We start from the raw sequence: 112808 nt of genomic DNA, 5'->3' as shown, positions 1-112808 counted from the left end.
TTCGCCTTACCGGCGTTGCTCGCCCTGCCGGCGTTACTTGAGCGCCAGCCAGGCCACCGCCGCCACGATCGCCACCGCGGCGACGATCCCGATGATCAGGCCGAGGCGGGGACCGCCCGAGGAAGAGGGAGCCGCCTGCCGCTGCCGGCCCTGAGGGGCCTCGTCGACGAACGCGCGGAACATCTGAGTGCTGCCGGCGGGGTCGTGGTTGCCCTGGGGGCCCTGCGTGTTAGCCATGCCCCGAGACCCTAGCGAATCCGGGGGTGTGGCCCAAGTGCGGGCTCGGATTCCGCACCGCATCCCCTTACCTGTGTGTTTACGCTCGCAATACTTGCCTTTGCCAAGTTTTTGACCGTGACTACCCCCTCCTTATTTGCCTGTAACAACCAACAGCTTCTATGGTTGCCCTAAGCAACGAACGCGGGAGGTGTGATGGCCGAGCAGGCGCAGTACGAGGAGCTGATCCGTCAGTTCAGTGCCTTCGGCGCCGTGAAGAGGGAGCTCGGGCGGCTCATGCCGTCCGGCTGCCCGAGCGGTTCGGCCGCCGTGCTGACGGTGCTGAGCCGCCACGGGGACATGCGCATGAGCAAGCTCGCCGAGCTGCTCGCCGTGGACATGTCGGTCACCAGCAGGCATGTGGCCCATGTGGCCGAGCGCGGCTGGATCGACCGCTCCCCCGACCCGGCGGACAAGCGCTCCCGCATCCTGCGCCTCACGCCCGCGGGCCGGGCGCAGCTGGCGGAGATGTCCCGGCTGACCTGCCGGATGCTCGCCGAGCGGCTGAGCGACTGGAGCGACGACGAGGTGGCCCAGCTGACCGCGCTGATGGCGCGGCTCAGGGCGAGCTTCGACGACTGCCGCGCCCAGCACGCCCCGCATGCCCCGCACACCGCGCTCCCCGCCGACACCGAGCCCCGGCCGCCCACCGCTCCCGTGCTCGAACAGTCCCCCCGTACACCCGCGATCACCAAGTAAGAGAAGGAAGCTCATGGCTACGACCACACCAGCCGGTGTGCGGGCTCACGCCAAGCACGGAGGTGGGTCCTCCGAGGGCGCTCCGATGACGCACCGGCAGATCATGGAGGCACTGTCCGGGCTGTTGCTCGGCATGTTCGTCGCGATCCTGTCGTCGACGATCGTCACCAACGCCCTGCCCGAGATCATCGGCGACCTGGGCGGCGGCCAGTCCGCCTACACCTGGGTCGTCACCGCCGCGCTGCTCTCCATGACCGCGGCCACACCCCTGTGGGGCAAGCTCTCCGACCTGTACAGCAAGAAGGCGCTCGTACAGATAGCCCTGATCATCTACGTGCTGGGCTCCGCCGCCGCCGGACTCTCGCAGAACGCCGGCATGCTGATCGCCTGCCGTGTCGTCCAGGGCATCGGCGTGGGCGGGCTCTCCGCCCTCGCGCAGATCGTGATGGCCGCGATGATCTCCCCGCGTGAGCGCGGGCGGTACTCCGGCTACCTCGGCGCGACCTTCGCCATCGCCACCGTCGGCGGCCCGCTGCTCGGCGGTGTCATCACCGACACGAGCTGGCTCGGCTGGCGCTGGTGCTTCTACGTCGGTGTGCCGTTCGCGGTCATCGCGCTGATCGTGCTGCAGAAGACCCTGCACCTGCCCCTCGTGAAGCGGGAGGTCAAGGTCGACTGGGGCGGCGCGTTCCTCATCTCCGCCGCGGTCTCGCTGCTGCTGCTCTGGGTCACCTTCGCCGGTGACAAGTACGAGTGGCTGTCGTGGCAGTCGTACGCGATGGTCGGCGGCTCGGTCGTGCTCGGGCTGCTGTTCGTGCTCGTCGAGTCCAGGGCGAGCGAGCCGATCATTCCGCTGCGGCTGTTCCGCAACCGCACCATCACCCTGTCCTCCATCGCCTCGCTCTTCGTGGGCGTCGCGATGTTCACCGGCACGGTCTTCTTCAGCCAGTTCTTCCAGCTGGCCCGCGACAAGTCCCCGACGATGTCGGGCGTGATGACCATCCCGATGATCGGCGGTCTGTTCGTCTCGTCGACGGTCTCCGGGCAGGTCATCACCAAGACCGGCCGCTGGAAGGCCTGGCTGCTCGCGGGTGGTGTGCTGCTGACCGCGGGTCTGGGTCTGCTCGGCACGATCCGCTACGACACCGCGTACTGGCACATCGCGATCTTCATGACGCTGCTGGGCCTGGGCGTCGGCATGATGATGCAGAACCTGGTGCTGTGCACGCAGAACCAGGTGGCCCCCTCCGACCTGGGCGCTGCCAGCTCCACGGTGACGTTCTTCCGGTCCCTCGGCGGTGCGGTCGGCGTCTCGGCGCTGGGCGCCGTCATGGCCAACCGGATCACCGACTACGCCAAGGACGGCCTCACCACGCTCGACCCCAAGTACGCGGCCGCCGCTGCCGGTCAGAGCTCCAGCAGCAGCATCCCGGACATGGACAGCCTGCCCGGCCCGCTGCGCACCGTCATGGAGAGCGCGTACGGTCACGGCATCGCGGACGTCTTCCTGATCGCCGCGCCGCTCGCGCTGGTCGCCTTCCTCGTCACGCTGTTCATCAAGGAGGTCCCGCTGCGGACCTCGGGCGGGCTGGCGCAGGCCGCGGCCGCCAAGGCCGAGACCGAGGGGCCGGTCGCCGTCGAGGGTCCGGCCGCTGCCGAGCCCCCTGCCGCTGTCGAGACACCGGCCGGGGAGAGGGTCCCGAGCTGGGCCGTCGCCGGGACGAGCACCGAAGCCGGTCCGCGGGGCACGCAGAAGCTCGCGGCCGTCGCCACCGTCGAAAGGGGGAGCGCACCGGTGTCCGGTGGAATCCCGGTCCACGGCTTCGTCCGTGGCGTCGAGAGCGCGCCCGTCCCGCAGGCCGCCGTCACGCTGATCTCACTGGGAGGACGGCAGCTCGGCCGGTCGGTCGCGCAGGCCGACGGTTCCTACGCGGTGGACGCGCCGGGCACCGGGTCGTACGTCCTGATCGCCTCCGCCGACGGGTTCCAGCCGCAGGCGTCCACCGTGGTGGTGGGCGAGGAGCCGGTGCCGTACGACATCCTGCTCAGCGGCACCAGCGGGCTGAGCGGTGTGGTGCGGGCCGCGCAGAGCGCGTCACCCGTCAAGGACGCCATGGTGATCGTGACGGACGTGCGCGGTGACCTGCTGGCCACCACCTCCACCGGCGAACAGGGCGAGTTCGCCTTCGCCGAGCTGGTGCCGGGCACGGTGACCGTCGCCGTGAACGCCGCCGGACACCGGCCGCGCGCCCTGCCCGTCGAGATCGGCGCCACCGGGGTCACCCGGATCGAGGTCGACCTGGACGCCGGAGCCCAGCTCCAGGGTGTCGTACGGGCGCCGCACGGTCCCCTCGCCGATGCGCGGGTCACGCTCGTGGACGCGGCGGGCAACGTGGTCGGCACGGCCACCACCGGGACGGACGGGGCGTACGCCTTCACCGACCTGGACGGCGGCGACTACACCGTCATCGCGACGGGGTACCCGCCGGTGGCGACCGCCCTGACCGTGAACGGTCGCGGAGTCGACGACCACGACATCGAACTCGCCCACCCCGGCGAGTAGTTCACCCCGGCCCGTGGCGGCGTGCGCACTCCGAGCGGAGGTGCGCAGCTCCACGGGCCGGTCTCAGTTGAGGAGTTACGCGAGATGGGACTGACCGCGAAGATCCGTACCCGGGACGGATGGGCCGTGTCGCACGCGGTCGTCACGGTGACCGACACGACCGGCTCCCAGGTGCTGCGCGCCGAGGCCGACGCGGACGGGGCCGTACGGGACGCGACCGCGCTCGCGCCGGGGGCGTACACCGTCATCGTCACGGCGGTCGGGTACGCGCCCGCCGCCGCGAGCGCCCTCGTCACCGCGAGCGGGCGGGCCGAGGTCGGCACGGTGACGCTGGCCCGGCAGGGCGGCACCGAACTGCCGCCGCCGGGGCCGTGGACCGTCGACCCGGCACACTCCAGTGTGGCAGCCGTCGCCCAGCACCTGGGGATTTCCAGCGTGCACGGACGGTTCACCGACTTCACGGCCTCGATCGAGGTCGCCCCCGACGACGTGACCAAGTCCCGGGTGGAGGCGGTCATCCGGGCCGCGTCCATCGACACCGGCAACGGCATGCGGGACACCCACCTGAAGTCCGCGGACTTCCTCGACGTGGAGCGCTTCCCGGAGATCACCTACCGTTCGGCGGGTCTGACGGCGGCCGGTTCGGACCGCTGGACGGTCCACGGGGAACTGGAACTGCACGGTGTCGTACGCCCGGTCGACCTGGACCTGGCCTACCTCGGCACCGGCTCGGACCCGTGGGGCGGCACCCGGGCGGCGTTCCGGACGACGGCACAGCTGCGGCGCGAGGACTTCGCCATGGACTACAACCAGGTCGTCCAGGCGGGCATCGCGGCCATCGGTACGACGCTCAGGGTGGAGCTGGACATCCAGGCGGTGCAGGGGGATTCGCTCCCCGAGGCCTGATGTCCCGGTGCCTACATGAGGCCGACGATGCGCGGCGGCGCGAACAGGTGGCGGGCCCGGTGTTCCTCGGCCGCCATCACCGCGCCCGGCAGCAGATCCGGCGACCGCTTCTCCAGCCGCTCCACGGAGGCCTGGTGGTCGGCGCAGGTCCGGCACTCGGGGTCCCAGTCCGGCAGGGACTCCCGGTGCGCGTCGGCGAGATGCCGGCTGAGGTTGATCTGCGTGGCGACGATGCTGTCCGTGACATCCCAGTCGACGCCGGGGTCCTCCGCGGTCAGCCCGGCGATGACGGCCTGCGTGTGCTTCATCACCTCGTACCGGCGGATGCACTCGGCACAGTCCCACATCCAGGCGGGTGGCAGCGGCCACTGTTCCTCGGGATTGAGGTCTTCCGCGCTCATGCGGCCACGCTAGGCGGTGCGGGCGGGGCCCCGCAGGCATCCGGGCGAACTGCCGGACCCCCTCAGGGCCTCCGGCCGTCGCCGCCGCTCACCCGGGCCACCAAGTCGGTGCACAGGTCCCGGAGTTTGACGTTGTGGTCCATGGAGACGCGGCGCAGGCGTTCCAGGGCGATACGGGCGTCGATCCGCTGCTGGGCCATGAGTATGCCGATCGCCTGGTCTATGACGCTGCGGGAGACCAGAGCGGTGCGCACGTCGGCGGTCGACTCGCGGCGGCGCTCCACGCGCAGGGCGACGTTGATCGCGTCGCCCACCCGGGCGGCGAAGGCCCGGGCCGCGTCCCGGCCCTTGCCCAGCGCGCCGCTCTGGACGCCGTAGAGGTTGAGGGCGGCGCCTCTCTCGCCCTCCACGTCGATCGGCAGCGCCAGCACGCAGCGCACGCCGGCCGAGAGGGCGTACGACGTGTACGTGGGCCAGCGGGTCTCCGTCTCCAGGTCGGGGGCGTACTGCTCGAGGTGGGTCTCGGCGGCCTCCACACACGGCCCCGAGCCGTTCTCGTACTGACGCTGGTCGAGGCCGCTGGGCAGGCCGCGGCTGCCCGCCAGGGTCAGCAGGCGGTCGGCGCGGCGCACGGTGATGCTGCATGCGGCGGCGCCGGGCACCGCCTCGACGGCACGGTCGGTCAGATCGCGCAGCAAGGTGTCGAGGCCACTGCTGCGCACGATGGCCATTTCCAGCGTGTCGGGCATGTCAGGGCTCATGAACGTACGGTTATCCCGTCAACGCCCGTTAACGCCTCACCGCTCCTCACCGATCATCTGGCGTCGCGCGCATCGACGATCCGGCGGGCGAGGTCGCGCAACTTGACGTTCTCCCGCTGCGAGGCCTTGACCAGGGACTCGAAGGCCTCCGCCGCGTCCATGTCCATCCGTTCCATCAGGATCCCGGTGGCCTGTCCGATCAGGTCCCGGGTGCGCATGGCCTCCGTCAACTGCTCACGGACGGTCGACGAGTCGAGGGCCAGGCTGACGTGCGCGGTGAACAGCCGGCCGATGCGGGTGGCGGCCTCGTCGAAGGCGCGCGGCTTGCGGGCGTACGCCGTGAGCACGGTCAGACGGCGGCGGTCGGCGCGCAGCCGCAGCGACAGCACCGAGCGCAGGCCCAGCTCCGACAGGACGGCCCCGCCGTCGTCGGCCTCGCTGTCCTCGACCCGTACGACGGGCGCGGTCCACAGCCCCTCCCAGTACGGGTCCTCCTCGCGGCCCGGGTGCCCGGACTCCGCCGAGCGCACGACCTCGTCGGTCCAGGCGACCGTACGGCGGTGCTGGGCGCGTTCTATGACGGAGATGCCCGCGTGATCGGCGCCGGGCAGGATGTGGACGGCCAGCCGGACCGCGGCACGCATCGTGCTGTGCGGGGTGACCGTGTCGTGCAGTTGCTGAGCCGCCACCGTCAGGGCTTCCGCCAGCTCGAAACCGGCAGGGAAACGGGGCAAACCAGAAAACTCGGACGCAGCCACCACGAACCTCTTCGGCATGCACGACCAATGGCCGTGCGCAGGAGAGCTCCGCAGCACATTCCCGACTGCGAGCACAGGACGGACAGCACTTTATCTGCTCTGTTGCATCGAGGTGACGTCCGGCTGAAGCGTGGCCGCAGGCACTTTCGGGCGCGCGCGTCGGCGTGGTGCAATGGGGGCGACAGGTCAGGAAGTGGCCTCCCCGGAATCCGGACGGACGTCTGCCAGGTGAGTTGCCGTGACTTTCTTCCCGAATCCGTGCGAGCTGCGTGATCTGCGCGATCTGCCCGGCTGCACCGTGATCGCTCTGCCCCCGGAAATCGACCTCTGCAACGGCGCCGGCCTGTACCAGCGCATCATGTCCGCCGTGGACGCCCGCGCCGACCGGCTGCGTGTGCTGGTCCTGGACCTCACCGGCACCCATTTCATGGACTCCCAGGGCGTACGACTCGTCGACGACGTACGCCGCGCCCTCCAGCCCCGGGCGCGGGTCCGGGTGGTGGCGGCGCCCGACGGAGTGGCCTGCCGCGTCCTGGAGCTGACCGGGATACGCCGGGACGTTCCGGTGTACGACGACCTGGCCGAGGCGCTGGATTCGTAGGCCGGGGGCCAGGAGCGGCGGCCCGGCGGGCGGCGTCCTAGGCTGAGGCCATGGCACCGAACATCGCGACGAACACCGCCGTTTCACTGGACGAGTTGCTGGACTTCGTACGACCCCGGCACCACGCCATCCTGCTCACCCGCCGGTCCGACGGCACCCCTCAGGGATCGCCGCTGACCTGCGGGGTCGACGACTCGGGGCGGATCGTCGTCTCGACCTACCCCGAGCGCGCCAAGACCCGCAACGCCAAGCGGGATCCGCGGGTCAGCCTCATCGTGCTCAGCGACGACTGGGACGGGCCGTGGGTCCAGATCGACGGCACGGCCGAGGTTCTCGACACGCCCGACTCCATCGAGCCGCTCGTGGAGTACTACCGGAACATCGCCGGTGAGCATCCGGACTGGGACGAGTACCGGGCGGCCATGGTGAAGCAGGGGAAGTCGATCATCCGGGTCACGCCGGAGCGGTGGGGGCCGGTTGCCACCGGCGGCTTCCCGGCGCGGCTTGCCTCCGGCGACGGCGCCCGATAGCTCGGTGGCCCTGTCGTCGCGGGCGGCTGCGGGTCCGTTGTGGCTGGTCGCGCCCACGCGGCGGAGCCGCACATGTCACAGCCCCGCGCCCCTGGGTGGGTCTGCTCACCCCCTCGTCACCATCGCCTCGATCCCTGCCACCAGCAGGTCCAGGGCGAACTGGAAGTCCCGTTCCATCATCTCCTGGACCGTGTCGCCGCCGCGGGCCTGCATGATCTCCGTGGACTCCTGGACGACGTCGGCGGCGCCCGGGAACTTCGTGAACTCGTTCACGGCGGTCTGGAAGTACTCGTCCGGGGTCATGCCGGTGTCGGTCACGCGGCTGTAGAAGTGGCCCTCGATCGTGCCGTAGCCGTAGACGAACTGGAAGACGGCCGAAATGGCCCCGGTCAGCCGGTGTACGGGCAGGCCGGTCTTGCGTATGACCTGCTGGACGACCCGGGCGAAGGCCAGGTTGTGCGGGCCGATGTTGAGGAAGCGTCCGGCCAGCGGCGACAGCCAGGGGTGGCGGACCAGCATGGCCCGGTATCCCTGGGCCAGCGTGCGCAGCTGGCCGCGCCAGTCCTCGTCGGCCGCCGGATCGGGCAGCTCCATCTCCCCCATGACCGCGTCCAGGGCGAGTTCGAGCAGGTCGTCCTTGGTGTCGACGTACCAGTAGACGGACATCGCGGTGACGTTGAGCTCGGCGGCCAGCCGGCGCATGGAGAACTTGGCCAGCCCTTCGGCGTCCAGGAGCCGGACGGAGACCTCGGTGATGCGGTCGCGGTCAAGCCCTGAGGGCTGCCCGCCGCCACGCCCGCCGCGGCGCGCCTTGCCCTCCAGCCAGACGCTGGTCCGCGCCGCCGACCGGGCCGACTTCACCATGGCGCACCTTCCTAGACTTTCTCATCGCCGGCCAGCTTAAGCGTCCCTCCAGGGGCGCGGGGCTGTGACATGTGCGGCTCCGCCGCGTGGGCGCGACCAGCCACATCGGACCCGCAGCCGCCCGCCTACCCAGCCACCCGAGCTCCTAGGACCTGTCCGGCCGATCAGGCCGCAGACGGTTTCCTGCGTCCTGATCGGCCGGACAGGTCCTAGGCGACCATCTCGGAGTCTGCCCGCTCAGCCCGACGCAACAACGCCGCCGCGACCAACCCACCGAGCAACACAGCCACCGCCCCCACCAACTGACTGCTCTCCAGCCCGGAGGCGAACGCATCCGTGATGCGCGCCCTCTCCTCAGCCGACCCCGCTTCGGCCAACGCCCCCGGCAGGGACACCGCCGCCACCGAAATCAGCGCCGCGAAGCGGGCGTTCAGCACCGCCCCGAGCACCGCGACACCCAGACCCTGCCCGAACTCCGCCACCGTGCCGTTGATCCCCGCGCCGACCCCGGCCTTCTCCGGCGGGATCGAGCTCATGATCGCGTGCGCCATCGCCGGGCTGGCGATCGCCGCCCCGGCGCCGATGAGCAGCAGCCCCAGCAGTGTGCCGGTGTAACCGCCGGAGGAAATCGTGGCGATCGAGACGAGGCCTGCCGCCATCACCGTCATGCCCAGCCCGATGGAGACGGGAGTTCCGAGCCTGGCCGACCACTTCGCCGACAGGCCGGTGAAGTTCAGGGCCACGATCACCAGGGCGAGCGGTGCCGTCCGCAGCCCCGCCTCCAGGGGGCCGTAACCGAGCACGAACTGCATGTGCTGGGTGAGCAGGAAGAGCGATCCACCCATCCCGAAGGTGATCAGTACCGCGCCGGCGACCGCTCCAGTGAATCGGCGGTTTCTGAAGAAGTGCATGTCGAGCATGGGGTAGGGGATCCGGCTCTCCCAGTACCCGAAGGCGGCCAGCACCACGACCGCGACGGCCGCCGGAGCCATCACCCGGCCCGAGGTCCAGCCGTGCTCCGGCCCGGAGATGATCGCGAACACCAAGGAGGCCATGCCTATCGTGGACAGCACGGCGCCGAGCAGGTCGGGCCGGTCGCCCTGGGGGTTCTTGGACTCGGGGACGAGGGCCACGACCGCCACCAGGCCCAGCGCCGCGACCGGCAGGTTGATCAGGAAGATCGCTCCCCACCAGAAGTGGTTGAGTATGAAGCCGCCGATGAGCGGTCCGGTCGCGAAGCCCAGCGAGTTCACCGCGGCCCAGATGCCGATCGCCTTCGGCTGCTCCTCGGGCGCGAAGATCTGCATCGCCACGGCGAGAGTGGTGGTCATCAGCAGCGCGCCGCCGATGCCCATGCCGGCCCGGGCCGCGATCAACTGGGCGGTGGAGTCCGCGAGGCCGGCCACCAACGAGCCCACACCGAACAGGGCCAGCCCCGCGACCAGCATCTTCTTGCGGCCGTAGCGGTCGGCGGCGCTGCCCGCGGTGAGCAGCAGGCCGGACTGCACCAGCGAGTACGCGTTGATCATCCACTGGATGTCCGAGGTGGCCGCACCCAACTCCTGGGTGAGGCTCGGGATCGCGACGTTCAGGACGGTGTTGTCGAGCAGCACGGTGAGCTGTGCGAGGCAGATGACACCGAGGATCAGCCAGCGTTGGGGATGGCCGCCTGTCTGTTGGGTCTTCGCAGAGGCTTGTTCCTGGGGGGACGTCGTCATGCTGTACACCGTAGAACAGCTCCCATACGGTGTACAACGGAGATACGGGGAAGGGCGGTGGCCGCGGCCACCGCCCTTCCCCGTCGATCCGGCCCCTTACGCCTTCTGCGTGAGGTCGTAGAAGGTGGCCGAACCGACCGTCACCTTCTTGAAGTTGGCCTCGATCCAGGCGGTGATCTGCGAGGACGTGCCGTCGCTGCTGCCGCCCATGCCGCCGGCGGTGCCCGACGAGATGAAGTAGTGGATCTTGCCGTCCGCCACGTACTGCTTGAACTGGGCCAGCGTCGGTGACGGGTCGGTGCCGTTGAAGCCGCCGATCGCCATCACCGGGTCACCGGTGGCGAGTTGGTAGCTCGCGGCGTTCTGGGCGCCGATGGCCGCCGCGGCCCAGGGGTACTGGTCGGCGTCGGTCTCCAACAGCTTCTTGGCCTCGTCGGTGACGGTGGCGCCGTTGAGCAGACCGCCCACGCCTCCGCCTCCGCCACCGCCCATGCGGCCACCGTCACCGGTCTGGCCGCCGCCGGGGACGCCGGTGCCCTGCTGGTTCTGACCGGGCATGCCCCCGCCGGGGAAGGTACCGGTGCCGCCGCCGGGCGTGCCGCCCTGCGTGTTCCCGTTGCCGTTCTGCTGGTTCTGACCGCCACCCGGGAAGCCGCCGCCCCCGGGACCGCCGCCCCGGCCGCCCATCATGCTCGCGCCCGCCGGGCCGGCCGTTGGAATGGAGCCCGTGTGCGCGGAGTTGACCGTACTCAGGGTGTACGCCGCCGGGCCGGCCAGCGAGGCCACGATGCCCAGGCCAGCCGCGGCGAGCGCGAGCTGCCGGCCGAGCCTGGCCACGAAGATCAGGCCGAGCGCGGCGACCAGGCCCCCGATCAGCACCAGCCACTTCAGCCAGGGCAGGTAGTCCGGGGTGCGGTTGAGCAGGACGTAACCCCAGGCGGAGCCGGCCACGACCGCGGCCGCGAGCGTGAGGGACGCCCACATCTCGCTCCGCTTCTCCCACAGCGTCGCCGAGCCCATGCCTATGACGGCCGCGACGTAGGGGGCGAGGGCGATCGTGTAGTACTGGTGGAAGATGCCCGCCATGTAGCTGAAGACCAGCATGGTGATCAGCAGTGAGCCGCCCCACACCAGGAACGAACCGCGGGTCACGGACGTCCGCTTGAGCTTGCGGGTGGCCACCAGACCGGCGACCAGCAGGATCAGCGCGGCGGGCAGCAGCCAGGAGATCTGGGCGCCGATCTCGGAGTTGAACATCCGGTCCCAGCCGGTCTCGCCCCACTGTCCGGTGCCGCCCGCGCCACCGCCGCCGCCGACGCTGCCCGTCTCCTCGCCGTTGATGCGACCGAGGCCGTTGTAGCCGAAGGTCAGCTCCAGGAAGCTGTTGTTCTGCGAGCCGCCGATGTACGGGCGGGACGACGCCGGCCACAGCTCGACGATCGCCACCCACCAGCCGCCGGCCACGACCATCGCGCCCGTGGCCAGGGCCAGTTGTCCGAATCGCTTCCTCAGGTTCACCGGCGCGCAGACCGCGTACACGATCGCCAACGACGGCAGGATCAGGAAAGCCTGCAGGGTCTTGGCGAGGAACGCGAAGCCGATCGCGACACCGGCCCACACCAGCCACTTCGTACGGCCGTCCTCCAGGCCCCGGACCACGAAGTAGCAGGACAACGCCATCAGCAGCGCCAGCATCGCGTCGGGGTTGTTGAACCGGAACATCAGCGCCGCGACGGGAGTGAGCGCGAGCACCGCGCCCGCGATCAGACCGGCCCCGGGGCTGAACCGGCGGCGCACGGACGCGTAGACGACCGCGACGGTGCCGACGCCCATGAGGACCTCGGGGGTGAGGATCGTCCACGAGTTCAGGCCGAAGATCCTGGCCGCGATCTCCATCGGCCACAGGAAGGCGGAGGGCTTGTCGACGGTGATGGCGTTGCTCGCGTCCAGCGAGCCGAAGAACATCGCCTTCCAGGACTTGCTGCCCGCCTGGACGGCCGCCGAGTAGAAGGAGTTGGAGTATCCGGAGGCGCTCAGGTTGTAGAGGTAGAGCGCGGCGGTGGCGAACAGCAGGCCGAGGAAGGCGGGGCGCGCCCAGCGGGGGTCCTCGGGGCGCCCGCGCCACAGTCTCCGTACGAAGGGCTGCTTGGGCTCGCCGGACTCGGGAGCCGGGGGAGCCGGGGGAGCAACCGGCTCCTGGACGGCCGTATCGGTACCGGCTGTCGGCGGCCGCCAGGCTGAGGGACCCTGTGGGGTCGGGTGGTCGGTGTGGGTGGTCATCGGAAGTCCCTCGGGTCGGTGTCGGTCGGGCGCACCGGCTGCAGATGCATGGTCGCGTCCCCCCTGGTGCGGTCCGCGGCTTCACCGGCGCGGAACTGGGTGGTGTCGAACCGGTTGGTGTCGGACCGGTTTTCGAACTGGGTGGTGTCGTACGGAGATCGGGGCGCCGTGGCGTACTGGGGTGCCTGCGCCTGAGTCGGCGCCTGAGCCGTCGGGCGCTGCGGCAGCGGCGGGTGCGGGTGGGGGTGCGACCGGTCGGCCCCGGGTGCCGCGAAGCAGGTGGGCGAGGACGGTGTGTGCGAGGCCACGACCGTCGACTCACGCTTGTCCGGGAACACCCACGCCCTGAAGAGCAGGAAGCGCAGGACCGTCGCGGCCAGGTTGGCGGCGATGAGGACCGCGAGTTCGGTGGAGTGCGCGGGGTCGGCGGAGGCCGCGTTCAGGGCCGCGAGGGAGCCACTGGTCAGGGCCAGGCCGATACCGAAGACGACCAGGCCCTGCGCCTGGTGCCGGACGGCGCCGCCGCTGCCGCGCACCCCGAAGGTCAGCCGGCGGTTGGCCGCCGTGTTGGCGACCGCCGAGACCAGCAGCGCGAGCGCGTTGGCGGTCTGAGAGCCGCCGAACTGCCGGAAGACGCTGTAGAGCAGCAGGTAGAAGAGGGTGGACAGACCGCCGACGAAGCAGAAGCCGACGAGCTGGCGGGCCAGGCCCTTCGGCACGTCCTGGATGTCGCGGTCGCGCGGGTCGTCGCCGAACGGCCGGGTGATCCGGTCCAGCGGCAGTGAGCCGGTGGCCAGGGCCTTGCCCACGCGCCACACCCCCTTGAGGTCCTCGGTCGCCGTCTTCACGATGTGGACCGTCGAGTCGGGGTCGTCGACCCAGTCGACGGGAACCTCGTGGATCCGCAGTCCGGCCCGCTCGGCGATCACCAGCATCTCGGTGTCGAAGAACCAGCCGCTGTCCTCCACCAGGGGCAGCAGCACCTGGGCGACATCCCGGCGGATGGCCTTGAAGCCGCACTGCGCGTCCGAGAAGCGGGCCTGGAGGGAGCCGCGCAGGATGAGGTTGTAGGAGCGGCTGATGAACTCCCGCTTGGCGCCGCGCACCACCCGCGAACTACGCGCCAGCCGGGAGCCGATCGCGAGGTCCGAGTGGCCGGAGATCAGCGGTGCCACCAGCGGCAGCAGCGCGTTGAGGTCGGTGGACAGGTCCACGTCCATGTAGGCGAGGATCGGGGCGTCCGAGGAGGACCAGACGGTCCGCAGCGCCCGGCCGCGGCCCTTCTGCTCGAGCCGGAAGGCCCGCACCTGAGGGATCTCCGCCTCCAGCCGCGCGGACACCTGGGGGGTGGTGTCCGTCGACGCGTTGTCCGCGATCGTGATGCGGAACGCGTACGGGAACGTGCGCTTGAGGTGATCGTGCAGTCTCAGCACACACGGCTGGAGGTCCTTCTCCTCGTTGTAGACGGGGATCACTACGTCCAGGACAGGCGTACCGGCATCTCCGGCCGGGAGGTGCTCCCGCGCCGGCAGCGTGCCGGGAGAAGAGTCGGTTCGCATGACAACGACTCTGGTCAGGCACGCTGTTGCACCCATATGGCGGCGCTGTGCTGTGCCTGTGAGTGCGATTGCCAATTCGTTTCGGGGGACGGACGGGGCGGCACCGGGCCCAGCGCGGGCAGGTGCACGGTGAACACTGTGCGCCCGGGAACGCTGTCGACGGTCACCGCGCCGTCGTGCGCGGCCGCGACGGCCTGCACGATCGCAAGGCCCAGTCCGGTGGAACCGGAGGCACGGGAGCGCGAGGAGTCGCCGCGCGCGAACCGTTCGAAGACCCGCGGCAGCAGCTCGGGCGGGATGCCCGGGCCGTTGTCCTCGACGTCCACGCACATCCAGGGGCCGCGCCGTTGCACCCGTGCGGTGACGGTCGTGCCCGGTGGGGTGTGGTTACGGGCGTTGCCGAGCAGGTTGACGAGCACCTGCTGCAACCGTGCTGCGTCCGCCGACACGAGGGCCGGTTCGTCGGGCAGGTCGAGGCGCCAGTTGTGGTCCATCCCGGCCGCGCGGGCGTCGCTGATGGTGTCCACGACGAGCGGTACGAGGTCCGTCTGCTCGAACTGGAGCGGCCGCCCGGCGTCGAGGCGCGCGAGCAGCAGCAGGTCCTCGACGAGGAAGGTCATCCGACCGGCCTCGGACTCGATCCGCCCCAGGGCGTGCCGGGTGTCCGGCCCGACCTCTTCCCTACCGCGTCTGGTGAGCTCGGCGTACCCCCGGATGGAGGCCAGGGGTGTCCTGAGTTCATGGCTGGCGTCCGCCACGAACTGCCGTACCCGCATCTCGCTCTGCTGCCGCGCGTGCAGGGCCCCGTGGACGTGGTTCAGCATCCGGTTGAGCGCGGCGCCGACCTGCCCGACCTCGGTGTGCGGGTCCGTCTCCGACTCGGGGACGCGCTCGCTGAGGTTCACCTCGCCGGTGTGCAGCGGGAGTTCGGAGACCCTGGTGGCGGTGGCGGCGACCTTGCGGAGGGGGCGGGTGGCCACGCCGACGAGGACGTAGCCGGCGATGCCGGCGGCTACCAGGCCGGCGGCGGTGACGCTGACCTCGACGAGGATGAGGGTGTTGATGGTGTCGGTGACGTCGGTGGTCGGCAGCGCCACGTAGTACGCGCCGTTGTCTCCCTGGCGGTACTCCACGCGGTACTCGCCCAGCCCCGTGAGGGTCACGGTGTGGGCTTTGCCGTCCTTGGAGACGGCGTTCAGCTCGGCCTTCTGCGTCTCGCTCAGCTTGTACGGCGTGGCGTCCGTGACCCCGTTGTCGTCCTTGGACGGCTTGCTGACCCAGCCCTCGGTGATCTCACCGCTCACGACCTTCGCCGCGGCCGTGCCGATCATCTGCTGAGGGCCTTTGACGACGAACTCCGAGAGCTCGGGAACCTTGGGCACCTTCTTGTCCAGGTCGTCATCGGGCTTGGGCTGCTGTGCGCCGGGGAGAGACTGAGGACCGGCGCCCGCCGCACGTCCCACCACCTCGCTGAGCGAGCCGTCCAACTGCTGGTACAGGCGCGACTGCATCGCGATCGTCGTCACCGTCCCGATGACGGCGCACACCACCGCGATCAACGCCACCGCGGAGACGACGAGCCGCGTCCGCAGCGTGCGCGGCTGTCGTCCCAGCCTCGTCTTCTGCTTCCTCTGCGTACGCGTCCGTCGTCGCCCGCTCATGACGCGGCGGGCTTGATCAGGTAGCCGGCCCCACGCCGGGTGTGGATCATCGGTTCCCGACCGGCGTCGATCTTCCGTCGCAGGTAGGAGATGTACAGCTCGACGACATTGGCCTGCCCGCCGAAGTCGTACGACCACACCCGGTCGAGGATCTGCGCCTTGCTGAGCACCCGGCGCGGGTTGCGCATCAAAAAGCGGAGCAGTTCGAACTCGGTCGCGGTGAGATGGATGCCCTCCCCGGCCCGCGACACCTCGTGGCTGTCCTCGTCGAGGGTGAGGTCACCGACGACCAGCACGGAGTCGGACCGCCGGTCGGCCGCGCCGGACCGTCGGATGAGTCCGCGCAGCCGAGCCACGACCTCTTCGAGGCTGAACGGCTTGGTGACGTAGTCGTCACCACCGGCGGTGAGCCCGGCGATCCGGTCCTCGACCGCGTCCTTCGCGGTCAGGAAGAGCACCGGCACGTCGGGCAGGTCGCGCCGCAGCCGCCCCAGAACGGTCAGCCCGTCCATGTCGGGAAGCATCATGTCCAGCACGACGGCGTCGGGCCGGAAGTCGCGGGCGGCCTGGATCGCACCCGTGCCGTCACCGGCACTCCGGATCTGCCATCCCTCATAGCGAAGGGCCATGGACAGCAGTTCGGTGATCGACAGCTCGTCGTCCACCACAAGCACTCGGACGGGGCTCCCGTCCGGCCTCAGCAGTTCGGTGCGCCCCTGGGGCGAGGTCGTGGTCATGCTGGACACGATGTCGGGGGCCTCTGAGAGCATGCTTTCGAGAACCTGTGATTTTCCTGAGAAACGCACAGGAGGCTCTCAGGGAACACCTGGGAACCCGGGAAGCCCACCGGCACGGCCCGGCTTCAGACGAACCGGTTCCCAGGCGCCGGGTTCTCAGACTCCCGGTTCTCAGACTCCCGGTTCTCAGACTCCCGGTTCTCAGGTGCCAGGTTCCCAGACGACCGGTTCCCAGACGACCGGTTCTCAGGCGTCCTGCCGTCAGAACAGCCCGGACTGCACGCCCGGCGGCGCCTTGAACTGCCGCACCGGCACGGTGACCTGCTCGCTACCAGCGGGAATCAGCTCCCACCCCGTCATCAACCGCGTGTCGAGGACGACCGCGGCCCCGCCCTCGGGCAGCAGATGCAGGTCGGGTCCCGCGGCCGCCACCAGCCGACCGCTCACCGCACCGCCCGCCACGAGCTCGCTCACCTCGCCGATCGCGGCCGGCAACCCGGCGAGTCCGAACACCCCGACGTGATCCACGGGTTGACAGGGCGCCCGCTCCAGCGACTCCGGCCAGCCACCGAGCCGCACGGCCCGCGCATGCAACTCCAAGACCTCTGCCGTCCGTTCGGCCTCCGTCTCCGGCAACGCGGCCCGCACCGCCCGCTTCACGGCGTACGGAATCCGATCCGGCACCCCGAGCGCGGCACGCAGCAACTCCTCCGTGCGCCGCGCCGCCATCAACGGCCCGGTGCCCAGCCAGGTGAAGCAGACGGCACCCTGCTCAAGCAGCCGGGCCGAGCCCCGTTCTTCGGCGGTGATGCCGACCTTGAGCAGGCCGGGACCGAACCAGGCCAGATAGACGCGGTACGGCCTCGGGTCGTCCGCGATGGTGTCGGCGGCCACGGAGTGCGCCCGGTCCAGCCGCGCACACTCCTCGCACCGCGCCCCCGTGCTCCGCCCCGGCACGGCCGCCCGCACCGGACACGCATGCCCCCGCGCACCCACACACGTCCGCACGCCCCCTTCCGCGACCCCGAAGGCCACCCGCTTCCCCCAGGTCAGCGCACTGCGCCGACCCCCGTCCCACACCAGCACGGGACCCTCCGCCGACCAGCGCAGTCCCGAGCACTTCCATGCCTGTGCCATCTCTGTCGAGAGTAGGGGGCGGCACTGACAATCACGGTCGGCTGCGGCTCAGCCGGCGGCGACGGTGACGGTGACGGTGACGGCGGTGATGGTGACGGCGGTGACCGTGACGGCGGTGACCGTGACGGTGACGGCAGGGTCAGCCGCCCGGGTTCGCGACGGCGGGCTCGGGCTCCCCGACCACGGGAACCGGCAGATCCGTCATGGCCGTACGCCGTACTCCCCGCCGCCCCGCCATCCGGCACCCGACACACCCGGGGTGCCCGTCGCCCGCCGACAGGTCCCGCAGCCGCATCCCCCACTCCTCCCTGGGCCGACGCCCGGGAGGCTTGCCCCAGCCGGTGAGGTGCAGGGCCCAAGTGACGAGGAGGCTCACCACCACGATCGCGAGTCCCCCGACCAGGAGCGGGGTCGACACCAGGCACACGCCCACCGCCAGGACCGCGGTCCCGATGGTCGCGATGCCGACGCCGGTCCACCCTGCGACTGTGTGCCCCTCGTCATACTGATGTGCGCTCACGTGCCCGCCTCTCAGAACCAAGAACCAGGTATCTCACGACCTAAGAATTTTAATGCATAAACCTCTCACACACTAAGGGAATCAGGAAGTACCCGGATGCAAGCCAAGCCGCGCCCCGCCGCCACCCCGGCTCAGGCGCTGTCGGCGATGGACTCCCTCGTCGCCGCCCACCTGCTCGGCCAGCAGGAGATGGCCCAGCGCCTGGGCCTGACCGTCACCGACCTCCTCTGTTTCGCCTGCGTCCTCAAGGCGGGCGAGGATCTGCTCACCGCCGGCGACCTCGCAGAGCACGCCCACGTCACCACGGGCGCGGTGACCGGCATCGTCAACCGCCTGGTCCGCGCGGGATTCGTCACCCGCGTCCCCGATCCGGCCGACCGCCGCCGCGTCCGCGTGGCCGCCGTCCCCACCGCGGTCGCCCGCGTCCACGCCCTCTACGAGCCCTACTACGCCCGCCTCAACGCCCTCTTCGCCGACTACTCCGCCGACGAAATCGCCGTACTCACCGACTGGTTCACCCGCACGACGACCCTCGCGCACGGCTATATCGAGGAGTTGCGGGTGCAGGACGCGGGCGACACGGACGAGGGCGAGAGCAATGGCCAGGGCGACCGGGGGCGTCGCCGCCCCTAGGAGCCCCGCCTGCGAAAATGCGCCGGTGCTGCTGAATCCCGAGAACACCCTGTTCGTACGAGGGACAACTCCCGTACTGCTGCTGGCCGACGCCCCCGTCCACGACGTCCTGCCACCCCTGACCGCGCCGGACGGTGCGATAGCCCTGTGCGACGGCTGGGGCGTCGTCCCGAAGCTCACCATGTGTGTCGTCGACGGGCCGGGGCAGCACGGACTGATCATCCCCGCCATAGCCGCGCCGGTCCTGGACGGGGGCGCGGTGAGCGGCGACGGCCCCGAGGCCATGTCCGCCTGGTGCGCCGACGCCGAACAGGCGGGCGGCGCGGTCGTCCTGTCCCTCGAGCAGCTACCCGAAGTGCTCGACTGGCCCCACCTGTTGGGCTCCGGCACGGCGCACGGCGGCTTCGTACGGCTTCTGGCCTGACGACCGGACCCCGACTCTGCCCCCGACCCCCGGACGGCCACCCCGTCATGGTGGAGCCAGCCCTACCTCCGGTTCGGTAGAGCACACCATCGTTCCCGGCGGCCCGCGACGGCATCGTTGACCCCGGTCGATCCAAGTGAGCGACCAGGTCGAAGAGTTCGAGCCCGCCGCCCGGAAGGAACCGTCATGGAGTCGCTGCTCCCGTCGAGGCCGCAGTCGGCGCCGGGCCCTCTCTCCTCCTTCGCCCGCTTCGTGGTGTGCGGCGGCGGCATCGGAGTCCTCTCCAGCTTCGCCGTACCGCTGGTCGCCCTCACGATGCCGTGGGCGGTGGCCAACGCGGTGATCACCGTCGCCTCCACCCTCCTCTGCACCGAGCTGCACGCCCTCTTCACCTTCGGCACGGGCCGGCGCCCCGGTTGGCGCCGGCACTGGCAGTCCGCGGGCTCGGCGACCGCCGCGTACCTCGTGACCTGTGCCGCGATGTTCCTGCTGCACGCGGTGCAGTCGTCACCGAGCATGCTCTGGGAGCAGGCGGTCTACCTCTCCGCATCCGGCCTCGCCGGCATCGGCCGCTTCCTGCTCCTGCGCCTGGTCGTCTTCGCGAACGGCCGCACCCGGCCGAGCCGGGCGACGGCGCCGAAGCGGACGACGAGCAACTGGAAGCCTTCGGTGGTGCGGGCCGAGGCGTTTGCCGGATGACAGGTCACTGGGGTGCAGGGCGAGCAACTCCCCTACTCGGCGGTCGACGACTCCTGCCGCTCGGTGACGAAGGAACCGAGGCCGGGCTCGGTGTAGATGAGACCTTCCTGCCGCAGGCCCTTGTGCACCTTCTGCGCAGTGACCGCAGCGATGCCGAACTCCGCCGTGATCTCGACGACGGACGGGATACGCGTGCGCGGGGGATACGTGCCGTCCTCGATTCGGCGGCGGATCACCTCGGCCACCTGGCGCCAGCGAGGGATGTCGGGAGCAAATTCCATCACCGCTCCACCATGCGCATACGGTGACACCCGGCGCGATCCGCAGTTCACCGCTTATACCGCAGTAGACCATAGTAGGGTGGCGGGAGAAGAGGCCCCGGCGACGGGTGGAGCCGCCCCGGGGCACGGCCACCAGCTACATGGAGCTGACGACATGACCGACCTTATCCACCGCCTCGCCACCTGGGTGGCCCTGCTACTGAAGCCACGCGGCTCACATCGCCGCACCACATCACCCCGTCACCTCACGCTCGTCATGCCCGTACGACCGGACGCCGCCCCCGCACCCCTCCCTGCTCGCCGCAGCCCGTACGGCCTCGACACCCCCCTCGACGCCACCGCGACCCGCTCCGTACGCCCGTACCTCACCGCCCACGAACAACGTCTACGCCGACGCGAGCTTGTCCTCGCCTCCCTCGGCCAGGACATGCCGGGCCCGTACTGGATCCACGGACTGGAGGTCGCCTGATGGAACAGCAGCCGCACCCGCAGCCGCACCCGCAGCCGTCGTGCGAACCCCGTCTCCTCCCCTGGACCGGCGCGGAAGGCAAACCCTGCTACCTGGTCACCGACGACGACGCCGGCCCGGTCTCCCGCCTCGCCGACGTCACGGAATCGATCCAACTCGGCATGGGCACCGAACTCCTGGCCCACGCCCGTGACTTGCTCCCGAACACGCCGCCCGGCGAGGTCCGCTACCTGGCAGAACGCCTGACCGAGGCCCTCCGAGACAGCCTCCGCATCGCGGAGAGCCGGGGAAGACGCCTGAGCCGTCTGAACTGAACGGGCACCACAACAGCGCCAACCAGTTGCCGCCCCCGGGGGAAGAGCACACCCCCGGGGTGTAGCTAGCTGCCCCCTCGGCTCGGTAGGTCACTCCATGGTTCCGGACGGCGGCCGACGGCATCGTTGAACCCAACGGATCCCAGAGGTCCAAGCCTTCATCCCTCATCCGGAAGGAACTCCCATGAAGTCGCTGCTCTCCTCCCAGCCGAGCACCACCATGGACACCCCGACCGAGACCCCGTACGAGAGCGACCTCGCTCCGCTCCTCACCGCCTGGGACGTGACACACTCCCCCGTCGCCGACCCCGAGTGGCGGCACCTGCTGGACGAACTCGCCCACCCCCACACCACCCAGGCATTCCAGCGCCTGGCCGCGACGACGTCGTGAACCCGTTACTGAAGCCGACCGCGGACGTCAGGCAGCGCCGCTGACGCCCGGGGCCACAAATCGCCTGTGGAGCGGGGAGAACTCCGCCTGGGGGTCGCTCTCCACTCCCAGCTCGCCCTTGAGTACGGGTTCGACCCTGGCGGCGATGAACCGGCCGAAGTGCTCCTCCGACTCCCAGATGTCGATCGCATGGAAACCGTCTTCGGCGAACCACGCCACGTGCAGCACGCACCCGTCCGGCGAGTCCTCTTCCCAACGCGCTTTCTCGCGCACCGCTGTCCTGTCTCATCGAAGTCAGTCGTCTGCATAACGCTGACATGCGTGGACTGGTTTGGGTGAGACGCGTGGACTCGGTTCGTTGAGACAGACAGGCGGCCTTGAGGTTGTTCACGCAGAAGTGTGTTCCGTCTCAGCCGATCTGATCCCTGTCTCAAATGATCTGGCTCGATTCGCTCGTCGTCTCAGATGATCTGTTCCCGTTGGTGCTGCTGTCGGTAGGAGCGGCAAGCGATCGTCGCTATCACGGCCCATAACCGGGGCGCCATCACTCCATCGACTCCAGAATGCGGTCGAGTGTCCGGCGCCCCATTCTGCTCATCGTCGGATTACTCTCGACGTAGTACCAGACAACACCCATCGCCTGTTCGAACGCCCATGCCTTGCCGCGCTCCCACTCCAGATCGTCACAGTCCAGTGTCCGCCGGAGCACTTCCCGCGGACCTGGCTGCAAAAGGTGCCAGGCACTGACCAGATCCAGCGCGGGGTCCGCCGGGCCGAAGCCGCCGGTGTCGAGCACGCCGCTGAGCCGGTCTCCCGCGACCAGTACATTGCCGGGGATCAAGTCACGATGGCTCATCACGTCGGCACCTGTGCGTGGCAACTCCCGAAGGTGGCTCCACACCTGGCGCAGCCGGGGCACGTCGAGCAGCCCCTTACTCTCCTCGAAGCACTTCGCCATCCAATCGTCGTGGTGGGCGAGAACGCCGCCACGACCCTCGCCGCTGAAGAGCCGCCCCCTCGTCTCGGCCTCCCGGAGGGCTGCGATGAAGGCCGCAAGGTCCTCGGCAAAAGCGTCCGACCCACTCGGGTCGGCATCCGAGGCGACCGTTCCCGGCAGCCATGTCTGGACCGACCACGGCATGGGGTAACCCGCTCCAGGCTTTCCCAAGGCGACGGGTTCCGGGGCGGGGAACCGAGACACCTGCGCCAACTCCGCGCTCGCCTGGGCTTCCTGTTCCAGAAACGCCAGCGCCTCGGCGGCATCGGCCAGACGCAGTGGGAAACGCGCCGAGAGGTCGTTCCCGATGCGGAAGATTGCGTTGACCGTCCCGGTCGACGGCAGGAGTCGGATCGCCTTGCCGCTCCACTGAGGGAACTGTTCCTGGATCAAAGTCGCAACGGTTTCGGTGGTCACGTCCACTTGGTCATCGTGCATGGTCATCTCTCGCACGCTCTTCCACTAGTCCAACTCGAAACGCCGAAAGCAGACCAGATCAACTGAGACGCCGTTGAGGGTGTCGATGGCTTGGCGTCGGAGGCGGAGTCGGACGTGGGCGTAGACGCCGGCGGCCACGCGGATGTGGGTGGCCGAGCAGTTCCTTGATCACGACGAGGTCGACGCCTTGCCCCGGATCAGGCGTCGGTCGGGGCGGGGGCGCTTCACTCATCTCCGTGAGCCTTATCCGGTGGCCACTGCGGCAGCTGTTGTGCGTTGATTCGCCATTCCCAGGCGTCATTGCGACCGGTGTTCGCAGCAATGTTCTGGCAATCGGCACGTTCGTCGCCTCGCTGCCGTGGACTCACCCTCGATCCGCGCCTCGCCGGAGGATCTGAACCTCGAACCACGGAATACTTCTTGTCAGCTTCGACCATCCCCACTGGGAGCAGGACAGCCCCGGGGACGCGCCGTGGACCGACTGAGCGAAGATCCACCGCTGCTCGGCTTCTGCCGCCGAACTCTCAGTTGGCGCCACCAAGGCTGCGGATCATCCGGCTCCACAGGTGCGTCTGGCAGCGCCGAAAAGACGCCGGCCTTTGCGTGCCAGCTGTGGAACACGCCACGGAACATCGGGTGGGGCTCGTGCGGTAGAGGGCCCCTCAAAGAAGCCACTGCGCTCTCCTTCGCTTGCTCCGTGACCGTTAACGTGACCGCTAACGTGACCGCTAACGGGATTCTTGCTCAGGAGAGCAGATTCCGTCAACGGCCGCCGCCAGACGGCTCACGATCGGCCGGTAGCGTTCTGGCGCTGCCTTGCTCTCGTGCCAGTGCCGGGCTGGTGATGGCGCGGCAGGCCGGTGAACCTGATTGACTTGGACACAGGGCGGCACAGGAACAGAAGTGAGTGGGCAGCGTGGCCGGACAGCGGGAAACGGAAGACCAGCGGGCGCGGGGTGTGAGAACCGCCAAGCGCGTCACGCTCCGCGACGTTGCTCAGGCGGCAGGCGTGTCCCATCAGACCGTCTCCCGGGCGATCAACGGCAAGGGGGAGATCGACCCGGGGACTCAGCAACGCGTGCTCGATGTCGCAAGGCAGTTGCGGTACCGGCCCAGCCGGTTCGGCCGAGGGCTGGTCCGTCCGGACGTCGTATCCGTCGGGCTCATCGTCCCCGACGTGGTCAACCCCTTCTTCCCGGAGTTCGTGGCAGGAGTGATTGCGGCCGCGGACGCACGCGACTGGCAGGTGCTCGTGGCCAGCACCGAGAACGATCGGTCCCGGGAGCTGGCCTTGGTCCGCACACTCGGCCAACAGGTTGACGCTCTTGTCGGCTACATCAGCCATCCCGATGCGCAGCTCGAGCCGTACGTGGGCACCGTGCCGCTGGTTCTAGTCGATCGCGGGCTGGACTCGTCGAACCACGCGTTGGTCGACATCGACACCGCGGCCGGAATCCGGGCTGGGATGCAGCACCTTATCGACCGGGGTCACCGCCGGATCGGCATGATCGACTGCGAGTGCGTGAGCGCCCCAATGGTCCGGCGCCGCACCTTCCTCGAAGTCGTCGGCGACCATGCGCTGCCTGTCGACGAGGGCTGGGTTGTCATGGGTGAGCAGTCCCCGGCCGGGGGCGCCGCCGCGTTCGAGGCGCTGTACGCCGCGCGCCCAGACCTCACCGCCGTGGTCGCCTTCAACGACCTGGTTGCGATCGGCGCGCTCCGGGCCGCTCGCCGCCTCGGCGTCCAAGTCCCGGACGACTGCGCACTGGTCGGCTACGACGGGCTGAGCGTCGTCGATCTGGTCGACCCGCCACTGACCACCCTCCACCTCGACAAGCGACGGCTGGGCGAACTGGCCATCCACCAAGTCGACCAACTCCTCGCAGGCGAACTGCCACCCCCTATCGTCCTGACACCAAGCTTGAAGGTCCGCGGCACGACGTGACCCACCTTTGACCTCGATCCGTCAGCGGGGTTCGGCCGCTGAGTGGCTCGGTGGTTCGCCCGTAATGTCCCCTGACGTCGAGGGTGGGCCGTCGCGTGAGGCTGCGCCGGGTACCACTCCGGGCCGGTGGACTCAGTCACGCGGGCGACTCTAGAGGAGGGCCCTGACAGCCACAGTCCCGCAACGGACAGCGACGACGCCCGTGCACCGCGTCCACGTACGACAACTCGACGCACGGCCCCGCCTGATCGATCCCAGCCGGTACAGCCATCCAGCACCCGCAGCGCCCTCAGTCGCGCGACTAGGTTCGCTGAGACAGAGGCCCGAACGACTCGGTTCGTTGAGAAAACGACTCGATTGGGTGAGACGGGACAACCGCCATGTACAACTCGGGCGTGATCTCGGGCCACACAACGTTCATTACGACGGCCATGAAGTGCCTCTCAATCGCCTCGGCGCGGCGCGATCTGCGCGGGCGCGCACGACGACGCCAAGCAGGTCAGACCGGCCGGGCGCGTCGGGCGGGCCATTCGTGCAACAGACCCGTTGGCCGGGATGGTCACGTCGGCCGAAGTGCTGTCAGCTGAGGTCGGCGAGGTCCTCTCGGGTAAGGACGATTGACCCGGCGGAGGTGTTCTCCTCCAGGTGGGCGAGGGAGCCGGTGCCGGGGATGGCGAGGGTGACGGGGGATGACTCAAGCAGCCAGGCCAGGGCGATCTGGGGGACCGTGGCGTCATGCCGTTCCGCGACCTTGGCGATGCGGTCACCGGTGAGGTCGCTCAGACCGCCGCCCAGCGGGAAGAACGGCACGTAGGCGATGTCGGCCTCCTCACAGGTGGCCAGGACCTCCGTGTCATCGCGCTTGTCGGCGTGGAAGTGGTTCTGAACGGCCGAGACAGGCGCGATCGCCCGGGCCTCGGCGAGATGGCCGGAGTCGACGTTGCTCAGCCCCAGGTGCCGGATCAGTCCCTCGTCACGCATCGCGGCCAGCGCCTCGAAGCGTTCGGCGACGGATTCGCCCTGCGGCGGCGGCTCGATGCCCCCGATGCGCAGATAGACCAGATCGAGGCGGTCCACACCGAGGGTGTCGAGGTTCTCCTCGACCAACGCGCGCAGAGCCGTGGGATCGGTGGTCGCGGCCAAGCCGCCGTCGGGGGTGCGTACCGGGCCGACCTTGGTGGCGATGACCAGGTCGTCCGGATAGGGATGCAGGGCCTCGCGAATCAGGGCGTTGGCACGAACGCTGCCGTCGCCGCTGGCGTAGAAGGCCGCGGTGTCGATGTGATTGATGCCGAGCTCGACGGCACGGCGCAGGACGGCGCGACCGGTCTCGGGATCGCGGGCCGGACCATGGAAGGTGTTCGTGGGCAGGCGCATGGCCCCGAAGCCGATGCGGTTGATCGGAAGGTCGCCGCCAAGGCGGAAGTCATTGCTCATGAACAAAGCCTGGGTGACAGGGCGTTCGGGCCGCGAACCCGTGGCAACTTGCTGCCATCGGGCAGAATGGAGGCGTGGCAGAGATCGTGACGATCCGCGGCGACCTGGAGCTCCTCGCCCGCACCGAGCACGTCTTCTCCTCGATCCGCGAGGAGTTCATCTGCGCCGCCCGCGACCTCAACACCTGGCCCAACCCCGGCGCCCGGCAGGCCGCCCGCAATCGGATGCCCACCAGCGGCACGCACCAGATCCGCAAGCTACTCAGCCCGGCCGCGCTGGCCGACGAGGACAGCCGCGGCCACCTGAGCGAGCTCGTCGACCACGGCGCCCACGTACGGATCGCCGCCACTGCCCTCCCTCACGAGACGATCATCATCGACCGCCGCTTCGCGATCCTCGCCGGCGTGCAGGCCCCCGGCGGCCGCGAGTACACCCTGACCACCGCCCCCACCTTGGTCGGCACGGTCCACGCCTTGTACGAAGCCGCCTGGGAAACCGCCACCGACCTCAAAGCCTTCCTGAGCGGCGACCAGCCCCACCTCAACGCCGAGAGCCGTACGATCCTGCGCACCCTGGGCTCCGGCGCCACCGACGAGACAGCCGCCCGCGAACTCGGCATGTCCCTGCGCACCTACCGCCGCCGAGTCGCCGACCTACTCGACACCCTCGACGCGGGGTCACGCTTCCAGGCGGGGATGCGCGCGGGCGAGCTGGGCCTGAGCGGCTGAGGAACGGCGTTGTGCCGGGCACTGCCATTGGCCGGGCACTGCCGTCGCGTCGGACGCCTCATGCCGGTGTGCGGGCGCCGGGCTGCCTTTGCCTCGGTGAGATGGACACCACGCCCTCGGCACTGCATGCTGCAGCGTGCCCACCTGCAGTGGTGGCCGCGTAGAAGAGTGGGATGGCATGGAGCGATCGTCGAGTGAGGCTCCGTTGCCGGAGAGCATGCGCTACCGGCTGACTTTTTGGCAGCGAGTGCTGCCTCTCCTACCCATGTCCGCGATGGGCACAGCCTTCCAAGTCATGTTCCGGCTCGATGGGTTCTATCCGCCCGGGTTGTTCGCCATGACGGCAATCTGGATCGCCATGCCGTTGCTGGGACTGATCACTTATCCGTACTTCGGTGTCACCCTGACACGGTCAGCGGCCGTAGTTCACAACTTCCGCCGGCGGACCATCCCGTGGGCCTCTGTCCAAGGCATTTAGATCGAGGCCATGCTGGGTAACCGGACGGTTGTCATCTATGAGGCAAGCGGTCGCCGTACTCGCCTGCGCGCACCCATCGCCGGGTTCCTCAACTGGGACCAGAGGTTCGAGGAGAAGTTCCACACCATCGGGAGATGGTGGCTGGACCATCGTGGACCGGACTGGCTTCCTGTACCGCCACCGTGGGCCTGGAAGGACGCCAGACCAGCCTCCGACCCAAATCCCTTCCACCCACCCGCGTAGTCACCGGCCGGGCACGGACCGGCGGTGGTGCGCGGGGGCGTTTGCCCCCTCACGCACCTGCTGAGAAGTTGCGACTCAGTCGCTGACAGCGGTGCTGTCCGGCCCCGAGCTTCGGGCCTCGGCGATACGGCGACCGTGTTCGGCAGCCCGGAGCAAGGCCCGAGCGACACGCTCGGCGTCATCCGGGTGCAGGCGAACCTCATCGGTCCACAACACCGACAGCCGCACCATGCCGTCGAGCAGGTTGGTGGCCACATCGACCTCGGCACCACTCCCGGTGACGTCCGTGACGTCCAAGTCCTGGTCGCTGCTGTAGGCACTCACGCATGTCAGCATGCCTGAGATGCGGCCGTGCGAGCGGTTGTGCTCTTCCTTCCGTTCGGCGGGCGGCCATAGAGTAATGCACCATGCGTAGCCTGGCTCGTCTGCCGAAGGCCCATCTCCATCTCCACCTCGAAGGCGCGATGCGCCCCGCCACGCTCACGGAACTGGCGGGCGAGGACGGCCGACACCAGTCGACGCTGGGCGGCTTCACGTCGTTCGAGGACTTCACGTCGTTGTTTCGCGTCGCCGCGCGACTGGTGCGCGAAGGCCCGCGGGAGAACCTGCTGCGGCTGGTGCGTGAGGTGGTCGAGGACGCCGCCGCAGACGGAGCGGTCTGGATCGAGCCGCACTTCAACCCCCTGACCTACGTGGACGATCCGGCTGCCGCACTCGACCTGCTGGACGTGGTGATCGACGAGGGGCGCCGCACCGCTGACCGGCTGGGGATCGGCTTCGGCGTCGTCATGTTCGCCCGGCGCAACGCGGATCCTTCGGAGGCTGTCGAGGCGGCCCGCCTCGCGGCCCGGCGGGCAGACAACGGGGTGGTCGCCTTCGGTCTGGCCGGCGACGAAGCCCACTTTCCCGCTGAGCCGTTCGCCGAGGCATTCGCCATCGCCCGTGCTGCCGGGCTGATTTCCGCCCCACACGCTGGTGAACTCGCCGGTCCGGCCAGCGTGCGCGCCGCACTCGACGTGCTGAGCGCGCGACGGATCGCCCACGGCGTACGAGCGGTCGAGGACCCGGCTCTCGTCGCCCGCCTGGCTGCCGAAGGCGTCGTCCTGGACGTCTGCCCCACGTCCAACATCGCCCTGGGCGTGGTGAAATCCCTGTCTGTCCACCCCCTCCCGCTTCTGCTGCAAGCCGGCGTGCGGTGCACTCTCAACGCCGACGACCCCCTCCTGTTCGGCGCCGGCCTGCTGCAGGAGTACGAAACAGCCCGCACGGCCCTGGCCCTCACCGACCCCCAACTCGCCGATGTAGCCCGCATCTCGGTCGAATCCTCTGGCGCCCCGCGCGCAATAGTGGAGGACGCGGTCACGCTCATCGGCGACTGGCTGGGCACCCCTGACCAAGCAGCCCACTCCCCAAATCCAAGGCGCATCGTGACTGCCGCACCCGTACTCAGCCCTCGTCGAGGTCACCCGGGAACAGATGCGACCAGCAGCCCGGCTCCCAGCACCTCGATGCAGAAATGGAACCACGCCGGATAGAACGCCGACGGGCGCTCCACCGCACGGGCCACCAGCCGCCCCAGAGCCATCCCCCCAAGCGCCACTGCGGCGGCCAGCACGATCCCCCGTTGCAGATCACCTGAAGCATGGAGAGCCGCCCAGCCGAGCAGGCTTCCGAAACCGACACCGAACCCGCCGTAGACGGCGCGGACCTCGCCACGTGCTTCCGGGGAAGTCAGCTCGATACCGAAGAGTTGGGAACTGCTGCAGCTGTTCTGAGCAGAAGTGACTTCTGGTGAGCGTGAGTGAGCGCCTGTACCGGATTCGGTGGTTCATCCGCGCGCCAGGAGGGTCCGCCGGCGGGGGTGTGCTGTGGCCTGCGGTTTCGGCAGGGAACGGGAGTTCGTGGGTCGAATGGGTGACCTTTGCGGGGGCGGCTCGTTGACTTCGGTGACGGGGATCTTCGGCCGGACGGGGGTGAGCGGGCTGCGGGAGGTGGCGGCGTCGTTCGTGGTGCCCGGCCCGGCCGGGGTGGCGATCCGGGACCGGCTGCGGGTGTCGGAGGCGGACGCGGCGGTGCTCGCCGAGGTCGGGGTGTTCCTGGGTTCGCTGGCCGCGGCGGATCTCGCGGAGCGCTCCCGGCAAGGGCTGGCGCATGATGCGGCGGGGTGGGCGGTGCGCAAGCGCGCGCTGACGGGGAGGTCGTCGGCGCGGTGGGCGGGCAGTATCACCAAGGCCACCCACGACCAGTGGGCGCTGGCCCGCCGCGGCCAGGCCGCCCACCTCACCTGGCTGCGCGGGCAGATCGCGTCGATCGAGGCGCGGCTGGCCCGGCCGCTGGGCGCCAAGGCCGACAAGCGGGCAGGGCTCGCGCGCGGCTATGCCACGCGGGGTGAGTGGCATGCCAAGTCCCGCCGCCTGCACACCCTCAAAGACCGGCTGGTGGTGGTGGAAGCGGACCGGGCGGCGGGCCGGGTGCGGGTGGTGCGCGGCGGCAGACGCCTCGCGAACACCCGTCACCACCTTGAGGCGGCCGGACTGGACGAGCAGGCGTGGCGTCAGCGGTGGCGGGCGGAGCGGATGTTCCTGGCCGCCGACGGGGAGTCGGGCAAGCGGTTCGGCAACGAGACGATCCGCGTCACCGACACCGGCCGACTCTCGGTCAAACTCCCGGCCCCGCTGGCCCACCTGGCCAACGCCCCGCACGGCCGCTACCTCCTCGACGCGGTCGTACGGTTCCAGCACCGGGGCGCGGAGTGGCGTGACCGGGTCACCGCGAACCGGGCGGTGGCCTACCGCATCCACCACGACACCGGGCGCGGCCGCTGGTATGTCACCGCGTCCTGGCAGCGCGCCGCCGCCCCCGTCCTGCCGCTGGAGGCGGCCCTGGCCCGGGGTGTGGTGGGGGTGGACATGAACGACGACCACCTCGCCGCCTGGCACCTGGACGTGCACGGCAACCCGGTCGGCGAACCACAACGGTTCTTCTACGACCTGACCGGCACCACCGAGCACCGGGACGCGCAGATCCGCCACGCCCTGGCCCGGCTGCTGCACCACACCCGCCGCTGCGGCGCCGCCGCCATCGCCATCGAAGACCTCGACTTCGCGGCGGAGAAGGGCCGCGAGAAGCACGGCCGCAACAAACGCTTCCGCCGCCTCATCTCCCGCTTCCCCACCGCGAAACTCAAGGCCCGGCTGGTGTCGATGGCCGCCGAACAGAACATCGCGGTCGTCGCGGTCGACCCCGCCTACACCAGCCGCTGGGGCGCCCAGCACTGGCAGAACCCCCTGACCACACCGACTCGCAAAATTTCCCGGCACGATGCGGCGAGCATCGCGGTCGGGCGACGCGCCCTCGGACACCCGATCCGGCGACGGACGGCACCGCCCCACCCCGACCAGAGTGATCATGGTGGGCATCGGACCGTCCAGGCCCGACCGGACACCCGCAGGCGTGAGGAAACCCGCCCCCACATTCCCGGACCGCGCACCAGATGCGCGCCGCCCGGTAGTGGAGCGAAAGCGGGCGACCAGGGTGCCCAACACCGTTCGGGACACCCGGCTGAGCAAGAGGTCTGGCAACAGCACTCACTCCCGCTCAGTCTGTAGGAACGGTAAAGGGCCTCGAGGCGCACCGTCGTCACAGCCAAGGCGCCGCCGTGAGCACCGCAATACCGTCCTCGTGACTGCGTCTGTTGCCGACGGTCCTGGTGGCTACCGTCTTCGCTCCGTGTGCCGATGGAGTCGGCCCGTCCAGCGGAATCTGAGTACACGTACTCATGTGCCGGCCCCCGCCTCACCGGAAGGTGGAGGCGGAGGTGCGGAGATGAAGGGGACCGCGGCGGCCCGGTGGGCCCGGGCCGGCGGACTGCTGCTGGCGTTCGCCCTGGTGGGGCTGACAACGGCATGCTCCGGCGAGCCGTCGGAGAAGGAGTTACGGAAGCAAGCCACATCCCCCGCGGCGGAGTCCCGCAGGTCACTTGAGGAGCAGAAGTTACGCGCCTTGATCGAGCGCCTTACTGCCGTCGAGGGTCTGCAGCACGTGCTCACGCGTTTCGTCGACTCCTGCGGCAGGCCCTACAACGGCTCGATCTTCGAGAACAACCGGTCTCCGCACACCCTCGAATGTGACATGCAGGCTGTCGCCTACTTCGGCGTCCGGGGAGATCTCACCGACGTGCTGCACCGAATCCGCGCGGCCGACCTTGCAGCCTGGGGTCCGCACGATGACGAGGGGCGGGACATCCCTCATGCGGCAGGCACTGTGACCTACGCGCTCGACTACCACCGTAATCACGGCCGGTACCCGGACGGCAGCCTTATGGCCGCGCCACCGCTCGAAGCCCCAGGGCTCCGGATCGACTGGGATCGGCCGGACCTGCCGCTTACGAATCGGATCGAGGAGCCTGACCTGTGCCCCACGGCTGGGTCCGGAATCTATCAGCGCTGCTCGACCGCGCCGGAGGCCCCGATGAGCGTGGCATCCGCGCGGGCTCGCTACGGCACCGTCCTCACTCTTGGCTCTGGTGGCTCGAGCTCCTCCGCGTCCAACTACTTCACCGTCACCCGCGGGAAGTGAAAACCCGACACAGCCCCTCGACCGTGAAGCTGGAACGGGGCCTCCAACCCGTCTGATCGGAGCCGGCCCACCGTCCGAAGCGGTTGCCGTCAAACACTGCCGTCAACGCAAAAGCCAGAGGCCCTAAGGAGTGATCCTTAGGGCCTCTGGTCTGCTGTGCACTCGGCAGGATTCGAACCTGCAACCTTCTGATCCGTAGTCAGATGCTCTATCCGTTAAGCTACGAGTGCTTGTTTTGTTTCCCGCCGCTCCGGCCCTTCCGGCCCGCTCGCGGCGACAGGAAGAACATTACATGACTGCCGCCGCCATGTGAAATCCGTTTGCCATACCGCTTGTGAGCTGCGGAAACGACCCTCCAGGCGGGGTCGGGAACGACGCAGGAACGACGAAGCCCCGGCCATGTCGACCGGGGCTTCGTGATCAGGTGCGGAGGCGGAGGGATTTGAACCCTCGATGGGATTGAAGTCCCAAACCGCATTAGCAGTGCGGCGCCATAGACCGGACTAGGCGACGCCTCCAGCACAGCCGCCCGCGCGAGCGCGAGTGGTGCGTGCAGATGATGACACAGTCGAGCGGGGTGTCACCAATCGCCTCCCACGGTACTAGGCAGGCGGGCCGCAGGGCAAAGGCGTAAGCGGTGGTGGCCCGGTGGCGCAACATCCGGGGGCGCGGGGCGTTAGTCAGGTCATGTTGCAGGTCACCCGGCTCGGCCGGTTCGCGCGGTTCGCCCCTCTCGTCATCGGCGTCGGCTCCGTCGTCTCCCTGTCCGCGGTGCCCGCTGCGGCCGTCTCCGGCTCCTCCCTCTCCGCGCTCGCGCCCCCGCCCGTCCGGGACGAGGACCGGGCGGGGGCGGGCGGCGACCATCTCACCGTCACCGTGCGGAACGCCGGCGGTGACGCGGACGGGACGTACGAGGTGGACTGTCATCCCGGCGGGGGGAGTCATCCCGATGCCGGTGGGGCGTGTGGTGTCGTCGAGCGGAACACGCGGTGGGGGAAGGACGCGTTCGCTCCCGTGCCCGGGGACAGCGTCTGCGCCATGCAGTACGGCGGGCCGGCCACCGCTCATGTCACCGGGACCTGGGCCGGGCGGCCCGTCGACGCGCGGTTCGACCGCAGCAACGGGTGTGAGATCGGGCGATGGGACCGGCTCGTGCCGTTGCTGCCCGAGGTCGGCGGAAAGGCTCGACAGGGCTCGACAGGCCCCCATGGGGGTCTCAGCGTTTTCATGGCGGATGCCCCGGCTCCGTAAAAGTCCCGCGAAGTCTCGCCGAGCCGGAGTGGGAGGCGAAGTGGGAGCACAGGCACCTCGTCGCGGATGCGGTCACACGTTCTACGTCACTTCGTCGTGCGACCTCCCTCTCATCCGGCGTCGCGAGCGCAACCGCTGCCCTTAGACTCCCTCGCGTGACACGTCGCGGGCCGGTTGGCAAGATGGCCCGAGCGGTCGGCTAAGTGCGGTAACAGGGAGGAAGCGTCTCGTGAGCAGCAGGCCATCCCGAGGCGCTGCTCGCCTCGCAGCCATACTCGACGCGCTTCCCGATGCGTTGGTGCTGGTCAACGCCAATGGGACCGTCGTCAACGCGAACACCATCGCGCTCGAGGCCTTCGAGGCGCCCGGGACCGCACTGGTCGGGCGCGGGCTGCTCGATCTGCTGCCGCAGTTCGACTCCAAGCTGATCCCCGGCTCCATGCGGCGGCCCGACCACATGGACCCGCGCGGCCGGACCAAGCCGACCCGGATGATCGCCCGGCGGACCGACGGGACCGAGTTCCCGGTCGAGGTCACCAGCGCGAATCTGGAGAACGGCCAGCAGGCCTACGACAGCTACAGCTACGGCGGCGACGAACTGCTGATGCTCGTCGTACGGGACCTGACCGGAACCGTGGACACCGAGGCCGAGCTGGCCCGGTCGCAGCGGCAGACCGAGATGATCCTGCGGGCCGCGTCCGAGGGCGTCGTGGGGACGGACACCGACGGGCGGATCGTGCTCGTCAATCCGGCCGCCGCTCAGATACTGGGCTACAGGGCCAGTGACCTCGGTGGACGTGAGCTGCACGATCTCGTGCTCCACTCCCGGGTCGACGGCACGCCCTTCCCGTACGAGGAGTCCCCGCTCGCCGACACCCTGCGCTCCGGGCGCAAGCACCGGGTGCGCGGGCAGGTGGTGTGGTCGAAGAAGGGCGAGAAGCTCCCGGTCGACCTGACGACCGCGCCCGTCCGCGACGGCGACCAGCTCGTCGGCGCCGTACTGACCTTCACCGACCGGCGGCCGTACGACGCGCTCGCCGAGGAGAAGGCCGCCGCCGACAAGCGGCACGCGGAGGAGCTCGAACGACTCGCCGAGGAACACGCCTCCGAGCTCACGGCGCTGCGCCAGAAGCACGTGACCGAAGTCGAGGACCTCCAGGAGCAGCACGACGAGCGACTCGCCGCCGGCGAGGAGCGGTACGCCGCGCTCGGAGAGCGCGAGAAGGACCGGTACGAGGCCCTCGCCGGACGCCATGAGCAGCTCCTCACCCTGCTCGCACGGTCGCTGCGCGGGCCCCTCGACGAGCTGCGCCGCGAGCTGGCCGCGCTGGCCGCCGACGACGCCGGGCAGCTGTGGCCCGAGGCGAACCAGGTCCTGCATCACCTCTCCGCCGGCTACTCGCGGATCACCACGCTCATCGACAACGTCCTCGGGTACCAGCGGCTCGACACCGGGATGGACGGCATCACGCGTACGAAGGTGATGCTCGACGCCGTCGTCGCGGCGGGTGTCGACGGGGCCGTGGAGCTCATCGGGCCCGGCCGCGTGCAGTTCGCCGTGCACGCGCCGCCCATCGAGGCCGAGGTCGACGCCCGGCTCCTCGCCACGGCCCTCGCGCACCTCGTCGCGGACGTCGCCGGCGTCGACGCCACCGGAAACTCGCCCGTCTCGGCGGGCGGTTACATGGACAACACGGTCGTCGTCGCGGCGGCGCAGCGCGGTGAGGTCGTACGGATCGAGGTGCGCGGGCCGTACGCCGGGGGAGACCCGGTGCACGAGCCGATCGTGCGCGGGATCGTGCGTGCCCACGGCGGCGTACTGCAGACGCACGAGGTGCCGGGCATGAGCGGCAGTGCGTACGTCCTCGAAGTGCCCCTCGGCGGTGGGGCGGGGGCCGTCGCGGCTCCGGGTCCGGCCGCAATCGAGGCGGCCCCCGGAGAGGCCGTACTGCCCGAGCAGGCCACCGGCGGCGGGCGGCGACGGGCCCGGCGGGCCACGACGGACGCCTTCCTGGACGGCGAGGTACCCGGCGACGCCCCCGACGGTCCCGGAGGTCCCGGGGGTTCTGAGGGTGAAGCCTCCGCCCCTACCGGGCGGCGCAGGCGGCGGGCGGCAGGGGCTCCCGCGCAGGAGATCGCGCCGGTTCCGGCCCAGGCTTCGGGTGACGCCGGGGAGGGTTCCGGCGGCGGTACGGGACGGCGACGGGGGCGGCCTGCCGAGGGTGCGGTCGCCGGTGCGCCTGTGGGTGCGCGCGGAGGCTCGGTCGCCGGTGTCGCCGAGGGGGCCGTGGTCACGGCCGCCGAGCATGCCGCCGGGACCGCGGCCGTGGGGACCGGGCTGGGCGGGACGGTGCCGCCGCAGGGCGTGCCCGTGCCCGACGGGCAGCTCGCCCTGCGCAACGGTGGCGAACAGCAGGCGTTGCCGGCGGCGTTGCCCGCGTTGGCTTCCCGCGGCGGCGGGCAGGGTTCGGAGCAAGAGGCATCCGCCACGAATGCCTCGGTCGGCGAGGGTGCTGACAACGTCGAGAACGGTGAGCAGCCCACCGGTCGGCGCCGACGTGCGCTGGCCGCCGCGTCGGAACGGGCCGCCGCGCAGGAGGCCGGGCCCCGTGCGGTGTTCGCGCTGCCGCCTGCGGAGGCGGACCGGGCGCCCGGCGGCGCGGACGCGACGGGGGCGGCGGCGGGGGCGATTCCGGGGCAGGTGCCAGGGGCGGTCCCGGGTACTACGGCCGCTCCGGGTACTCCGGCCGCTCCGGCCGCCCCGGTGACTGGACACGTTCAGGTTCCCGGCCAGGGTGGTCCCGGTGACGGCCTCGTCGACGACGGTCGGCACGACGCCGTACCGCACAGCCAGGCCGACGACCACACCCCGCCGCAGCCGCATCCCACGAGCGTGCCGACGGGCCGTCGTCGGCGGGCCGTCGGCCAGCGCGCGGAGGCGGAGCCGACCGGGGTTCCCGGAGCAACCGGGGCACCCATCCAGGACGTTCCGGCGCAGGCCGCGCCTGGGCAAGGCGTGCCTGGACAGGCCGTGTCCGGGCAAGGCGTGCCTGGACAGGCCGTGTCTGGGCAGGCCGTGCCGGCTCAGGAAGCGCCGGTCCCGATGGCCGGCCCGCCTCAGGCCCATGCGGCCCAGGCAGGCACGGTCGCTCACGGTGGCGTGGCAGGGCAACCGGTGCAGCCCGGTCAGATGATGCAGCCCGTGCAGCCCGGCGTGCCGGTCCTTCCCGGCGCCCCCGCCCCCACGCAGGCCGCCGCCCCCGGCCGACCGACCCCCGCCCCGGCCGCGCAGCCCGCCCAGGCACCGCCCGCCCAAGCCGCGCCCAGCCACCCCGTGCCCGACCAGGGCCGGCCCGCCCCCGGCCAGCCCCTCCCGGCCGAGGCACCCCACGGCCAGGCCCTCCCGCACCAGGGAACCCCCGCACCGGGCACCGCCCAGGGCACCCCCGCCCCCCAACCGTGGCCCGCCGCCGACGACACCACCGGCGCGGGTATGCCCGTACCGCCGAACGGTGCCGCCGCCCCCGTACCCCCGCACCCGGCAACACCACAGCACCCTCAGCCGACACAAGCCCGACAGCCCCATCCCCCACAGCCCCACCCAGGCACTCCAGCCACCGGCACCCCCCTCCCTGCCGAGGCGAGCGGAGCCACCGGAGCCACCGGCGTGACCGGGCCCACCGGCGCGACCGCCCCCGTCGGAGCCTCTGGAACCCCCGGCACCCCCGCCGCACCCCCCCGCGCCGCTCAACCGCTCCCCGCCGAAGCCGCCTCCGCGCCCGTGGACCCGAACTCCACGCAGGGGCGGGCGATCAGTGTGCGGACGTTGGGGCAAGGCGTGCCGTTCAATCGGCAGGCTCTGCAGGTGCAGCAGCCCACGGCGGGCGGCGCCGGTGTGCTGCCGTCGGCCACGCCTCCCCCGAATCAGCCGGGCGGTTCCGGCAGGCGGCGGAAGCTCGGTACGCGGCCCGACCCCGCCGCCACGGCGGCGCCGGAGCAGGCGGCACGGCCGCATCCGCCGACCGAGCAGCCCGCCGTACCGCCCCAGCCGAGCACGCAGCCGCAGGCGCAGCCCGTGCCGCAGCCCTCGCTCGCGGGCCAGTCGCGGCTCGCGCAGGCGACCGAGGGCACCGGGCGGTCGTACGCCATAGGGGCGCCCGACGAGAACGCCGCCGAGGGGCCCGAGCCGTTGGACGGTCCCGGCGGTGCCGTCGAGATCGCGAACACCCCGCGGCCGCAGCCGATGGACGACGAGCTGCCGCCCGAGCCGCTCGACAACCCGCGCAGGCTGCTCGTTTGGCCCGCGCCCGACGTCCACACCCAGCAGGCGCTGAGCGATCGCGGGTACCGGCCGGTCATCGTGCATTCGCGCGAGGAGGTCGACGCGCAGATCGCGGCCTTCCCCGCCGCGCTGTTCGTCGACCCGCTGACCGGGCCGATCACGCGGACCGCGCTGCAGTCGCTGCGGCAGGCCGCCGTTGCCGCGGAGGTGCCGGTCCTGGTGACGGCCGGGCTCGGTCAGGCGTCGCGTGAGGCGGCGTACGGCGCGGATCCCGCCGTTCTGCTGAAGGCGCTCGCGCCGCGTGACACCGAGCAACATCCGCCGCGCGTACTGCTGATCGAGGAGCACGCCGAGATCGCGCTCGCGCTGACCGCGACGCTGGAGCGGCGCGGGATGCAGGTGGCGCGGGCCGCGAGTGACGCGGACGCGGTGACGCTGGCCGGGCAGCTCAGGCCGAATCTCGTGGTGATGGATCTGATGCAGGTTCATCGGCGGCGGGCCGGAATCGTGGACTGGTTGCGCGCGAACGGGCAGCTCAACCGCACCCCGCTCGTCGTCTACACGGCCGCCGTCGACCAGGCTGACCTGCCGCGGCTGGCGTCGGGGGAGACCGTCCTCTTCCTCGCCGAGCGGTCCACGAGCGGCGAGGTGCAGGCGCGGATCGTGGAACTGCTGGCCCGGATCGGGATCAACTAGCCGACGCCTGAGGTGCGATCAGCCTGCGCGCCGCTTCCTTGATCGAGGCGCGCAGGCGGGTGCGGTCGGCGTCCTCCGGGCCCGTGAGGATGCGGCGCATCTGCGGGACGGCGGCGGACCAGTTGGCCAGGGCTGTCAGCAGGAACAGCAGGTCGCGGGGCGGGAACGCGTCGGTGATGACGCCCCTGGCCTGGCCGTCCTCGATGGCGGCGACCTTGCGCGTGTAGTGCTCCTGACGCTCGGCCTCGTCAGGCAGCTCCGCGGTGCCGTACTCGATGCCCTCCCAAAAAAGAAGGCGCAGCAGTTCGGGGTGGGTGGCGTGGTAGTCGAGCAGTCGGTCGATCCAGCCCTCGATGTCGTCCGGGTCGACGGGGACGGCGGCCGCGAGGTCGACCATGCGCGTGCCGAGGACCTGGGTGAACAGCTCCGCCTTGTTGCCGAAGTAGGCGTAGATGAGCTGTTTGTTGGCCTTGGCCGCGGCGGCGATACGGTCGATGCGGGCGCCCGCGATGCCGTGGCGGGCGAACTCGGCGACCGCCGCCTCGTAGATCCGGGCCTTGGTGGCCTCGGGGTCTCTGACTGCCATGGGGGCAGGGTACCGCCGGGTGCGACCCCTTGTAACCAACTGGTTGGTTGACAGGGAATTCCGGGGCGGTGCACGCTGTTGGACGTCTATGTTCCAACCAACTGGTTAGTTGCTAGAGCTGGCTCTAAGGAGCACGTCCCCCATGCCGACAGCAGTCACCGCCCACCAGAGCCGACAGGCCCGCACCCCGACGCATGAGCCGGGCATCGCCGCCCGCTTCCTCCTCCCCCTGATCGCCCTCGCCACCGCGGTCACCGCCGCCAACATCTACCTCGCGGCCCCGCTGCTCCCCCTCATCGCCCGCGACTTCGGCTCGACCCCCTCCGCCGTGGCCTGGGTCGCCTCGGTCGCGCAGTTCGGCTACGCCGCCGGCCTGCTCGTCTTCGCCCCCCTCGGCGACACCGTGAACCGGCGCCGACTGGTCGCCGTCCTCTCGCTCGTCACGGCCGCGGCGCTGGTCGGGGGCGCTGCGGCCGCGGGGACCACCGCCCTCGCCGCGGCCGTCCTCGTCGCCTCCGCCGCGACCGTCGTCCCGCAGCTCCTCGTCCCGCTGGTCGCCCAGCGCGCCCCCGCCGACCGCCGCGCCCGACACGTCGCGGCCGTCATCGCGGGCCTGTTCACCGGCATCGTCGCCGCCCGCGTCCTCGGCGGCCTGGCCGGGCAGGCCTTCGGCTGGCGAGCGGTCTTCGTGGGCGCGGCGGCACTGACGGCCGCGCTGGGCCTGCTGACGGCCTACGCCCTGCCCGCCGAGCACCACACCCCCCGCACCGGCTCCCTGTTCTCCGGCCTCGCCGCCCTGCCGTCCGTCGTCCGCCGCTCACCCGACCTGTGGCGCGCATGCGTCCGCCAGGCCGGGATGTACGGCGCCTGGAGCGCCCTGTGGACCTCGCTCGCGCTGCTGCTCACGGCGCAAGACGCGGAGGGCTACGGCCTGTCCACCGCCACAGCCGGCCTCTTCGGCCTCTTCGGGCTGGCGGCGAGCGTCGTCGCGCCCCTGGCCGGCGGCTTCGTGGACCGCTTCGGCGCCGCCAAGGTCGTACGCTCCGCTTATCTCCTCGCCGCCGCGTCCGTCCCTCTGTTCTGGCTGGGCGGGCACGTCCTGTGGGCGCTCTTCGCGGCCGCGATCGCCGTCCACGCCGCCCTGGTGGCCTCCCACGTCGCCAACCAGACCCTCGCCCTCACCACCACCTCCACCCCGGCCACCGCCAACACCGCCTACGTCGTGGCCGGCTTCGCCGGCGGCGCCATCGCCTCCGCCCTGGCCGGCTCGGCGTTCACCCACTTCGGGTGGGGCGGGGTGTGCGCGGTGGCGGGGCTGTGGCTGGTGCTGGGATGGGTGAGCACTTCGGTGCGGCGCTGAGGGATTTCGTCGTACGACGGTGACGGCTTCCCTCGCACGACGGTGTGACCGTGCCCCCGGCCGCCACCGCGACGCCTGTGACCTGGACTTCCATCGGGGCACGGTGCAAACGGCGCCCCTCGCACGACGATGACGGCGCCCTTCGTACGAGGGTGTGGCGCGCGTGCGCCGGACAGGGACCGTGGGCCCCGCCCGGCGCACGCGGATGTTCGTCGGACGTGGGTCAGAGCCGGGTGACGTCCAGCTCCCCCTCGGCATACCGCTTGCGCAGCACCTTCTTGTCGAACTTGCCGACGCTGGTCTTCGGTACCGCCTCGACGATCGACCAGCGCTCCGGGAGCTGCCACTTGGCGATGTGGGCCTCGCCGGCGAGGAAGGCGCGCAGGGACTCGAAGTCGGCGGTGGAGCCCTCCTTGAGGACGACCGTGGCCAGCGGACGCTCGCCCCACTTGTCGTCGGGGACCGCGACGACGGCCGCCTCGGCGACATCCGGGTGGGACATCAGCGCGTTCTCCAGCTCCACCGAGGAGATCCACTCGCCGCCGGACTTGATGACGTCCTTGGCGCGGTCGGTGAGGGTGAGGAAGCCGTCCGGGCTGATGGTGCCGACATCGCCGGTCTTGAGCCAGCCGTCCTCGCTGAACTTGTCGGCGGGGCGCAGCGGTTCCGCGTCGGGGCCGTTGTAGTAGGCGCCGGCGATCCAGGCGCCGCGCACCTCCAGCTCGCCGGCCGACTCACCGTCCCAGGGGAGGCGTTCGCCGCCGGGTCCGGTGAGGCGGGCCTCGACTCCGGCCGGGAAACGGCCCTGGGTCAGGCGGTACGCGAACTCCGCGTCCGTGCCGACGACGCGGGCGGGCGGGCGGGCGACCGTGCCGAGCGGCGACGTCTCCGTCATGCCCCAGGCGTGGCAGACCCGCATGCCGAGCTTGTCGAACGCCTCCATCAGCGAGGGCGGGCAGGCCGAGCCGCCGATGGTGACCTGGGTGAGGGAGGAGACATCCCTCGGATTGGCGGTCAGCTCGCCGAGCAGGCCCTGCCAGATGGTGGGCACGGCAGCCGCGTGCGTCGGCTTCTCGGTCTCGATCATCTCGGCGAGCGGGGCCGGCTGGAGGAAGCGGTCCGGCATCAGCAGGTTCACGCCGGTCATGAAGGTCGCGTGCGGCAGCCCCCACGCGTTCACGTGGAACTGCGGGACCACGACGAGCGAGGTGTCCTGGTCCGTCAGGCCCATCGACTGCGCCATGTTGACCTGCATGGAGTGCAGGTAGATCGAACGGTGGCTGTACACCACACCCTTGGGGTCGCCCGTGGTGCCGGAGGTGTAACACATCGCGGCGGCCTGACGTTCGTCCAGTTCTGGCCAGTCGTACGTGGTCGGCTTCCCGGCGATGAGCTCCTCGTACTCGTGCACCTGGACCGCGTCGGCGGCCGCCAGCAGTGAACGGTCGCCCGGACCCGTCACCACCACGTGCTCCACCGTCTTGAGGTGCGGCAGCAGCGGGGCGAGCAGCGGCAGCAGCGAACCGTTGGCGATCACGACCCGGTCGGCCGCGTGGTTCACGATCCATGCCAGTTGCTCGGGTGGGAGGCGGAGGTTGAGGGTGTGCAGCACCGCGCCCATGGAGGGGATGGCGAAGTATGCCTCGACATGCTCGGCGTTGTTCCACGCGAGCGTCGCCACACGGTCGTCGCCCGTGACTCCGAGATCCTCCCGCAGCGCGTGTGCCAGCTGGGCCGCACGGTCGCCGATCTCGGCGAAGGAGCGCCGGTGCGGCTCGTCCTCACCGGTCCACGTGATCACCTGTGATGTGCCGTGGATCGTCGACCCGTGGGTCAGGATCCTCGAGATCAGCAGCGGTACGTCCTGCATCGTGCTCAGCACGGCGTCCTCCCGGGGCGACATTGCCTACGCGGTAGTAAGGGCTGCGCAAAGTCTGCGCGCATACCGATCGGTATGTCACTAGGAGAGTGTGATCGATCAGGTCACGTTGCGGTCCGAGCCGGGAGCCTGTACTGGTCGGTACGGTCGGTGCGCTCGCCGGTATGGGTTGGTACCGGTCGTCGGTACGGGTGGTACTGGTCGTCCGTACTGGTCCGGCGCTATCGGACCAGCCCCAGCTCGGGGTCCTCGCGCAGCTTGCCCAGTGCCCGGGACACCGCCGACTTCACCGTGCCCACCGACACCCCGAGCACCTCGGCCGTCTGCACCTCGCTCAGGTCCTCGTAGTACCTGAGGACGACCATCGCCCGCTGCCGGGCGGGCAACTTCGTGATCGCCCGCCACATCGCGTCATGCAGCGCCTGCTGCTCGGCCGGGTCGTCGGCGGCGGCAGCCACTGACTCCGGCTCGGGCATCTCGTCGCACGCGAACTCGTCGACCTTGCGCTTGCGCCACTGTGAGGTCCGCGTGTTCAGCAGCGCCCGACGCACATAGCCGTCCAGCGCGCGGTGGTCCTCGATGCGCTCCCAGGCGACGTATGTCTTGGCCAGCGCGGTCTGCAAAAGGTCCTCCGCGTCGCTCGGGTTCGCGGTCAGCGACCGGGCGGTACGCAGCAGCACCGGCTGGCGGGCCTTCACGTACGACGAGAACGACGGGTACGGAAGGGTCTGCGTCGCCGGCGTGGCGGCCTTCGAAGCGCTGGTGCAGACGGGTGTGGTCATGACTCCACGCTATGAGCGAGGGCACCTCCGGCTCATCGGCCGCAGGTCCCGAAGACGAGTCCGCCTCAGGTTGTAGGGGTGGTGCTGCCTGCACCTCCTGAAGGTGGACGAGCGGCCCGGGGGTACTGCGGGATGACCCCTGGGGGACGCTTCTGTGGGTGGCAGCTGATGCCCCCTGGGGGACGCTTCTGTGGGTGGCAACTGATGCCGCCTGGGGGACGCTTCCCTTGGTGGTACGGATGACCCTGAGGGACATTTCCCTGGGTGACGTTTCCCTCGGTGGTTCATCCGTCGGTGGTCAACACCAGGCCCGACGTCGGCACCCCCGTGCCCGCCGTCACCAGGATTCGCTCCGCACCCGATATCTGGTTCGCCGCCGTGCCCCGCAGCTGCCGTACTCCTTCCGCTATGCCGTTCATGCCGTGCAGATAGGCCTCCCCGAGCTGCCCGCCGTGGGTGTTGATCGGCAGCTCCGCCCGGCGAACGAAGTCCGCCGCCTCTCCCTTTCCGCAGAACCCGAACTCCTCCAGCTGCATCAACACGAACGGTGTGAAGTGGTCGTACAGGATCCCCACGTCGATGTCGGCGGGGCTGCATCCCGAGGTCCGCCAGAGCTGGGAGGCCACCGCCCCCATCTCCGGCAGGCCGGTCAGGTCGTCGCGGTAGAAGCTGGTCATCTGCTCCTGTGCCCGTCCCGCGCCCTGGGCGGCCGCCGCGACGACGGCGGGCGGGTGGAACAGGTCGCGGGCCCGCTCCACCGAGGTGACGACGAGTGCCTGGCCGCCGTCGGTCTCCTGGCAGCAGTCGAGCAGCCGCAGCGGCTCGACGATCCAGCGGGAGGCCGCGTGCTCGGCGAGGGTGATGGGCCGGCCGTGGAAGTACGCCGCCGGGTTGGTCGCCGCGTACCGGCGATCCACCACGGCCACGTGCCCGAACGCCTCCGGGGTCAGGCCGTAGGTGTGCAGGTACCGCTGGGCCGCCATCGCCACCCACGACGCCGGGGTGAGCAGCCCGAAGGGGAGGGACCAGCCGAGGGCCACCCCTTCTGCCGACGGCTCCCGGTGCTGTACCCCCGAGCCGAATCTCCGCCCCGACCGTTCGTTGAAGGCGCGGTAGCAGACCACCACCTCGGCCACGCCCGCGGCGATGGCGAGTGCCGCCTGCTGGATGGTCGCGCAGGCCGCGCCGCCGCCGTAGTGAACGCGGGAGAAGAAGGACAGTTCGCCCATCCCGCATGCCTGGGCCACGGTGATCTCCGGGCTGGTGTCCATCGTGAAGGTGACCATCCCGTCCACGTCGCCCGGCCGCAGCCCGGCATCGTCGAGTGCCGCCCGCACCGCCTCCGCCGCAAGTCGCAGCTCGCTGCGGCCCGAGTCCTTGGAGAACTCCGTCGCCCCGATGCCGACGATCGCCGTCCGTCCGCCGAGGGTGTCGCGGGTGCGTCCGCTCATCCCGCCTCCCCCGCCGGGAGGGTGACTGTCACCGTGCCCGTCACGTGTCTGCCGATGGCGTTGGTTCCGACCACGCGGACGGTCGCGGTTTCCTCGGCCACGTCCTCGATCGTGCCCGTCAATACCATCGTGTCCCCCGGGTAGTTCGGGGCACCGAGTCTGATGGCCACCTTGCGGAGTACGGCCCGCGGGCCGAAGTGGTCTGTGATGTACCTCCCTACCAGGCCGTTCGTCGTCAGGATGTTCATGAAGATGTCGGGGGAGCCCTTCTGCCGGGCCAGTTCGGCGTCGTGGTGGACGTCCTGGTAATCGCGCGAGGCGATGGCTCCGGCGACGACGAGGGTGCGGGTGATCGGGATCTCCAGGGGCGGGAGTTCGTTACCGGGTTTCATGCGGCCTCCCCTCCGACGCGAAAGACCGGCAGTACCAAGTCGTCGTTGTACGACTGGAATTCGAGCCGCACCGACTGGCCGATCCGCACCTTGTCGTACGCCAACCCCAGCACGTTGCTGATCATCCGGACGCCTTCCGCCAGCTCGATCAGGGCGACCGCGTAGGGAGGGGTGAAGGCGGGGAAGGGCGGGTGGTGCAGGACGACGTACGAATAGACCGTGCCTTCGCCGCTCGCCTCGACCGTGTCCCAGTCGGGGCAGCCGCATGTGTTGCAGCCGGGTAGCCAGGGATGGCGCAGGGTGCCGCAGCCGGTGCAGCGCTGGATCAGCAACCGGTGCTGCCGGACGCCCTCCCAGAAGCCGGCGTTGTCCCGATTGACGACAGGACGGGGGCGCGGGGGCTTCTCCTGTCTCCTCGCGGGGGCGTACTTGAGGATGCGGAAGCGGTGGGTGCCCGCGAGGTCCTCGCCCACCCAAACGTCCATGCGGGTCGTCACGAAGTACCCCGTGCCGAGCTTGGTCGTCTTGCGCTCGGACACCGACTCGATCACGGCGTCGAACGTGATCTCGTCGCCGGGCCGCAGCGCTCTGAGGTACTCCTGCTCGCAGTCGGTGGCGACCACCGAGGTACAGCCCGCCTCGTCGAGAAGGGCGAGGAGTTCGTCGTAGGCCTTCGTTCGCCCGTTGTCGCCGCTGTGGCCGGAGAGGCCGGAGAGGCCGCCCATGGTCCACACCTGGAGCATGGTGGGCGGGGCGATGGCGTCCGGGCCCGCATACGCCGGGTTGTTGTCGCCCATCGCCTCGCACCAGTGCCGGATCATGGGCGCGTTGACGGGGTCCTTGCCGACGCCGACGACGGCGGACGGCCGGCCCTCGTATGCCTTCAGCCGCTTCTCCAGGTCGGGCAGGCTGCCTGCGCTGGCCAAGCTCCCCAGGCTGCCTGGGTTGCTCGCGTCGCCTGAATCACCCGCGTCGCCTGGATTACTCCCGTCTCCTGGGTTCCTCAGGCTGGTCAGGTCATCGCTCACCTCCTGCTCGCTGTTCGCCATCGCCCATCGCCCCCTCGTCATCCCGTGCCGCATTGCGTAGACACTTCTGGTACACCGCAGCCGCCGGTCCGGTTCCCACGGATATCGCGAAGATTTCTGACTGTCCGTCAGATACGAGAAGGTGTCAAGGGCAGCTGCCCGCATGCGAAAAGCGCTTGCGCGGCGATGCCGTAGCACCGCGGCGCAGGTGCACATTTCCAGCCATTCCATTCCACACGGCGCGTCACCCCCTCCTCCTCTTCCTTTTTTCGAACAGGCGTACGAACATGGAGGCATGGCCACCACCGACCGGCAGGCCACGACGCTGGCCCTCGCACACGCCCTGTCAGCCGCCGAACGCGGCCTGGCCGTCATCCCCCTGTCCCGGACGAAGCTCCCGGCCCTGCGCTCCCCCCACCGCGACGACCCTTCCGCCCCGCCCTGCCACGGCGAGTGCGGACGCCTCGGCCACGGGGTCTACGACGCCGCCACCGACGCCGCGCGCATCCGCGAACTGTTCGCCGCCGCGCCCTGGGCGACCGGCTACGGCATCGCCTGCGGCCTCCCGCCCCACCACCTCATCGGCATCGACCTCGACACCAAGTCCGACACCGACTCCTCGGCCGCCCTGCGCGAACTCGCCCTGCGTCACCTGTTCACGATCCCCGACACGGTCGTCGTCCTGACCCCCAGCGGTGGCCGCCACCTCTGGCTGAGCGGTCCGCCCGCCGTCGTCGTCCCCAACTCGGCCGGCCGACTCGCCCCCGGCATCGACATCCGGGGCGCCGGCGGTTACCTCGTCGGCCCCGGCTCCCGCACCGACCACGGCACGTACACCACTGCCCCCGGCACCGCCCACCTCGCCCCCGCGACCTGCCCGCCCGCGCTGCTCCGCCTCCTGCTCCCACCGCCCCGCAGCCACCACCCCACGCCCTCGTCGACCGGCGGACACGGCCAGGGCCTCGTCCAGTTCGTCCTCGCCGCCCACGAGGGCCAGCGCAACACCCGTCTGTTCTGGGCGGCCTGCCGCGCCTACGAGGACGGCATCGGCCCCGCCCTCGTCGACCCGCTGGTCGACGCGGCCCTCAACACCGGACTCAGCGAACGCGAGGCCCGCGCGACGATCGCGTCGGCAGCGCGAATGACTGGGCACAGGCCGTAGCGGACGGGGAGCCCGAGGACTGGCCCACAGGCCCCACAGGCGGGCGGGGAGGCCCAGGGATCTTCCCGCGGTGGCGCTGTTTGGCCATCAGAAAACGTCGGGCGTCGTCGTGGCCGATCTGCCGGTACCAGGAGGCCAGTTGCTCGTACGGCTGGGCGGCGTAGCCCGGATGTCGGCGTAGCCAGGCCACGCGTACGTCCAGTAGGGCAGTCGTCCGGCTGCTGTCCGCCTCAGCCCCGTTCCGGACCATCGACATTGAAGATCGATTCCCCGGCGCCGGCTCTCACGACGATGAGATCGGCAACCTCCGCCGAAGGGTTGCTCTCTCGGTGAACGGCACCCTTGGGAACGTAAACGAAGTCGCCGGGGCCAGCTTGGACTGTTTTCGCGCCATCCGGGCCGAACTCCATTTTCAGCGCGCCGCTGAGGACGTAGATCACTGATTCCCACTCGCCGTGGTGATGCCAACCGGAGACCATCCCGGCCACTGTGCGTACGGTTCCCGACCATGTTCCGTCGGTGGCGAAAGCCTGCTGCCGGTCCATCCCCGGAGTGCGTGGCCCCGGCCTTCTCTCACGGGGAGTAACGACCGTGACCTGATCCGGCTGAAGGTCCATGACGACTCCTTCCGCTCGCGCCGTCGAGCCTTCGTTCGGACTCGACGCCGTCATAGGCGGGCGTTCGCCTCTCACTCGTAGCCTAGTGCCGGAGCCGTGTTGCGGGGTCGATCACCTCGGCGTCGACGGTGGCATAGTTCAGGGACGGTCCACACCTTGGATCAGACAGGGTGGCTGACCAGCAGGTTCCTGGATCTGTCCGCCGGTTCTTGGTCCACGCCTGGTCCACACGCACTGATCCACAACGCGACAGGGCCGGATCAAGGTGAGACACCTTCCATGCAGAAGGGGTGCCCCTCGCTGAGGGACACCCCTTCTGACCAGCACGTCTCTGACCTGCGGAGGCGGTGGGATTTGAACCCACGGTCACATCGCTGCGACGACGGTTTTCAAGAGCGTCGCGGTTACAGGTCGTCTCCGCAGGCCAAGGGCGCTTTAACGCCTCCGAGTAGCCCTCATGGCCCACGCATGGCCCACAGGGGGAGAGATACCCATCGGGGTCCACTTGCCTCGCCCTACCGCAGGGCGCCAATGCGCTTAGGTTTAGACCACCGGTCGCCCGCTGGCCGACTCCGTGCCGGGTGGAGGCGTCGGCGAGTTGGCGATCGTCGGAGGACGAAGTTCGTTCTGCTGTCCCTGACCGAACCAGTAGCCGATGATGGCCCCTGCAATCCCGGTGACTGGGGTGACGTAGAGACTGAAGTCCTTGGCAGCCACGCCAGCAAGCATGGCGACCCAAGGTGAGGCAATGATGGAAAAGACCACTGCAACCAGCGCCCAACCGCGAACACTCTCTGCGCGCCGAATGAGCCCAGACTGCTCGAAGGAAAGGTCTGCCCGGTGCTTCCGATCGGCCAGTTCCACCTCCCAGTGCCGATCAATCTCCCGGAATCGAATTTCCGCGTCAAACTCCTCTGGAGTCTCTGGACGCTTACCTAGATGGAAAGACGGCTGATTTTTTTCAACTATTAGCCGCTGCTTCTCTTCCAGCAGGGAAGTCACCTGTCGAGTCAGGTCATCAATCTTGTCACTTTTATCGCTATACAGCCCAAGATAGCTGTCTATCTTTTTGACTGCGAGGCGATACTCTGTGATCCAATCCTGCTCAGTTTCAGGCATTCTCCCCATTAGCCACTCGTAATTTGATCCATCTGCACTGAATCCCTCTGGACTCACTTCAGGCATGCGCCCCCCTTATTCAACATGCACTACAACCACTACAAAACACACTTCCGGCCATAACCTCAGATAGGACCCACCTCACGGAGTCCACCTACTCCCCGAATTCCATCACTTCTTCTGCGGAATCATTTGCGCGGGGGTAGCGACGCAGCGGAATCCTGTGTCGTCGTCATGCATCGTGTCGTTGGCATCATTGGGAACGGCTGGAGCTCCCCGGAACAGAGGGCTCGTAAAGGCGCTGCCACGGAGTCCGTACCGCCCTGGCGCGGTCGGTGTCGCAAGCCACTCCCATACGTTGCCCACCATGTCGTAGACCCCGTAGGGCGAAACGCCACTGTGGTATCGAGAGACAGACGTCGTGCGCTCCACTCCGGTCTCTCGGACGTTGCACTTTGCGGCAGTCTTCTGGTCGCCCCACGGGAAGGTGCGACCAGAAGTTCCGCGCGCCGCCTTCTCCCACTGCTCGGCTGTAGGCAGCGACTTCCCTGCCCATGTCGCGTAGGCGTTTGCGTCGCGCCACGTCACGTGCACCACGGGGTGGTCGTACAGCTCGCGCGGACATCGGCCGTTCTCCCAGTGCTCAGGCGCTGGGTGTCGAGTAGCCGCACAGAATCGCGCGTAGTCAGCGTTGGTCGTCGGGAAGGTGTCGATGTGGAACTCATCCACCCACACCGGTTCGTCATCCTCGCCTGACAGGAAGATCCCTTCCGGGACGTGGGCCATGAGTTTGCCGTCACCGGGATGCTTCACGTACTCGCCGCTGCTCGTCTGGTCTTCGTCAGGTTCGATGACCGCTTGAGTGGGGATGTCGTCCGCCGCGAGGATGCCGACAAAGCGGCCCTGAGCGTCTTGGTCGGCTTTGGCGAGCAGGGTGTCCAAGGCCGCTTGGTTCACCATGCGCAGAGTGGCTTGCTCGCCGTCTCCCTCCCACCGGGAAACGATGCGATCGGACACCCCAAGTTTCTCGGAGAACTCCATGAGGCTCATGCGTACGGCTTCACGGAGTGCCTTAACTTCACGTCCGGTCCATTTCGTAACAAGTGGCATGGGCTACCTCTGTCGTGAATCGCCGCCCCGGAGAGGGGCGGCGGCAAGCGTCTACAGGCGGTCGCCGGGAATTCCGGCGAAGCCGACACGCAGTGCGCCGAGCACGGGGTGGTCCTGCGGGAACTGCACGTCGTCGAGCGCGCTCACGGAGCGCACACCGATCGATGTGTTCGTGGCGAATGCGGCGGCCATGTTCGGGACGTCGGCAAGCCTCACCGGGGCAGTGACCTGCTTGGGTGCGTCAAGGCTCTGGAGCAGGAGCATCGTCGTGCCAGGGAGCACGGGAGCGTCCGGCCAGATAACCGTTCCGTCCTTGTCAACAAAGCCGAGATTCCACGTGCCGCCCTCGGAGATGCGGCCGTCCGGTTCGACAAACGCCGCATCATCGAATCCGGCGAGTTGTGCGGCACGCCGAATCCGGAGCTGTGAGTGGAGACCGATGTGCTTCACCTCCGCACTGTCGCGAGTGAAGGTGAAGGACTTGGCGGTGAGTGGCGACGGGGACAAGGCACCCGCCGGCCGCAAGTTCACCAGAACGTGAGGGTCCTTGGCGTCACTGGGTCGCCCCATGTCGATCGCGGGATCAAAGATGGTGACGCGGAGACCTGCGACGCCGGTGACGCCGTCGGCTGCTTTGCGGATGTAGCTCAGGGTCCGCTCGCGGTCCAGGTCGACACCGAAGACGATGCGGCAGTCCCGCACCAAGCGGTCCAGGTGAAGCGAGAGGCCTCGGATGGTGCCGTCCTCCATGCGCATGGAGGTGAAGTGGCCGTAGTTCGTGAGGGCAAGGCTCTGGAGTTCGTCGAGGGTGACGGGTTTTCCGTTCAGTTCAGCCATGCGGCCAGTCTTGCAGCCGCTGACGGACTGCCAACACCCTGCTAAGCAGCCAAAGTTCGAATTAGTTCGGTGCGGGGGCGGCGGGAGTACGTACTCACGGAGCGCTCGCCAGGACACGCTAAGAGCATGACGACGAACGCACCGCGAGAGACGCTAGGCGCCGGGCTTCCCCTCGGTGGGGCCCACGGCGGCCTCAAGCTGCTTGATGCGCTCAACGAGGCCAGCCAGTTCGGCCGAGACGCGCGCAACTTCGGCTTGCAGGTCGGTCAGACGTTGGGCCGACTCGCGGGGCGTCTGCTCGCCGGGGGCAGTGTCACGCACGTAGGTGCCGCTCCCCGAGACGCCCTCTACGAGCCCCTCTTCCCGGAGCTGCGCGTAGGCGCCCTGCACGGTCATCAGCGATACGCCGAGCTTCTTGGCGTAGGCACGGCCGCCGGGGAGACGGTCCCCAGGGCCGAACGTCCCCGCGGCAATCTCGTCACGAATCCTGGCAGCGATTTCGCGGGCGTTGGGCTTCCTCTTCGTCTGTGAGTCCACCCCGAAAGCGTACTTGACCTAGGTCGCTCGAAATCAGGGCACGCGAGCACTTGACGACCCACGAGCGACCTAGGTAGCTTTCTCATCAACGGCAAGCGACCTAGGTCGCTCCGCTGGAAGATCTTTTGACCTGCACGAATAGCGCCCGGATGCACGGCCCGGAGCGAGCGCTACAGAGAACTCAACAGAGTGCCGACCCAGCCGCCTGAACACGGGTGGTCGATGGGTGCGGGTCACCACCCCGACCGCCCATGTCGGGCCGGGTGACCTGCCCGGATCCGCCCTTCGGGGCGGTGACTGGCATCGCTTGATTTGACTGCACGGAACCTTTCGTGGGCCGTCCGAGCCCGCGCTGAGCACCAGTGCTCACGGTCCCCGACACCAGCGCCGTACGCAGCGCTTCGTGCCGGGTGGCCGTGGCCGCTCGTGCACTACGAGAGGCCCTCACCACAACGGCGCGGCCCCGGTGCTGGAACACCGGAGCCGCTTTCGAGTCGTTCCCCTGCGAAAGGAACCACGACCCAATGGACCACATCGTCACTGTTCAGGACGCTGTTACCGCGTTCGCCGACTTCATGGAGCCAACGGACGCGGAGCTGGACGCGATCGAGCGGGAGATGCCCGCGATCCTGGCGGACGTTGATCTGCTGGACGCGCACATCATCACCCTGGACCGCACGCCGACGGAGTTGGACGCCCGCCGTATCCGCCGCGCCCGCCGCCGGGCGCTCGCCGCCCGGGTCGCGCTGCTCAACAGCGCGGCCGGCGCGAGCCTTCCCGGGGGTGCGGCATGAGCCCCGTCCGTCGGGAGGGGTGGCGCCTGGTCGCCACCGTGCTGTGCGTGCTCGCTGCGGCCGCCGCCTGCGTGACCGCGTTCGTCTACTCCTTCCCGCTGCCCGCTCTGGCGGTCGCAGTGGGCTGCTTCCTGGTCGCCCGGTACCTGCGTACCGAATCGTCCGGCCCGCTCACGATGGGGCCGGACAACGGCGACTCCGAGGAGTGGATGGGCGAGCGGTTCGTCTGGGAGCCGGGCGACCTCGATGACGAGGGGACCGGCCGATGAACCGCAAGGGCAAAACGCTGCTCGTTCTCGCGCTGGTCGCGGTCGTCGGCATGGCGTTTCGGGTCTCGTGGAACGCGCTGCGGGACATCGCGGGCGCGGTCGGCGCGGACAGTACCGCCGCCACGCTGTACCCGTTCGTGGTCGACGGCCTGATGGCCCTGGCCTTGGTTGCCACCCTCGTGCTCGCCGGGCGGGATCGGACGTTCGCGCTGCGGGTGCTGGGCACCTACACCGGCGCCTCACTGGTCCTCAACTACGTGCACGGGCTGGTTCCGGAGCTGCACGGCAGCACGGTCGATTGGGGGCGGCTCGCGGACTGGGATCCGGCGAACTGGGCCCTGGTCCTGCTGGCCACGTCGCTTCCGGTCGGGTCGATCTACTTCGGTTCCGATCTGGTCGCCAAGGTCTTGCACCACCGACCCGCCCCGATTCCAGCCGCGAGCGCGAATGCGGAGGAATCCACCGAGACCAAGATGAATCGGTCTACGGCTGACCTGCTCGGATCGACCCCCGCGCCGATCACGGCAACGGTGGTCCGGGTGCCCGATCCGGTGCCGGTCGACTTCATGAAGTCGGCCGTGCCGGACAAGCCGGTCCCCTCGATCGCCCCGGTAGTCGAGTCGGCGCCGGTCACCTCGATCGAGCGGCGCACGACGGCCGCTGAGTCGACTCGATCGCGTCGGGCGACGGGACGCGTTCCCGACGTGGCCCGTACGCCCCGCCCCAAGCGCACGCCGGATCAGCTGCTCGCCGAAGCGCGGGCGGTGACGGCCCAATGGCCGGACGCGAAGGTGACCGCTGAGGGCATCCGCCGGGAAGTGCACACGTCGCCGGTGAACGCGCGGACGCTGCGGGACACGATCCTCGCCGAACGCGCCGCATCGGCTGAGGCCGCGTGATGGGGACGCTGCCCGTCTACCGGTGGCATCTGGCCCCGGACGGCTACGCCACCCGCCGCCAACTGAGGGCGCGCGACCTGCGGCCCGGCGGTCAGGACGTGGCCGCCCAGCTGGAACGGCCACGCCGCCGCCGGGGACCGCTGGTGGCCTACCTCTACCGCATCGAAGTCGCCAAGCCGGTCCGGCCGATGACGCCGGCCCGGTGGGCGGCTCTGGCCAAGGCCAACGCCGCCCGCCGCGTCTGCCCCAAGTGCCGGCGGGACGCCGGATACGTCATCCCCACCTCGCTCGGCACCTGCGTGCCCTGCGCCTCCCCCGACCCCTGCGACTCCCTGAGGAGTACCTGATGGGCAACGCCGACATCCGCCGCCTGGACCGCGAGATCCAGGCGACCACGAAGAAGCTGGAAGCCGTACGGCGGGGTGAGTGGTGGCCGCTGAACGGCAGCGAGCGCCGCGCCATGGCACGCGCCCTGGCCGGCGGCTCCTACCGGATCGCCCGGGGCCGCAGCGCGGGCCGTGCCGAGGAGGGGATGGAGTCCACCGGCTCTGCTGCCGAGATGCGGTTGAACGCGGAGCTGACCGCCCTGCACGCCGAACGTCAGCGCCTCATCACCGAGGCCGCCACCGCCAAGGCCGCCAAGAAGTCGTCGGGGTGGTGGTGACCATGGCCGCCAAGGAGACGCCTCCCGGCGAGTGCCCGGAGTGCTGGCAGCACGCCCACGACCGGCGCATTCACCGCAAGCTCAAGCCGCGCGAGGACTGCCCGCAGTGCGTTGACCACATGGTCAACGGCCACCCCAACATCGTGCCCAAGAAGAAGACGAGCTGGTGGTGAGCATGGACCGCCGCTGCCCCGCCGCCCACCCGGAAGACCCCACGCCCTGCGCCGGTCCGGTCGTCGTGACCGTGCTGGACGCCCACAACGCCGGGGCCGACGGGTGCGAGCACCACGCCGCCCGCCTGCTGGCCTCCCTCGACGGCGGGCGCGTCTACGCCCTGCCCGACGCCCCGCCCGGCGCCGCCATCCGCGTCTTCAAGGCCGCCGACGGCACCCGCCCGTTCTGCTGGCTCGACGGCCCGCGCACCCAGCCGTCCCAGCTCAGCCACGCGGAGAACCGCGCCCGGCACCGCCACTGACCCGCGCCGCCGCCCGCCGGGGTGGCCGTCCCTGCCACGGACCCGGCCACCCCGGCTATCTCCCCAACTCCCGCCCCGACCAGGGCAGTCAGGAGACACCCCAGCATGACCGAGAACGTCGTTCACCTCCACAAGACCCCCGAACCCCCTGCCCAGGACGCGCCTGTCACCACCTTGACCGTCGTCCCCAACCCGGCACCGGCCGCGCCCGTGCCGCTGTGGGTCCGCTCCGGCCGCGCCATCACGACCGGCGTGACACACGAGCGGACGAAGACGGTCGTCCGCGCAACGGCCCGACACAGCCTCTACACCCTCAACGGCGGCCGGATCGTGGCCCGCCGGGCGTGGGACGGCCGCACCGGCTCGCGGTACGAGCGGATGATCCGGGCGGCGGAAGCCGCGGGGAACCTGGAAGCGGCTGAGGAGTGGGAGGAGCGGCTGCAGCGCTTCCGCGCCGCCCGCCACCACCGCCGCATGGACCTGCTCCACTCCCCGGTCGACGCGGCCAAGGGTGTTGCCGTCGGCACCGGCATGAGCATCGGCGTCCTGGTCGCCCTCGGAGTGGTGATGGCCCTCAACACCAAGGAGATCGGGGACGTCATCACCCCGCTCCAGGCCACCATCGAGTTCATCGGCGCACTCATCCGGATCGTGCAGGTGGTGTGGGGCACGCTGATCATCGTCGGCCCGCTGCTGGCCCTGCTCGCCCTGTGGTCGGTCGGCAGCAAGCAGCAAGCCGCACCCCAGTGGGCGCTCCCGGACAACGTCCGCAACGGCGAGGGCGAACCCATCACTCCGTCCATCGTGGTCAAGGCCCTGCGTGACCTCGGCATCGCTCCGCTGAAGACGGCTATCAAGGAGATGGGTGACGCCGGCGCCTCCATGCTCGGACCGATCCGGATCGCCGGATGCGGTGTCGAGGTCGACGTCACCCTCCCGTCCGGGGTGGCGACGAACGAGGTACAGAACCGGCGCCGCAAGCTCGCGGAGAACCTGACCCGGCACGAGCACGAGGTGTTCATCACGATCCCGGAAGCGGCCCGCACGGTCCGGCTGTGGATCGCCGACTCGGGGGCGCTGGATGAACCGATCGGCCCCTCTCCGCTGGTCACCGACGAGACGATGACCGCGAACTACAAGACCGGCAAGGCCCCGTGGGGGCAGGACCTGCGCGGGGATGCCGCCGCGATCAGCCTGTATCAGCGCCACCTGCTGGTCACGGGCCTGTCCAACCAGGGCAAGACCGCCGCCCTGCGGGCGCTGGCCCTGTGGCTGGCGCTGGATCGCTCCGTGCAGTTCTGGATCGCCGACCTGAAGGGCATCGGCGACTGGGCCATGTTCGAGGGCATCGCGCAGGTGCTGATCGAGGGCCCCTCCGACGACCACGTCATCCAGGCGACCGAGATGGTCGAGGACGCGGTGGAGGAGATGAACCGGCGGATCGAGGAGCGTCGCCGCGACCCGAGCATCGTCTTTCGGCCGCTGATCGTGCTGGTGGATGAGGCGCAGTTGGCGTTCATGTGCCCCGTCGTCGGTGATGACCGGCGGCCGTATGGCGGCTCCAAGGCCACCTCGCGGTACTTCATGGCGGTCCGCAAGATTCACAACCAGGGCCGTGCGGTCGACGTGCTGATGTGGCAGGGCACGCAGGACCCCACCGATCAGAACCTTCCCAAGCTGGTCCGCGAGGGAGCCCACACGCGCGCCTCGCTCGTGCTGGGCACGGAGTCGCAGGCCCGCATGGCGCTGGGTGACAAGGCCGTGGATGGCGGCGCCGCCCCGCACCTGCTGCGCCAGGGCCTGGACAAGGGAACCCTCGTGGTCGCCTCGGACGGCATCACGATCCCCGCCGGGCAGGCATCCATCACGGTGCGGACCCACTTCATCGACGAGGAGCCGGCCGCCGAGGTTGCCGACCGGGCCAAGGCCCTGCGCGACGGCGTGACCACCCTGCGCGTGGTCGACCAGGGCGAGGAGCGGGACGCGCTCGCCGACGTCGCCCAGGTGATCGGCGATGCGCCGCGGCTGCGGACCAACGAGGTCCTCAAGCGGCTGCACGCGCTGGACGCGAAGGTCTACGGCGACCAGTGGACCAACGACCGGCTCAAGAGCCTGTTGGAGGAGCACGGCGAGGAGCCGAAGAAGTCGCACGGGGTCATGGTCATCCACCGCGATCACGTCCTGCGGGCGCTCGCCAACCGCGACGAGAACGGTTCCGCTTCCGCCGCCCAGTAGCGGGGAGGAACGGCCGTCCGGCCCGGGGAGGCGGGGAGAACTCCCCAACCCCCTCCCCAGACCGCCTCCCCCACGCTGATCAGCGAAAACACCGTTTCGGGGAGGCGGGGAGGCCCGCAGGTCAGACCCCCGAAACACCCCTCCACACGGCACCCCGAAGGGGGTGCCCCTGCCTCCCCAACCCAGCACCGGAAGGGATTCCGCATGTACCCCGACAACGCCCCTGCCAGCGTCCGCCCGGACGCCGGACTGACCGAGGACGAGGCCGCCGCCGAGGCCCGCCGGATCATCGCCGACGCCTACCGGCCCACCGCCTACCGCGACGACACCCCCACGCCCGCTCACGGCACCACCCCGCCTGTCATCCAGCCCGGACGGCCCCCGATGAGCCAGGGCGCCACCGACGCCAGCGTGCTCATGCTCGCCGGCGGCACCACCACCGCCATGGTCGGCGGCACCGCGGCGGTGCTCATGTACCTCTCCCAGTTCGCCGACCCGCTCGTGTGCGGTCTCGTGTTCGGCGCCCCCACCGCCCTCGTGCTCGCCCTCGCCCGACTCGCCGCGAGGGCCAAGCCCGCCCCGGACGTCCACCACCACTACGAGGGCCCCGTCTACCAAGACCGGCGCAACGTCCACACCCGCACGACCGGCGTGTGGGCCAAGACCAACAACCACCAGTAGCTACGCCAAGGGCGGCCCCCTCGTCTCGCCAAAGTCGCGGGGCCGCCCTTGTCCACCTGCCACTGACTGACCTGTGGAGGTCTCCAAGCATGACGCAACCCACCGACATCCGGCGAGTACGCGGCGCCCGGCCGCGCCTGCTGGACCTGTACTGCAAGCAGGGCGGCGCCGCCAAGGGCTACGCCGACGCCGGGTTCGACGTGACCGGCGTCGACAAGGACCCGCAGCCCCGCTACCCGTACCGGTTCGTGCAGGCCGACGCCATCGACTTCGTCCTCGAACACGGCGCCGCGTTCGACTTCATCCACGCATCCCCGCCCTGCCAGCACGACACCGAATGCCAGCGCCTCCAGGGCAACGCCCACCCCGACCTGATCGCCCCCACCCGCGCCGCCCTGAACTCCACCGGGCGGCCGTGGGTGATGGAGAACGTCGGCGGCGCCGCGCCCAAACTGCACGCTCCGGTGATGCTGTGCGGGCCCATGTTCGCCCTGGACACCTACCGGCACCGCTACTTCGAGACCGGCGGCGGCTTCACCCTCGGACAGCCGGTCCACCCGCCGCACCTGGTGCCGCAGGCCAAGATGGGCCGCCCCATCCCGCCCGGCCACTACGGCCAGTTCGTCGGCAACTTCTCCGGCGTCGACCTCGCCCGCCGCGTGATGGGCGTGCCATGGATGAACCGCGACGGCATCCGCGAGTGCATCCCGCCCGCCTACGCCCACCACATCGGCACGGCCGCGCTCGCCGTACTCGTCACGGACGGTCTGGGGGTGGCCGCGTGAGCGCCCGCGTCCTGCCGTTGCGGCGGCCGAACGGGCGGCGGGTGCTGGATGTGTGCTGCGGTGGTGGTGGGCTGTCTATGGGCTACTACCTCGCCGGGTTCGACGTCGTCGGCGTCGACATCCGCCCGCAGCCCAACTACCCCTTCCCCTTCGTCCAGGCCGACGGGATCGACTACACCGCCGAACGCGGGCACACCTTCGACCTGGTCCACGGGTCCTGGCCGTGCGAGCGCTACGCCACCGTGACCAAGTGGCGCGGCAACCCCGACACCCATCCCGACCTGATCGGCCCCGGACGGGAGGTCATGCAGGCCACCGGGCGGCCGTGGGTCATGGAGAACGTGCCCGAGACGGCAGCCGCGGGCGTGCTGCGCCCGGACTACATCCTGTGCGGCTCGCAGTTCGGCCTCAGGGTCCGCCGTCACCGGGTGTTCGAGACGTCCTGGCACGGCGGCGGGGAACTCCTCCCGCCCTGCTGGCACCCCAGCGGCCGCCACAAGCTCATGCCGTTCGAGCACAAGAACGAACGCGCCTACGCCGACGCCATGGGCTGCACCTGGATGACCAACCTCGAAGCCCGCAAAGCCGTACCCCCCGCCTACACCCACTGGATCGCCGCACAGTTCCTCGCCCTCGAAGGGAGGACCGCCGCATGACCGCCGCCCCGGCCCTGATGGACACCGCGCTCATGCTGGCCGCCCACGGCATCCCGCCCCTGCCCCTGCGGGCGGGCAAGGTGCCGTTCGGCAACTGCCCGGACTGCACCGGCAACGCGTGCGGCGGGCGGCCGAACATGAAGACGCCCGGCCCCTGCCAGTGCCCTGGCGTCTGCCACGCCTGGGCCGCCGCCACCACCGACCCGCGAACCCTCACCTCCCCGGCATGGGAGACGGCGTGGCGCCGGGCCGCCGCCGTCGCCTACCACCCCGGCGGCGCTGGCATGACCGTCGTCGACCTGGACAACGCGGCGGCCGTCGCCTGGGCCCGCGCCACCCTGCCCGCCACACGGACCGTGGAGACGACGCGCGGTGAGCACTGGATTTACCGGAGTGCCATGACGTCACACAACGGCGTGCGTCCCGGCGTCGACCTCAAGTCGACCATGGCATACGCCCGTTGGCTTGGCCCCGGCACCGGCACCATGACCGACCTCCCCGACGTCGTCCGCGCGCTGGCCGTGAAGGAACCTCCCACCGTCCGGCCGACGCCCCGTTCCGTCTCCGTGCCCGCCCGGTCCCGCGGCGGGCAGTGCCCCCACCGCACGCCCGCGTTCCTGGAACGCGGTATCGCCATGGCCGAGCAGCGCATCACGGAAGCCCGCAGCGCGGTCCACGCGGCCGTGTACCGGACGTTCCTGGCGGTGCTGTCGACGCACGGTCGATGCGGCTGCCTCACCGACACCCACATCACGCGCCTGTTCACCGCCGCGCAGGCCAAGGGCGAATCCTCCCGACACTGCACCGACGCGTGGACCAACGCCCTCACCCGGTTGGGACTGTGACCATGTCCGACGACGACAAGAACCCGGCCCGCGAGGTCATCACCGACTACGCACAGAGCCACTTCCGGTACTTCCGCACCGCAGACGGCACCGTGTACGCGCAGAAGAACGGCCACCCCGTGGCCCGCCCGATCCGCTCGCAGGGCACGACGGGCAGCCACCGGCAGGAACTCATGGTCGGCCTCTTCCGCGACGGAGTGGGCGTGTTCAACGGCACCGCACTCAAGGAGGCATTGGACTTGATCGAAGCACTCGCGCTCACCGAGGACGTGCAGCCCGTACATATCCGCGTCGCCCCCGGATTCGACGGGGCGACGTGGCTGGACCTGGGCCGCAACGACGGGCAGTCCGTCCGTATCCACCCCACCGGCTGGGACATCGCCATCCCCGACCCGCGCGAGGTGTGCTGGCGGCGTACGCAGCTCACGGGCGAACTGCCCCTGCCGGTGAAGGACACCGACGGTAAGGGCATCGATCTGCTGCTGAGGCTGTGCAACTTCGCCAACGCCGAGACCGAGTGCCTGGCCATCGCCTGGCTCATCGGCTGCCTCGGACCGTCCGTGCCCGTCCCCGCCCCGTTCCTCACCGGACCGCAGGGCGCCGGCAAGTCCACCGGCGGGCGCATGCTCATCAGGATCATCGAAGGCATGAGCGGCGACCTGCGCCGCGCCCCGAAGGACGAGGAAAACCTGATCGCGGCCGTGGCCGCTGGATGGGTCACCGCCCTGGACAACCTTTCCCACATGACCCCGGACCTGTCCGACGCGATGTGCTGCATCGTCACCGGAGCCGAGAACGTCAAACGCGCTCTGTTCACCGACGGTGACGTGTTCCGCGCCCGCTACCGCCGCCCCCTGCTCCTGACCGGTATCGACGTGGGAGTCATCCGCCCCGACCTCGCCGAACGACTCCTGCCGCTGCGTCTGGAACGCCCCCGCGTCCGGCGAACGGAGGCGGAGCTGTGGGCGGAGTACGCGGAGGTTCTGCCCGTCGTCCTCGGGTCTCTCCTGGATCTCACGGTGAAGGTCCGCGCGGTCGAGGCGGAGACGCCCACCGATCTGCGGATGGCGGACTTCGCGCACCTGTGCGCGCAGCTCGACGCCGCGACCGGTTTCGGGGCGCTCACGGCTTACCGGGCCAGTCTGGACGACCTGAACGACGACGTGATCGAGGGTGACCTGTTGGCACAGACCGTCCTCAGGCACGCCGCAGACATCGAACCCGGTACAGAGCAGCGGATGACCTCCACGGAGTGGCTGCACTGCCTCACCCGCCTCTACACCGGCGAGGACTTCCGTCCCCTGCCCAAGGGGTGGCCGACCACCGGCAAAGTCCTCTCCGACCGTCTCAAGCGTCTCCAGCCGACGCTTGCCGCTCGTGGAGTCCTCATCGACTCGGGCCGCACCAGGGAGGGCCGCTACATCGAGATGACCCGCTCTCCGGCCACGTCCCCGCACGAGCAGCAGGCGTTCTGACCGGCACCGCCCCCGACCGCACGAGCAAGAGGAGCACCACCGGCGAGGCGTGCTCCTCTTGCTGTTCGGCGGCGGCGCCGCCCTGCGATGGACGTGCCGCGAAGCGGCTCCTTCTTCACGACCTGAGCCGCACCGCACCACCACAGACGCCCCTCTCTTTTTCCTAAGTGGGGAACGCTGCGTCACCTGCGTCACGGGGGCCCGGAAAACACCGGGTGACCTGCGTAGACACCCGTGACGCAGACGGCCGTTCTCTGCGTCACGCCGCGTCACCTGCGTCACCCGTGACGGACAGCCTGCGTCACCGATGACGCACCCACGAACCTCTGCGTCACCAGAAACCAGCAGGTCAGACGCGTGCATGACGCAGGTGACGCGGTGACGCAGAAATCCAGACCTCGGACACACGCACCCCGACCCAAGACCAGACCAAGCGAGGAGTAGCAACGATGGCCCGCCCGCAGATGCTCAAGCTCCCCGAAGTCCTCACCGAGATCGGCATGAGCCGCGCCGCCTTCTACCGCATGCGCGCCCGCGGCCAAGCCCCCCGTCTCCGCAAGCTCCCTAACGGACAAGTTCGCGTCAGTCGCGCCGACTTGGACACGTGGTGGGAGCGGTGCGAGCAGCACGCCGCGTAAACCTGCCCGCTTCACCGGGGCCCGCGCTGTGCGCGGGCCCCTCGTTCTGCTTGGAGAGACATGCTCACGTACGACGTCGATATCTGGTCCATCCGCAAGCGCGCCGGCCGCCCCAAGCCGTGGGAGCTGCGTTGGCGAGTGGGCGAGCGACCGCACTCGCGCAGTTTCAAGCTCAAGCCGCAGGCTGACGGTCGCCGGGCGGAGTTGATGGCCGCGCTGCGCGACCGCCAGCAATTCGACGAGGAAACGGGGCTCCCCGCGCGCGAATTGGCGTCGCGCACCTCGCCTTCCTGGTACGAGCACGTCACCGGATACGTCCTTATGAAGTGGCCGCAGGCCGCCGCCAAGCACCGCGCGAGCATCGCGGAGTCGCTCGCCGTTGTCACCGCCACGCTCGTCACCGGCAAGAGGGGAGCGCCGCGCCCGATGGTTCTGCGCGCTGCCCTGTACCAGTGGGCCTTCCGGGCGGTCCGCTCTCCCGAGGGGGCTTGGGTGCCGCGCCACGCGGTGGAAGAGCCCCCGGAAGACGTCCGCGCCGCCCTGGAGTGGATCGCCGCGCGCTCCATCAAGGTCAAGGACCTGGAGGACCCTGCGCTACTGCGACCGGCTTTGGAGGCTCTCTCGCTCCGTCTGGACGGAGGCAAAGCCGCTGAGAACACGGCCCGCCGCAAGCGCATGGTGCTGAGCAACGTGCTGCGCTACACGGTCGAAGAGAAGGGGCTACTCACCGCCAATCCACTGCCGCGCGTGGACTGGACACCTCCCGAGAGCGATGACGAGATTGATTTCCGGTACGTTCCGGACCCGGCTCTGGCTCGGTCGTTGCTCGGAGCCGTCCGTGACTCCGGGGCACGGGGTGAGCACCTGTACGCGTTCTTCGGGTGCCTCTACTACGCAGCCATGCGCCCTGGCGAGATCGTCGCGCTCAAGGAAGCGGACTGCACCTTGCCTCCCAACTCGCCTGAGAGCGTGAAGGAGTGGGGCGAGCTGTTGCTGGCGGAGAGTCGCCCGGAGGTGGGCGGCGGGTGGACGGACGACGGAACGTCGTACGAGACACGCGGACTCAAGCGGCGAAAGCGTGGTGCGACGCGAACAGTGCCCATCCCGCCTGTTCTCGTGCACCTGCTCCGTGAGCACATCGCACGCTACGGCACGGCTAACGACGGTCGGCTTTTCCGGGCTGCTCGGGGTGGACGGGTCCCGTCCACCGAATACTGCGACATCTGGGATAGAGCACGAAAGGCGGTGCTCTCCCCGCGCGAAGTCGAGTCCGACCTTGCGGCTGTTCCGTACTCCCTGCGCCACGCTGGCGTTTCCCTCTGGATCAAATCGGGGGTGGACCCGGCGGAGGTTGCCGCTCGCGCCGGCCACAGCATCGCCGTGTTGTACCGCTTCTACGCAAAGATCCTAAAGGGCGGTCAGCAGCACTCCAACAACCTGATCTCTCGTGCGCTGGACGAAGACGAGTAGCCCTGATCCTGGCCCACAGATGGCCCATACGTACTGGTCAGAACTGGGATACAGGCGAGAAGGGGTGAGACAGTGGGGTGCTCCGGCGACCGGGGCACCCCTTCTGACCAGCACCTAAGCTGACCTGCGCGGAGGCGGTGGGATTTGAACCCACGGTGACATCGCTGCCACGACGGTTTTCAAGACCGTTCCCTTAGGCCGCTCGGGCACGCCTCCCCGCGCCGCCGACGGGCAGCGCGGGGACAAGAGTAACTGTTGGCGGCGGGCGGTGTGGGATCAGCTGTCGCCTGTGCGGGAGCCCAGGGTGAGTTCGACCGTGTGGGTCTTGCCGTCGCGTTCGTAGGTGATGGTGACCTTGTCGCCGGGCTTGTGGGTCCAGATCTCGCCGATGAGGGTGGGCCCGGAGTCGATCACCCGGTCGTCGAGCTTGGTGATGACGTCGCCGGGCTTGAGGCCGGCCTTGTCGGCCGGGCCGCCCGCCTCGACGGGGTCGGAGCCGCTGGCGCCCTGTTGGGTGATCTGGGCGCCGTCCGTGGAGTCGTCCAGGGAGACGGACGCGCCGATCTTGGCGTAGACGGGCTTGCCGTTCTTGATCAGTTGCTGGGCGACGTATTTGGCCTGGTTGATCGGGATGGCAAAGCCGAGGCCGATCGAGCCGGACTGGCTGGTGCCGCCCAGGCCGCCGCCGCTGGTGGACTGGATCGCGGAGTTGATGCCGATGACGTTGCCCTGCGCGTCCAGGAGCGGTCCGCCGGAGTTGCCGGGGTTGATGGAGGCGTCGGTCTGCAGGGCGCTCATGTAGGACGCGTTGCTGCCGGTACCGTCGCTGGAGGCCACCGGGCGGTTCTTCGCGCTGATGATGCCTGTGGTGACCGTGTTGGAGAGCCCGAAGGGGGCGCCGATCGCGATCGTCGAGTCGCCGACCGCCACCTTGTCCGAGTCGCCGAGGGTCAGGGGCTTCAGGTCCGTCGGGGCGTTCTTGAGCTTGATGACCGCCACGTCGTAGCCCTGTGCGTGGCCGACGACCTCGGCGTCGTACTTCTTGCCGTTCGGGAAGGTCGCCGTGACCTTGCCGCCGTCGACCGCGTCGGCCACCACGTGGTTGTTGGTGACGATGTGGCCCTCGGTGTCGAAGACGAATCCGGTGCCGGTGCCGCCCTCGCCGCTGGTGGACTCGGACTCGATGGTGACGGTGCTGGGCAGCGCCTTTGCGGCGACGCCGGCGACCGTGCCGGGATCGCGCTTGATGGAGCCGCCGCTGTCCGAGGCGGAGACGGTCGTGGAGGAGCTGTTGTCGTCGTTCTTGGCCAGGGTGTAGCCGAGGCCGCCGCCGACGCCGCCCGCGACCAGCGCCGCCACCAGGATCGCGGCGACGAGGCCACCGCGTCCGCTGCGGGGCTTCGGCGTGGGCTGCTGGTAGGCGGCGCCCCAGACGGATCCAGAGCCGCCGGAGCCGCCGTCGCCGTACGGCGTGCCGCCAGAGCCGCCGCCGTACGGCGTGCCACCGGAACCGCCGGCATCGGCGTACGACGGGGTGGCCGGGGGCGGCGGGGGCGGCCAGGCTCCGTGCGGAGCCTGGCCTTCGTGTCCCTGCTGTCCCTGCTGGTTCTGCTGTCCCTGCGGGGCGCCGCCGGACTCCGCCGCGGCGTAGGTGGGGGCCTGGCCTGCGTGCACCAGCTGCTGCTCCTGTGCGCCGGTGGCGCCCGGCGGCGTCGGCGCCGGCGGAAGCGGAGGCGTCGGGGCGCCTGCGCCGGGAGCGATGGACTCCTGGGGCGCCGAAGCAGCGGGAGCATCCACCGGCACGGGGGGTGCGGACGGGGCCGGGGGTACCGCGGTGCCCTCGTTCTCGGTGCTCACAGCTTCTCTCCTCGATCCACGGCTGTAGTTTGTCGGTCGCACTCGGTCACGCGCTTCATGCTTCGCGTTGGTCGACGGTCCGGCGCGATGCAGCTGTGCATGTGTTTTGTATGCCGTTAGCTTTTCCCACAGGCCGTCAGAGCACCATAAGCGGTGCCTGTGGGTCCATGGCCATTCTTTATATAGGCCATGTTGGACAAATGAGGCGCAATCCCAAGGCCTCCGTTCGCGCGGGTACCCCTGCGCGGTGGCACCATTACGCGGTGACCCACGTACGACAGCACCGGATTCAGGTCGTCGCCCACCGCGGAGCCTCGGAAGAGGCCCCCGAGCACACGCTGGCCGCGTACAGGAAGGCGATCGAGGACGGCGCCGACGCCCTCGAGTGCGATGTCCGGCTGACCGCGGACGGCCATCTCGTCTGCGTCCACGACCGTCGCGTCAACCGTACGTCCAACGGCCGCGGAGCGGTCTCAGCGCTGGAACTCGCCGACCTCGCCGCCCTGGACTTCGGCTCCCGCAAGACCCGGGAGTTCTGGCGCACGCGCGACGAGGAGCCCGACTGGGAGTTCCGCCCCGAGGATCGCGAGGAGACCTCCGTCCTCACCCTGGAGCGGCTGCTCGAACTCGTCGCCGACGCGGGGCGCCGGGTGGAGCTGGCGATCGAGACCAAGCACCCCACACGGTGGGCGGGGCAGGTCGAGGAGCGGTTGCTGGTACTGCTCAAGCACTTCGGGCTGGACGCCCCGACGTCCGCGGAGGAGTCGCGGGTGCGGGTCATGAGCTTCTCGGCGCGCTCGCTGCACCGGGTGCGGTCCGCCTCGCCGACGCTACCGACGGTCTATCTGATGCAGTTCGTCTCGCCCCGGCTGCGTGACGGACGGCTGCCGGCGGGCGTCCGGATCGCGGGTCCCTCGATCCGGATCGTGCGCAATCACCCCGCGTACATCGAACGTCTGAAACGAGCCGGGCACCAGGTGCACGTGTGGACCGTGAACGAACCCGAGGACGTCGATCTCTGTGTCGACCTGGGTGTCGACGCCATCATCACCAACCGCCCGCGCGCGGTGCTGGGCAGGCTCGGCCGCTGACGCACGCGCGCGTGCCGCACGACTCTTGACCCGGCAGCCCCACTGGCCCCATCCTCCAGTCTCGGCCACACCGTCGAAATCAAGCCAGGCGACTACAGGGAGTGCCCCGGCGCGTTCGGTCCGTATTCGATCATTGCGAATGCGTCACCGGACATGGATTGGCCGGTTTCCGGTACAGGCCAATGGGGCATCCACACCGTGGCGTGGGGCAAAGGAGGTCTCGGGGGTGGCGTTGGTGGTGGCACAGGAGGTGCCCACGTCGTCGAGCATGGCCGTACCCCATGGCCCTGCGGGCGTGGGCAAGGCAAGACACCGTATGCGCGCTCAGCTGCGCAGGGGCGGTGTGTCGGAAGCGGTCATCGACGACGCCGTACTGATTCTTTCCGAACTCTTGAGCAATGCGTGCAAGCACGGCAGACCGCTGGGCGACGCCCTGGCCGGGGACGGCGACGTCCGGGCCGCATGGCGGGTGGACAGCGGCGGCAGGCTCACGGTCGAGGTGACGGACGGCGGTGGGCCCACCCGCCCGGCTCCGTCCACGCCCTCGGTCACCGCACACGGCGGCCGTGGGCTGAACATCATCACCGCGCTGGCCGACGACTGGGGCGTACGGGACGAAGCCCGCGGCGAGGTCACGGTGTGGGTCGTCGTCCACGACGTCGTCCATGACGTGGTCCACGATCCCGATGCCGGTCACCGACGCGACGACTTCGCCACGCGCTCCGCCACTCTCGGCTTCGCCCGAGCGGGAGGGACGCCCGGACCCCCCATGGCACCGTCGGTCTCGGGCATACCCGATATGGCCGAGCTGAACTTCGCCGACGCCTTCGACGAGCTGGACTGAGACCACCGGGCGGAGACCACCGGACGGAGACCACCGCGCGGAGACCACCGGACCGCGACGAGCCGGGCGCGGACCAGCGGACCGATACGACCGGGGCCGAGACCACCCAGACGGAACCAGCCGGTTCGCGGAGGATCCCGCACATTTGTCCACAGGTCTGCACGTAGGCCGCGTTGTCCACAGGCTTCGGTCGTTGATGGCGCAAACGGCTAGGCTCGCGCCCGTACGAGACGAGCCGTAACCGGGAGACACCCACGATGGCCAAGAAGCGACCTCAGACGAAGGCCAAGCGGCCGCAGCTCAGCGATGCGGAGATCCCGGTCGTCGGTGCCCGCGAGCCCTGCCCCTGCGGCAGCGGCCGCCGTTACAAGGCCTGTCACGGCCGGGCCGCCCAGCATGCCGTGACCGAGCTGGTGCAGCGCCCCTTCGACGGGCTGCCCGGCGAGTGCGACTGGGTGGCGCTGCGCGAGCTGGTGCCGGCCGCCACAGTGGAGCTGACGCTGAAGGGCGGCCTCCCCGAGGGCGTCCCGTCGGTCACACTGGCCACGGTACTGCCGATGGCCTGGCCGGCGCTGCGCCGCGACGACGGCTCGGTGCTGCTCGGCCTGCAGAACGACACGGCGTCGGGAGACATCAGCCGCGACCTCGCCGACACTCTCCGACGCGCGCTCACCGCCGACCCGGGCACTCCGGTCCAGTCCCGCCGTGCCCCGGCGGACGGTCCGCGACTGCAGGAACTGCTCGAGCCCGAAGGCGCCTTCGAGCCAGTTGTGCACCCGGGCTTCGAGTTCTGGGTCCCGGACGCGGAGAACGCCACGCCGGAGGTGACCGCGTCCCTGGAGCGGGCCAACGCCGCGGCCATCCCGACCGTGCGGCTGACCGGCGTGGACGCCGCGTACTGGTGCGAGACCCCGGACAAGAATCACCTGCGCTGGGTGATGCCGCACCCGGAGGAGCAGCTTCTGGACGCCCTGGCGCGGCTGCACGCGGCGGGCAGGTCGAACCTCGGCGAGGGCACCCGTCTCGTGGGCTCCTTCCGTGCTCATGGGCTCACCGTGCCGGTCTGGGACCTGCCGAGCGGAGTCACCGCGGAGGACATCGAGAAGCCGGCCGCGGAGTTCGCCGAGCGCCTCGCCGGCGCGCTGGCCACGGACGCACCGCTGACGACGGACGAGCGCCGCGCGCGCGGCGGGCTGACCAACCGGCAGGTCACGCTGAGTTGACACGAGCCGTGCGGCTGACCGGCCGGTCAGCCGCACGGGGTCCTCCGGAATCGGTGACTCCGCTCAACAACTCCCGTTCGCCGCAAGCCAGTCGGTGTCCGAATAGCCGAGCAAGAGCGGAGATCGAATTTGCGAACGGCCGATCTCTTGTTACCGTTTCAGTAGCCCGGTTGCTGGTGCATCCCCCGTCGCCAGCAACCGGGCCTTTTTCATGTCCGCGTGCCCTTTACGCAACGGGTTCACGCGTCAACTGCGCGTATCAGCCCCGGAGTTGCTCCCGGCCCGCAGCAGCAGCGGCCCGTCCTGGGCCCGCGCCGCGAACTCCGCGACCGCCGTGTACACGTCCAGGTCTCCTCTGGTGCGCTCCCGGGGTGTCTCACAGGTCCCCGGCTCGTCCTCGGCGCCCACCGCACAGTGCATCTGCACGGTGCGTCCGCCAGGTCCCATGAGGCTGAGTACGGAGTCCAGCGCGCCGCCGGTCGCATTGCGGTAGTAGGTCCGAGCCCACGTCTCCTCACCCTGCGTCAGCACACACGTCTGCGCCTCGACGCCGTCGGGGGAGGTGAGTTCGGGACCGCAGCGGGCGGCGGTGGCACGGCCGAGGCCGAGCAGCACCGGGGATCCGGCCGGCGCCTTGACATCGGCGGGTGGCGCGGAGGGACGTACCACGTCTCGGGCCGAAGAACCACGTACGGGCGGGCGCCCTTCGTCCATCTGTCCCGCGGACGCCATGGCCAGCGGCAGCGCGACCGCGCATGCCACGACGCCCGCGAGGGCGAGCAGACGAAGGTTCATGTACCGGAAGATACGAGAGGCGGCAGGCGTCCGGTTCCGCCCGCGGCCCGACACCCCTACAACTCGGGTGCGCTCACACCCGTACGAGTGAGGGCCTCGACCACCGCGTCCACCACGGCCTCCACGTCGGGCACCCACGGGGAGGCCGAGCCGGGCAGCGGTGCGCGCTCCCAGCGGATCTCGCCGTGGCCGGTCTCGGAGGGGGGCAAGGCCAGATAGCCGCCCTCGCCGTGGAAGCGGAGGGAGCCGGGGACGAAGTCCTGGGCGTACAGCAGTTCGCCCAGCTGCTCCATGGAGTACGGCTTCACGAGCAGCGCCCACCGGGTGGGCGAGGCGACGACCGGGCCCAGACGCATGCCCTTGCGGTCGAGCACGGCGAGGGCGCGGGCGGCCGCGAGGGCCGGCAAGCTGACCGCGCAGGGCGCGTTGCCGCCGGTGGCCAGGACGATCGGCGCGGCGGGGCGGTTGCTCCACCACCAGCGCACCATGCGCTCGTCGGTGGTGGCCGCGAGCAGGCCGGGGTCGAAGGGGTGGGCACCGGGCACCGTGCACTCGGGGTCTGGGCAGCCGCAGCGGGCACGCCCCCGCGGGTCCGCCGCCACGCCCGGGAGTACGGGCCACTGCCATTCCGTCGCGAAGGTCAGGGCCGCGCTGATCAACTCAGGCCTTCCGTCGCTGCGCTGGGACAGGAGCCTGCGTCGCTTTCCGAGGATCTCGCGCATGAGCGCTCGTTCCTTTCCGTTGCACCGCTGGCAACACCGAGGACCACATCACACCATGTGTCGATCACTTCACTGTGCGTACCTGTTGGCGCATCACACCCCTGTCCGAGACAAGGGGAACCCCTATGGGCCGAACGTCGAGCTGCGTCCGCGGGCCTCGCCCACACTGCCGTCCATCAAAAGCATGGGCCTGGCGTGGGGGTGGCGAAGTATGGCGTTTGCCGTCCCGCGTAATTCTCTTCGCCTCCGCCACGGGAGGATGGGGCTCGGTCGTCGGTGGCTAAGACGCCCGGGTCCGTCGCCAGGTTCCGGGTGATTCCCAACCACCCCTGGCCTTCTCCGAGTACGTACCCATCACGACCGCTGTGACGCTCTGTGGAACAAGGCCAGTCGACCGCAATAAGCCGTTACCCGAGTCAGTTTTAGGCCAACTTTGCCTTTTGGCAAGTGGTGCACTGATGGCCCATGGACACCAGGAATCCCGGCAGGACAATGCTGGACATCCCCTCACGAGTGCGTGTACATGTGGAGACACTGCTAGCGGCGCAGAATGACATGGGGGTTTGCGATGCTTTTGAGCAATACGCACCGGTCGGAAAGCCGGACGCCATGAACGCCCCTCATCCTCCGAAAGTGGCTGGAATCGATTCAACGGTTCCCTCGCCCGCACACACTGTCGCGCCCGCGCCTGCAGCCTCGGGTACCTCTGCGGTTCTCTCACCAAACGCGCCGGGCGCGCTGCTCCAGGACCGTCTCGCCGGCTGGGTCTCGGACCTCACGACCCTCCACGAACTCACCGAACGCCTGGCCCGCACGGACGCACTCGCCGACGCCCTGCAGGAACTGCTGCGCGCCGGAGCCGCCCTGGTGGGCGCCCGCCGCGGACTCGTCGTACTGGAACCCGGCGACGGACTCGGCCCCGACTCCACCATCGGCCTCGGTCTCGCCCGCGCCGACCTCGGCCACATCGAGACCGTGCCGCGCAGCTCCCTGTCGTACGGCCGCATCCTCGACGGACTCCCCGGCGGCGACGGCGAGATCACCCAGCCCGACCTCTTCGCCGAGGACGGGCTCGACCCCCGGCACCGCGAGGTAGCCGCCCGCCTCGGCTACGCCGCGAGCTACGCGCTGCCCCTGACCGCGGACGCGGCCACCGAGGGCGCCGCCCGCCTCGGCGCCGCCGTGTGGCTCTACGACGAAGCCGCCGAACCCTCCGAGCGGCAGCGCCACCTGATCGGCCTGTACGCCCGGTACGCCGGCGAGCACCTGGCCCGACTCCTCGAACTCGAGCGCACGCGCGCGTGCATGGCGACGATCGCCGAGGAGCTGCTGCCGGCCCGGCTGCCCCGCGTCGCCGGAGTACGGCTCGCCGCCCGGCACCGCACCGGCCCGCGCGGCGGCGGCGACTGGTACGACGCGCTGCCGCTGCCGGACGCCGCGCTCGGCCTCGCAGTGGGCTCGGTGACGGGTGCCGGGCCCAGCGCGATCGCCGCGATGGGCCGCCTCAGGGCCTCCCTGCGGGCCTACGCCGTGATGGAGGGCGAGGACCCGGTCGCCGTCCTGTCCGACCTGGAGCTGCTGCTCAGACTCACCGAGCCGGCCCGCTCGGCCACCGCGCTGTTCGCCTACTGCGAGCCCGCGCTGCGCAAGATCACGCTGGCCGGTGCCGGGCACTGCCCGCCGCTGCTGGTCGGCGAGCGGCGCACCGAGTTCGTGGAGACCTCCGTGTCCGCGCCGCTCGGGATGCTCGCCTGCTGGGAGGCGCCGAGCGTGGAGCTCCAGGCAGAGGCGGGCGAGACGGTTCTGCTCTACACCGACGGGCTGCTGCACCGCACCGGCGACCCCACGGACCGCTCCTTCGCCCGGCTGCACGCGGCGGCGGCCGGCGTGCCCAGGGCGCTGCGGCGCGACCCGGAGGCGATCGCCGATCACGTCCTGCGGACCGTGCTGCCGGACGGGCTGGACGAGGCGGACTCCGAGGAGGACGTCGTACTGCTCGCCGCTCACTTCGAGTAGCCACCGGAGAGGCTGTCGGTAACAGGTCTTCCGGCCCTGGGCCCCCTTCCGTACGACCGTACGATGGTGGGGTCCAGTGCCGTGTCTAGGAGGATGACCGTGGCCGACGAGCTCACCACCCCGGCAGCGTCCGATTCTGCTGCTGACGCAGCGGGCCCGGAAGAGCCGGAAGAGCCCATCAAGCAGCGCAAGAACGGCCTGTACCCGGGCGTGTCCGACGAGCTTGCCGAGAACATGAAGTCCGGCTGGGCCGACACCGAGCTGCGCGACCTGGAGCCGATCGCGCAGGCCGCCGAGACCGCCGCCCGCCGCGCCGCCCTCTCGGCGCGCTTCCCCGGCGACCGTCTGGTCATCCCCGCGGGCAACCTCAAGACCCGCTCGAACGACACCGAGTACGCCTTCCGGGCATCCGTCGAGTACGCGTACCTCACCGGAAACCAGACCGAGGACGGCGTGCTCGTCCTGGAGCCCAGCGCCGACGGCCACAAGGCGACGATCTACCTCCTGCCGCGCTCCGACCGCGAGAACGGCGAGTTCTGGCTCTCCGGCCAGGGCGAGCTGTGGGTCGGCCGTCGGCACTCCCTCACCGAGGCCGAGAAGCTGTACGGCATCCCCGCCTCCGACGTGCGCGAGCTGGCGGACAAGCTGCGCGAGGCGACCGGTCCGGTGCGGGTCGTGCGCGGGTACGACGCCGGCATCGAGGCCGCGCTGACCGACAAGGTCACCGCCGAGCGCGACGACGAGCTGCGTGTCTTCCTCTCCGAGGCACGGCTGGTCAAGGACGAGTTCGAGATCGGCGAGCTGCAGAAGGCGGTCGACTCGACGGTCCGCGGCTTCGAGGACGTGGTGAAGGTCCTCGACAAGGCCGAGGCCACCTCCGAGCGGTACATCGAGGGCACGTTCTTCCTCCGCGCGCGCGTGGAGGGCAACGACGTCGGCTACGGCACCATCGCCGCGGCCGGTCCGCACGCCTGCACGCTGCACTGGGTGCGCAACGACGGGCCCGTGCGCTCCGGTGACCTGCTGCTGCTCGACGCGGGCGTCGAGACGCACACGTACTACACCGCCGACGTCACGCGCACACTCCCGGTCAACGGCCGGTTCAGCGAGATCCAGAAGAAGATCTACGACGCCGTGTACGACGCCCAGGAGGCCGGTATCGCGGCCGTGCGGCCGGGCGGGAAGTACCGGGACTTCCACGACGCGGCGCAGCGGGTGCTGACCGAGCGGCTGGTGGAGTGGGGGCTCGTCGAGGGGCCGGTCGAGCGGGTGCTGGAGCTGGGACTGCAGCGCCGGTGGACGCTGCACGGCACGGGGCACATGCTCGGCATGGACGTCCATGACTGCGCCGCCGCGCGCGTGGAGTCGTATGTCGACGGCACGCTGGAGCCTGGGATGGTGCTCACCGTCGAGCCGGGGCTGTACTTCCAGGCCGATGACCTGACGGTGCCCAAGGAGTACCGGGGGATCGGTGTGCGGATCGAGGACGACATCCTGGTGACGGAGGACGGCAACCGGAACCTTTCGGAGGGGCTGCCACGGCAGTCCGACGAGGTGGAGTCCTGGATGGCCAAGGGCTGAGATTCGTCCGCGGGTAGTTCGTGGCCGGTCGCGCAGTTCCCCGCACCCCTGGCGGCATCGGTGTGGACCTGCATCTGGAAGCCGACGTAGCTGAAGGGCGTCGCGCCGGGCTGGAGCGTGCCCTGCGCGATGCCGTGCGGGACGGGCGGCTGGCGCCCGGGGCGCGGTTGCCGGCCACCCGGCGGCTCGCGGGTGAGCTGGGGGTGTCCCGGGGCACCGTGAAGGCGGCGTACGACCAGCTCGTCGCCGAGGGGTACCTGACCGCTCGGCAGGGGTCGGGTACCCGGGTGGCCCCGCTGCCCCCCGTCGACGCCGAACCGCCTCAGGCCGCCGTACGCGCGCGTGTGCCGCGTTTCGATCTGCGGCCCGGGAGTCCGGACGTGGGGACGTTTCCGGCGGCGACCTGGCTGCGGGCGCTGCGGCGCGCCATCGCGACGGCGCCCTCGCGGGCGTACGACTACGGCGACCCACGCGGGCGGATCGAGCTGCGGACGGCGCTGTCGGGCTACCTGGGGCGGGCGCGCGGGGTGATCGCGCCCCCGGAGCGGATCGTGGTCACCTCCGGTTATGTGCAGGGGCTTTCGCTGCTCACACGGGTGCTGGAGGGCGACACGGTCGCCATGGAGGATCCCGGGCTGCCCTTCCACCGGGAGGTGGTGCGGCGGGGCGGCGGGCGGGTGGTGCCGGTACGGGTGGACGAACGGGGCGTCCTCGTAGAGGACTTGGGAGACGCCTCGGCCGTCGTCGTCACGCCCGCGCATCAGTATCCGACCGGCGTGACCCTGCATCCGGAGCGGCGGCGGGCGCTGACCGACTGGGCACGCGCGCGTGGAGGACTGATCGTCGAGGACGACTACGACGGGGAGTTCCGCTACGACCGACAGCCCGTCGGCGCGCTCCAGGGCATGGCGCCGGGGCACGTGGCATACCTGGGCACCGCCTCCAAGACGCTCGGGCCGGCGTTGCGGCTCGGGTGGATGGTGCTGCCGCCGGACCTGGTCGACGCGGTCGCCGACGCCAAGCTGCACAGCGACCATCACACCGAGTCCATCGGGCAGTTGGCGCTGGCGGAGCTGATCGAGAGCCACGCGTACGACCGTCATGTGCGCGCGTGCCGGTTGCGGTACCGGCGGCGCCGGGACCAGCTCCTGGACCGCCTGGGGACGCGTCGGCGGGTACGCGGGATCGCGGCCGGGCTGCACGCGCTGGTGGAGGTCGACGACGAGGCCCGGGCGCTGGCGCGCGCGCAGGCGGAAGGGCTCCTGGTGGGGCACCTCGGGGAGCACTGGCACACGCCGGGCGTCGAAGGACGGCCGCAGGGGCTGGTCGTGGGATACGGGACGCCTCGGGAGCGGGTGTACCCGGAGGCGCTGGACGTGTTGAGGAAGGTGCTGAAGGGAGGCTGAAGCAGTCGCGCGCCGTTTGAATTGGGCCAAGGAGAAGCCTGTCCATTGGTCCTGTCCAGGGGTCCACCGCGCTTCTAGCGTCGTTCCCATGAGGAACTCACTCGTCCCGCCCGCGGGTCCCCAACGCGTCCTGGCCCTGGCCCAGTTGACCAACTCCGTCGGTGACGGCGCCTACTACGTGACGTCGGCGCTCTACTTCACCCACGTCGTCGGGCTCGCCCCCGCGCGCGTGGGGCTCGGGCTGACCGTGGCCTGGGCGGTCGGCTCCCTTGTGGGGGTGCCGCTCGGGCGGCTCGCGGACCGGCGTGGGGCGCGCGGTACGGCGGTGCTGCTGGCACTGGCGACCGGGCTGGCGGTGGCGTCCTTCCTGGTCGTCCGGGACTTCGTGCCCTTCCTCCTGGCGGCCTGCGGCTACGCCTCCGCCCAGTCGGGGCTCGCCGCGGCCCGGCAGGCGCTGCTGGCGGGGCTGGTGTCGGCCGGGGAGCGGACCGGGCTGCTCGCGCATCTCCAGTCGACGCTCAACGCCGGTCTGGCGGTGGGCGCGGGGCTGGGCGGGCTCGCGCTGCACGTCGGGACGCGGGCGGCATATCTCGGGGTGTTCGCGCTGGACGCGGTGAGTTTCGTGGCGTGCGCGGGGCTGTTGGTGCGCTTGCCCGCGGTGGCGCCCGCGGTGCGCGAGGGCCGTCGTGATCTCGGCGTACTGCGCGACCGCCCCTACACCCTGCTCACGCTCCTCAACACCGTGCTCCTGCTGCGCATGCCTTTGCTCAGCCTCGGGCTGCCGCTGTGGATCGCGGAGCGCACCCAGGCGCCCACCTGGCTGGTCTCCGCGCTGTTCGTGCTCAACACCGGGGCGGTGATGGTGTTCCAGGTGCGGATGGCGCGCGGAGTCACGGGGATCGCGTCGGCCACGCGCGCGGTGCGGCGCTCGGGGTGGGTGATGCTGGCGGCGTGCGTGGTGTTCGCGCTGTCGGCGGGCGCGTCGCCGTGGGTGGCCGTCGGTGCGCTGGTCGTCGGCGCGGTGCTGCAGGTCGTCGCCGAGATGGGGCAGTCGGCCGGTTCCTGGCAGGTGTCCTTCGACCTGGCCCCGGCCGACCGTGTCGGCGAGTACCAGGGCTTCTTCGGCACCGGCGTGACCGTGGCCCGCACCCTGGGCCCGCTGGTGCTGACCTCGCTGCTGCTCGGGTGGGGGACGGATGGGTGGCTGCTGCTGGGAGGGGCGACGCTCGTGGCGTCGTACGCGATGGGCCCGGCGATCCGCCGGGCCCCTGCCTCGCGGCCGGACGTCAGGCTGCCCGTGCCGGTGAACTGACCCGCACCGGAAGCGAGTCCAGGAACAGCGCCCCCGCCAGCAGTCCCGCACTCCCCCTCGGGCTCCACGCGCGCGCGTGCAGGTCGGCGTCGAGGGCGTGCAGGGCTTCGCGGCCCGCGTCCGTCGCCGTACCGCCCGCTTCCAGGACCCTGCGGGCGCCCGCCTGGACGTGCCGCAGGCCGACCGGGCCCGCGGTGTGCAGGAGTTCGGTGTCCTGCAGGGTGGACATCACGGTGAGCAGGGCGTCGAGGCGGGCCTCGCTCTCGCCGACGCCGGCCGAGCGGGCGGCGGCGAGGGCGTCCAACGCCCGCCGTACGTGCGGGAATCCGGCCCGGGCCTCGCCGCGCGCCCCGGCGGCGCCGTACTTCGCCGAGATCGACGAACCGCGCGAGGGCCGTCGCGGGGTCCGCCGGTCGGGGTGCGCGGCGATCCGCTTGGCAGTCGCCGCCACGTCCTTCGCCCCGGCACGGGGTTCGAGGGCGGCAGCGGCGACCAGCAGGCCGAGCGCCCACAGGGCGCCGCGGTGGCCGCCGCCGGCGAGGCCCACCGAGTGCTCGGTGCAGCGGCCTATCGCGCCCAGTTCGGTACGGAGTTGGGCCGTGGGCTCGCCGGTGCGGCGGGCCGCGGCGGCCATCGCCGCGAGGCCGGGCGCGAGCGCCTTGGCGGACCAGCGCAGGGCGCGGTGGTCCACCCGGGTCGTACGGGCGCCCAGGTCACGCGGATCGGGCAGGCCGGGCTTGGGGGCGAGCGCCAGTTGCCCGGTCAGCGCGTCCACTGCGGCCTGGGCCAGCGCGTCGTCCTCGCGGCTGCTCATGCGCTACGAGGACGCCGTGGCCGACGGGGAGGCACTGCCGCTCGGCGGGGTGCCCGTCGGGGCGTCGCTCGGTGCGTCGCTCGGGGGCGTACCGCCACCACCGCTGCCCGCGCCGGTGTTCTCGGCGTCGGGGTCCACGCCGAGGGTCAGGGAGCCCTTGTAGCCCTTGGACGGGTCGCTCTTGTGCACGGCCTTGAGGGTGAGCAGGCCGCTGGAGGCGCCGCCACCGTCGTAGACCATGTCGTCGGCGAGCTCGGTGTAGGTGCCGGAGTGCTTCGAGTACGGCTCCAGGGTGAAGATCTCCTCGGCGATCTCGTCGGCGAAGAACAGCTGGCCGGTGTAGTTGACCTTGCCACCCTCGTAGGTGCCGTCCTCCTTCTCGCCGCCCGTGTGCACCTTGAGGTGGATGTGGCAGGTGCGTGGGGTGTACCAGCCCGGGAAGATCGTCTCGAACTTGACGACCCCGTTGGCGTTGGCGATCTGGTAGCCGCGCAGATAGGTGTTGTCGTCGGCGGTCGAGCCGTCCTCGCTCTCGGCGGGCGCGGAGCCGCCGGGGTTGGCGGTGGTGTAGCCGGAGTAGTAGCCCCAGGCGTCGCAGTGCCAGATCTCGACGGCCGCGCCGGGCACCGGGGTGCAGCCGTCGGTGGCGTCCACGACAGTGAGGCGCAGGGTCAGCGGAACGCCACTCTTGCCCTCGGTGATGTCCTTGCGCACCAGGGCGCCGTCGAGGTAATACGGCCCCTCGGTGACGCTGGACATCAGGGTCATGCACTCGCCGCCGGCGGAAGTCGCCGAGGCGGTGGTGGTGGCCTCCGCGGTGGTCGTCGCGTCGTTGGCGAAGGCCGACTGGTACCCGGCCACGGCGAGGCCGCCGGCCGCGACCGTGCCGCCGGTCACCGCGAGGGCACGGCGCCTGGTGATCGAGGTGTCTCTGTGGTTTCCCGTCATGCCCATGAAGGTAGGAACGGCAACCGTCAAGAAACTGAGCCGACGCTGTGCGCAAGTTAAGAGTGCGTACTGCGCATCTCAGGTATGTCCGGTCGGCCGGCGCTACACCGCCATCAGCGGCGCGTCCTTCTTCCACTTGAGGATCTTGTCGAAGCTCACCACCGCGCCCCGCCGGCCGGGCTTGTTGCCGATGTGGACGTGGTCGGCGAGTTCCTCGATGAGCCAGAGTCCGCGGCCGTTCTCGTCCTCCACGGACACCGGACGGGCCGGCGGCCGGTGCCGTACGGCCGAGAAGCCGGGACCCGAGTCGGCGACCTCGATACGACACTTCTCGCCGTCGAGGTACGCGGTGACGCGGAACGCCTGCGAGGACCCCTCGTGCCCGCCGTCCTCGCCGTGCTCCACGGCGTTCGCGCAGGCCTCGCTGAGGGCCAGGGAGAGGTCGTAGGAGATGTCGGGATCGACACCCGCCGTCTCCATGGTGCCGAGCAGCAGCCGCCGGGCGAGCGGAACGCTCGCAGCCTCGCGGCGCAGATGGAGTGACCACCAGATGCTCATGCTCCAGCCTCCAGGCCGCGGCTCGACATACCGTTACGTATTGCCGCGAGTGCACCCGTGTAAGCACACAGTTGACGTGATGCCGCCCATATGGGGGCTGCGCCGGGAGCGGTCACGGGTGTATGTAGGGCCTCTTGTGGCAGAAGGTGACCTTCCGGTCGTACACCGCGTACGTCATCTTGTGGACCTGCCGTATGGCGGTCATCAGGCCAGTGCGATGATGAGCCCGCCATGACTGCCCCCCACTGGTGTACGGCGCGCTCCGGAGGCGACCTCCGGGTGCTGCGGGCCGCGGTGTTCGCCGCGGTCTGCGTCGTGCTGGCCGCGGCTGGTCACTCCCTCGCCTCCTGCGCCACGGTTCCGCTGTGGACGCTCGGCGCGGGCTTCCTGGGGGCCGTCCTGGTCGTGGCACCGCTCGCCGGACGCACGCGCTCGCTGCCGGGCACAGCCGCGCTGCTCGCGCTCGGACAGACCGTGCTGCACGTGATGTTCGGGCTGGGGCAGCACGGCAGGACGGCCTCTATGGCATCGTCCGCTGTCCCCTCCGTCTCCGACGCCTCGTTGGTCGCGCAGGCCGCACGGATCGTCTGCGGGACCACCGCGGCGGCGATCAGCCCCGCGCAGGCCCGGCGGATCCTCGTGGACGCGCGGATCTATCAGGGCACGGGTGCGGACATGAGCTCCACGCACCACCCGGCGGACGCCCTGTCCACCACCGCGGGTTCCTCCATGTCGCTGCTGCCGTCCCTGCCGATGCTGCTCGGCCACGTCCTCGTGGGCCTCGCCGCGGGATGGCTGCTGCGCCGGGGGGACCTGGCGCTGCTGCGGCTCATCGAGCTGTCCACGCTGTCGGCTCACTCGGTCGCCGAAGGGGCGCTCGTCCGTTCCTTGCGCGGGGCGCTCGCGCTGGTGCGTGCCCTGCGCGCCGGGCTGCCGGGCGCGCCCGAGGCTGGTCCGCGCATCCCGCGCACCGCCGCACTGTTCGCGCCGCCCGCGCCCCGTACCGCCGCACTCCAGCACACGGTGATCAGACGGGGACCGCCCGCCGCGCTCTCCCTCGCCGCCTGACGCGACGCGACCAGTGCTCCACCTCCCCTTGAGGACCTGTGGAGAGGGCCGCCGTCGCGCGGCACGCGCGTGTGCCCGTGCTTCCACGTGACCGCCCATGGACGGGTGATTGCTGGCGCACGCGCACGCGGACCCTCTTCATCACCGGAACCCCGGACAACCTCTCGGAGTGGAGTGCTTCCCATGAAGGCCTCTCGTCTCGCCGCCGCCGGTGCCGTCGCCGCCTCGGCCGTCGTCGTCCTGTCCTCTCCCGCCTTCGCGCATGTCGGCGTGCAACCCGAGGGCACCGCCGCCAAGGGCGGTTACGCGGTCGTCGACTTCAAGGTCCCCAACGAACGCGACGACGCATCGACCACCAAGCTCGAGGTCAACTTCCCCACCGACCACCCGATCGCCTCCGTGATGCCGGAGCCGATGGCCGGCTGGGACATCAAGGTCACCACGTCCGATCTCGACAAGCCCGTCGAACTGCACGGCAAGCAGATCAGCGAGGCCGTCACCAAAGTCACGTGGACCGCCACCGGGGACGGCATCAAGGCCGGCTTCTTCCAGAAGTTCCCCGTCTCTGTCGGCGCGCTGCCCGAGGACGCCGACGAACTGGTCTTCAAGGCGATCCAGACATACTCCGACAAGGAGGTCGTCCGCTGGATCGAGGAGCAGCAGGAGGGCGCTGAGGAGCCCGAGAACCCGGCGCCCGTGCTGACGCTGTCCGCCGCCGCCGAGGACGGGCACGCGCACGACACCGCGGCCACCGCCGGAGCCACCGAAGAAGCCTCCGACGCCGAGGCCGCTGCCGCCGAGACCGCCGCCCCCGCCGACAGCAGCGACACCACCGCCCGCGTCCTGGGCGTGGTCGGCATCGTCGTCGGCGTGCTGGGCGTGGCGTACGGCGTGCTCGCCGGGCGTCGGCGTACCGACGCCTGAGGTCCACCGTCCGGCCCGGTACCGGGGTCGCACGGAGCTGTGCGACCCCGGTGCCGACCGACACCATCACATCTGGGACATTTTTCTATGCGCAAGAAGACGTTCGCCGCGGCCGCGCTGCTCGCCGCCGCCACCCTGACCCTCTCCGCGTGCGGCAGCAGTGACGACAACGGGGCGCCGGTCACCGTGGTCTCCGAGGAGGCCGGCTCGGACAAGGCCGCCACCGTCCTCGACCAGCCGTTCGAGAAGCCGGACCTGGTCCTCACCGACACCCGGGGCAAGTCGTACGACCTCCGCAAGGAGACCGCGGGCAAGCCGACGCTCATCTACTTCGGCTACACCCACTGCCCCGACATCTGCCCGCTGACGATGAACAACATCGCCGTCGCCAAGAAGTCGCTGCCCAAGTCCGAACAGGACGAGCTGCGCGTGGTGTTCGTCACCACCGACCCGGACCGGGACACCCCGGCCGAACTCGGCAAGTGGCTCAAGGGCATCGACACCCAGTTCGTCGGCCTCACCGGCGACTTCCCCACCATCCAGGCCGGCGCCCGCACCCTCGGCATCTCCATCGAGCCGACGCACAAGGACAAGAACGGCAAGGTCGTCTCCGTGCACGGCACCCAGGTCGTCGCGTTCTCCCCGAAGACCGACGCCGGATACGTCCTCTACGGGGAGGACGCCACGGTCGACGACTACACCAAGGACCTCCCCAAGCTCGTGAAGGGCGCGAAGCCGTGAGGGCTCTTGCCACAGCCCTCGCCGTGCCCGCCGCGGTGCTGACCGGAGCGCTGGTCCTGGCCGGCTGCAGCTCTGACTCCGGCTCGGACGGCGGGGGCGGGATCTCCGTCTCCGGCGCCTACATGCCGCAGCCGGTGTCCGACGACATGGCGGCCGGCTTCCTGACGATCGTCAACGACGGCGGTACGAAGGCCGAGCTGACCTCGGTCACCAGCGACGTCGGTGAGGTCACCATGCACGAGACGGCCGACGGCACGATGGAGGAGGTCCAGAACCTCGCCGTCCCCGCTCATGGTCAACTCGTGTTCAAAAGCGGTGGCACCCACCTGATGTTCGACAAGCTGACGCACAAGCCCGAACAGGGCCAGACGGTCTCCGTCGAACTGCACTTCGCCAAGGCGGACCCGGTCGTCGTCAAGATGCCGGTGAAGTCGGCGACGTACATCCCTGAGACCGGACACTGACGGAGGGATCACCTTGACGCCGACCATCGCCCCCCGCGTCCGGACCCTGGTGCTGCTGCTCCTGGCCGCGGCCGGCCTGCTCCTCGCCGGGGCCGCGCCGGCCTCCGCGCACGCCGCGCTGACCGGCAGCGACCCCCAGCAAGGGGTGGTGGTCGACAAGGCACCCGCCCAGGTCTCGCTGACCTTCTCCGAGCAGGTCTCGATGTCCGCCGACTCGCTGCGCGTGCTCGACCCCAAGGGCACCCCCGTCCAGAGCGGCAAGCCCTCCAACGTGAGCGGCACGACGTACGCCGTCCAGCTGCACAGCGGCCTGCCCGACGGCACCTACACCGTCACTTACCAGGTCGTGTCCGCGGACAGCCATCCCGTCGCCGGCGCCTTCACCTTCTCCGTCGGCGCGCCCTCGCCCACCTCCGTCTCGGTGTCCGACGACACCGCGGGCGGCGGGGTCGTCGGCTGGCTGTACGGGTTCGGGCGGTACATGTCGTACGCCGGGTTCGTCGTCCTGATCGGCGGGGCCGCCTTCGTCCTCACCTGCTGGCAGCGCGGGGCGGGCGTCCGCGTCATGCAGCGCCTCGTCGTCGGCGGCTGGCTCACACTCACCTCCGCCACCCTCCTGCTGCTGCTCCTGCGCGGCTCCTACACGGGCTCCGGCAAGGTCGGCGACATCTTCGACCTCGACCTGCTCGGCCAGGTGCTCCAGACCAAGACGGGCGCGGCGCTGGTGTCGCGGTTGCTGCTGCTCGCCGCGGCCGCGCTGTTCATCGCCGTGCTGTTCGGGGCGTACGCCCGCCCGTCTCCCACCACCACCCCGGACGACGGCGCTTCGCGCCGACCGGCTGACTCGAGCGAGGACCAGGAGAAGCGGGATCTGACCTTCGGGCTCGCCATCGGCGGAACCGTGGTCGCCGCCGGGCTCGCCGCGAGCTGGGCGATGTCCGAGCACGCCTCGGTCGGGCTCCAGACGGGCATCGCGATGCCGGTCGACGTCGTCCACCTGCTGGCCGTCGCGGCCTGGCTCGGCGGCCTCACCGCCCTGCTCGTGGCCCTGTACCGGGCGCCCGCGGACACGCCCGTCGGCACGGCCGCCGTACGCCGCTTCTCGACCGTCGCCTTCGGCAGCGTCGTCGCGCTGGTGCTGACCGGCACCTACCAGTCGTGGCGCCAGCTCGGCTCCTGGTCGGCGTTCGCCGACACGCGGTACGGGCAGCTGCTGCTCGTCAAGATCGGGCTCGTGGCGCTGCTCGTCGGCATCGCGTACATCTCGCGGCGGTGGACCGCGCAGCTGGCGGACACAGTGGTGAAGCGGAGCAAGCAAGCGACTCGGAAGGAGCGGGTCACCGCCGGCGCCGGGGACGCCAAGGGTGGTGCCGGGGAGTCCAAGGGCGCCGGCAATTCCAAGCGGGCCGCGCAACTCGCCCGGCAGCGGGCCGCGATGGACGCGGCGCGGGAGAAAAGGGAGCGGGACGCCGACCCGAACCGGTTCGGGCTACGCCGCTCGGTGCTCGCCGAGGCCTCGGTCGCCGTCGTACTGCTCGCCGTCACCACCGTGCTGACGCAGACCGAACCTGGTCGCACGGAGCAGGACGCCAAGGCGGCCACCTCGTCCTCTTCGTCCTCTTCATCCTCTTCGTCCTCCTCGACCGCGTCCTCTGGGGCGGTCACCCTGGACATGTCGTTCGACACCGGCGGCAAGGACGGCAACGGCGTCGTACGCATCGATCTCGACCCCGCGCGCGTGGGCGCCAACGAAATGCACGTCTATGTGGAGCGTCCCAACGGGCGTGCCTTCGACATCCCCGAGGTGAAGCTCGCCTTCACCCTGGAGTCCAAGGACATCGGGCCACTGCCCGTCGTCCCCGACCACATCACCACCGGGCACTGGGCGGCGAGCGGAGTGCAGATCCCGATGGCGGGCGACTGGAAGATCGCGGTGACCGTGCGGACCTCCGACATCGACCAGACGACCGTCTCCAAGAACGCGCAGATCGGCTGAACCACACCATGCCTGACCAGTCCATCCCCGAGGCCCGAACTCCCGCTCCTGAAGAGAGTGCTTCCGAACCGGCCCCCTCCTTGGAGGGCCTTTCGCGGCGGAAGCTGCTGAGCACCGCCGGAGCCACCGGGCTCGTCCTCGGTGCGGCCGGCGGGGGCGTGGGGTACGCCGCCCGCCCGGCCGAGGCCACCCCGCTCACCTCCGTGGGCGCCGACCGGGTGATGTTTCACGGGAAACATCAGCCCGGCATCACCCAGGGCCTCCAGGCCCGCGGCCATCTCGTCGCCTTCGACCTGGCGGCGGGGGCGGGCCGCAAGGAGGCTGCCGCGCTGCTGCGCCGCTGGTCTCAGACGGCACGGCGGCTGATGGCGGGCGAGGCGGCGACACAGGACGACACGGATGTCGCGCGGGATGCCGGGCCGTCCTCGCTGACGGTCACCTTCGGCTTCGGCCACGGCTTCTTCGCCCGCACCGGGCTGGAGAAGCAGCGCCCGGCCGCGCTGGACCCGCTGCCCGACTTCTCCTCCGACCACCTCGACAAGAAGCGCAGCGACGGCGACCTGTGGGTGCAGATCGGCGCCAACGACGCGCTGGTCGCCTTCCACGCCCTGCGCGCGATTCAGAAGGACGCGGGCAGCGCGGCCCGCATCCGCTGGCAGATGAACGGTTTCAACCGCTCGCCGGGCACCACCGCCCAGCCCATGACGGCCCGCAACCTGATGGGCCAGATCGACGGCACCCGCAATCCGAAGCCGAGCGAGTCGGACTTCGACCAGCGGATCTTCGTGCCGTCCACCGGGCAGCCCTCCTGGATGGCCGACGGCTCCTATGCCGTCGTACGCCGTATTCGCATGCTCCTCGACGACTGGGAGAAGCTCTCGGTCGCGGCCCAGGAGGACGTCATCGGACGCCGCAAGTCCGACGGAGCGGCGCTGTCCGGGGGCACCGAGACGACCGACATGGATCTGGAGAAGACCGACGCCAAAGGCAATCTCGTCGTCCCGATCAACGCCCACGCCCGCATCACCCGGCCCGACCAGAACGGGGGCGCGGCGATGCTGCGGCGCCCGTTCTCGTACCACGACGGCTTCGACGGCGACGGGATCCCCGACGCCGGCCTCCTCTTCGTCTGCTGGCAGGCCGACCCCCTGCGCGGCTTCGTCCCCGTCCAGCGCAAGCTCGACCGGGGTGACGCCCTGTCCCAGTTCATCCGCCACGAGGCGAGCGGCCTGTTCGCGGTGCCGGGCGGAGCGGCGGAGGGGGAGTACGTGGGGCAGCGGTTGCTGGAGGGCTGACCCCGTCGCTCTGTGGGGTGGCTGTCCTCAGACGCACGCGCTGTGTTTCGCGAGGGCCATTAGGGTGAGGTCATGCCAGCCAGCTATGCGTATCTCGGCCCTGAGGGCACCTTCACCGAAGTCGCCCTGCGCACGCTTCCCGAGGCGGCCACCCGGGAGCTGATCCCGTACGTGTCCGTACAGTCCGCGCTCGACGCGGTGCGCGGCGGAGAGGCCGAGGCCGCGTTCGTCCCGATCGAGAACTCCGTCGAGGGCGGGATCACGACGACGCTCGACGAGCTGGTCGCGGGCGCGCCGCTGATGATCTACCGCGAGGTGCTGCTGTCGATCACCTTCGCACTGCTGGTCCGGCCGGGCACCAAGCTGTCGGACATCAAGACGGTCTCCGCACATCCGGCAGCCCAGCCGCAGGTGCGCAACTGGCTCAGGAAGAACCTCCCGGACGCCCACTGGGAGTCGGCCGCGTCGAACGCGGACGCCGCCCGCCTGGTCCAGGAGGGCCAGTACGACGCCGCCTTCGCGGGCGAGTTCGCGGCCGCCCGGTACGGCCTGGAGGCCCTGGAGACGGAGATCCACGACGCGGAGAACGCCCAGACGCGGTTCGTGCTGGTCGGCCGGCCCGCCCGGCCCGCCGCGCCGACCGGCGCGGACAAGACATCCGTCGTGCTGTGGCAGCGCGACGATCATCCGGGTGGGCTGCGCGACCTCCTGGGTGAGTTCGCCACCCGGGGCATCAACCTGATGCTGCTGCAGTCCCGGCCCACCGGTGAGGGCATCGGCAACTACTGCTTCTGCATCGACGCCGAGGGCCACATCTCCGACCGCCGGGTCGCCGAGGCGCTGACGGGGCTCAAGCGGATCTGCCTCCAGGTGCGCTTCCTCGGCTCGTATCCGCGCGCGGACGCGGACGTCGCGGACGTACGCCCCCTGTTCCCGGGGACCTCGGACGACGAGTTCGTGTCGGCGGCGGAGTGGGTGGCGCGATGCCAGGACGGACGTTTCTAGGACGTTTCCAACCGCTCCTACCTGCATACTTTTGTTATCCACAGGAGTTATCCACAGGCGGGCTTCTCGACCTGGGGACAAGTCGACAACGAAGCGCCACTCAGTCGACAAATCGCCCTACAGCCCTCAAGTTCGTCCACAGTCCCGTAGGTCACTCTTCGTCCACCCGTTTCCCTCCCGCCATCCTTCGGGACGCCCCATTTCCACCCGAAAGTGGGTGTGACGCTGGTTCGGGGCGGAAATTCTTCGCCTCGCGCACCGGGCGCGGATTGATCACCTCCGGTGTCCACAGATCTTTCGCACAGCCTGTGGATAACTTTTCGGCGCTGTGGATTTCTGTGGACGAAGGGCACCCCAAGTCCCGCTCCCCACAGGGGGATCGAGTCAACCAGGCGCCCGTCGCCTGCCCCGTCCCAGGGAGTGAGACGCTTTTCATTGACACGATCGACAATTGCGGCGCAACGGAACGTAAGCCATGATTCGGTGCAGCCCGGAATAGTGAGTCGTGTGCCGTCACCCCGCACCGGTAGCCTTGGTCGCGTGATTGACCTTCGCCTGCTCCGTGAGGACCCCGACCGTGTGCGTGCGTCGCAGCGCGCCCGTGGAGAGGACGTCGCGCTCGTCGACGCTCTCCTGTCTGCCGACGAGCGGCGCAGGTCGTCCGGCGTCCGCTTCGACGAGCTGCGTGCCGAGCAGAAGGCACTCGGCAAGCTCATCCCCAAGGCCTCCGGAGACGAGAAGGCCGAGCTGCTGAAGAAGGCCGGCCAGCTCGCCGCCGACGTCAAGGCCGCCGACGCCGAGCGCGACGCGGCCGACACCGAGACCCAGGAGCTCGTCCTCCAGCTCAGCAACCTCGTGCACCCCGAGGTGCCCGTGGGCGGCGAGGAGGACTTCGTCACGCTGGAGACGCACGGCACCATCCGCGACTTCGGCGCCGAGGGCTTCGAACCCAAGGACCACCTGGAGCTCGGCACGACCCTCGGCGCGATCGACGTCGAGCGCGGCGCCAAGGTCTCCGGCTCGCGCTTCTACTTCCTGACCGGTGTGGGCGCCCTGCTGGAGCTCGCCCTGGTGAACGCGGCGATCGCGCAGGCCACGGCGGCCGGCTTCACCCCCATGCTGACGCCCGCGCTGGTCCGCCCGCAGTCGATGGCCGGCACCGGCTTCCTCGGCCAGGCGGCCCAGGATGTCTACCACCTCGACAAGGACGACCTCTACCTCGTCGGCACCTCCGAGGTCGCGCTCGCGGCGTACCACATGGATGAGATCATCGACGCCGACCGCCTCCCGCTGCGCTACGCGGGCTTCTCGCCCTGCTTCCGCCGCGAGGCCGGCTCGCACGGCAAGGACACCCGCGGCATCTTCCGCGTCCACCAGTTCGACAAGGTCGAGATGTTCTCGTACGTCGACCCGGCGGACTCGCAGGCCGAGCACCAGCGCCTGCTGGAATGGGAGAAGCAGTGGCTGACGTCGCTGGAACTGCCGTTCCGGGTCATCGACGTCGCGTCGGCCGACCTCGGCTCCTCGGCCGCCCGCAAGTTCGACTGCGAGGCATGGATCCCGACGCAGGGCAAGTACCGCGAGCTGACCTCGACCTCGGACTGCACCGAGTACCAGTCCCGCCGACTGTCGATCCGCTTCCGTGACGGCAAGCAGGTCAAGCCGCTGGCGACGCTGAACGGCACGCTGTGCGCCGTACCGCGCACGATCGTGGCGATCCTGGAGAACCACCAGCAGGCCGACGGCTCCGTCCGGGTCCCCGAGGTGCTCCGCCCCTACCTGGGCGGCCGGGAGATCCTGGAGCCGGTCGCCAAGTGAGCACATCCGCCGCACCGGGCTTCCCCTACCGCCTGATCGCGACCGACCTCGACGGGACGCTCCTGCGCTCCGACGAGTCGGTCTCGCGGCGCACCCGTGACGCGCTCGCCGCGGCCACCGCGGCGGGCGCCGCCCACATCGTCGTAACCGGCCGCGCGGCCCCGTGGACCCGCCACATCCTCGACGACCTCGGCTACAACGGCCTTGCCGTCTGCGCCCAGGGCGCCCAGGTGTACGACGCCGGTGAGCACCGCCTGCTGACCTCGGTGACGCTGGACCGGCAGCTGGCCGGGGTGGCACTCGCCAAGATCGAGGCGGAGGTCGGCCCCCTGTACCTCGCGGCGAGCCGGGACGGCCTGGAGGGCGAGGTGCTGGTCGGCCCTGGTTACGCGGTCACCGGCAAGCTCCCCGCGACGCCCTTCACGGACGCGTCCGACCTGTGGACCGCCCCACTGAACAAGATCTACATACAGCACCCGACACTCACGGACGACGAGTTGGCCGAGGCCTCCCGCCAGGCAGCGGGCGGCTTCGTCACCGTCGCGATGGCCGGCGAGGGCATCGTCGAGCTTCTCCCCCTCGGCCTCTCCAAGGCGACGGGACTGTCACTGGCGGCCCGCCGCCTGGGCATGAAGGCCGCCGACACGATCGCCTTCGGCGACATGCCCAACGACATCCCGATGTTCGCCTGGTCCTCGTACGGCGTGGCGATGGCCAACGCCCACGAGGAGCTGAAGACGGTGGCGGACGAGGTGACGTCCTCGAACGAGGAGGACGGGATCGCGGTGGTGCTGGAGCGGTTGCTGGGTTGAGCGTTGGTGTTCTCGCAGGCAGAACACCTCGGTCTTGCGGAGGATGCACGGATCGAACGTGCGCGGGGTTGCCCCCGACCACGGCTTAGCAAGCCGGTGCCTTACCACTCGGCCAATCCTCCGGGTGGGCGGCCTCACGCGAGCGCAGTGCGCCACGTGCTCGAAGCGGCCGCCCCGGGCAGCTCCCCGTGCGGGGCGGACTCGACGGAGGCGTAACTACTCCGGAGGCCGCCGCGGGCTGCCCTGTGGGGAGCTCGACGGACTGTCGTGCATGGACATCGTCGAACTCCTCCCCAGTGCGTGGCGCCGGTTCGGCCCGGCGTCCTTGACACAACCAATGTGCCGGTACGCCGAGTTCGGCGCCACTGATTAAAAGCGGCCGTATGTTCTCCTAGCGCCGCCGCCACCTGCGCCGACGCTTGCTGAAGAACCATCCCGCGGGCGGCTCGTCGGAACGCCATGGCTGCGGCTCGGGCTTCTCGGCGCGCCAGCGCGCGGCCAGCATCCTGGCTCGCGCCGACGGCTCGGAGGTGTCGGCGGACCGTATGAAGTCCTCGTCCAGGACGAGGTCGTCCCACACCTCGTCCCCGGACCGTCCGCGACCCTCGTACTGTGACGCCTCGTCCGCCATCCCCGCCCTCCCAGCCGTACGCCCGCTTTTGCCCAGTGTGCCCGGACCGAGGTGAAGCCCCCGTCAATAAGCGGGGCGTCTACTCCTCGCCGGCGAGCGTCAACGACCGCAGTTTCTGCCCCGCGTACCAGGTGGCGAGGACGGTGACCGCGACCAGCAACACGGTTGCCGTCGTCAGCCCGACGTCGGAGGTCACCAGGTCCCCGCCGGCGACCTTCTGGGCCACGGCCAGCGACCACTGCTGGACGCTGAGCGTGCGTGCCCCGGCCACCAGGGAGCCGAACAGGGCCTCCCAGACGAGCGCGTAGACGAGCCCGAACACCACCGCGTGCCGGGACACCGTGCCGAGCAGCAGGAAGAGGGCCGCGTACGCGATGGAGGCGACCAGGGCGGCCACCGTGTAGGCGACGGCGATCTGCTGGCCGTTGCCGTTGAGGATGTAGCCCGCGATCAGGGTGGGTACCGCGGAGAACACCATGGTCACGGCGATCGCGACGATCAGCTTGGTGAAGATGATCGTCGGCCGTTTGATCGGCTTGGACAGCAGGTAGACGACGGAGCCGTCGTCGATCTCCGGGCCGATCGCGCCCGTGCCCGCGATGACGCCGATGATCGGCACCATGGTGGCGAGCGCGAGCCCGCCCAGCAGGTCGGACGCTGTCTGGTCGTCGGCGCCGGCGAGGCCGCGCACCACGACGGAGATCGCGATCAGCAGCAGGGGCAGCGCGCCCAGGATGAGTGCGCGGCGCCGGCCGAGCAGGGCGCGGTAGGTGAGTCGGGCGACTGTGGGGTCGTACATCTTTCGGCCTCCTACGCCGCGACGAGATACGAGAAGACGGATTCGAGCGACTCGTCGGACGGCGAGACCGTGAGCAGCCGGATGCCGTGGTCCCTGGCCACCCTCGGCAACAGGGCCGTGAAGCGGCCGAAGTCGACGGCCTGGATGCGCAGCGCGCCCTCCGCCAGGTCGACCTCGATGCCGGACGTGGACGGGTCGGCGATCAGCGCGGCCGCGAGAGCGCGGTCGTCGCTGGAGCGCACCAGGTAGCGGTGCGGTCGGTCGGTCATCAGGCGGCGGATCTTGCGGAAGTCACCGCTGGCCGCGTGCCGGCCGGCGACGACCACCTCGATGTGCCGGGCGAGTTGTTCGACCTCTTCGAGGATGTGGGACGAGAACAGCACGGTGCGGCCCTCGTCGCCCATGCGCCGGAGCAGCTCCATGAGCTGCATGCGCTGGCGTGGGTCCATGCCGTTGAAGGGCTCGTCCAGCAGGAGCAGCGAGGGGTTGTGGACGAGCGCGCTGGCCATCTTCACGCGCTGCCGCATGCCCTTGGAGTAGGTCGAGATCTTGCGGTCCTGCGCGTACTCCATCTCGACCGTGGCGAGGGCCTTCTGGGCCGCTTTGGCGCCCAGACCGTGCAACTCGGCGTTGGCGACGACGAATTCGCGCCCGGTGAGGAAGTCGTACATCGCCTCGCGCTCGGGGACGATGCCGATGTGCTTGTAGATGTTCTCGTTGCGCCACACCTGCACGCCGTCGAGGGTGACGGTGCCGGTGGAGGGGGCGAGGAAGCCGCCCATCATGTTGATCAGGGTGGACTTTCCGGCGCCGTTGGGGCCGAGGAGGCCGGTGACGCCGGGGCCGATGGTCATGGTGATGTCGTTGACGGCGACCACGTTGCCGAACCAGCGCGAGACGTGGTCGATGTTGAGCGTGGTCACAGTCCGACCTTTCGGTAGCGGCGCATCATGAGGCCGTAGCAGGCGGCGATCAGGCCGAGGGTGACGAGGACGTAGACCACACCCTCCCCGTTCGTCGGGCCGGCCCCTCCGGGGAACGCCGAGCTCGCGCCGAGGAACGCGGACTGCACTCCGTCGATGAGCGTGATGGGGGAGAACAGGCCGATCCAGGCGATGGATCCGGTGCTGGTCTGCGCGTCGGCGATGGCCTGGAGCGTGGACACGGCGCCGTAGGAGATGGTCAGAACGGCGATCACGGCGGCGATGCCGAAGCCGCGGCGCGGGGTGACCGACGCGATGACCAGGCCGAGGCCGGCGAAGAGCAGCGAGAGCATTGCCACGGAGACGAGCCCCTGTGCGAATCCCTTGGTCTGGTCGGTGAAGTCGAGCTTGGCCAGCAGGGCGCCCACGTAGAGCACCAGCAGCGGGGCGGCGGTGAGGACGAACAGCGCCGAGGCCAGGGCCGCGAACTTCGCGCGTACGTAGTCGGCGGTCTCGATGGGCCGCGAGAAGTACAGCGGTACGGTCTTGAAGCGCAGGTCGCGGGAGACGGACTGGGGTGCCTGCGAGGCGACGTACAGGCTGATGACCGCCTGCATGACGATCGCGTAGCGCGTGTAGTCGAGCGGCAGGTCCTTCGCCTTGGTGGCGACCGCGACGGCGACCATGATGGCCGCGGGCACGCACATCACCACGAACAGCAGCATCGGCAGCACCTTGGACTTGACCGAGCGGCCGAGGCCGTAGGCGCCGCGCAGGGACTGCGAGTAGAGGGATCGGGTCGCGTACGAGCGGCCCAGGCGCGGGCCGTCGTAGGCGCGGTAGCCGATGTTGTGAATGCGGGTCTGGTCACCCGAGGGTGCCGCCGGTGTCCGCATGGGCTGCTCAACCGCCATGGCCGACCGCCTCCTTCCGCTGCTCGTCCTCGTTGGTGAAGACCTCGGAGATGTGGTGCCGGCGCTGTTCCATGCGCACCAGTCCGAGGCCGAGGTCGGCGACCACGTCGCGGACCAGGTCGTATGTCTCCTCACCCTGCGCGGTGAGCAGCAGCACGTGGCCGGCGCCCGGCAGGCCCGCGCCGCTGTCGAGGATGTCCATCCCGCGCGCGTGGAGCGCGTCGCGCACCGCTCGGGTGCCGTCCGGGTGCTCGTCGGTGTCGGTGACCTCGATCGCGAGGGTGGTCGTGATCTGGGTGAAGTCGGTGGTGGAGCTGGAGCGCAGGAGCTTGCCGCCGTCGACGACGACCACGTGGTCGCAGGTGCGCTCCAGCTCGCCCAGCAGATGGGAGGTGACCAGGACGGAGATGCCGAAGTCGGTGTGGATCCGGCGGATCAGGCCGAGCATCTCGTCGCGGCCGACCGGGTCGAGGCCGTTGGTCGGCTCGTCCAGGAGGACCAGCTGCGGGTCGTGGACGAGGGCTTGCGCGAGCTTCACGCGCTGCTTCATGCCGGTGGAGTAGCCGCCGATGGGGCGGTAGCGCTCCTCGTACAGGCCGACATGCCGCAGGGTGTCCGCGGTGCGCTCGCGTGCGGCGGTGGGCGGCAGGCCGGACATGCGCGCCATGTGCACGACGAACTCGGTGGCCGAGACGTCGGGCGGCAGGCAGTCGTGCTCCGGCATGTAGCCGACCCGCTCGCGGATGGTGGCGCCCTTGGTGGCGACATCGAGTCCGAGCACTTCGGCGCGGCCCTCGGTGGCGGGGGACAGACCCAGAAGGATCTTGATCAGTGTGGACTTGCCGGCTCCATTGGCTCCGACGAGTCCGGTCACACCGGGCCCGACGTCCACGGAGAGCCGGTCAAGCGCGGTTACCCGGGGGAACCGCTTGCTCAGGCTTTCGGTCGCGATCACAGTCACGTCTACGAAGGTAGTGACCTGGACCACGCCGGTCGTCAGTCCGCAGGGTCGTCTTGGCATCAGACTCCAGGCGTACGGGTCCCTAAGGGTCCCCCTCAGGTCGAACAACGCGCCCTCGGTCATCCACATCCGCGAGGTTGTCCACAGCTTGACGGTCTCCTATTGACGCAGCTTCTAACGACTGCCACATTCGCCACTGTCAAGTTACGGGCACGTACCGCAGTCGACCGGGACGGCAGGGCGTTGGCATGACGACGGCAGCAGGTGAACTCGCCGCGGAACTGCGCGGGTTCAGGAAGGTGCGGCGCCTCGCCTACGAGTGCGCGGAGGCGGCGCGGCGCGGCTGAAACCCGGCGTCACCGAGCGCGAGGCGGCCCGGATGCAGCGCGTGTGGCTGCGCGAGCGGGGCGTGCGCGACTGGTTCCGCCTGCCCTTCGCCTGGTTCGGCGACCGCACCGCGTTCGTGGACTTCCGCATGCCGCTGCAGGCCGACGCGCTGCACGGCCACCGGAAGGGCTGGTCCCCGCTGTGGTCGCCGTACCGCTTCTCCGACCATCCGCCGCAGCCGGGCCTGTGGGCGGTCGAACCGCACCTCGGCTTCCGGGGTACGGGAGCGAAGTTCGAGGAGATCCTGGTCGTCACCGATTCCCGGGACCCCGAGGAGAGCGCATTCTGGCTGGACGACGATCTGCCGCAGGTGCGGCGCTGGGCGGAGGACAAGTGACGTTGCCGGAAGGTGTGCGGGAGCGCTGGGTGCGAACCGGCGGGGTGGAGCTGTGCGTCGCCGAACTGGGGGACCCCTCGGAGCCGACGGTCGTCCTGGTGCACGGCTATCCGGACAGCAAGGAGGTGTGGTCGGCGGTCGCGTCCCGGTTGGCCGAGCGCTTCCATGTGGTGTTGTACGACGTACGCGGCCATGGCCGCTCCACGGCACCGCGGCCGCTGCGCGGCGGGTTCACGCTGGAGAAGCTGACGGACGACTTCCTGGCCGTCGCGGACGCGGTCAGCCCGGACCGGCCGGTGCACCTGGTGGGGCACGACTGGGGCTCGGTGCAGGCCTGGGAGTTCACCACCGTCAAGCGCACCGAGGGCCGGATCGCCTCCTTCACGTCCATGTCCGGGCCGTCCCTCGACCACTTCGGCCACTGGATCGACAAGCGCGTCAAGCGCCCCACACCGCGCCGGGTCGGCCAGCTGCTCGGCCAGGGCGCCAAGTCCTGGTACGTGTACCTGCTGCAGACGCCCGTGCTGCCCGAGCTGGCCTGGCGCGGCCCCCTCGGCAAGCACTGGCCAAGGATCCTGGAGCGCCTCGAGAGGGTCCCCGGAGGCGGCTATCCGACCTCGTCGCTGCCGACGGACGCGGCGCACGGGGCGTGGCTGTACCGGGACAACGTACGGGCCCGACTGCGCCGCCCGCGCACGGACGCGTACGCGCACGCGCCCGTGCAGCTCATCACGCCCCTGGGGGACACGTTCCTCTCGGAGAAGCTCTACGACGAGCTGGAGCTGTGGGTTCCGCAGCTGACCCGGCGCACGATCCCCGCCAGACACTGGATCCCCCGCTCCCGGCCGGACCAACTGGCGGCATGGATCTCGCAGTTCGTGACGTCGGTGGAGGGCGGAAGCCCTGATGCGGTGAAGGCCACGGGGAAGTACGCCGACCGTTTCGGCGGACAGCTCGTGCTGGTCACCGGTGCGGGCAGCGGCATCGGGCGGGCCACGGCGTTCGCGTTCGCCGAGGCCGGTGCGCGCGTGGTGGCCGTCGACCGGGACGCCGAGGCAACCGTCCGCACCGCCGAGCTGTCCCGGCTGGTCGGCGCGCCCAAGGCCTGGGCGGAGACGGTCGACGTCTCCGACGAGCAGGCGATGGAGAAGCTCGCCGAGAAGGTCGCCGCCGAGTACGGCGTGGTCGACGTCCTGGTGAACAACGCCGGCATCGGCCTGTCCGGGTCCTTCTTCGACACCACCCCGGAGGACTGGAGGAAGGTCCTCGACATCAACCTGTGGGGCGTGATCCACGGCTGTCGGCTCTTCGGCAGGCAGATGGCCGACCGCGGGCAGGGCGGCCACATCGTCAACACCGCGTCGGCGGCGGCGTACCAGCCCTCCAAGGCGCTGCCCGCCTACAGCACCTCCAAGGCGGCCGTGCTGATGCTGAGCCAGTGCCTGCGCGCGGAGCTGGCCGGCCGTGGCATCGGCGTGACCGCGGTCTGCCCCGGCTTCGTGAACACCAACATCACCTCGACCGCGCACTTTGCCGGGGTCGACGCCGCCGAGGAGAAACGGCGCCAAAGGCGGACCGCCCGCCTGTACGGGCTGCGGAACTACCCGCCGGAGAAGGTCGCCGACGCGATCCTGCGGGCCGTGGCGCAGAACGAGGCGGTGGTCCCGGTGACGCCCGAGGCGCGCGGCCTCCACCTCGTGTCCCGTTTCACGCCCAGGCTGCTGCGGGCGATCGCGCGTCTGGAGCCACGCCTGTGAGCGCGCGGATCCCTCCTCCCCCGCAAGGTCGCCTTCGACTGGTCGCGCACGCCCCTGCACTGGATCCCCGGCGAGCCGACCGCGACCCATGTGATCAATGTGCTGCACCTGTTGCCCCGGGCGGGGGAGCGCTGGTTCGTCCGGGGCTTCAAGGAAGGTCTGCCGCTGGTCAGGGATCCCGAACTGCTCTTGCCGGCCGCCGACGGCCTCGACCGCGCGCATGCCGACGAGGTCATGCTCGACCTGCTGCGCCGGTACGGCGCCGAGGAGGTCGAACACCGCGCGGCGGCCTTCGACTTGTACCAGCACTGCGGCGGCACCGGCACGCCCCGGTACGCCCGCGGCATCGCGCGCATGGCCGTCACGGCACCGGTGATGCTGTACCTGTGGGTGTGGGGCACGGCATACCTGACGCGCCACGATCCGCAGCTCGCCGGCCGCCTGCGCTACTCCCTCGCCGAGCACGAGAAGGCCGTGCGCAAGGGACTGCTGCCCGCGTGGCGGGAGCTGAGCGCGGTGATACCCCGCTACTTCCGGCGGTCGTACCACCCGTCGCAGGAAGGGTCGTTGAGCCGGGCGGTCGAGTACCTGAGCAAGTCTCCGACGGCGAGGGCGGCCTCGTGAAAGGACGTGCCGAGGGTTCCGGCCGCCGGGCCGAGCGGTACGGACACCGACCGGCCGAGGGGCCTGCCCGCCGACCGGATCGCGATGTCGAGGGCCGCCCCGTGACGGCCCAGGAGCCCGCCTACGGATCGAGGACTGGCGCACCTCAGCGGCGCCACGGTCCGCACCATCCGCGCCTACCAGGACCGTGGGCTGCTCCCCCGCCCGGAGCGCCGCGGCCGCGCCAACGTCTACGCCGACGCCCATCTCGTCCGCCTGCGCCAGATCGCCGACCTCCTGGACCGCGGCTACACCCTGGCCTCCGTCAAGGAGCCCCTGGAGGCGTGGGACGCGGGCCGGGGCCTGGGTGGGGTGCTCGGTCTGGTCGCCGAGGTGGACGGTCCGTGGACCGATGAGGAGGCGTACGGATCTCGCGCGCCGAGCTGGACGAGCGGTTCGGCGGTGTCCCCGACGACGCGGCGGTCGCCGAGGCCGTGCAGCTGGGCGTGCTGGAGCCGGTCCCCGGCGACGACGACTCCTTTCTCGTGCCGAGTCCCCAAGGGCTCGCGGTGGCCGCAGAGTTGCATGCGGCGGGGGTGCCGCTGTTCGTGATCTCCGGTCATCTGCGGGAGTTGAGGGGACGGGTGGAGCACATCGCCACCCGTTTCCCGGAGTTCACGACCGAGCATGTCTTCGCCCGCCACCTGGACGGATCGCACCGCCCGACGCACGCGGACGCGGCAGAAGCGGCCTCGCTGGTACGACGGCTGCGGCCGCTCGCACAGCAGACGATGGACGCGGAACTCGCTCGGGCGATGCGGTTGTTGGCGGTCCGGCATCTGCGGGAGCACCTCGGTACGGGTGACGCCCCGGCACAGGCTGAGCGGACGCGTGATGTCGCGATCCCCTCGGAGACAATGCAGGCCGTCGAGAGGCTGGTTGGTCCCCAGCAGCAAACCGAGTTCATTGCCCTGGCCGCCGAACGGGAGGTGCGGGCCCGGTCCTTGGACCGACTCGCCGCAAGTTACGTGCCGTCAGGCGACCTTGGCGAAATGCCCTGAATCAAAGGGCGGTTGTCCACAGAATAGCCAATTCCCCTGTGGATAACCGCACTTGGCTGTGGATCAAACATGGAGGGCAAAATCATTCGCGTGATTCACCTCTCGCCCGGCAGGCTGGCGGGGTGGATGAACGACGCACCGTGAAGGTGTCCAAGTATCTGTCGAAGCACCTGCGTCATCAGCCGGAGCGGATCGGGCTGATTCTCGACGACGCCGGCTGGGTCGAGATCGACACGCTGATCGCGGCGGCCGCCGCGCACGGCTTCCGGTTCACCCGCGAGGAACTCGACCACGTGGTCACCGCGAACGACAAGCGGCGCTTCGCGATCGACGGCACCCGGATCCGCGCCAGCCAGGGCCACAGCATCGACGTGGACCTCGGCCTGCCCCCGGCGACCCCGCCGACGTACCTGTACCACGGGAGCGTGGCCCGCTCCCTGGACGCGATCCGCGCCGAGGGCCTACGCCCCATGAACCGGCACGACGTCCATCTCTCGTCGGACCGGGAGACCGCGACCCGCGTCGGCGCCCGCCGGGGCCGCCCCGTCGTGCTGTCGGTGAACGCGGCGGCCATGCAGCGGGACGGCCATGTTTTTCATGTCAGCGCGAACGGGGTGTGGCTGACGAAGGTGGTCCCGCCGCAGTATCTGCGGTTCCCGGCTCCCCACGGACAATTGTGATCGTGTCGATGCCGTGACCATCGGTGACCGTTTCACGTGAAACATGTTGGGCCGCATACGCTCGGACCCATGAGTCTGCGTCTGAGCACCGTGATCCTCCCGTACCGCCGCTGGCACGAAGGCAGCCGTTCGGCATGGATGCGCGCCGAACAGCTCGGCTTCCACGCCGGGTACACGTACGACCACCTGTCCTGGCGCAGCTTCCGGGACGGGCCCTGGTTCGGTGCCGTGCCGACACTGACCGCCGCCGCGGCCGTCACCGAAGATCTCCGCCTGGGCACGCTGGTGACCTCGCCGAACTTCCGGCATCCGGTGACCCTCGCCAAGGAGCTGATCTCCCTCGACGACATCTCCGGCGGGCGGATCACGCTCGGTATCGGCGCGGGCGGCACCGGTTTCGACGCCACCACGCTCGGGCAGGAGCCGTGGACGCCGCGTGAGCGCGCCGACCGCTTCGCCGAGTTCGTGCAGCTGCTGGACCGGCTGCTGAATGAGGACGGACCCAGCGGAGTGTCGTACCAGGGCGACTACTACTCGGCGCACGAGTCGCGCAACATCCCGGGCTGTGTGCAGCGCCCCCGGCTGCCCTTCGCGGTGGCCGCGACCGGGCCGCGCGGACTCAGGCTCGCAGCGCGCCACGGGCAGGCGTGGGTAACCACCGGCGACCCCAAGCTGTACGAGAACGGCACTTCTGAACAGTCGATTCAGGCCATTCGCGGGCAGGTCGAGAAGGTGGCCGACGCGTGCGCCGCGATCGGCCGTGACGTGGGCTCGCTCGACAAGATCCTGCTCACCGGCTTCACCCCGGACCGCGGCCGTCCGCTCCAGTCCCTGGACGCCTTCGTGGACTTCGCGGGGCGGCACCAGGAGCTGGGTTTCACGGAGATCGTGATCCACTGGCCCGTCCCCGACTCCGACTTCGCGGCGGACGAGAAAGTATTCGAGCAGATCGCCATGGAGGCGCCGGGACAGCTGCGCTGACCTGGACGACCTGCCGTCTGTAGCTCGTCTGCGCGTCGTCCCTGCACCTTCTGTGCCTCATCTGTGCGGACTCCCGCACGGGCGTGCGGGCATATACGGGAGAATGGCCGGGTGACCTCAGCGACTCGAGAGCCCGAGACCGCAGCCGCCGCCCTCCCGCCGCAGCTGATCGCCACCGACCTCGACGGCACCCTGCTGCGCGACGACAAGTCGGTGTCCCCGCGCACGGTCGCGGCCCTCGCGGCCGCCGAGGAGGCGGGCATCGAGGTCTTCTTCGTCACCGGCCGCCCGGCCCGCTGGATGGACGTGGTCAGCGAGCACGTCCACGGTCACGGCCTGGCGATCTGCGGAAACGGCGCCGCGGTGGTGGACCTGCACGGCGGTCCCGGCGCCCACCGGTTCGTGAAGGTCCGCGAGCTGGCACGGGAGAACGCGCTGGACGCCGTACGGCTGCTGCGTGAGGCGGCGCCGGGCACGGTGTACGCGGTCGAGCAGACGTACGGCTTCTACCAGGAGCCGGACTATCCCAAGCTCCACATGGAGGTCCCGGACTCGCTCGCGCCGGCCGAGGACCTGCTGGCGCCGGACACGCCCGGTGCCGACGAGCCGGTGCTCAAGATCCTCGCCTATCACCCCGACATCGACCCGGACGCCTTCCTCACCCTGGCCCGCCTCGCGATCGGCGACCGGGCCAATGTCACCCGCTCCAGCCCCAGCGCTCTGCTGGAGATCAGCGGTCCCGGCGTCTCGAAGGCCAGCACGCTCGCCCTGTGCTGCGCCGAGCGCGGTATTTCGAACGAGCAGGTCGTCGCCTTCGGGGACATGCCGAACGACGTCGAGATGCTCACGTGGGCGGGACAGTCGTACGCGATGGGCAACGCACACCCGGACGTGCTCGCGGCGGCGTCGGGGCGGACGGTCGCCAACAACGAGGACGGGGTGGCGGTCGTGATCGAGCGGTTGCTGGTGGAGCGGGCCGGCTGAGGGGCCAGGCGGAAGTTCAACGGTTGGTTCATCGGCTGGTTCAACAGCTAACCGATGCTCACTCCGCGCGCCGACAGCCACGGCGCCGGGTCCACCGCTGAGCCCATCTCCGGGGTGACCCGCACCTCGAAGTGCAGATGCGGGCCGGTGGAGTTGCCCGTCGTGCCGGACTGCCCGACCCACTGCCCGGGGCTCACCCGCTCGCCCTGGTCTACGGTGACGGCCGCGAGGTGGGCGTACTGCGTGAAATAGCCGCCCGCGTGCTGGAGCACGACCTCGATGCCGAAGGGCCCCCCGCAGGACACCTTCACCACGCGGCCCTCACCCACCGCCCGCACCGGCGTCCCGATCGGCACCGCGAAGTCCTGCCCGGTGTGCCGGTTCGCCCAGCGCGCGCCGCCGCTGCCGAACCCCGCGGACAGCTCGTACGTCTCCACCGGGGCGACCCAGGTGCTCGTGGAGCCGGTCTGCGGCTGGTCGAGCCGGACGGCACCACGGCACGCCCCGGCCGCGACGGAGGCGTCGGCCTGGCCCTGCAGCTGCCACCGTGCCTGTTCGAGCTTCGTCTCGATGTCCTTCTTCAGATCGGCGAGTTCGGTGTTGTGCCGGTCCAACCGCTGCCAGGCCACCGTTGCCTTCGCCTCGTCCGCGGCAAGCCGCTCCTCGGCCCGGCGGCTCTTGTCGATCGCGTTGTTGACGGCGAGATCCGCCTGCCAGACGGCCCGCTGACCGCGCATCAGCTCGTCAGGGCTGTCCGCCAGGATCATCTGTGCGGTGATCGGGAGCCCGCCACCGCTGCGGTACTGGGCGCGCGCGATCCGGCCCAGGTCCTCATGCAGGACGGCGATCCCCCGCCGCTCCCTGTCCAGCAGCGCCTCGAAACGCTCGGCCTGCGCCCGCTGCATCTCGGCCTCCTGCCGGCCGGCCTCGTATCGCTGCGTCGCCATGACCGCGTCCTCGTACAGCCGGATCACCTGTGCGTTGATCCCGGCGTCGGCGGCGCTGTGCGTGTCCTCGCCCTCATCTACGGCCTCGGAGGTGCCCGCGGGGAGGACAGCCAGCGCGGCGAACGCGCACAGCAGCGCCGGAACGAGCAGCGGATGACGACGAAGTGAGCGCATGTCAGTGATCCTGGCCCGCGCTGCGGCCCAAGGCCCTGTTCAAGTCGTACGCCTGGGGGACGGGTTGCCGCGGATGGGCTAGTACGGCGTCGTTGGGAGAAGCGTCGGACTCCCGTGCGTGAAGCCGTCAGTGAGGCGCTTGCCACACGACCGCCGTACCGGCGCCGTCTGTTGCGATGCCGGTCCGTGCCTGCTCTCGTCGCCCAGGGATTCCGCCCGTCGTTCGACGCAGGCTGCCTACCGCGCCCCCACCAACACGTCCGCTGCTTCTTCCCGCTCCACCATCTCCCGCAACGGCCCCTCCACAACGACCAGCTCCGCATACGAACCCCGTTGCACCACACGCCCTGCGGCCAGGACGACCACCTCGTCCACCGCCTCCACGCCGGCCAGCCGGTGCGTGATGAGCAGCGTCGTACGGCCCTCGGTGGCGGCCAGCAGGTCAGCGGTGAGCGCATCCGCAGTCGGCAGGTCAAGATGCTCGGCCGGCTCGTCGAGCACGAGGACTGGGAAGTCGGCCAGCAGTGCCCGGGCCAGCGCGAGCCGCTGCCGCTGCCCGCCGGACAGCCGCGCCCCGTGCTCGCCGACCAGCGTGTCGAGCCCGTCGGGCAGACCGTCGGCCCAGTCGAGCAGCCGGGCGCGGCGCAGCGCGTCGCGCAGTTCGTCCTCGGTGGCGTCCTTCCTGGCGAGCAGTAGGTTCTCGCGCACCGAGCTGTCGAAGAGGTGCGCGTCCTGCGCGCACAGCCCGACGAGCCGCCGTACGTCGTCGCCGTCCAGCGCGCACGCGTCCACGCCGCCCAGCGTGTACGAGCCCGCGTCCGCGTCCAGGAAGCGCAGCAGTACCTGCGCGAGCGTCGACTTGCCCGACCCGGACGGCCCGACCACGGCGATCCGGCGGCCCTCCTCCAGGGTCAGGTCAAGCCCGGCGAGCGCGTCCCGGCCCTGCCCGGCATGACGGGCGGCAAGCCCCTTGAGCGCGACCGGGAACGGCGAAACGGGCGCCTGCCGGGGCCACTCCGGTTCCCGTCCCGGCTCGGGCGCGTCCAGCACCTCGTACACGCGCTCCGCGCTCCTGCGCACCCGCTGCCGGTACTGCGCGGCAAGGGGCAGGCCGAGTACGGCCTCGAAGGCGGCCAGCGGGGTGAGGACGACCACGGCCATCGCCACGCCGCTCAGCCTGCCGTCGGCGACCGCCTGGGCGCCCACGAGGGCGGTGGCGGCGACGGTCAGGCCGGAGAGGAGCGCGGTGAGTCCGTCGCCGAGTGCCGTGGCGGTGGCGGCCCGTGAGGCGATCCGGGTGAGCGCCCCGTCGGCCCGCCGCGCCTCGGCGGTACGTCCGGGCAAGGCTCCGGCGACGGTCAATTCGGAGGTGCCGGTGAGCAGATCGGTCACGCGCGTGGCCAGTACGCCTCGGGCCGGGGCCAGCCTGCGCTCGGCACGCCGGGCCACCGCGCCCGTGATGAGCGGGACACACGCCCCGGCCGCCAGCAGTCCGGCGGCGAGCACCGCGCCTGCCTCGGGCAGCAGCCAGGCCGTGAAGCCGACGGACGCGGCGGACACGGCCACGGCGGCACCGGCGGGCAGCAGCCAGCGCAGCCAGTAGTCCTGAAGCGCGTCCACATCGGCGACGAGCCGCGACAGCAGATCACCCCGGCGGGTCTGCCGAAGCCCGGCGGGCGCGAGCCGCTCCAGGCGCCGGTACACGGCGACCCGGGTGTCGGCCAGCATCCGCAGCACGGCGTCGTGCGAGACGAGCCGCTCCGCGTACCGGAAGACGGCCCGCCCGATCCCGAAGGCCCGCGTCGCTGTCACGGCCACCATCAGATAGAGCACGGGCGGCTGCTGCGATGCCCGCGAGATGAGCCACCCGGAGGTGGCCATGAGCCCGACGGCGCTGCCGAGTGCGAGGCTGCCGAGCAGCAGGGCGAGCACGAGCCGCCCGCGCTGCGCGCCGGACATGGCCCGGACTCGGCCGAGGACACCACGAGTGTCCGCCGCCGGCACACCCGTCCCTTGCGTGTCGGCAGCGAAAGCCTGTTCGGCCTCGATCCCGCGGACCTCAGTCGCCTTGGGCACAACCTTCACGCGGGCGGGGGACACCGGTTCCGCCAGCCGCACCACCCGGTCCGCCACCGACAGCAGCGCCGGCCGGTGCACCACTAGCAGGACCGTCCGGTCCACCGCCAGCCGCCGCACCGCCTCCACGACCTCCGCCTCGGTGGCCCCGTCGAGCGCCGCCGTCGGCTCGTCGAGCAACAGCAGGGGCCGGTCGGCGAGGAACGCCCGGGCCAGCGCGAGCCGCTGCCGCTGACCGGCGGACAGTCCGGCCCCGTCCTCACCGAGCACGGTGTCGGCACCCCGCGGCAGCGCGTCCACGAACTCCAGCGCGCCCGCGTCCCCCAACGCCCGCCGCACGGCAGTGTCGTCGGCGTCGGGCCGTGCAAGGCGTACATTCTCGGCGATCGTGCCTGCGAACAGGTGCGGCCGCTGCGGTACCCACGCGATCCGCCCGCGCCACTGCTCCAGGTCTGCCTCGGCGAGATCGACTCCCCCGGCCAGGACCCGCCCCTCGTCGGGCCGTACAAAGCCCAGCAGCACGTTCAGCAGGGTCGACTTGCCCGCACCGCTCGGCCCGACGAGCGCGACCGTCTCCCCGGGCTCGACGGCGAAGGACACGTCCGCCACGGCGTCCCCGGACCGCCCGGGGTATCTGACCGTGACCCCCTCGAAGGACAGGCCCCCCGTCGGCACGGCAGCGGAACCCGACTCCGGCACCGGTGTCTCCAGTACCGAGAAGATCTCTTCGGCGGCCGCGAGCCCCTCCGCCGCCGCGTGGTACTGCGCGCCCACCTGGCGCAGCGGCAGATACGCCTCCGGCGCCAGTACGAGAATGACCAGACCGATGTACAGGTCCATGTCGCCGTGGACGAGCCGCATGCCGATCGTCACGGCCACGAGTGCCACCGACAGCGTGGCGAGCAGTTCCAGCGCGAAGGAGGAGATAAAGGCGATCCGCAGCGTCCGCATGGTCGCCTGCCGGTACTCGCCGGTGATGCGCCGGATCGACTCGGCCTGCGCCTTGGCCCGCCCGAACACCTTCAGCGTCGGCAGGCCGGCGACCACGTCGAGGAAGTGTCCGGAGAGCCGGGACAGCAACCGCCACTGACGGTCCATCCGCGACTGTGTGGCCCAGCCGATCAGCACCATGAAGATCGGGATGAGCGGCAGGGTGCCGACGATGATGACCGCGGAGACCCAGTCCTCGGTGACGATCCGCGCCAGCACGGCCACCGGCACGACCACCGCGAGCCCCAACTGCGGGAGATAGCGCGAGAAGTAGTCGTCGAGAGCGTCGACGCCCCGCGTGGCGAGCGCGACCAGCGATCCGGTCCGCTGCCCACTCAGCCACCCGGGACCCAGCGCGACCGCACGCTCCAGCAACCGCCTACGCAGCTCCGATTTCACCGCGGCGCTCGCGCGGTGCGCGGCCAGTTCGGTGAGCCAGGAGACGAGGGCACGGCCGAGGGCGACGGCCACCAACCGCATTAGGGGAGTGGTGAGTTCGCCCACCGGCATCCCGTGCTGGAAGGCGCCCACCACCACCTCGGCGATGAGCATCGCCTGCGCGATGAGGAGCCCCGCACCGACGACACCCAGTCCGACGACCGCCGCCAGGAAGAGCCGGGTCGCGCGGGCGTAGCGGAGGAGACGCGGATCGATCGGTTTCACGTGAAACATGCCCTTCGGCCCACGGGGCGTGTTTCACGTGAAACATCACGAAACACGGCGATGGATGACACGGTGAGACACGCCCCTCTCGGACTCAGTGAGCGGCCTCGGCAGCGATGTGCTGCGTACCGATCCGCTTGCGGAACACCCAGTAGGTCCAGCCCTGGTAGAGCATCACGATCGGCGTAGCGATCGCCGCACACCAGGTCATGATCTTCAGGGTGTAGGGGCTGGATGAGGCGTTGGTGACCGTGAGGCTCCAGTCCTCGTTGAGCGAGGACGGCATGACATTCGGGAAGAGCGTCAGGAAGAGCATCGCCACGGCGGCCACGATGGTGACCCCGGACAGTGCGAACGACCAGCCCTCGCGCCCGGCCTGGTTGGCCACGAGCGCCGCGACCAGTGCGGCGACCGCCACGACGAGCGCGACCAGGCTCATGCCGTCACCGCCCTGGACCTGAGTCCACAGCAGGAAGACCAGTGCCAGCACAGCCGTGGTGAGACCGACTCCCGTCGCCAGCTTCCGCGCCCGCGTCCGGATGTCGCCGACGGTCTTCAGCGCCGTGAACACCGCGCCGTGGAAGGTGAACAGCGTCAGCGTCACCAGGCCGCCGAGCAGCGCGTAAGGGTTGAGGAGATCCCAGAAGGTACCGACGTAGTCGAAGTTCCGGTCGATCTTCACGCCGTGCACGATGTTGCCGAAGGCCACGCCCCACAGGAACGCCGGGATCAGCGAGGTCCAGAAGATCGCGTGCTCCCAGTTGCGCTGCCAGTTCTCCTCGGGCCGCTTCACTCGGTACTCGAACGCGACGCCCCGGACGATCAGACAGACCAGGATGATCAGCAGAGGCAGGTAGAAGCCCGAGAAGAGCGTGGCGTACCACTCGGGGAAGGCGGCGAAGGTCGCGCCGCCGGCCGTGAGCAGCCACACCTCGTTGCCGTCCCAGACGGGACCGATGGTGTTGATCAGTACCCGCCGCTCGGGCCGGTCACGCGCCAGCAGCTTGGTAAGGATGCCGACCCCGAAGTCGAAGCCCTCCAGGAAGAAGTAACCGGTCCACAGGACGGCGATGAGCACGAACCAGACGTCGTGAAGTTCCATGACTGTGCAGCTCCCTCGGCCTAGTACGAGAAGGCCATCGGCTTGTCGGCGTCACGGGAGTCGCCGCCGATCTTCGTGGGCGGGTTGAGGTCGGCCTCGGTGAGCTCGGGCGGTCCGGCCTTGATGTACTTCGCGAGCAGCCTCACCTCGATCACGGCGAGGATGGCGTACAGGGTGGTGAAGACGATCATCGAGGTGATGACTTCTCCCTGGGAGACCGTGGGGGAGACCGCGTCCCGGGTCTGCAGCACGCCGTAGACGACCCACGGCTGACGGCCCATCTCGGTGAAGATCCAGCCCCAGGAGTTGGCGATCAGCGGGAAGGCCAAGGTCCAGATCGCGATGCGCCAGTACCACGTGGTGAGGGTCGGGCCGAGCGGCTTCTTCCTGAAGAGGACCAGGTGCGGCACTTCGTCGTCGCCGACCCTGAGGTGCTGCGGCAGCAGGAACTTCTTGCGGGTGAGCCAGAGCCCGGCCAGCCCGATGGTGAAGGACGCCATGCCGAAGCCGATCATCCAGCGGAAGCCCCAGTAGGCGACCGGGATGTTGGGCCGGTAGTCGCCGGGACCGAACTTCTTCTGCTCGGCCTTGTTGACGTCGTTGATGCCCGGAACGTGCGAGGTGAAGTCGTCATTGGCCAGGAAGGACAGCAGCCCCGGAATCTCAATGGCGACCTTGTTGTGGCCGGCGTCGACGTCGCCGTAGGCGAAGACGGAGAACGGCGCGGGCGCCTCGCCGTCCCACAGTGCCTCGGCGGCGGCCATCTTCATCGGCTGCTGCTCAAACATGATCTTGCCGAGCGTGTCCCCGCTGACGGCGGTGAGCAGGCCACCGACGACAACGGTGACCAGACCGAGCCGCAGTGATGTCTTCATCTCGCGGATGTGCTTCTTGCGCAGCAGGTGGAAGGCGGAGATGCCGACCATGAAGGCGCCACCGGTGAGGAAGGCCGCGGTGAGCGTGTGGAACGCCTGGGCCAGGGCGGTGTTCTGGGTCAGCACCAGCCAGAAGTCGGTGAGCTCGGCCCGCCCCTTCGCCTCGTTGATCTTGTAGCCGACCGGGTGCTGCATCCACGAGTTGGCCGCGAGGATGAAGTACGCCGACAGGATCGTGCCGATCGAGACCATCCAGATGCAGGCCAGATGGATCTTCTTGGGCAGCTTGTCCCAGCCGAAGATCCACAGGCCGATGAAGGTCGACTCGAAGAAGAAGGCGATCAGTGCCTCGAAGGCGAGCGGGGCGCCGAAGATGTCACCGACGAAGCGCGAGTAGTCGGACCAGTTCATGCCGAACTGGAACTCCTGCACGATGCCGGTGACGACGCCCATCGCGATGTTGATCAGGAAGAGCTTGCCCCAGAACTTGGTGGCCTTGAGGTACTTCTCCTTCTCCGTGCGCACCCACGCGGTCTGCAGGCCGGCCGTGAGAGCGGCCAGCGAGATCGTCAGAGGGACGAACAGGAAGTGGTAGACGGTGGTGATGCCGAACTGCCATCGCGCCAGTGTCTCCGGCGCCAGAGCCAGGTCCACGTCGTCTTTCTCCTTACGTCGCCATGCTGCAGCGGCTGTTTGCCCCTTTTGTCACACACATCATTGGAGCAACCGGGACGCTTGTGAACGCGTTCACATTCACAAGCAATTATGCAGCATGGCCGTTCGATACTGGAGAGGCGGGGGTCCCTAGGTCGGACCGAGGGGCCCATCAGGGAGGGACCAATGAGCCCTGGCATGAGAAGGGCACCTCGGTTCCACGTGAAACCGAGGCGCCCAGCAGACGCCGCCCCTGGGACAGGGCAGTCCTACAGCTCCTTGCGGAATCCCTCCGCCACCTTCAGGAAGATGTCGTTCGCCTCGTTCTCCCCGACCGTGACCCGCACGCCCTCGCCCGGGAACGGCCTGATCACCACACCCGCCTGCTCACACGCCGCCGCGAACGCGACCGTGTGCTCCCCCAGCCGCAGCCACACGAAGTTGGCCTGCGTCTCGGGCACCGTCCAGCCCTGGGCTCGCAGCGCCTCGACCACGCGCGTGCGCTCGCACACCAGCGAGCCGACCCGGCCGAGCAGTTCGTCCTCGGCCTGCAGCGAGGCGATCGCCGCGTCCTGCGCGAGCTGGCTCACACCGAAGGGCACAGCCGTCTTGCGCAGCGCCGCCGCCACAGGCTCATGGGCGATCGCGAACCCGACGCGCAGGCCGGCGAGGCCGTACGCCTTGGAGAACGTGCGCAGCACGCAGACGTTCGGTCGCTCGCGGTACAGCTGCACCCCGTCCGGCACCTCGGTGTCGCGGATGAACTCGCGGTAGGCCTCGTCGAGCACGACCAGGACATCACCCGGCACCCGGTCGAGGAAACGCTCCAGCCCGGCCTGCCGTACCACCGTGCCCGTCGGGTTGTTGGGGTTGCAGACGAAGATCAGCCGTGTCCGGTCGGTGATCGCGTCCACCATGGCGTCCAGGTCGTGCACATCACCCGGCGTCAGCGGCACCTGCACCGACGTCGCACCGCTGATCTGCGTGATGATCGGGTACGCCTCGAAGGACCTCCAGGCGTAGATCACCTCGTCGCCGGGGCCGGAGGTCGCCTGGACCAGCTGTTGCGCCACGCCGACCGAGCCGGTGCCGGTGGCCAGGTGGGACAGGGGGACGGCGAAGCGCTCGGACAGCTCGTTCATCAGGCCCGTGCACGCCATGTCCGGGTAGCGGTTGAACGACGAGACCGCGGCGGTCACCCTCTCCATCACGCCGGGCAGCGGCGGATAGGGGTTCTCGTTGGAGGACAGCTTGTAGGCCACCGGGCCGCCGGCCGCCGCCGGCCTGCCCGGCTTGTAGGCGGGGATCCCCTCCAGCTCGGCGCGCAGCTTGGGGCTCGTCTCGCTCACCGCAGTCCTCCTCGCGACCACTGGCGGCCCATCACCACCGCCGACTTCCAATGCTCCTCACCTTATGAGGATTCGGCGCGGCTGCGTACAGGTCGGCACCGACCTCATCCACCACACCGGCATCAGGGGCATCACCGCCCGAAGGCAGACGAATCCGGGGGCGCTGTCACATATATCTATGCGCCGGTGGCTCACGCCGTAGCGCGCATCCCTCGTAGAGGTGAGTTGAGACCTCTTCGAAACATGGGCCACTTGGCAGGCTTGCACGGGCCGACAAGTCACGTCCTAACATTTTATGGTCCAACTCCCTTGGTTTCCAAGGTATTTGATACCAGAAGACCTTGCAGAAACGTGCCTGTCAACGCGTGCATATGCGTCCGCCCTACCCCACCGCATGAGCCCTACTATCGGCTCGCCATGACAGCAGCAGGGAAGCACCAGGTGAGCCGCGCGGAAACCTCACGTCGAGGAAGCCGGCCGAGCCGGGCGGGCATCAGAGACGTCGCCGCCGCCGCCGGAGTCTCCATCACGACCGTCTCCGACGCCCTCAACGGGAAGGGCAGGCTCCCGGACGCCACCCGACGGCATGTCCGCGAGGTCGCCGACCGGCTGGGCTACCGCCCGTCGGCCGCCGCCCGCACACTCCGCACCGGCAAGTCGGGACTGATCGGCCTGACCGTGACGACGTACGGGGATGAACCTTTCACCTTCACCGAGTTCGCGTACTTCGCCGAGATGGCACGCGCCGCCACCTCGGCCGCGCTCGCCCGCGGCTACGCCCTCGTCATCCTCCCCGCGACCTCCCGTCACGACGTGTGGTCGAACGTCGCCCTGGACGGCACGGTCGTCATCGACCCGTCCGACCACGACCCGGTCGTCAGCGAACTGGTCCGGCAGGGTCTACCGGTCGTCTCCGACGGCCGCCCGGCCGGCACGCTTCCGGTGACCGCCTGGGTCGACAACGACCACGAGGCGGCCGTACTCGGCATCCTCGACCATCTGGCCGACGCCGGCGCCCGCCGCATCGGCCTGCTGACCGGCACCACGACGGACACGTACACCCATCTGTCGACCACCGCGTACCTGCGCTGGTGCGAGCGCGTCGGCCAGGATCCGGTGTACGAGGCCTACCCGGCGCACGATCCGTGCGCGGGCGCCGTCGCCGCCGACCGGCTGCTCGCCCGCCCCGACCGGCCCGACGCCGTGTACGGACTGTTCGACCCGAACGGCACCGACCTGCTGGCCGCCGCCCGGCGCTACGGACTGCGCGTACCCGACGATCTCCTTCTGGTCTGCTGCAGCGAGTCCACCGTGTACGCCAACACCGAACCGCCCATCACCACGCTCTCCCTGAAGCCGCGCCGTATCGGCACCGCGGTGGTCCAACTCCTCATCGACGCCATCGAGGGTGTCGACTCGGACCAGCCGGTCGAGCAGGTGATACCGACCGAGCTGATCGTGCGTACCTCGTCCCAGCGACGTCCTCCCCGGACGACCGTCAGTCCGCCGCGGTCGGCCGAGAAGAAGTAGCGCGCCAGGGCGGCCGGAGCGGGAAAGCGCAATCCCCGGGGCGGGGCAAGGGCGATCGCCAGGAGGTCGAAGCCCTGCCCAATCGGGGCGAAAGCCGCGGTGAGCTGGAGTCCTGTTCCGATTCACCACCCCTGGGTCATCACATGGCGCGATCCGCATTCCTATGATGGGCGCACGACACCGCGGGCCGCTGCGACCAGGCAGTCCGAAGAGGTGCAGATGCGGCGTGATGGTGGAGGGGTCTGATGACTCAGGGGGCCGGTCAGGGACCCGAGGTGGAGCGGGCGGCGACGTTGCGCGACTTCCGGGTGCCCGCGTACGTCCACGAGACCGGTCCGTACCCCCCTGACGTGCCCGCCGGCGAGGCCGTCCGGCCGGTCGACGAACCGGTGGACCACCCCGAGGGGTACACGCCGACCGAGCGCGACCTGCCGGTCATCAACCGGGGTGACACGCTCCAGGTGCACATCGACCCCGCGGCCGTACCCGGCTCGCAGCCGACGACCGGCCCCGGGCCGCTCTACGTCGTCGGAGACGTGCACGGCTATCTCGACGAACTGGTGGCCGCCCTCCAGGAGAAGGGCCTCGTCGACTCCGCGGGGAACTGGTGCGCGGGCACCGCCCGGCTGTGGTTCCTCGGCGACTTCACCGACCGCGGGCCCGACGGCATTGGCGTCATCGACCTCGTGATGCGGCTGTCCGCCGAGGCCGCCGCGGCCGGCGGATACTGCAAGGCCCTCATGGGCAACCACGAACTGCTGCTGCTCGGCGCCAAGCGGTTCGGCGACACCCCCGTCAACTCGGGCGCGGGAACCGCCACCTTCCAGGCCGCCTGGCTGCTCAACGGCGGCCAGAAGAGCGACATGGACCGCCTCCAGGACCACCACCTCCAGTGGATGGCGCGCCTCGACGCCATCGAGGAGGTCGACGGCCATCTGCTCGTCCACTCCGACACCACCGCATATCTCGACTACGGCCGCTCCATCGAAGAGGTCAACGACACCGTCCGCGAGACGATCACACGCAACGACGCGGACGAGGTGTGGGACCTGTTCCGCAAGTTCACCAAGCGCTTCTCCTTCCGCGACGAAGGCGGCGCCGACGCCGTACGCTCCCTGCTCGACACATACGGCGGCACCCGCATCGTTCACGGTCACAGCCCCATTCCGTACCTCCTCGGCGAGGTCGGCTCGGAAGAGGGCGAGGATCCGGCCACGCAGCTGGTCGAGGGGCCGCACGTCTACGCCGACGGGCTCGCCATCGCGATGGACGGCGGAGTGACCATGGCCGGAAAGCTGCTGGTCCAACAACTTCCTCTGGATATCTGAACGTTCACAGGGCAGGCGTTCTCCGTGACGGACTGATCGACGGTGGTGCCGACCAGAGGGCATTTTCGGTAAACCCCCTGTCACGGCGTGCCGTCATCGCTCTACCATCGGCTTATCCGTAGCAGGCTCCCCTCCGTTTCTGCCCGACGGCTCGTCAGCGTGCGAGCCCCAAGCCCTACGGAGCATCGGGGGATGCACATGAACAGCGTTCCGCAGCACCTGCTGAGCGAGGACCGCCAGGAATACGAGCGGATCCTCGACGAGGCGCTGCGCTCCGCCCCACACCGTCCCGAACTGGCCGCTGTCGGTCAGCGGCTCAACACTGAACAGCTGCGCACCATGGCGCTCAACGCCACCGCACTCATCACGGCGGCCGCGGCGACCGAGTACCAGCACTACGTGAAGGTCCGCGAGGAACTGCGCCAACCGGCGCCGTCCACCCCGTCGTCCACGCGTGAGACCGGCTCCGCGGAATCGGGCTCGAGCACGATGGGGCTCGCCACCACCATGGGAGAGGTCGCCGAGACCGGAGCGGGGGCTGTCGCCGTCGTCGCGGTCCTGGCACCCGTCCTCGCCGGAACGGCCGCGGCGATCTTCCTGCTCGTGGGCTACATCCTGAAGATGCTCGACCCCGAGCCGGCGTTCGCCCAGACCATGCTCACCACCGGCTGGGTGTTCGGCGCGATGACCGCGGCCGCGATCCTCGTCGCCGCCGTCGGACTGCTGCTCACCGCGCTGCGCAACCGGCCCTCGCTCGAAGCCGGGCCGTACGGCGTGATGAGCGAGGAGGTGGCCCGGGCCAAAGAAGCCTGGTGCGAAGCGATGCTGGAGCGCGGCATCCTGCCGTTCCTCCGGGAGGCGCTCGCCGACCCCGGCAGCGCCGCACTGCACCACCGTGCGACACCACCGGCGCCGACCAGCCGCATGCCACACCTCGGCTACGACCGCCCGGGCTTCAGCAGCCCGGACGACGGCGCCTCGGGCTCCCGCCCCAGCTTCACGAGCCCGGACTACTCGAGCCCGGACTTCGGGGGGCCGGAACACCAGCCGGATTAGCCGGAGCAGCCCCTCGGCTTGCGCCCCCACCCGGGGAGCGCAAGCCGAAGACCCGGCCCCCGGCCGAGGGCGGGCCGACGACGACGAACTCGTCGGCGGCGCCGAGCCATTGCCCCGGAGGATTCGGCGGCAGAAGACCGCCGTCAGTCCGCGATCGGCAGATACACGCGGTTGCCCGCCGCCGCGAACTCCTTGGACTTCTGCGCCATGCCCTCTTCGATCTCCTCCTGGTTCCCGCCGTGCCGGCGGCGGATGTCCTGGGAGATCTTCATCGAGGACGGCTTCAGACCAGAATCAGACCCACCGCCGACAAGCGTCGTCGCCCCCACACACCTGGAGGACGGCCAGCCTCTGCCGGGCGTCCTGATTGTCATAGGGGGATGGCAGGGTGCAGCCTCATGGACATCGATCAGTTCTGGAGCCTCATCGAAACCGCGCGCACCTCGGTCGGCGCATCCGCCGTGTCCTTCGACGAGGCTTTGGTGAACCTCCTGGCCGACCTCCCTCCGCTGGAGATCCTCCAGTACGCCGAGCGGTTCGATGAACTGCACGATGCTCTCTACCGTTGGGATGTCTGGGCGGCGGCATACCTCATCGGGGGCGGCTGCTCCGACGACAGCTTCATGGACTTCCGAGCGGGAGTGATCGCGCAGGGCCGAGACTGGTATGAGCGCGCGGCCTTCAATCCCGACAACCTTGCCGAACACCCCGCAGTCATCGAAGCCGCCGACGGCCACGAAGACGGGGCCCTGTTC

At 70.1% G+C, this 112808-nt stretch carries 104 protein-coding genes, 5 tRNA genes and 4 pseudogenes (1 of these 113 only partly in view); 62 read left to right on the top strand and 51 right to left on the bottom strand.

The window, feature by feature from the left end; translation table 11 throughout:
* Positions 1-33: 33 nt before the first annotated feature.
* Positions 34-237: a hypothetical protein gene (locus ACFYO2_RS17205; protein ID WP_217235911.1), complete on the bottom strand. Its 204-nt coding sequence runs from the start codon at positions 235-237 to the stop codon at positions 34-36.
* A gap of 195 nt (positions 238-432) precedes the next feature.
* Between ACFYO2_RS17205 and ACFYO2_RS17200 the strand changes: the two genes are divergently transcribed.
* The 3 genes from ACFYO2_RS17200 (at position 433) to ACFYO2_RS17190 (ending at position 4444) form a co-directional block, all read left to right on the top strand.
* Positions 433-975 (top strand): MarR family winged helix-turn-helix transcriptional regulator, encoded by a 543-nt coding sequence (locus ACFYO2_RS17200; protein ID WP_388349360.1) that lies wholly within the window; start codon positions 433-435, stop codon positions 973-975.
* A gap of 13 nt (positions 976-988) precedes the next feature.
* On the top strand, positions 989-3538 hold the full coding sequence (locus ACFYO2_RS17195; protein WP_388349358.1) for an MFS transporter: 2550 nt from the start codon (positions 989-991) through the stop codon (positions 3536-3538).
* An 84-nt stretch (positions 3539-3622) separates the two neighbouring features.
* Entirely contained in the window at positions 3623-4444 is an 822-nt protein-coding gene (locus ACFYO2_RS17190) for a YceI family protein (protein WP_388349356.1), read from the top strand.
* A gap of 11 nt (positions 4445-4455) precedes the next feature.
* Here ACFYO2_RS17190 and ACFYO2_RS17185 read toward each other — a convergent pair whose 3' ends face one another.
* The 3 genes from ACFYO2_RS17185 to ACFYO2_RS17175 form a co-directional block, all read right to left on the bottom strand.
* Positions 4456-4845: a hypothetical protein gene (locus ACFYO2_RS17185; RefSeq protein ID WP_388349354.1), complete on the bottom strand. Its 390-nt coding sequence runs from the start codon at positions 4843-4845 to the stop codon at positions 4456-4458.
* Between the two features lie 62 nt (positions 4846-4907).
* Entirely contained in the window at positions 4908-5606 is a 699-nt protein-coding gene (locus ACFYO2_RS17180) for an ANTAR domain-containing protein (RefSeq protein ID WP_388349352.1), read from the bottom strand.
* A 53-nt stretch (positions 5607-5659) separates the two neighbouring features.
* Positions 5660-6382, bottom strand: coding sequence for an ANTAR domain-containing protein (locus ACFYO2_RS17175; protein WP_388349350.1), 723 nt, complete (start codon positions 6380-6382; stop codon positions 5660-5662).
* Between the two features lie 220 nt (positions 6383-6602).
* Here ACFYO2_RS17175 and ACFYO2_RS17170 point away from each other — a divergent pair, with 220 nt between their 5' ends.
* A complete protein-coding gene (locus ACFYO2_RS17170; RefSeq protein ID WP_388349348.1) occupies positions 6603-6965 on the top strand; it encodes an STAS domain-containing protein in 363 nt (120 codons plus the stop codon).
* 50 nt (positions 6966-7015) lie between these two features.
* Complete coding sequence (locus ACFYO2_RS17165) at positions 7016-7495, top strand: PPOX class F420-dependent oxidoreductase (RefSeq protein ID WP_388349346.1); 480 nt, start codon at positions 7016-7018, stop codon at positions 7493-7495.
* A 105-nt stretch (positions 7496-7600) separates the two neighbouring features.
* On the opposite strand, the gene ACFYO2_RS17160 is transcribed toward ACFYO2_RS17165, so the two are convergent.
* The 8 genes from ACFYO2_RS17160 to ACFYO2_RS17125 all read right to left on the bottom strand — a co-directional run bounded on the left by ACFYO2_RS17160 (position 7601) and on the right by ACFYO2_RS17125 (position 17971).
* Positions 7601-8359: a TetR/AcrR family transcriptional regulator gene (locus ACFYO2_RS17160; RefSeq protein WP_388349344.1), complete on the bottom strand. Its 759-nt coding sequence runs from the start codon at positions 8357-8359 to the stop codon at positions 7601-7603.
* Positions 8360-8568: 209 nt separating this feature from the next.
* The gene (locus ACFYO2_RS17155; protein ID WP_388349342.1) at positions 8569-10077 is read right to left on the bottom strand and encodes an MFS transporter; all 1509 of its coding nucleotides are present in this window, start codon (positions 10075-10077) and stop codon (positions 8569-8571) included.
* Positions 10078-10173: 96 nt separating this feature from the next.
* Complete coding sequence (locus ACFYO2_RS17150) at positions 10174-12357, bottom strand: ArnT family glycosyltransferase (protein ID WP_388349340.1); 2184 nt, start codon at positions 12355-12357, stop codon at positions 10174-10176.
* Complete coding sequence (locus ACFYO2_RS17145; protein ID WP_388349338.1) at positions 12354-13916, bottom strand: glycosyltransferase; 1563 nt, start codon at positions 13914-13916, stop codon at positions 12354-12356. The genes ACFYO2_RS17150 and ACFYO2_RS17145 overlap by 4 nt, the downstream gene beginning before the upstream one ends.
* A gap of 14 nt (positions 13917-13930) precedes the next feature.
* Positions 13931-15577, bottom strand: a complete 1647-nt coding sequence (locus tag ACFYO2_RS17140; RefSeq protein ID WP_388349336.1) for an ATP-binding protein — start codon at positions 15575-15577, stop codon at positions 13931-13933.
* Positions 15574-16314 carry a response regulator transcription factor gene (locus ACFYO2_RS17135; RefSeq protein WP_388349334.1) on the bottom strand — a complete coding sequence of 247 codons (741 nt, stop codon included), beginning with the start codon at positions 16312-16314 and terminating at the stop codon, positions 15574-15576. The genes ACFYO2_RS17140 and ACFYO2_RS17135 overlap by 4 nt, the downstream gene beginning before the upstream one ends.
* 261 nt (positions 16315-16575) lie before the next feature.
* Positions 16576-17451, bottom strand: coding sequence for a DUF2797 domain-containing protein (locus ACFYO2_RS17130; protein ID WP_388349333.1), 876 nt, complete (start codon positions 17449-17451; stop codon positions 16576-16578).
* Between the two features lie 139 nt (positions 17452-17590).
* The gene (locus tag ACFYO2_RS17125) at positions 17591-17971 is read right to left on the bottom strand and encodes an HGxxPAAW family protein (RefSeq protein WP_388349331.1); all 381 of its coding nucleotides are present in this window, start codon (positions 17969-17971) and stop codon (positions 17591-17593) included.
* 96 nt (positions 17972-18067) lie between these two features.
* Between ACFYO2_RS17125 and ACFYO2_RS17120 the strand changes: the two genes are divergently transcribed.
* The 3 genes from ACFYO2_RS17120 (at position 18068) to ACFYO2_RS17110 (ending at position 19727) form a co-directional block, all read left to right on the top strand.
* Positions 18068-18604 carry a MarR family winged helix-turn-helix transcriptional regulator gene (locus ACFYO2_RS17120; RefSeq protein ID WP_388349329.1) on the top strand — a complete coding sequence of 179 codons (537 nt, stop codon included), beginning with the start codon at positions 18068-18070 and terminating at the stop codon, positions 18602-18604.
* A 25-nt stretch (positions 18605-18629) separates the two neighbouring features.
* Entirely contained in the window at positions 18630-19028 is a 399-nt protein-coding gene (locus ACFYO2_RS17115; protein ID WP_388349327.1) for a hypothetical protein, read from the top strand.
* Positions 19029-19214: 186 nt separating this feature from the next.
* The gene (locus ACFYO2_RS17110) at positions 19215-19727 is read left to right on the top strand and encodes a GtrA family protein (RefSeq protein WP_388349326.1); all 513 of its coding nucleotides are present in this window, start codon (positions 19215-19217) and stop codon (positions 19725-19727) included.
* 32 nt (positions 19728-19759) lie between these two features.
* Here the strand turns inward: ACFYO2_RS17110 and ACFYO2_RS17105 are convergent, their stop codons facing one another.
* On the bottom strand, positions 19760-20008 hold the full coding sequence (locus ACFYO2_RS17105; protein WP_388349324.1) for a GntR family transcriptional regulator: 249 nt from the start codon (positions 20006-20008) through the stop codon (positions 19760-19762).
* Positions 20009-20162: 154 nt separating this feature from the next.
* Between ACFYO2_RS17105 and ACFYO2_RS17100 the strand changes: the two genes are divergently transcribed.
* From ACFYO2_RS17100 to ACFYO2_RS17090, 3 genes are all read left to right on the top strand, one after another.
* On the top strand, positions 20163-20477 hold the full coding sequence (locus ACFYO2_RS17100) for a hypothetical protein (RefSeq protein ID WP_388349322.1): 315 nt from the start codon (positions 20163-20165) through the stop codon (positions 20475-20477).
* The gene (locus ACFYO2_RS17095; protein WP_388349320.1) at positions 20477-20791 is read left to right on the top strand and encodes a hypothetical protein; all 315 of its coding nucleotides are present in this window, start codon (positions 20477-20479) and stop codon (positions 20789-20791) included. Before ACFYO2_RS17100 ends, ACFYO2_RS17095 begins: the two co-directional genes overlap by 1 nt.
* A 184-nt stretch (positions 20792-20975) precedes the next feature.
* Positions 20976-21182 (top strand): hypothetical protein, encoded by a 207-nt coding sequence (locus tag ACFYO2_RS17090; RefSeq protein ID WP_388349318.1) that lies wholly within the window; start codon positions 20976-20978, stop codon positions 21180-21182.
* A gap of 27 nt (positions 21183-21209) precedes the next feature.
* On the opposite strand, the gene ACFYO2_RS17085 is transcribed toward ACFYO2_RS17090, so the two are convergent.
* Both ACFYO2_RS17085 and ACFYO2_RS17080 read right to left on the bottom strand, forming a co-directional pair.
* Complete coding sequence (locus ACFYO2_RS17085; RefSeq protein WP_388349316.1) at positions 21210-21455, bottom strand: hypothetical protein; 246 nt, start codon at positions 21453-21455, stop codon at positions 21210-21212.
* Positions 21456-21726: 271 nt separating this feature from the next.
* Entirely contained in the window at positions 21727-22623 is an 897-nt protein-coding gene (locus tag ACFYO2_RS17080) for an aminoglycoside phosphotransferase family protein (RefSeq protein ID WP_388349314.1), read from the bottom strand.
* Positions 22624-23524: 901 nt separating this feature from the next.
* Here ACFYO2_RS17080 and ACFYO2_RS17075 point away from each other — a divergent pair.
* Positions 23525-24562, top strand: a complete 1038-nt coding sequence (locus ACFYO2_RS17075; RefSeq protein ID WP_388349312.1) for a LacI family DNA-binding transcriptional regulator — start codon at positions 23525-23527, stop codon at positions 24560-24562.
* A 579-nt stretch (positions 24563-25141) separates the two neighbouring features.
* On the opposite strand, the gene ACFYO2_RS17070 is transcribed toward ACFYO2_RS17075, so the two are convergent.
* Positions 25142-25999: an aldo/keto reductase gene (locus tag ACFYO2_RS17070; protein ID WP_388349310.1), complete on the bottom strand. Its 858-nt coding sequence runs from the start codon at positions 25997-25999 to the stop codon at positions 25142-25144.
* 74 nt (positions 26000-26073) lie between these two features.
* Between ACFYO2_RS17070 and ACFYO2_RS17065 the strand changes: the two genes are divergently transcribed.
* Positions 26074-26727, top strand: a complete 654-nt coding sequence (locus tag ACFYO2_RS17065) for a DNA-binding response regulator (protein WP_388349308.1) — start codon at positions 26074-26076, stop codon at positions 26725-26727.
* Between the two features lie 796 nt (positions 26728-27523).
* On the opposite strand, the gene ACFYO2_RS17060 is transcribed toward ACFYO2_RS17065, so the two are convergent.
* Complete coding sequence (locus ACFYO2_RS17060; protein WP_388349306.1) at positions 27524-27772, bottom strand: hypothetical protein; 249 nt, start codon at positions 27770-27772, stop codon at positions 27524-27526.
* 83 nt (positions 27773-27855) lie between these two features.
* Between ACFYO2_RS17060 and add the strand changes: the two genes are divergently transcribed.
* Entirely contained in the window at positions 27856-28983 is a 1128-nt protein-coding gene (gene add / locus ACFYO2_RS17055; RefSeq protein ID WP_388349304.1) for an adenosine deaminase, read from the top strand.
* On the opposite strand, the gene ACFYO2_RS17050 is transcribed toward add, so the two are convergent.
* The gene (locus ACFYO2_RS17050; RefSeq protein ID WP_388349622.1) at positions 28911-29183 is read right to left on the bottom strand and encodes a DUF4345 family protein; all 273 of its coding nucleotides are present in this window, start codon (positions 29181-29183) and stop codon (positions 28911-28913) included. The genes add and ACFYO2_RS17050 overlap by 73 nt on opposite strands.
* 211 nt (positions 29184-29394) lie before the next feature.
* Here ACFYO2_RS17050 and ACFYO2_RS17045 point away from each other — a divergent pair, with 211 nt between their 5' ends.
* Both ACFYO2_RS17045 and ACFYO2_RS17040 read left to right on the top strand, forming a co-directional pair.
* Complete coding sequence (locus ACFYO2_RS17045) at positions 29395-31056, top strand: IS200/IS605 family accessory protein TnpB-related protein (protein WP_388349620.1); 1662 nt, start codon at positions 29395-29397, stop codon at positions 31054-31056.
* A 217-nt stretch (positions 31057-31273) separates the two neighbouring features.
* Positions 31274-32026 carry a hypothetical protein gene (locus tag ACFYO2_RS17040; protein WP_388349302.1) on the top strand — a complete coding sequence of 251 codons (753 nt, stop codon included), beginning with the start codon at positions 31274-31276 and terminating at the stop codon, positions 32024-32026.
* Positions 32027-32183: 157 nt separating this feature from the next.
* On the opposite strand, the gene ACFYO2_RS17035 is transcribed toward ACFYO2_RS17040, so the two are convergent.
* Together ACFYO2_RS17035 and ACFYO2_RS17030 are read right to left on the bottom strand one after the other, a co-directional pair.
* Positions 32184-32256: transfer RNA gene (locus ACFYO2_RS17035), tRNA-Arg, on the bottom strand.
* A gap of 197 nt (positions 32257-32453) precedes the next feature.
* Positions 32454-32544: transfer RNA gene (locus tag ACFYO2_RS17030), tRNA-Ser, on the bottom strand.
* 169 nt (positions 32545-32713) lie between these two features.
* Between ACFYO2_RS17030 and ACFYO2_RS17025 the strand changes: the two genes are divergently transcribed.
* Positions 32714-33277 (top strand): SSI family serine proteinase inhibitor, encoded by a 564-nt coding sequence (locus ACFYO2_RS17025; protein WP_388349300.1) that lies wholly within the window; start codon positions 32714-32716, stop codon positions 33275-33277.
* A 229-nt stretch (positions 33278-33506) separates the two neighbouring features.
* Complete coding sequence (locus tag ACFYO2_RS17020; protein ID WP_388349298.1) at positions 33507-38255, top strand: PAS domain-containing protein; 4749 nt, start codon at positions 33507-33509, stop codon at positions 38253-38255.
* On the opposite strand, the gene ACFYO2_RS17015 is transcribed toward ACFYO2_RS17020, so the two are convergent.
* Positions 38248-38841, bottom strand: coding sequence for a TetR family transcriptional regulator (locus ACFYO2_RS17015; RefSeq protein WP_388349296.1), 594 nt, complete (start codon positions 38839-38841; stop codon positions 38248-38250). The two genes, ACFYO2_RS17020 and ACFYO2_RS17015, sit on opposite strands and share 8 nt — an antisense overlap.
* A gap of 142 nt (positions 38842-38983) precedes the next feature.
* Here ACFYO2_RS17015 and ACFYO2_RS17010 point away from each other — a divergent pair, with 142 nt between their 5' ends.
* On the top strand, positions 38984-40201 hold the full coding sequence (locus ACFYO2_RS17010) for an MFS transporter (RefSeq protein WP_388349294.1): 1218 nt from the start codon (positions 38984-38986) through the stop codon (positions 40199-40201).
* 223 nt (positions 40202-40424) lie between these two features.
* Here ACFYO2_RS17010 and ACFYO2_RS17005 read toward each other — a convergent pair whose 3' ends face one another.
* The 5 genes from ACFYO2_RS17005 to ACFYO2_RS16985 form a co-directional block, all read right to left on the bottom strand.
* On the bottom strand, positions 40425-42104 hold the full coding sequence (locus tag ACFYO2_RS17005) for a long-chain fatty acid--CoA ligase (RefSeq protein WP_388349292.1): 1680 nt from the start codon (positions 42102-42104) through the stop codon (positions 40425-40427).
* A 197-nt stretch (positions 42105-42301) separates the two neighbouring features.
* A complete protein-coding gene (locus ACFYO2_RS17000) occupies positions 42302-42862 on the bottom strand; it encodes a SigE family RNA polymerase sigma factor (RefSeq protein ID WP_388349290.1) in 561 nt (186 codons plus the stop codon).
* Positions 42863-43146: 284 nt separating this feature from the next.
* Positions 43147-44313: a lipid-transfer protein gene (locus ACFYO2_RS16995; protein WP_388349288.1), complete on the bottom strand. Its 1167-nt coding sequence runs from the start codon at positions 44311-44313 to the stop codon at positions 43147-43149.
* A complete protein-coding gene (locus ACFYO2_RS16990) occupies positions 44310-44705 on the bottom strand; it encodes a MaoC family dehydratase (protein WP_388349286.1) in 396 nt (131 codons plus the stop codon). Before ACFYO2_RS16990 ends, ACFYO2_RS16995 begins: the two co-directional genes overlap by 4 nt.
* A complete protein-coding gene (locus tag ACFYO2_RS16985; RefSeq protein ID WP_388349284.1) occupies positions 44702-45631 on the bottom strand; it encodes a bifunctional MaoC family dehydratase N-terminal/OB-fold nucleic acid binding domain-containing protein in 930 nt (309 codons plus the stop codon). The genes ACFYO2_RS16990 and ACFYO2_RS16985 overlap by 4 nt, the downstream gene beginning before the upstream one ends.
* A gap of 397 nt (positions 45632-46028) precedes the next feature.
* On the opposite strand from ACFYO2_RS16985, the gene ACFYO2_RS16980 reads away from it, so the two are divergent.
* The gene (locus ACFYO2_RS16980; RefSeq protein ID WP_388349282.1) at positions 46029-46895 is read left to right on the top strand and encodes a bifunctional DNA primase/polymerase; all 867 of its coding nucleotides are present in this window, start codon (positions 46029-46031) and stop codon (positions 46893-46895) included.
* A gap of 230 nt (positions 46896-47125) precedes the next feature.
* Here ACFYO2_RS16980 and ACFYO2_RS16975 read toward each other — a convergent pair whose 3' ends face one another.
* From ACFYO2_RS16975 to ACFYO2_RS16950, 6 genes are all read right to left on the bottom strand, one after another.
* The gene (locus ACFYO2_RS16975; RefSeq protein ID WP_388349280.1) at positions 47126-47512 is read right to left on the bottom strand and encodes a cupin domain-containing protein; all 387 of its coding nucleotides are present in this window, start codon (positions 47510-47512) and stop codon (positions 47126-47128) included.
* A 339-nt stretch (positions 47513-47851) separates the two neighbouring features.
* Positions 47852-47958 (bottom strand) — tRNA-Ser (locus tag ACFYO2_RS16970).
* Positions 47959-48055: 97 nt separating this feature from the next.
* Positions 48056-48697, bottom strand: a complete 642-nt coding sequence (locus tag ACFYO2_RS16965) for a hypothetical protein (RefSeq protein ID WP_388349278.1) — start codon at positions 48695-48697, stop codon at positions 48056-48058.
* A gap of 105 nt (positions 48698-48802) precedes the next feature.
* Entirely contained in the window at positions 48803-49681 is an 879-nt protein-coding gene (locus ACFYO2_RS16960) for an SUMF1/EgtB/PvdO family nonheme iron enzyme (protein WP_388349276.1), read from the bottom strand.
* Positions 49682-49792: 111 nt separating this feature from the next.
* A complete protein-coding gene (locus tag ACFYO2_RS16955; protein WP_388349274.1) occupies positions 49793-50578 on the bottom strand; it encodes an aminotransferase class IV family protein in 786 nt (261 codons plus the stop codon).
* Positions 50579-50731: 153 nt separating this feature from the next.
* Complete coding sequence (locus ACFYO2_RS16950; RefSeq protein WP_362908506.1) at positions 50732-51115, bottom strand: winged helix-turn-helix domain-containing protein; 384 nt, start codon at positions 51113-51115, stop codon at positions 50732-50734.
* Positions 51116-51639: 524 nt separating this feature from the next.
* Between ACFYO2_RS16950 and ACFYO2_RS16945 the strand changes: the two genes are divergently transcribed.
* The 15 genes from ACFYO2_RS16945 (at position 51640) to ACFYO2_RS16875 (ending at position 63001) form a co-directional block, all read left to right on the top strand.
* The gene (locus tag ACFYO2_RS16945; protein ID WP_388349271.1) at positions 51640-51909 is read left to right on the top strand and encodes a DUF6284 family protein; all 270 of its coding nucleotides are present in this window, start codon (positions 51640-51642) and stop codon (positions 51907-51909) included.
* Entirely contained in the window at positions 51906-52178 is a 273-nt protein-coding gene (locus ACFYO2_RS16940; protein WP_388349269.1) for a hypothetical protein, read from the top strand. The genes ACFYO2_RS16945 and ACFYO2_RS16940 overlap by 4 nt, the downstream gene beginning before the upstream one ends.
* On the top strand, positions 52175-53077 hold the full coding sequence (locus tag ACFYO2_RS16935) for a DUF2637 domain-containing protein (protein ID WP_388349267.1): 903 nt from the start codon (positions 52175-52177) through the stop codon (positions 53075-53077). Before ACFYO2_RS16940 ends, ACFYO2_RS16935 begins: the two co-directional genes overlap by 4 nt.
* Entirely contained in the window at positions 53077-53424 is a 348-nt protein-coding gene (locus ACFYO2_RS16930) for an RRQRL motif-containing zinc-binding protein (protein ID WP_388349265.1), read from the top strand. Before ACFYO2_RS16935 ends, ACFYO2_RS16930 begins: the two co-directional genes overlap by 1 nt.
* On the top strand, positions 53424-53741 hold the full coding sequence (locus tag ACFYO2_RS16925; protein ID WP_388349263.1) for a hypothetical protein: 318 nt from the start codon (positions 53424-53426) through the stop codon (positions 53739-53741). The genes ACFYO2_RS16930 and ACFYO2_RS16925 overlap by 1 nt, the downstream gene beginning before the upstream one ends.
* A gap of 2 nt (positions 53742-53743) precedes the next feature.
* Positions 53744-53914: a pRL2-8 gene (locus ACFYO2_RS16920; RefSeq protein WP_388349618.1), complete on the top strand. Its 171-nt coding sequence runs from the start codon at positions 53744-53746 to the stop codon at positions 53912-53914.
* Entirely contained in the window at positions 53908-54216 is a 309-nt protein-coding gene (locus tag ACFYO2_RS16915) for a hypothetical protein (protein WP_388349261.1), read from the top strand. The genes ACFYO2_RS16920 and ACFYO2_RS16915 overlap by 7 nt, the downstream gene beginning before the upstream one ends.
* 105 nt (positions 54217-54321) lie before the next feature.
* Positions 54322-56451: an FtsK/SpoIIIE domain-containing protein gene (locus ACFYO2_RS16910; protein WP_388349259.1), complete on the top strand. Its 2130-nt coding sequence runs from the start codon at positions 54322-54324 to the stop codon at positions 56449-56451.
* A gap of 204 nt (positions 56452-56655) precedes the next feature.
* Positions 56656-57132, top strand: coding sequence for a hypothetical protein (locus tag ACFYO2_RS16905; RefSeq protein ID WP_388349257.1), 477 nt, complete (start codon positions 56656-56658; stop codon positions 57130-57132).
* 89 nt (positions 57133-57221) lie between these two features.
* The gene (locus ACFYO2_RS16900) at positions 57222-57917 is read left to right on the top strand and encodes an SAM-dependent methyltransferase (protein WP_388349255.1); all 696 of its coding nucleotides are present in this window, start codon (positions 57222-57224) and stop codon (positions 57915-57917) included.
* Positions 57914-58573: a class I SAM-dependent methyltransferase gene (locus tag ACFYO2_RS16895; protein WP_388349253.1), complete on the top strand. Its 660-nt coding sequence runs from the start codon at positions 57914-57916 to the stop codon at positions 58571-58573. Before ACFYO2_RS16900 ends, ACFYO2_RS16895 begins: the two co-directional genes overlap by 4 nt.
* A complete protein-coding gene (locus ACFYO2_RS16890; RefSeq protein ID WP_388349251.1) occupies positions 58570-59418 on the top strand; it encodes a DNA primase in 849 nt (282 codons plus the stop codon). The genes ACFYO2_RS16895 and ACFYO2_RS16890 overlap by 4 nt, the downstream gene beginning before the upstream one ends.
* 2 nt (positions 59419-59420) lie before the next feature.
* Positions 59421-60893: an ATP-binding protein gene (locus ACFYO2_RS16885; RefSeq protein ID WP_388349249.1), complete on the top strand. Its 1473-nt coding sequence runs from the start codon at positions 59421-59423 to the stop codon at positions 60891-60893.
* A 449-nt stretch (positions 60894-61342) separates the two neighbouring features.
* Positions 61343-61531, top strand: a complete 189-nt coding sequence (locus ACFYO2_RS16880; protein ID WP_388349247.1) for a helix-turn-helix transcriptional regulator — start codon at positions 61343-61345, stop codon at positions 61529-61531.
* Positions 61532-61591: 60 nt separating this feature from the next.
* A complete protein-coding gene (locus ACFYO2_RS16875) occupies positions 61592-63001 on the top strand; it encodes a tyrosine-type recombinase/integrase (RefSeq protein WP_388349245.1) in 1410 nt (469 codons plus the stop codon).
* 129 nt (positions 63002-63130) lie between these two features.
* On the opposite strand, the gene ACFYO2_RS16870 is transcribed toward ACFYO2_RS16875, so the two are convergent.
* Together ACFYO2_RS16870 and ACFYO2_RS16865 are read right to left on the bottom strand one after the other, a co-directional pair.
* Positions 63131-63217, bottom strand: a tRNA-Ser gene (locus tag ACFYO2_RS16870).
* Positions 63218-63277: 60 nt separating this feature from the next.
* Positions 63278-64858 (bottom strand): S1C family serine protease, encoded by a 1581-nt coding sequence (locus tag ACFYO2_RS16865; RefSeq protein WP_388349243.1) that lies wholly within the window; start codon positions 64856-64858, stop codon positions 63278-63280.
* 263 nt (positions 64859-65121) lie between these two features.
* Between ACFYO2_RS16865 and ACFYO2_RS16860 the strand changes: the two genes are divergently transcribed.
* From ACFYO2_RS16860 to ACFYO2_RS16850, 3 genes are all read left to right on the top strand, one after another.
* Entirely contained in the window at positions 65122-65949 is an 828-nt protein-coding gene (locus tag ACFYO2_RS16860; protein WP_388349241.1) for a glycerophosphodiester phosphodiesterase, read from the top strand.
* Between the two features lie 139 nt (positions 65950-66088).
* Positions 66089-66793, top strand: a complete 705-nt coding sequence (locus ACFYO2_RS16855) for an ATP-binding protein (RefSeq protein WP_388349239.1) — start codon at positions 66089-66091, stop codon at positions 66791-66793.
* A 257-nt stretch (positions 66794-67050) separates the two neighbouring features.
* A complete protein-coding gene (locus tag ACFYO2_RS16850) occupies positions 67051-68016 on the top strand; it encodes a DUF5926 family protein (protein ID WP_388349237.1) in 966 nt (321 codons plus the stop codon).
* 246 nt (positions 68017-68262) lie between these two features.
* Here ACFYO2_RS16850 and ACFYO2_RS16845 read toward each other — a convergent pair whose 3' ends face one another.
* Together ACFYO2_RS16845 and ACFYO2_RS16840 are read right to left on the bottom strand one after the other, a co-directional pair.
* On the bottom strand, positions 68263-68811 hold the full coding sequence (locus ACFYO2_RS16845; RefSeq protein ID WP_388349235.1) for a hypothetical protein: 549 nt from the start codon (positions 68809-68811) through the stop codon (positions 68263-68265).
* A 56-nt stretch (positions 68812-68867) separates the two neighbouring features.
* On the bottom strand, positions 68868-69533 hold the full coding sequence (locus tag ACFYO2_RS16840; RefSeq protein WP_388349233.1) for a bifunctional DNA primase/polymerase: 666 nt from the start codon (positions 69531-69533) through the stop codon (positions 68868-68870).
* 492 nt (positions 69534-70025) lie between these two features.
* Here ACFYO2_RS16840 and ACFYO2_RS16835 point away from each other — a divergent pair, with 492 nt between their 5' ends.
* From ACFYO2_RS16835 to ACFYO2_RS16820, 4 genes are all read left to right on the top strand, one after another.
* Positions 70026-71549, top strand: a complete 1524-nt coding sequence (locus ACFYO2_RS16835) for a PP2C family protein-serine/threonine phosphatase (RefSeq protein WP_388349616.1) — start codon at positions 70026-70028, stop codon at positions 71547-71549.
* 93 nt (positions 71550-71642) lie between these two features.
* Positions 71643-73130 carry an aminopeptidase P family protein gene (locus ACFYO2_RS16830; RefSeq protein WP_388349231.1) on the top strand — a complete coding sequence of 496 codons (1488 nt, stop codon included), beginning with the start codon at positions 71643-71645 and terminating at the stop codon, positions 73128-73130.
* A 20-nt stretch (positions 73131-73150) separates the two neighbouring features.
* Positions 73151-74536, top strand: a complete 1386-nt coding sequence (locus ACFYO2_RS16825) for a PLP-dependent aminotransferase family protein (RefSeq protein ID WP_388349229.1) — start codon at positions 73151-73153, stop codon at positions 74534-74536.
* An 88-nt stretch (positions 74537-74624) separates the two neighbouring features.
* Positions 74625-75848: an MFS transporter gene (locus tag ACFYO2_RS16820; protein ID WP_388349227.1), complete on the top strand. Its 1224-nt coding sequence runs from the start codon at positions 74625-74627 to the stop codon at positions 75846-75848.
* Here the strand turns inward: ACFYO2_RS16820 and ACFYO2_RS16815 are convergent.
* From ACFYO2_RS16815 to ACFYO2_RS16805, 3 genes are all read right to left on the bottom strand, one after another.
* Positions 75823-76662: a triphosphoribosyl-dephospho-CoA synthase gene (locus tag ACFYO2_RS16815; RefSeq protein WP_388349225.1), complete on the bottom strand. Its 840-nt coding sequence runs from the start codon at positions 76660-76662 to the stop codon at positions 75823-75825. The genes ACFYO2_RS16820 and ACFYO2_RS16815 overlap by 26 nt on opposite strands.
* A gap of 3 nt (positions 76663-76665) precedes the next feature.
* Positions 76666-77610: an intradiol ring-cleavage dioxygenase gene (locus ACFYO2_RS16810; RefSeq protein WP_388349223.1), complete on the bottom strand. Its 945-nt coding sequence runs from the start codon at positions 77608-77610 to the stop codon at positions 76666-76668.
* Between the two features lie 102 nt (positions 77611-77712).
* A complete protein-coding gene (locus ACFYO2_RS16805; protein ID WP_388349221.1) occupies positions 77713-78168 on the bottom strand; it encodes an ATP-binding protein in 456 nt (151 codons plus the stop codon).
* A gap of 231 nt (positions 78169-78399) precedes the next feature.
* Between ACFYO2_RS16805 and ACFYO2_RS16800 the strand changes: the two genes are divergently transcribed.
* From ACFYO2_RS16800 to ACFYO2_RS16760, 9 genes are all read left to right on the top strand, one after another.
* On the top strand, positions 78400-79236 hold the full coding sequence (locus tag ACFYO2_RS16800; RefSeq protein WP_388349220.1) for a hypothetical protein: 837 nt from the start codon (positions 78400-78402) through the stop codon (positions 79234-79236).
* Positions 79237-79419: 183 nt separating this feature from the next.
* Positions 79420-80160, top strand: a complete 741-nt coding sequence (locus ACFYO2_RS16795; RefSeq protein ID WP_388349218.1) for a YcnI family protein — start codon at positions 79420-79422, stop codon at positions 80158-80160.
* A gap of 87 nt (positions 80161-80247) precedes the next feature.
* Positions 80248-80901: an SCO family protein gene (locus ACFYO2_RS16790; protein WP_388349216.1), complete on the top strand. Its 654-nt coding sequence runs from the start codon at positions 80248-80250 to the stop codon at positions 80899-80901.
* Positions 80898-81365, top strand: coding sequence for a copper chaperone PCu(A)C (locus tag ACFYO2_RS16785; protein WP_388349214.1), 468 nt, complete (start codon positions 80898-80900; stop codon positions 81363-81365). Before ACFYO2_RS16790 ends, ACFYO2_RS16785 begins: the two co-directional genes overlap by 4 nt.
* Positions 81366-81378: 13 nt before the next feature.
* The gene (locus ACFYO2_RS16780) at positions 81379-83361 is read left to right on the top strand and encodes a copper resistance CopC/CopD family protein (protein WP_388349212.1); all 1983 of its coding nucleotides are present in this window, start codon (positions 81379-81381) and stop codon (positions 83359-83361) included.
* Between the two features lie 8 nt (positions 83362-83369).
* Positions 83370-84656, top strand: a complete 1287-nt coding sequence (gene efeB, locus ACFYO2_RS16775; protein WP_388349210.1) for an iron uptake transporter deferrochelatase/peroxidase subunit — start codon at positions 83370-83372, stop codon at positions 84654-84656.
* A gap of 72 nt (positions 84657-84728) precedes the next feature.
* Positions 84729-85661 (top strand): prephenate dehydratase, encoded by a 933-nt coding sequence (gene pheA / locus ACFYO2_RS16770; protein ID WP_388349208.1) that lies wholly within the window; start codon positions 84729-84731, stop codon positions 85659-85661.
* Between the two features lie 540 nt (positions 85662-86201).
* Positions 86202-87479, top strand: coding sequence for a serine--tRNA ligase (gene serS / locus ACFYO2_RS16765; protein ID WP_388349206.1), 1278 nt, complete (start codon positions 86202-86204; stop codon positions 87477-87479).
* Positions 87476-88291 carry an HAD family hydrolase gene (locus ACFYO2_RS16760; RefSeq protein ID WP_388349204.1) on the top strand — a complete coding sequence of 272 codons (816 nt, stop codon included), beginning with the start codon at positions 87476-87478 and terminating at the stop codon, positions 88289-88291. Before serS ends, ACFYO2_RS16760 begins: the two co-directional genes overlap by 4 nt.
* A gap of 37 nt (positions 88292-88328) precedes the next feature.
* Here the strand turns inward: ACFYO2_RS16760 and ACFYO2_RS16755 are convergent.
* The 6 genes from ACFYO2_RS16755 to ACFYO2_RS16730 all read right to left on the bottom strand — a co-directional run bounded on the left by ACFYO2_RS16755 (position 88329) and on the right by ACFYO2_RS16730 (position 92513).
* A tRNA-Ser gene (locus ACFYO2_RS16755) sits at positions 88329-88413 on the bottom strand.
* A 269-nt stretch (positions 88414-88682) separates the two neighbouring features.
* Positions 88683-88922 carry a hypothetical protein gene (locus ACFYO2_RS16750; RefSeq protein ID WP_388349202.1) on the bottom strand — a complete coding sequence of 80 codons (240 nt, stop codon included), beginning with the start codon at positions 88920-88922 and terminating at the stop codon, positions 88683-88685.
* Between the two features lie 79 nt (positions 88923-89001).
* Positions 89002-89721, bottom strand: a complete 720-nt coding sequence (locus tag ACFYO2_RS16745) for an ABC transporter permease subunit (protein WP_388349200.1) — start codon at positions 89719-89721, stop codon at positions 89002-89004.
* An 11-nt stretch (positions 89722-89732) separates the two neighbouring features.
* Positions 89733-90644 carry an ABC transporter ATP-binding protein gene (locus tag ACFYO2_RS16740; RefSeq protein ID WP_388349199.1) on the bottom strand — a complete coding sequence of 304 codons (912 nt, stop codon included), beginning with the start codon at positions 90642-90644 and terminating at the stop codon, positions 89733-89735.
* Entirely contained in the window at positions 90641-91558 is a 918-nt protein-coding gene (locus ACFYO2_RS16735; protein ID WP_388349197.1) for an ABC transporter permease, read from the bottom strand. Before ACFYO2_RS16735 ends, ACFYO2_RS16740 begins: the two co-directional genes overlap by 4 nt.
* On the bottom strand, positions 91548-92513 hold the full coding sequence (locus ACFYO2_RS16730) for an ABC transporter ATP-binding protein (protein ID WP_388349615.1): 966 nt from the start codon (positions 92511-92513) through the stop codon (positions 91548-91550). The genes ACFYO2_RS16735 and ACFYO2_RS16730 overlap by 11 nt, the downstream gene beginning before the upstream one ends.
* A gap of 254 nt (positions 92514-92767) precedes the next feature.
* Here ACFYO2_RS16730 and ACFYO2_RS16725 point away from each other — a divergent pair.
* The 7 genes and pseudogenes from ACFYO2_RS16725 to ACFYO2_RS16695 all read left to right on the top strand — a co-directional run bounded on the left by ACFYO2_RS16725 (position 92768) and on the right by ACFYO2_RS16695 (position 99309).
* Positions 92768-93243 (top strand): annotated as a pseudogene (locus ACFYO2_RS16725) (hypothetical protein).
* Entirely contained in the window at positions 93240-95000 is a 1761-nt protein-coding gene (locus ACFYO2_RS16720; RefSeq protein ID WP_388349195.1) for an SDR family oxidoreductase, read from the top strand. Before ACFYO2_RS16725 ends, ACFYO2_RS16720 begins: the two are co-directional and overlap by 4 nt.
* A 12-nt stretch (positions 95001-95012) precedes the next feature.
* Positions 95013-95624 (top strand): annotated as a pseudogene (locus ACFYO2_RS16715) (metal-dependent hydrolase); the annotation flags it as partial.
* 135 nt (positions 95625-95759) lie between these two features.
* Positions 95760-96664: pseudogene (locus tag ACFYO2_RS16710) on the top strand (MerR family transcriptional regulator).
* A 122-nt stretch (positions 96665-96786) separates the two neighbouring features.
* Positions 96787-97344: an RNA 2'-phosphotransferase gene (locus tag ACFYO2_RS16705; RefSeq protein WP_388349193.1), complete on the top strand. Its 558-nt coding sequence runs from the start codon at positions 96787-96789 to the stop codon at positions 97342-97344.
* A 69-nt stretch (positions 97345-97413) separates the two neighbouring features.
* Positions 97414-98325 carry an LLM class flavin-dependent oxidoreductase gene (locus tag ACFYO2_RS16700; RefSeq protein WP_388349191.1) on the top strand — a complete coding sequence of 304 codons (912 nt, stop codon included), beginning with the start codon at positions 97414-97416 and terminating at the stop codon, positions 98323-98325.
* A 111-nt stretch (positions 98326-98436) separates the two neighbouring features.
* On the top strand, positions 98437-99309 hold the full coding sequence (locus ACFYO2_RS16695; protein ID WP_388349189.1) for a Cof-type HAD-IIB family hydrolase: 873 nt from the start codon (positions 98437-98439) through the stop codon (positions 99307-99309).
* Between the two features lie 47 nt (positions 99310-99356).
* Here ACFYO2_RS16695 and ACFYO2_RS16690 read toward each other — a convergent pair whose 3' ends face one another.
* The 5 genes from ACFYO2_RS16690 to hisC form a co-directional block, all read right to left on the bottom strand.
* Positions 99357-100430 carry a M23 family metallopeptidase gene (locus ACFYO2_RS16690; RefSeq protein WP_388349187.1) on the bottom strand — a complete coding sequence of 358 codons (1074 nt, stop codon included), beginning with the start codon at positions 100428-100430 and terminating at the stop codon, positions 99357-99359.
* A 237-nt stretch (positions 100431-100667) separates the two neighbouring features.
* Positions 100668-104168 carry a thiol reductant ABC exporter subunit CydD gene (gene cydD, locus ACFYO2_RS16685; RefSeq protein ID WP_388349184.1) on the bottom strand — a complete coding sequence of 1167 codons (3501 nt, stop codon included), beginning with the start codon at positions 104166-104168 and terminating at the stop codon, positions 100668-100670.
* Positions 104169-104253: 85 nt separating this feature from the next.
* On the bottom strand, positions 104254-105261 hold the full coding sequence (cydB, locus tag ACFYO2_RS16680) for a cytochrome d ubiquinol oxidase subunit II (RefSeq protein WP_388349182.1): 1008 nt from the start codon (positions 105259-105261) through the stop codon (positions 104254-104256).
* 20 nt (positions 105262-105281) lie between these two features.
* Positions 105282-106790: a cytochrome ubiquinol oxidase subunit I gene (locus ACFYO2_RS16675; RefSeq protein WP_388349181.1), complete on the bottom strand. Its 1509-nt coding sequence runs from the start codon at positions 106788-106790 to the stop codon at positions 105282-105284.
* Positions 106791-107059: 269 nt separating this feature from the next.
* Complete coding sequence (gene hisC / locus ACFYO2_RS16670; RefSeq protein ID WP_388349179.1) at positions 107060-108139, bottom strand: histidinol-phosphate transaminase; 1080 nt, start codon at positions 108137-108139, stop codon at positions 107060-107062.
* Between the two features lie 417 nt (positions 108140-108556).
* Between hisC and ACFYO2_RS16665 the strand changes: the two genes are divergently transcribed.
* The 3 genes from ACFYO2_RS16665 (at position 108557) to ACFYO2_RS16655 (ending at position 112053) form a co-directional block, all read left to right on the top strand.
* Complete coding sequence (locus ACFYO2_RS16665; protein ID WP_388349177.1) at positions 108557-109669, top strand: LacI family DNA-binding transcriptional regulator; 1113 nt, start codon at positions 108557-108559, stop codon at positions 109667-109669.
* Positions 109670-109914: 245 nt separating this feature from the next.
* Positions 109915-110997: a metallophosphoesterase gene (locus ACFYO2_RS16660; RefSeq protein ID WP_388349175.1), complete on the top strand. Its 1083-nt coding sequence runs from the start codon at positions 109915-109917 to the stop codon at positions 110995-110997.
* 192 nt (positions 110998-111189) lie between these two features.
* Positions 111190-112053 (top strand): hypothetical protein, encoded by an 864-nt coding sequence (locus ACFYO2_RS16655; protein ID WP_388349173.1) that lies wholly within the window; start codon positions 111190-111192, stop codon positions 112051-112053.
* A gap of 143 nt (positions 112054-112196) precedes the next feature.
* Here the strand turns inward: ACFYO2_RS16655 and ACFYO2_RS16650 are convergent.
* Positions 112197-112343: pseudogene (locus ACFYO2_RS16650) on the bottom strand (thiamine biosynthesis protein ThiC); the annotation flags it as partial.
* Positions 112344-112451: 108 nt separating this feature from the next.
* Here ACFYO2_RS16650 and ACFYO2_RS16645 point away from each other — a divergent pair.
* A protein-coding gene (locus tag ACFYO2_RS16645) for a DUF4240 domain-containing protein (protein WP_388349171.1) crosses the window boundary here: on the top strand, positions 112452-112808 show its 5' portion. It continues 210 nt past the right edge of the window; the window shows 357 of its 567 coding nt (coding positions 1-357); its start codon is at positions 112452-112454; its stop codon lies off the right edge, out of view.

The sequence above is a fragment of the Streptomyces sp. NPDC006602 genome, assembly GCF_042870385.1.
GTDB lineage: Bacteria > Actinomycetota > Actinomycetes > Streptomycetales > Streptomycetaceae > Streptomyces.
The sequence above is the reverse complement of the archived record's forward strand: the minus strand, read 5'-3'. Positions and strand labels throughout refer to the sequence as shown.

Bases quoted from the DNA above. Each gene is read 5' to 3' on its own strand.
- ACFYO2_RS17205 (WP_217235911.1), bottom strand. From the start codon at position 237: ATGGCTAACACGCAGGGCCCCCAGGGCAACCACGACCCCGCCGGCAGC.
- ACFYO2_RS17200 (WP_388349360.1), top strand. From the start codon at position 433: ATGGCCGAGCAGGCGCAGTACGAGGAGCTGATCCGTCAGTTCAGTGCC.
- ACFYO2_RS17195 (WP_388349358.1), top strand. From the start codon at position 989: ATGGCTACGACCACACCAGCCGGTGTGCGGGCTCACGCCAAGCACGGA.
- ACFYO2_RS17190 (WP_388349356.1), top strand. From the start codon at position 3,623: ATGGGACTGACCGCGAAGATCCGTACCCGGGACGGATGGGCCGTGTCG.
- ACFYO2_RS17185 (WP_388349354.1), bottom strand. From the start codon at position 4,845: ATGAGCGCGGAAGACCTCAATCCCGAGGAACAGTGGCCGCTGCCACCC.
- ACFYO2_RS17180 (WP_388349352.1), bottom strand. From the start codon at position 5,606: ATGAGCCCTGACATGCCCGACACGCTGGAAATGGCCATCGTGCGCAGC.
- ACFYO2_RS17175 (WP_388349350.1), bottom strand. From the start codon at position 6,382: ATGCCGAAGAGGTTCGTGGTGGCTGCGTCCGAGTTTTCTGGTTTGCCC.
- ACFYO2_RS17165 (WP_388349346.1), top strand. From the start codon at position 7,016: ATGGCACCGAACATCGCGACGAACACCGCCGTTTCACTGGACGAGTTG.
- ACFYO2_RS17160 (WP_388349344.1), bottom strand. From the start codon at position 8,359: ATGGTGAAGTCGGCCCGGTCGGCGGCGCGGACCAGCGTCTGGCTGGAG.
- ACFYO2_RS17155 (WP_388349342.1), bottom strand. From the start codon at position 10,077: ATGACGACGTCCCCCCAGGAACAAGCCTCTGCGAAGACCCAACAGACA.
- ACFYO2_RS17150 (WP_388349340.1), bottom strand. From the start codon at position 12,357: ATGACCACCCACACCGACCACCCGACCCCACAGGGTCCCTCAGCCTGG.
- ACFYO2_RS17145 (WP_388349338.1), bottom strand. From the start codon at position 13,916: ATGCGAACCGACTCTTCTCCCGGCACGCTGCCGGCGCGGGAGCACCTC.
- ACFYO2_RS17140 (WP_388349336.1), bottom strand. From the start codon at position 15,577: ATGAGCGGGCGACGACGGACGCGTACGCAGAGGAAGCAGAAGACGAGG.
- ACFYO2_RS17135 (WP_388349334.1), bottom strand. From the start codon at position 16,314: ATGACCACGACCTCGCCCCAGGGGCGCACCGAACTGCTGAGGCCGGAC.
- ACFYO2_RS17130 (WP_388349333.1), bottom strand. From the start codon at position 17,451: ATGGCACAGGCATGGAAGTGCTCGGGACTGCGCTGGTCGGCGGAGGGT.
- ACFYO2_RS17120 (WP_388349329.1), top strand. From the start codon at position 18,068: ATGCAAGCCAAGCCGCGCCCCGCCGCCACCCCGGCTCAGGCGCTGTCG.
- ACFYO2_RS17110 (WP_388349326.1), top strand. From the start codon at position 19,215: ATGGAGTCGCTGCTCCCGTCGAGGCCGCAGTCGGCGCCGGGCCCTCTC.
- ACFYO2_RS17105 (WP_388349324.1), bottom strand. From the start codon at position 20,008: ATGGAATTTGCTCCCGACATCCCTCGCTGGCGCCAGGTGGCCGAGGTG.
- ACFYO2_RS17100 (WP_388349322.1), top strand. From the start codon at position 20,163: ATGACCGACCTTATCCACCGCCTCGCCACCTGGGTGGCCCTGCTACTG.
- ACFYO2_RS17095 (WP_388349320.1), top strand. From the start codon at position 20,477: ATGGAACAGCAGCCGCACCCGCAGCCGCACCCGCAGCCGTCGTGCGAA.
- ACFYO2_RS17090 (WP_388349318.1), top strand. From the start codon at position 20,976: ATGAAGTCGCTGCTCTCCTCCCAGCCGAGCACCACCATGGACACCCCG.
- ACFYO2_RS17080 (WP_388349314.1), bottom strand. From the start codon at position 22,623: ATGACCATGCACGATGACCAAGTGGACGTGACCACCGAAACCGTTGCG.
- ACFYO2_RS17070 (WP_388349310.1), bottom strand. From the start codon at position 25,999: ATGAGCAATGACTTCCGCCTTGGCGGCGACCTTCCGATCAACCGCATC.
- add (WP_388349304.1), top strand. From the start codon at position 27,856: ATGCGTAGCCTGGCTCGTCTGCCGAAGGCCCATCTCCATCTCCACCTC.
- ACFYO2_RS17040 (WP_388349302.1), top strand. From the start codon at position 31,274: ATGAAGGGGACCGCGGCGGCCCGGTGGGCCCGGGCCGGCGGACTGCTG.
- ACFYO2_RS17025 (WP_388349300.1), top strand. From the start codon at position 32,714: ATGTTGCAGGTCACCCGGCTCGGCCGGTTCGCGCGGTTCGCCCCTCTC.
- ACFYO2_RS17015 (WP_388349296.1), bottom strand. From the start codon at position 38,841: ATGGCAGTCAGAGACCCCGAGGCCACCAAGGCCCGGATCTACGAGGCG.
- ACFYO2_RS17010 (WP_388349294.1), top strand. From the start codon at position 38,984: ATGCCGACAGCAGTCACCGCCCACCAGAGCCGACAGGCCCGCACCCCG.
- ACFYO2_RS17005 (WP_388349292.1), bottom strand. From the start codon at position 42,104: ATGTCGCCCCGGGAGGACGCCGTGCTGAGCACGATGCAGGACGTACCG.
- ACFYO2_RS17000 (WP_388349290.1), bottom strand. From the start codon at position 42,862: ATGACCACACCCGTCTGCACCAGCGCTTCGAAGGCCGCCACGCCGGCG.
- ACFYO2_RS16995 (WP_388349288.1), bottom strand. From the start codon at position 44,313: ATGAGCGGACGCACCCGCGACACCCTCGGCGGACGGACGGCGATCGTC.
- ACFYO2_RS16990 (WP_388349286.1), bottom strand. From the start codon at position 44,705: ATGAAACCCGGTAACGAACTCCCGCCCCTGGAGATCCCGATCACCCGC.
- ACFYO2_RS16980 (WP_388349282.1), top strand. From the start codon at position 46,029: ATGGCCACCACCGACCGGCAGGCCACGACGCTGGCCCTCGCACACGCC.
- ACFYO2_RS16975 (WP_388349280.1), bottom strand. From the start codon at position 47,512: ATGGACCTTCAGCCGGATCAGGTCACGGTCGTTACTCCCCGTGAGAGA.
- ACFYO2_RS16965 (WP_388349278.1), bottom strand. From the start codon at position 48,697: ATGCCTGAAGTGAGTCCAGAGGGATTCAGTGCAGATGGATCAAATTAC.
- ACFYO2_RS16960 (WP_388349276.1), bottom strand. From the start codon at position 49,681: ATGAGCCTCATGGAGTTCTCCGAGAAACTTGGGGTGTCCGATCGCATC.
- ACFYO2_RS16955 (WP_388349274.1), bottom strand. From the start codon at position 50,578: ATGGCTGAACTGAACGGAAAACCCGTCACCCTCGACGAACTCCAGAGC.
- ACFYO2_RS16945 (WP_388349271.1), top strand. From the start codon at position 51,640: ATGGACCACATCGTCACTGTTCAGGACGCTGTTACCGCGTTCGCCGAC.
- ACFYO2_RS16940 (WP_388349269.1), top strand. From the start codon at position 51,906: ATGAGCCCCGTCCGTCGGGAGGGGTGGCGCCTGGTCGCCACCGTGCTG.
- ACFYO2_RS16935 (WP_388349267.1), top strand. From the start codon at position 52,175: ATGAACCGCAAGGGCAAAACGCTGCTCGTTCTCGCGCTGGTCGCGGTC.
- ACFYO2_RS16930 (WP_388349265.1), top strand. From the start codon at position 53,077: ATGGGGACGCTGCCCGTCTACCGGTGGCATCTGGCCCCGGACGGCTAC.
- ACFYO2_RS16925 (WP_388349263.1), top strand. From the start codon at position 53,424: ATGGGCAACGCCGACATCCGCCGCCTGGACCGCGAGATCCAGGCGACC.
- ACFYO2_RS16920 (WP_388349618.1), top strand. From the start codon at position 53,744: ATGGCCGCCAAGGAGACGCCTCCCGGCGAGTGCCCGGAGTGCTGGCAG.
- ACFYO2_RS16910 (WP_388349259.1), top strand. From the start codon at position 54,322: ATGACCGAGAACGTCGTTCACCTCCACAAGACCCCCGAACCCCCTGCC.
- ACFYO2_RS16905 (WP_388349257.1), top strand. From the start codon at position 56,656: ATGTACCCCGACAACGCCCCTGCCAGCGTCCGCCCGGACGCCGGACTG.
- ACFYO2_RS16900 (WP_388349255.1), top strand. From the start codon at position 57,222: ATGACGCAACCCACCGACATCCGGCGAGTACGCGGCGCCCGGCCGCGC.
- ACFYO2_RS16890 (WP_388349251.1), top strand. From the start codon at position 58,570: ATGACCGCCGCCCCGGCCCTGATGGACACCGCGCTCATGCTGGCCGCC.
- ACFYO2_RS16885 (WP_388349249.1), top strand. From the start codon at position 59,421: ATGTCCGACGACGACAAGAACCCGGCCCGCGAGGTCATCACCGACTAC.
- ACFYO2_RS16880 (WP_388349247.1), top strand. From the start codon at position 61,343: ATGGCCCGCCCGCAGATGCTCAAGCTCCCCGAAGTCCTCACCGAGATC.
- ACFYO2_RS16875 (WP_388349245.1), top strand. From the start codon at position 61,592: ATGCTCACGTACGACGTCGATATCTGGTCCATCCGCAAGCGCGCCGGC.
- ACFYO2_RS16855 (WP_388349239.1), top strand. From the start codon at position 66,089: ATGCGTCACCGGACATGGATTGGCCGGTTTCCGGTACAGGCCAATGGG.
- ACFYO2_RS16850 (WP_388349237.1), top strand. From the start codon at position 67,051: ATGGCCAAGAAGCGACCTCAGACGAAGGCCAAGCGGCCGCAGCTCAGC.
- ACFYO2_RS16845 (WP_388349235.1), bottom strand. From the start codon at position 68,811: ATGAACCTTCGTCTGCTCGCCCTCGCGGGCGTCGTGGCATGCGCGGTC.
- ACFYO2_RS16840 (WP_388349233.1), bottom strand. From the start codon at position 69,533: ATGCGCGAGATCCTCGGAAAGCGACGCAGGCTCCTGTCCCAGCGCAGC.
- ACFYO2_RS16835 (WP_388349616.1), top strand. From the start codon at position 70,026: ATGCTGGACATCCCCTCACGAGTGCGTGTACATGTGGAGACACTGCTA.
- ACFYO2_RS16830 (WP_388349231.1), top strand. From the start codon at position 71,643: ATGACCGTGGCCGACGAGCTCACCACCCCGGCAGCGTCCGATTCTGCT.
- ACFYO2_RS16820 (WP_388349227.1), top strand. From the start codon at position 74,625: ATGAGGAACTCACTCGTCCCGCCCGCGGGTCCCCAACGCGTCCTGGCC.
- ACFYO2_RS16815 (WP_388349225.1), bottom strand. From the start codon at position 76,662: ATGAGCAGCCGCGAGGACGACGCGCTGGCCCAGGCCGCAGTGGACGCG.
- ACFYO2_RS16810 (WP_388349223.1), bottom strand. From the start codon at position 77,610: ATGACGGGAAACCACAGAGACACCTCGATCACCAGGCGCCGTGCCCTC.
- ACFYO2_RS16805 (WP_388349221.1), bottom strand. From the start codon at position 78,168: ATGAGCATCTGGTGGTCACTCCATCTGCGCCGCGAGGCTGCGAGCGTT.
- ACFYO2_RS16800 (WP_388349220.1), top strand. From the start codon at position 78,400: ATGACTGCCCCCCACTGGTGTACGGCGCGCTCCGGAGGCGACCTCCGG.
- ACFYO2_RS16795 (WP_388349218.1), top strand. From the start codon at position 79,420: ATGAAGGCCTCTCGTCTCGCCGCCGCCGGTGCCGTCGCCGCCTCGGCC.
- ACFYO2_RS16790 (WP_388349216.1), top strand. From the start codon at position 80,248: ATGCGCAAGAAGACGTTCGCCGCGGCCGCGCTGCTCGCCGCCGCCACC.
- efeB (WP_388349210.1), top strand. From the start codon at position 83,370: ATGCCTGACCAGTCCATCCCCGAGGCCCGAACTCCCGCTCCTGAAGAG.
- pheA (WP_388349208.1), top strand. From the start codon at position 84,729: ATGCCAGCCAGCTATGCGTATCTCGGCCCTGAGGGCACCTTCACCGAA.
- ACFYO2_RS16750 (WP_388349202.1), bottom strand. From the start codon at position 88,922: ATGGCGGACGAGGCGTCACAGTACGAGGGTCGCGGACGGTCCGGGGAC.
- ACFYO2_RS16745 (WP_388349200.1), bottom strand. From the start codon at position 89,721: ATGTACGACCCCACAGTCGCCCGACTCACCTACCGCGCCCTGCTCGGC.
- ACFYO2_RS16735 (WP_388349197.1), bottom strand. From the start codon at position 91,558: ATGGCGGTTGAGCAGCCCATGCGGACACCGGCGGCACCCTCGGGTGAC.
- ACFYO2_RS16700 (WP_388349191.1), top strand. From the start codon at position 97,414: ATGAGTCTGCGTCTGAGCACCGTGATCCTCCCGTACCGCCGCTGGCAC.
- ACFYO2_RS16690 (WP_388349187.1), bottom strand. From the start codon at position 100,430: ATGCGCTCACTTCGTCGTCATCCGCTGCTCGTTCCGGCGCTGCTGTGC.
- cydD (WP_388349184.1), bottom strand. From the start codon at position 104,168: ATGTTTCACGTGAAACCGATCGATCCGCGTCTCCTCCGCTACGCCCGC.
- cydB (WP_388349182.1), bottom strand. From the start codon at position 105,261: ATGGAACTTCACGACGTCTGGTTCGTGCTCATCGCCGTCCTGTGGACC.
- ACFYO2_RS16665 (WP_388349177.1), top strand. From the start codon at position 108,557: ATGACAGCAGCAGGGAAGCACCAGGTGAGCCGCGCGGAAACCTCACGT.
- ACFYO2_RS16660 (WP_388349175.1), top strand. From the start codon at position 109,915: ATGACTCAGGGGGCCGGTCAGGGACCCGAGGTGGAGCGGGCGGCGACG.
- ACFYO2_RS16655 (WP_388349173.1), top strand. From the start codon at position 111,190: ATGCACATGAACAGCGTTCCGCAGCACCTGCTGAGCGAGGACCGCCAG.